The organism is Pararhodobacter zhoushanensis, assembly GCF_003990445.1.
Lineage (GTDB): Bacteria > Pseudomonadota > Alphaproteobacteria > Rhodobacterales > Rhodobacteraceae > Pararhodobacter > Pararhodobacter zhoushanensis.
This window is the reverse complement of the sequence record NZ_REEZ01000004.1, coordinates 161,930-275,577: the sequence shown is the minus strand read 5'-3', so window position 1 is coordinate 275,577 and position 113,648 is coordinate 161,930. Positions and strand designations below refer to the sequence as shown.

106 protein-coding genes, 1 tRNA gene and 1 pseudogene (1 of these 108 cut by a window edge) are annotated in these 113,648 nt (G+C 64.8%); 62 read left to right on the top strand and 46 right to left on the bottom strand.

Annotated elements, in window-relative coordinates; genetic code table 11:
* Positions 1 to 277: 277 nt before the first annotated feature.
* The 7 genes and pseudogenes from EAE28_RS24210 to EAE28_RS12085 all read right to left on the bottom strand — a co-directional run.
* Positions 278 to 484: pseudogene (locus EAE28_RS24210) on the bottom strand (glycosyltransferase family 2 protein); the annotation flags it as partial.
* Positions 481 to 1,053, bottom strand: coding sequence for a DedA family protein (locus tag EAE28_RS12110; RefSeq protein WP_127106549.1), 573 nt, complete (start codon positions 1,051 to 1,053; stop codon positions 481 to 483). The gene EAE28_RS12110 and the pseudogene EAE28_RS24210, both read right to left, overlap by 4 nt.
* Entirely contained in the window at positions 1,050 to 2,141 is a 1,092-nt protein-coding gene (locus tag EAE28_RS12105; protein WP_127106765.1) for a ceramide glucosyltransferase, read from the bottom strand. The genes EAE28_RS12110 and EAE28_RS12105 overlap by 4 nt, the downstream gene beginning before the upstream one ends.
* Before the next feature lie 9 nt (positions 2,142 to 2,150).
* Positions 2,151 to 2,954, bottom strand: coding sequence for a UDP-2,3-diacylglucosamine diphosphatase (locus EAE28_RS12100; RefSeq protein WP_127106547.1), 804 nt, complete (start codon positions 2,952 to 2,954; stop codon positions 2,151 to 2,153).
* Between the two features lie 209 nt (positions 2,955 to 3,163).
* Positions 3,164 to 3,238 (bottom strand) — tRNA-Lys (locus EAE28_RS12095).
* A gap of 124 nt (positions 3,239 to 3,362) precedes the next feature.
* Positions 3,363 to 4,076: a response regulator gene (locus tag EAE28_RS12090; RefSeq protein ID WP_127106545.1), complete on the bottom strand. Its 714-nt coding sequence runs from the start codon at positions 4,074 to 4,076 to the stop codon at positions 3,363 to 3,365.
* Positions 4,073 to 4,585: a MarR family winged helix-turn-helix transcriptional regulator gene (locus tag EAE28_RS12085; protein WP_164736625.1), complete on the bottom strand. Its 513-nt coding sequence runs from the start codon at positions 4,583 to 4,585 to the stop codon at positions 4,073 to 4,075. The genes EAE28_RS12090 and EAE28_RS12085 overlap by 4 nt, the downstream gene beginning before the upstream one ends.
* A 173-nt stretch (positions 4,586 to 4,758) precedes the next feature.
* Between EAE28_RS12085 and EAE28_RS12080 the strand changes: the two genes are divergently transcribed.
* Entirely contained in the window at positions 4,759 to 5,628 is an 870-nt protein-coding gene (locus EAE28_RS12080) for a branched-chain amino acid aminotransferase (protein ID WP_127106543.1), read from the top strand.
* Between the two features lie 250 nt (positions 5,629 to 5,878).
* Here the strand turns inward: EAE28_RS12080 and EAE28_RS12075 are convergent, their stop codons facing one another.
* The 4 genes from EAE28_RS12075 to EAE28_RS12060 all read right to left on the bottom strand — a co-directional run bounded on the left by EAE28_RS12075 (position 5,879) and on the right by EAE28_RS12060 (position 9,362).
* Positions 5,879 to 7,057 carry an amino acid aminotransferase gene (locus EAE28_RS12075; RefSeq protein ID WP_127106542.1) on the bottom strand — a complete coding sequence of 393 codons (1,179 nt, stop codon included), beginning with the start codon at positions 7,055 to 7,057 and terminating at the stop codon, positions 5,879 to 5,881.
* A gap of 10 nt (positions 7,058 to 7,067) precedes the next feature.
* The gene (locus EAE28_RS12070) at positions 7,068 to 7,634 is read right to left on the bottom strand and encodes a GNAT family N-acetyltransferase (protein ID WP_127106540.1); all 567 of its coding nucleotides are present in this window, start codon (positions 7,632 to 7,634) and stop codon (positions 7,068 to 7,070) included.
* 1 nt (position 7,635) lies between these two features.
* Positions 7,636 to 8,487 (bottom strand): 3-mercaptopyruvate sulfurtransferase, encoded by an 852-nt coding sequence (gene sseA, locus EAE28_RS12065; RefSeq protein WP_127106538.1) that lies wholly within the window; start codon positions 8,485 to 8,487, stop codon positions 7,636 to 7,638.
* A gap of 89 nt (positions 8,488 to 8,576) precedes the next feature.
* Positions 8,577 to 9,362: a HalD/BesD family halogenase gene (locus EAE28_RS12060; RefSeq protein ID WP_127106536.1), complete on the bottom strand. Its 786-nt coding sequence runs from the start codon at positions 9,360 to 9,362 to the stop codon at positions 8,577 to 8,579.
* Between the two features lie 100 nt (positions 9,363 to 9,462).
* Here EAE28_RS12060 and EAE28_RS12055 point away from each other — a divergent pair, with 100 nt between their 5' ends.
* Positions 9,463 to 10,326 (top strand): LysR family transcriptional regulator, encoded by an 864-nt coding sequence (locus tag EAE28_RS12055; RefSeq protein WP_127106534.1) that lies wholly within the window; start codon positions 9,463 to 9,465, stop codon positions 10,324 to 10,326.
* A gap of 10 nt (positions 10,327 to 10,336) precedes the next feature.
* The gene (gene zapE / locus EAE28_RS12050; protein ID WP_127106532.1) at positions 10,337 to 11,419 is read left to right on the top strand and encodes a cell division protein ZapE; all 1,083 of its coding nucleotides are present in this window, start codon (positions 10,337 to 10,339) and stop codon (positions 11,417 to 11,419) included.
* Here zapE and EAE28_RS12045 read toward each other — a convergent pair.
* Together EAE28_RS12045 and EAE28_RS12040 are read right to left on the bottom strand one after the other, a co-directional pair.
* Entirely contained in the window at positions 11,416 to 11,607 is a 192-nt protein-coding gene (locus EAE28_RS12045) for a hypothetical protein (RefSeq protein WP_127106530.1), read from the bottom strand. The genes zapE and EAE28_RS12045 overlap by 4 nt on opposite strands.
* Before the next feature lie 58 nt (positions 11,608 to 11,665).
* Positions 11,666 to 12,544 carry a Rossmann-fold NAD(P)-binding domain-containing protein gene (locus tag EAE28_RS12040; RefSeq protein WP_127106528.1) on the bottom strand — a complete coding sequence of 293 codons (879 nt, stop codon included), beginning with the start codon at positions 12,542 to 12,544 and terminating at the stop codon, positions 11,666 to 11,668.
* Positions 12,545 to 12,633: 89 nt separating this feature from the next.
* Between EAE28_RS12040 and EAE28_RS12035 the strand changes: the two genes are divergently transcribed.
* Complete coding sequence (locus tag EAE28_RS12035; protein WP_127106526.1) at positions 12,634 to 13,539, top strand: LysR family transcriptional regulator; 906 nt, start codon at positions 12,634 to 12,636, stop codon at positions 13,537 to 13,539.
* Here the strand turns inward: EAE28_RS12035 and EAE28_RS12030 are convergent.
* Positions 13,526 to 13,918, bottom strand: coding sequence for a hypothetical protein (locus EAE28_RS12030; protein ID WP_127106524.1), 393 nt, complete (start codon positions 13,916 to 13,918; stop codon positions 13,526 to 13,528). The genes EAE28_RS12035 and EAE28_RS12030 overlap by 14 nt on opposite strands.
* 141 nt (positions 13,919 to 14,059) lie before the next feature.
* Between EAE28_RS12030 and leuB the strand changes: the two genes are divergently transcribed.
* From leuB to EAE28_RS12015, 3 genes are all read left to right on the top strand, one after another.
* The gene (gene leuB / locus EAE28_RS12025) at positions 14,060 to 15,166 is read left to right on the top strand and encodes a 3-isopropylmalate dehydrogenase (RefSeq protein WP_127106522.1); all 1,107 of its coding nucleotides are present in this window, start codon (positions 14,060 to 14,062) and stop codon (positions 15,164 to 15,166) included.
* Between the two features lie 129 nt (positions 15,167 to 15,295).
* Positions 15,296 to 15,745: a YybH family protein gene (locus tag EAE28_RS12020; protein WP_127106520.1), complete on the top strand. Its 450-nt coding sequence runs from the start codon at positions 15,296 to 15,298 to the stop codon at positions 15,743 to 15,745.
* A 357-nt stretch (positions 15,746 to 16,102) separates the two neighbouring features.
* The gene (locus EAE28_RS12015) at positions 16,103 to 16,432 is read left to right on the top strand and encodes a hypothetical protein (RefSeq protein WP_127106518.1); all 330 of its coding nucleotides are present in this window, start codon (positions 16,103 to 16,105) and stop codon (positions 16,430 to 16,432) included.
* Between the two features lie 125 nt (positions 16,433 to 16,557).
* Here EAE28_RS12015 and EAE28_RS12010 read toward each other — a convergent pair whose 3' ends face one another.
* Positions 16,558 to 17,736 carry a thiolase family protein gene (locus tag EAE28_RS12010; protein WP_127106516.1) on the bottom strand — a complete coding sequence of 393 codons (1,179 nt, stop codon included), beginning with the start codon at positions 17,734 to 17,736 and terminating at the stop codon, positions 16,558 to 16,560.
* A gap of 85 nt (positions 17,737 to 17,821) precedes the next feature.
* On the opposite strand from EAE28_RS12010, the gene EAE28_RS12005 reads away from it, so the two are divergent.
* Complete coding sequence (locus tag EAE28_RS12005; protein WP_425466773.1) at positions 17,822 to 18,157, top strand: STAS domain-containing protein; 336 nt, start codon at positions 17,822 to 17,824, stop codon at positions 18,155 to 18,157.
* Positions 18,158 to 18,180: 23 nt separating this feature from the next.
* Complete coding sequence (locus tag EAE28_RS12000) at positions 18,181 to 18,690, top strand: ATP-binding protein (protein WP_164736622.1); 510 nt, start codon at positions 18,181 to 18,183, stop codon at positions 18,688 to 18,690.
* Between the two features lie 18 nt (positions 18,691 to 18,708).
* Here EAE28_RS12000 and hspQ read toward each other — a convergent pair whose 3' ends face one another.
* Positions 18,709 to 19,035 carry a heat shock protein HspQ gene (gene hspQ / locus EAE28_RS11995; protein ID WP_127106759.1) on the bottom strand — a complete coding sequence of 109 codons (327 nt, stop codon included), beginning with the start codon at positions 19,033 to 19,035 and terminating at the stop codon, positions 18,709 to 18,711.
* 251 nt (positions 19,036 to 19,286) lie between these two features.
* On the opposite strand from hspQ, the gene EAE28_RS11990 reads away from it, so the two are divergent.
* A complete protein-coding gene (locus tag EAE28_RS11990) occupies positions 19,287 to 19,871 on the top strand; it encodes a transglycosylase SLT domain-containing protein (RefSeq protein WP_127106512.1) in 585 nt (194 codons plus the stop codon).
* Here EAE28_RS11990 and EAE28_RS11985 read toward each other — a convergent pair.
* Entirely contained in the window at positions 19,868 to 20,473 is a 606-nt protein-coding gene (locus tag EAE28_RS11985) for a LolA family protein (RefSeq protein ID WP_246022336.1), read from the bottom strand. The two genes, EAE28_RS11990 and EAE28_RS11985, sit on opposite strands and share 4 nt — an antisense overlap.
* 152 nt (positions 20,474 to 20,625) lie before the next feature.
* Here EAE28_RS11985 and EAE28_RS11980 point away from each other — a divergent pair, with 152 nt between their 5' ends.
* Together EAE28_RS11980 and EAE28_RS11975 are read left to right on the top strand one after the other, a co-directional pair.
* Entirely contained in the window at positions 20,626 to 21,816 is a 1,191-nt protein-coding gene (locus tag EAE28_RS11980) for a GTP-binding protein (protein ID WP_127106508.1), read from the top strand.
* Positions 21,817 to 21,819: 3 nt separating this feature from the next.
* On the top strand, positions 21,820 to 22,092 hold the full coding sequence (locus tag EAE28_RS11975; RefSeq protein WP_127106507.1) for a DUF6525 family protein: 273 nt from the start codon (positions 21,820 to 21,822) through the stop codon (positions 22,090 to 22,092).
* A 52-nt stretch (positions 22,093 to 22,144) separates the two neighbouring features.
* On the opposite strand, the gene EAE28_RS11970 is transcribed toward EAE28_RS11975, so the two are convergent.
* A complete protein-coding gene (locus EAE28_RS11970; protein ID WP_127106505.1) occupies positions 22,145 to 22,798 on the bottom strand; it encodes a peroxiredoxin in 654 nt (217 codons plus the stop codon).
* 264 nt (positions 22,799 to 23,062) lie between these two features.
* Between EAE28_RS11970 and EAE28_RS11965 the strand changes: the two genes are divergently transcribed.
* The 4 genes from EAE28_RS11965 to EAE28_RS11950 all read left to right on the top strand — a co-directional run bounded on the left by EAE28_RS11965 (position 23,063) and on the right by EAE28_RS11950 (position 25,995).
* Positions 23,063 to 23,623 (top strand): hypothetical protein, encoded by a 561-nt coding sequence (locus EAE28_RS11965; RefSeq protein ID WP_127106503.1) that lies wholly within the window; start codon positions 23,063 to 23,065, stop codon positions 23,621 to 23,623.
* A 99-nt stretch (positions 23,624 to 23,722) separates the two neighbouring features.
* Positions 23,723 to 25,168 carry an aldehyde dehydrogenase family protein gene (locus EAE28_RS11960; protein WP_127106501.1) on the top strand — a complete coding sequence of 482 codons (1,446 nt, stop codon included), beginning with the start codon at positions 23,723 to 23,725 and terminating at the stop codon, positions 25,166 to 25,168.
* Positions 25,161 to 25,595, top strand: coding sequence for a hypothetical protein (locus tag EAE28_RS11955; protein WP_127106498.1), 435 nt, complete (start codon positions 25,161 to 25,163; stop codon positions 25,593 to 25,595). The genes EAE28_RS11960 and EAE28_RS11955 overlap by 8 nt, the downstream gene beginning before the upstream one ends.
* A 16-nt stretch (positions 25,596 to 25,611) precedes the next feature.
* A complete protein-coding gene (locus tag EAE28_RS11950; RefSeq protein WP_127106496.1) occupies positions 25,612 to 25,995 on the top strand; it encodes a histidine triad nucleotide-binding protein in 384 nt (127 codons plus the stop codon).
* 127 nt (positions 25,996 to 26,122) lie between these two features.
* On the opposite strand, the gene dapB is transcribed toward EAE28_RS11950, so the two are convergent.
* A complete protein-coding gene (gene dapB, locus EAE28_RS11945) occupies positions 26,123 to 26,932 on the bottom strand; it encodes a 4-hydroxy-tetrahydrodipicolinate reductase (RefSeq protein ID WP_127106494.1) in 810 nt (269 codons plus the stop codon).
* 90 nt (positions 26,933 to 27,022) lie between these two features.
* On the opposite strand from dapB, the gene rbfA reads away from it, so the two are divergent.
* The 4 genes from rbfA (at position 27,023) to EAE28_RS11925 (ending at position 30,040) form a co-directional block, all read left to right on the top strand.
* The gene (gene rbfA, locus EAE28_RS11940) at positions 27,023 to 27,439 is read left to right on the top strand and encodes a 30S ribosome-binding factor RbfA (RefSeq protein WP_127106492.1); all 417 of its coding nucleotides are present in this window, start codon (positions 27,023 to 27,025) and stop codon (positions 27,437 to 27,439) included.
* On the top strand, positions 27,429 to 28,163 hold the full coding sequence (locus EAE28_RS11935) for a phosphodiester glycosidase family protein (protein WP_127106490.1): 735 nt from the start codon (positions 27,429 to 27,431) through the stop codon (positions 28,161 to 28,163). Before rbfA ends, EAE28_RS11935 begins: the two co-directional genes overlap by 11 nt.
* A 42-nt stretch (positions 28,164 to 28,205) precedes the next feature.
* Positions 28,206 to 29,639 (top strand): protein adenylyltransferase SelO family protein, encoded by a 1,434-nt coding sequence (locus tag EAE28_RS11930; RefSeq protein WP_181954490.1) that lies wholly within the window; start codon positions 28,206 to 28,208, stop codon positions 29,637 to 29,639.
* A gap of 65 nt (positions 29,640 to 29,704) precedes the next feature.
* Positions 29,705 to 30,040, top strand: coding sequence for a dihydrodipicolinate reductase (locus EAE28_RS11925; RefSeq protein WP_164736621.1), 336 nt, complete (start codon positions 29,705 to 29,707; stop codon positions 30,038 to 30,040).
* Between the two features lie 12 nt (positions 30,041 to 30,052).
* Here the strand turns inward: EAE28_RS11925 and EAE28_RS11920 are convergent, their stop codons facing one another.
* A complete protein-coding gene (locus EAE28_RS11920) occupies positions 30,053 to 30,226 on the bottom strand; it encodes a DUF1674 domain-containing protein (RefSeq protein WP_127106484.1) in 174 nt (57 codons plus the stop codon).
* Between the two features lie 76 nt (positions 30,227 to 30,302).
* On the opposite strand from EAE28_RS11920, the gene EAE28_RS11915 reads away from it, so the two are divergent.
* From EAE28_RS11915 to EAE28_RS11865, 11 genes are all read left to right on the top strand, one after another.
* A complete protein-coding gene (locus EAE28_RS11915) occupies positions 30,303 to 31,550 on the top strand; it encodes an RsmB/NOP family class I SAM-dependent RNA methyltransferase (RefSeq protein WP_127106482.1) in 1,248 nt (415 codons plus the stop codon).
* A gap of 71 nt (positions 31,551 to 31,621) precedes the next feature.
* Complete coding sequence (locus EAE28_RS11910) at positions 31,622 to 33,376, top strand: heparinase II/III family protein (RefSeq protein ID WP_127106480.1); 1,755 nt, start codon at positions 31,622 to 31,624, stop codon at positions 33,374 to 33,376.
* Between the two features lie 12 nt (positions 33,377 to 33,388).
* Entirely contained in the window at positions 33,389 to 34,972 is a 1,584-nt protein-coding gene (gene purH / locus EAE28_RS11905; RefSeq protein WP_127106478.1) for a bifunctional phosphoribosylaminoimidazolecarboxamide formyltransferase/IMP cyclohydrolase, read from the top strand.
* A 1-nt stretch (position 34,973) separates the two neighbouring features.
* A complete protein-coding gene (gene lspA / locus EAE28_RS11900; RefSeq protein ID WP_127106476.1) occupies positions 34,974 to 35,465 on the top strand; it encodes a signal peptidase II in 492 nt (163 codons plus the stop codon).
* A gap of 32 nt (positions 35,466 to 35,497) precedes the next feature.
* Positions 35,498 to 36,028: a DUF3035 domain-containing protein gene (locus tag EAE28_RS11895; protein WP_127106474.1), complete on the top strand. Its 531-nt coding sequence runs from the start codon at positions 35,498 to 35,500 to the stop codon at positions 36,026 to 36,028.
* Positions 36,029 to 36,121: 93 nt separating this feature from the next.
* Positions 36,122 to 37,453, top strand: coding sequence for a M16 family metallopeptidase (locus EAE28_RS11890; protein ID WP_127106472.1), 1,332 nt, complete (start codon positions 36,122 to 36,124; stop codon positions 37,451 to 37,453).
* Positions 37,453 to 38,769: a M16 family metallopeptidase gene (locus EAE28_RS11885; RefSeq protein ID WP_127106470.1), complete on the top strand. Its 1,317-nt coding sequence runs from the start codon at positions 37,453 to 37,455 to the stop codon at positions 38,767 to 38,769. The genes EAE28_RS11890 and EAE28_RS11885 overlap by 1 nt, the downstream gene beginning before the upstream one ends.
* A 39-nt stretch (positions 38,770 to 38,808) precedes the next feature.
* Entirely contained in the window at positions 38,809 to 40,671 is a 1,863-nt protein-coding gene (gene mutL, locus EAE28_RS11880; RefSeq protein ID WP_127106757.1) for a DNA mismatch repair endonuclease MutL, read from the top strand.
* Positions 40,668 to 41,801 carry a DNA recombination protein RmuC gene (locus tag EAE28_RS11875; RefSeq protein ID WP_127106468.1) on the top strand — a complete coding sequence of 378 codons (1,134 nt, stop codon included), beginning with the start codon at positions 40,668 to 40,670 and terminating at the stop codon, positions 41,799 to 41,801. The genes mutL and EAE28_RS11875 overlap by 4 nt, the downstream gene beginning before the upstream one ends.
* A gap of 170 nt (positions 41,802 to 41,971) precedes the next feature.
* A complete protein-coding gene (locus EAE28_RS11870; RefSeq protein ID WP_127106466.1) occupies positions 41,972 to 43,153 on the top strand; it encodes a lytic murein transglycosylase in 1,182 nt (393 codons plus the stop codon).
* 114 nt (positions 43,154 to 43,267) lie between these two features.
* Complete coding sequence (locus tag EAE28_RS11865; protein WP_127106464.1) at positions 43,268 to 43,609, top strand: DUF2853 family protein; 342 nt, start codon at positions 43,268 to 43,270, stop codon at positions 43,607 to 43,609.
* A 187-nt stretch (positions 43,610 to 43,796) separates the two neighbouring features.
* On the opposite strand, the gene EAE28_RS11860 is transcribed toward EAE28_RS11865, so the two are convergent.
* The 6 genes from EAE28_RS11860 to cysQ all read right to left on the bottom strand — a co-directional run bounded on the left by EAE28_RS11860 (position 43,797) and on the right by cysQ (position 50,973).
* Positions 43,797 to 45,188 (bottom strand): sulfotransferase family protein, encoded by a 1,392-nt coding sequence (locus tag EAE28_RS11860; RefSeq protein WP_127106462.1) that lies wholly within the window; start codon positions 45,186 to 45,188, stop codon positions 43,797 to 43,799.
* Positions 45,189 to 45,191: 3 nt separating this feature from the next.
* The gene (locus tag EAE28_RS11855) at positions 45,192 to 46,889 is read right to left on the bottom strand and encodes a DUF5927 domain-containing protein (protein WP_127106460.1); all 1,698 of its coding nucleotides are present in this window, start codon (positions 46,887 to 46,889) and stop codon (positions 45,192 to 45,194) included.
* Positions 46,886 to 47,896, bottom strand: a complete 1,011-nt coding sequence (locus EAE28_RS11850) for a glycosyltransferase family 2 protein (RefSeq protein WP_127106458.1) — start codon at positions 47,894 to 47,896, stop codon at positions 46,886 to 46,888. The genes EAE28_RS11855 and EAE28_RS11850 overlap by 4 nt, the downstream gene beginning before the upstream one ends.
* A gap of 84 nt (positions 47,897 to 47,980) precedes the next feature.
* Positions 47,981 to 49,024: a glycosyltransferase family 2 protein gene (locus tag EAE28_RS11845; protein ID WP_246022335.1), complete on the bottom strand. Its 1,044-nt coding sequence runs from the start codon at positions 49,022 to 49,024 to the stop codon at positions 47,981 to 47,983.
* Positions 49,025 to 49,114: 90 nt separating this feature from the next.
* Complete coding sequence (galU, locus tag EAE28_RS11840; RefSeq protein ID WP_127106456.1) at positions 49,115 to 50,008, bottom strand: UTP--glucose-1-phosphate uridylyltransferase GalU; 894 nt, start codon at positions 50,006 to 50,008, stop codon at positions 49,115 to 49,117.
* Positions 50,009 to 50,175: 167 nt separating this feature from the next.
* The gene (gene cysQ, locus EAE28_RS11835) at positions 50,176 to 50,973 is read right to left on the bottom strand and encodes a 3'(2'),5'-bisphosphate nucleotidase CysQ (RefSeq protein WP_127106454.1); all 798 of its coding nucleotides are present in this window, start codon (positions 50,971 to 50,973) and stop codon (positions 50,176 to 50,178) included.
* 111 nt (positions 50,974 to 51,084) lie between these two features.
* Here cysQ and EAE28_RS11830 point away from each other — a divergent pair, with 111 nt between their 5' ends.
* From EAE28_RS11830 to EAE28_RS11815, 4 genes are all read left to right on the top strand, one after another.
* Positions 51,085 to 51,906, top strand: coding sequence for an ABC transporter permease (locus EAE28_RS11830; RefSeq protein WP_127106452.1), 822 nt, complete (start codon positions 51,085 to 51,087; stop codon positions 51,904 to 51,906).
* Positions 51,907 to 51,999: 93 nt separating this feature from the next.
* Positions 52,000 to 52,611, top strand: a complete 612-nt coding sequence (locus EAE28_RS11825) for a hypothetical protein (protein WP_127106450.1) — start codon at positions 52,000 to 52,002, stop codon at positions 52,609 to 52,611.
* Positions 52,612 to 52,677: 66 nt separating this feature from the next.
* Positions 52,678 to 53,124, top strand: a complete 447-nt coding sequence (locus tag EAE28_RS11820) for a YaiI/YqxD family protein (RefSeq protein ID WP_127106448.1) — start codon at positions 52,678 to 52,680, stop codon at positions 53,122 to 53,124.
* A 470-nt stretch (positions 53,125 to 53,594) separates the two neighbouring features.
* Positions 53,595 to 53,906 carry an H-NS histone family protein gene (locus tag EAE28_RS11815; protein WP_127106446.1) on the top strand — a complete coding sequence of 104 codons (312 nt, stop codon included), beginning with the start codon at positions 53,595 to 53,597 and terminating at the stop codon, positions 53,904 to 53,906.
* Between the two features lie 129 nt (positions 53,907 to 54,035).
* On the opposite strand, the gene map is transcribed toward EAE28_RS11815, so the two are convergent.
* Both map and sfsA read right to left on the bottom strand, forming a co-directional pair.
* Positions 54,036 to 54,884, bottom strand: coding sequence for a type I methionyl aminopeptidase (gene map, locus EAE28_RS11810; protein WP_127106444.1), 849 nt, complete (start codon positions 54,882 to 54,884; stop codon positions 54,036 to 54,038).
* A gap of 62 nt (positions 54,885 to 54,946) precedes the next feature.
* Positions 54,947 to 55,636, bottom strand: coding sequence for a DNA/RNA nuclease SfsA (gene sfsA / locus EAE28_RS11805; protein WP_127106442.1), 690 nt, complete (start codon positions 55,634 to 55,636; stop codon positions 54,947 to 54,949).
* A gap of 81 nt (positions 55,637 to 55,717) precedes the next feature.
* Between sfsA and EAE28_RS11800 the strand changes: the two genes are divergently transcribed.
* The 5 genes from EAE28_RS11800 (at position 55,718) to gph (ending at position 59,733) form a co-directional block, all read left to right on the top strand.
* Positions 55,718 to 56,443 (top strand): competence/damage-inducible protein A, encoded by a 726-nt coding sequence (locus EAE28_RS11800; protein WP_127106440.1) that lies wholly within the window; start codon positions 55,718 to 55,720, stop codon positions 56,441 to 56,443.
* A complete protein-coding gene (locus EAE28_RS11795) occupies positions 56,440 to 57,129 on the top strand; it encodes a GNAT family N-acetyltransferase (protein WP_127106438.1) in 690 nt (229 codons plus the stop codon). Before EAE28_RS11800 ends, EAE28_RS11795 begins: the two co-directional genes overlap by 4 nt.
* Entirely contained in the window at positions 57,126 to 57,689 is a 564-nt protein-coding gene (locus EAE28_RS11790; protein WP_127106436.1) for a peroxidase-related enzyme, read from the top strand. The genes EAE28_RS11795 and EAE28_RS11790 overlap by 4 nt, the downstream gene beginning before the upstream one ends.
* A 155-nt stretch (positions 57,690 to 57,844) precedes the next feature.
* Positions 57,845 to 59,086: an MFS transporter gene (locus EAE28_RS11785; RefSeq protein WP_127106434.1), complete on the top strand. Its 1,242-nt coding sequence runs from the start codon at positions 57,845 to 57,847 to the stop codon at positions 59,084 to 59,086.
* Entirely contained in the window at positions 59,083 to 59,733 is a 651-nt protein-coding gene (gph, locus tag EAE28_RS11780; protein WP_127106432.1) for a phosphoglycolate phosphatase, read from the top strand. The genes EAE28_RS11785 and gph overlap by 4 nt, the downstream gene beginning before the upstream one ends.
* A 103-nt stretch (positions 59,734 to 59,836) precedes the next feature.
* Here the strand turns inward: gph and EAE28_RS11775 are convergent, their stop codons facing one another.
* A complete protein-coding gene (locus EAE28_RS11775; protein ID WP_220443923.1) occupies positions 59,837 to 60,991 on the bottom strand; it encodes a glycosyltransferase in 1,155 nt (384 codons plus the stop codon).
* 121 nt (positions 60,992 to 61,112) lie between these two features.
* Between EAE28_RS11775 and EAE28_RS11770 the strand changes: the two genes are divergently transcribed.
* Positions 61,113 to 62,810: a hypothetical protein gene (locus tag EAE28_RS11770; RefSeq protein WP_127106428.1), complete on the top strand. Its 1,698-nt coding sequence runs from the start codon at positions 61,113 to 61,115 to the stop codon at positions 62,808 to 62,810.
* Positions 62,807 to 63,631, top strand: coding sequence for a glycosyltransferase family 2 protein (locus tag EAE28_RS11765; protein WP_127106426.1), 825 nt, complete (start codon positions 62,807 to 62,809; stop codon positions 63,629 to 63,631). The genes EAE28_RS11770 and EAE28_RS11765 overlap by 4 nt, the downstream gene beginning before the upstream one ends.
* Here the strand turns inward: EAE28_RS11765 and EAE28_RS11760 are convergent.
* Entirely contained in the window at positions 63,604 to 64,851 is a 1,248-nt protein-coding gene (locus EAE28_RS11760; RefSeq protein ID WP_127106424.1) for a glycosyltransferase, read from the bottom strand. The genes EAE28_RS11765 and EAE28_RS11760 overlap by 28 nt on opposite strands.
* 210 nt (positions 64,852 to 65,061) lie before the next feature.
* Between EAE28_RS11760 and EAE28_RS11755 the strand changes: the two genes are divergently transcribed.
* The 4 genes from EAE28_RS11755 to idi all read left to right on the top strand — a co-directional run bounded on the left by EAE28_RS11755 (position 65,062) and on the right by idi (position 69,296).
* Positions 65,062 to 66,411, top strand: coding sequence for an oligosaccharide flippase family protein (locus tag EAE28_RS11755; protein ID WP_127106422.1), 1,350 nt, complete (start codon positions 65,062 to 65,064; stop codon positions 66,409 to 66,411).
* A 110-nt stretch (positions 66,412 to 66,521) separates the two neighbouring features.
* Positions 66,522 to 67,400 (top strand): CpsD/CapB family tyrosine-protein kinase, encoded by an 879-nt coding sequence (locus tag EAE28_RS11750; RefSeq protein ID WP_127106420.1) that lies wholly within the window; start codon positions 66,522 to 66,524, stop codon positions 67,398 to 67,400.
* A 12-nt stretch (positions 67,401 to 67,412) separates the two neighbouring features.
* Positions 67,413 to 68,720 (top strand): GumC family protein, encoded by a 1,308-nt coding sequence (locus EAE28_RS11745; RefSeq protein ID WP_127106418.1) that lies wholly within the window; start codon positions 67,413 to 67,415, stop codon positions 68,718 to 68,720.
* Positions 68,721 to 68,774: 54 nt separating this feature from the next.
* Complete coding sequence (gene idi, locus EAE28_RS11740; protein ID WP_127106753.1) at positions 68,775 to 69,296, top strand: isopentenyl-diphosphate Delta-isomerase; 522 nt, start codon at positions 68,775 to 68,777, stop codon at positions 69,294 to 69,296.
* Here the strand turns inward: idi and EAE28_RS11735 are convergent.
* The 3 genes from EAE28_RS11735 to EAE28_RS11725 form a co-directional block, all read right to left on the bottom strand.
* A complete protein-coding gene (locus tag EAE28_RS11735; protein ID WP_127106416.1) occupies positions 69,293 to 70,669 on the bottom strand; it encodes a M20 family metallopeptidase in 1,377 nt (458 codons plus the stop codon). The two genes, idi and EAE28_RS11735, sit on opposite strands and share 4 nt — an antisense overlap.
* A 63-nt stretch (positions 70,670 to 70,732) precedes the next feature.
* Complete coding sequence (locus tag EAE28_RS11730; protein ID WP_181954489.1) at positions 70,733 to 72,235, bottom strand: malonate--CoA ligase; 1,503 nt, start codon at positions 72,233 to 72,235, stop codon at positions 70,733 to 70,735.
* Between the two features lie 19 nt (positions 72,236 to 72,254).
* Positions 72,255 to 73,595: a malonyl-CoA decarboxylase gene (locus tag EAE28_RS11725; RefSeq protein ID WP_127106412.1), complete on the bottom strand. Its 1,341-nt coding sequence runs from the start codon at positions 73,593 to 73,595 to the stop codon at positions 72,255 to 72,257.
* Between the two features lie 105 nt (positions 73,596 to 73,700).
* On the opposite strand from EAE28_RS11725, the gene EAE28_RS11720 reads away from it, so the two are divergent.
* On the top strand, positions 73,701 to 74,360 hold the full coding sequence (locus EAE28_RS11720; protein WP_127106410.1) for a GntR family transcriptional regulator: 660 nt from the start codon (positions 73,701 to 73,703) through the stop codon (positions 74,358 to 74,360).
* Between the two features lie 9 nt (positions 74,361 to 74,369).
* On the opposite strand, the gene EAE28_RS11715 is transcribed toward EAE28_RS11720, so the two are convergent.
* The 3 genes from EAE28_RS11715 to EAE28_RS11705 are packed head-to-tail and all read right to left on the bottom strand — an operon-like array spanning position 74,370 to position 77,952.
* The gene (locus EAE28_RS11715; protein WP_127106408.1) at positions 74,370 to 75,191 is read right to left on the bottom strand and encodes a hypothetical protein; all 822 of its coding nucleotides are present in this window, start codon (positions 75,189 to 75,191) and stop codon (positions 74,370 to 74,372) included.
* Positions 75,188 to 76,786, bottom strand: a complete 1,599-nt coding sequence (locus EAE28_RS11710; protein WP_127106406.1) for an acyl-CoA synthetase — start codon at positions 76,784 to 76,786, stop codon at positions 75,188 to 75,190. The genes EAE28_RS11715 and EAE28_RS11710 overlap by 4 nt, the downstream gene beginning before the upstream one ends.
* On the bottom strand, positions 76,783 to 77,952 hold the full coding sequence (locus EAE28_RS11705; protein ID WP_127106404.1) for an acetyl-CoA acetyltransferase: 1,170 nt from the start codon (positions 77,950 to 77,952) through the stop codon (positions 76,783 to 76,785). Before EAE28_RS11705 ends, EAE28_RS11710 begins: the two co-directional genes overlap by 4 nt.
* A 136-nt stretch (positions 77,953 to 78,088) precedes the next feature.
* Between EAE28_RS11705 and EAE28_RS11700 the strand changes: the two genes are divergently transcribed.
* The gene (locus EAE28_RS11700; RefSeq protein ID WP_127106402.1) at positions 78,089 to 79,054 is read left to right on the top strand and encodes a glycosyltransferase family 2 protein; all 966 of its coding nucleotides are present in this window, start codon (positions 78,089 to 78,091) and stop codon (positions 79,052 to 79,054) included.
* 3 nt (positions 79,055 to 79,057) lie between these two features.
* Here the strand turns inward: EAE28_RS11700 and EAE28_RS11695 are convergent, their stop codons facing one another.
* Entirely contained in the window at positions 79,058 to 79,804 is a 747-nt protein-coding gene (locus EAE28_RS11695) for a WecB/TagA/CpsF family glycosyltransferase (protein ID WP_425466772.1), read from the bottom strand.
* A gap of 189 nt (positions 79,805 to 79,993) precedes the next feature.
* On the opposite strand from EAE28_RS11695, the gene EAE28_RS11690 reads away from it, so the two are divergent.
* The 5 genes from EAE28_RS11690 to EAE28_RS11670 all read left to right on the top strand — a co-directional run bounded on the left by EAE28_RS11690 (position 79,994) and on the right by EAE28_RS11670 (position 94,005).
* On the top strand, positions 79,994 to 81,499 hold the full coding sequence (locus EAE28_RS11690; protein WP_127106401.1) for an amidohydrolase family protein: 1,506 nt from the start codon (positions 79,994 to 79,996) through the stop codon (positions 81,497 to 81,499).
* A gap of 93 nt (positions 81,500 to 81,592) precedes the next feature.
* Entirely contained in the window at positions 81,593 to 87,922 is a 6,330-nt protein-coding gene (locus tag EAE28_RS11685; protein ID WP_127106399.1) for a type I polyketide synthase, read from the top strand.
* Positions 87,919 to 88,833 (top strand): glycosyltransferase family 2 protein, encoded by a 915-nt coding sequence (locus EAE28_RS11680; RefSeq protein ID WP_127106398.1) that lies wholly within the window; start codon positions 87,919 to 87,921, stop codon positions 88,831 to 88,833. Before EAE28_RS11685 ends, EAE28_RS11680 begins: the two co-directional genes overlap by 4 nt.
* Before the next feature lie 25 nt (positions 88,834 to 88,858).
* Positions 88,859 to 93,376, top strand: coding sequence for a MupA/Atu3671 family FMN-dependent luciferase-like monooxygenase (locus EAE28_RS11675; protein WP_127106396.1), 4,518 nt, complete (start codon positions 88,859 to 88,861; stop codon positions 93,374 to 93,376).
* Positions 93,373 to 94,005 (top strand): 4'-phosphopantetheinyl transferase family protein, encoded by a 633-nt coding sequence (locus EAE28_RS11670; protein WP_127106395.1) that lies wholly within the window; start codon positions 93,373 to 93,375, stop codon positions 94,003 to 94,005. Before EAE28_RS11675 ends, EAE28_RS11670 begins: the two co-directional genes overlap by 4 nt.
* Here the strand turns inward: EAE28_RS11670 and EAE28_RS11665 are convergent.
* The 5 genes from EAE28_RS11665 to EAE28_RS11645 are packed head-to-tail and all read right to left on the bottom strand — an operon-like array spanning position 93,983 to position 97,837.
* Entirely contained in the window at positions 93,983 to 95,158 is a 1,176-nt protein-coding gene (locus EAE28_RS11665) for a TIGR03862 family flavoprotein (protein WP_127106393.1), read from the bottom strand. The two genes, EAE28_RS11670 and EAE28_RS11665, sit on opposite strands and share 23 nt — an antisense overlap.
* Positions 95,148 to 95,837, bottom strand: a complete 690-nt coding sequence (gene dnaQ, locus EAE28_RS11660) for a DNA polymerase III subunit epsilon (RefSeq protein WP_127106391.1) — start codon at positions 95,835 to 95,837, stop codon at positions 95,148 to 95,150. Before dnaQ ends, EAE28_RS11665 begins: the two co-directional genes overlap by 11 nt.
* Positions 95,830 to 96,426, bottom strand: a complete 597-nt coding sequence (gene coaE / locus EAE28_RS11655; RefSeq protein WP_127106389.1) for a dephospho-CoA kinase — start codon at positions 96,424 to 96,426, stop codon at positions 95,830 to 95,832. The genes dnaQ and coaE overlap by 8 nt, the downstream gene beginning before the upstream one ends.
* Entirely contained in the window at positions 96,423 to 97,244 is an 822-nt protein-coding gene (locus EAE28_RS11650; RefSeq protein ID WP_127106387.1) for a shikimate dehydrogenase, read from the bottom strand. Before EAE28_RS11650 ends, coaE begins: the two co-directional genes overlap by 4 nt.
* The gene (locus tag EAE28_RS11645) at positions 97,241 to 97,837 is read right to left on the bottom strand and encodes a Maf family protein (protein WP_127106385.1); all 597 of its coding nucleotides are present in this window, start codon (positions 97,835 to 97,837) and stop codon (positions 97,241 to 97,243) included. Before EAE28_RS11645 ends, EAE28_RS11650 begins: the two co-directional genes overlap by 4 nt.
* Before the next feature lie 485 nt (positions 97,838 to 98,322).
* On the opposite strand from EAE28_RS11645, the gene rho reads away from it, so the two are divergent.
* From rho to EAE28_RS11615, 6 genes are read left to right on the top strand one after another with little or no spacing between them, the layout of a single operon-like run.
* Complete coding sequence (gene rho / locus EAE28_RS11640; protein ID WP_127106383.1) at positions 98,323 to 99,594, top strand: transcription termination factor Rho; 1,272 nt, start codon at positions 98,323 to 98,325, stop codon at positions 99,592 to 99,594.
* Between the two features lie 24 nt (positions 99,595 to 99,618).
* Positions 99,619 to 100,896 carry a tRNA uridine-5-carboxymethylaminomethyl(34) synthesis GTPase MnmE gene (gene mnmE / locus EAE28_RS11635; RefSeq protein WP_127106381.1) on the top strand — a complete coding sequence of 426 codons (1,278 nt, stop codon included), beginning with the start codon at positions 99,619 to 99,621 and terminating at the stop codon, positions 100,894 to 100,896.
* Complete coding sequence (mnmG, locus tag EAE28_RS11630; RefSeq protein WP_127106379.1) at positions 100,853 to 102,781, top strand: tRNA uridine-5-carboxymethylaminomethyl(34) synthesis enzyme MnmG; 1,929 nt, start codon at positions 100,853 to 100,855, stop codon at positions 102,779 to 102,781. Before mnmE ends, mnmG begins: the two co-directional genes overlap by 44 nt.
* Positions 102,771 to 103,394 carry a 16S rRNA (guanine(527)-N(7))-methyltransferase RsmG gene (rsmG, locus tag EAE28_RS11625; protein ID WP_127106377.1) on the top strand — a complete coding sequence of 208 codons (624 nt, stop codon included), beginning with the start codon at positions 102,771 to 102,773 and terminating at the stop codon, positions 103,392 to 103,394. The genes mnmG and rsmG overlap by 11 nt, the downstream gene beginning before the upstream one ends.
* Before the next feature lie 2 nt (positions 103,395 to 103,396).
* Positions 103,397 to 104,185, top strand: a complete 789-nt coding sequence (locus EAE28_RS11620) for a ParA family protein (protein WP_181954488.1) — start codon at positions 103,397 to 103,399, stop codon at positions 104,183 to 104,185.
* 1 nt (position 104,186) lies between these two features.
* Positions 104,187 to 105,098, top strand: a complete 912-nt coding sequence (locus EAE28_RS11615) for a ParB/RepB/Spo0J family partition protein (RefSeq protein ID WP_127106374.1) — start codon at positions 104,187 to 104,189, stop codon at positions 105,096 to 105,098.
* Positions 105,099 to 105,104: 6 nt separating this feature from the next.
* Here the strand turns inward: EAE28_RS11615 and hemW are convergent, their stop codons facing one another.
* From hemW to rph, 3 genes are read right to left on the bottom strand one after another with little or no spacing between them, the layout of a single operon-like run.
* A complete protein-coding gene (gene hemW, locus EAE28_RS11610) occupies positions 105,105 to 106,268 on the bottom strand; it encodes a radical SAM family heme chaperone HemW (RefSeq protein WP_127106372.1) in 1,164 nt (387 codons plus the stop codon).
* A complete protein-coding gene (gene rdgB / locus EAE28_RS11605) occupies positions 106,265 to 106,864 on the bottom strand; it encodes an RdgB/HAM1 family non-canonical purine NTP pyrophosphatase (RefSeq protein WP_281279595.1) in 600 nt (199 codons plus the stop codon). Before rdgB ends, hemW begins: the two co-directional genes overlap by 4 nt.
* Positions 106,861 to 107,571 carry a ribonuclease PH gene (gene rph / locus EAE28_RS11600; protein WP_127106370.1) on the bottom strand — a complete coding sequence of 237 codons (711 nt, stop codon included), beginning with the start codon at positions 107,569 to 107,571 and terminating at the stop codon, positions 106,861 to 106,863. Before rph ends, rdgB begins: the two co-directional genes overlap by 4 nt.
* A 93-nt stretch (positions 107,572 to 107,664) precedes the next feature.
* Between rph and hrcA the strand changes: the two genes are divergently transcribed.
* Both hrcA and EAE28_RS11590 read left to right on the top strand, forming a co-directional pair.
* The gene (gene hrcA, locus EAE28_RS11595; RefSeq protein WP_127106368.1) at positions 107,665 to 108,732 is read left to right on the top strand and encodes a heat-inducible transcriptional repressor HrcA; all 1,068 of its coding nucleotides are present in this window, start codon (positions 107,665 to 107,667) and stop codon (positions 108,730 to 108,732) included.
* A gap of 12 nt (positions 108,733 to 108,744) precedes the next feature.
* Entirely contained in the window at positions 108,745 to 109,296 is a 552-nt protein-coding gene (locus tag EAE28_RS11590; RefSeq protein ID WP_127106366.1) for a nucleotide exchange factor GrpE, read from the top strand.
* A gap of 88 nt (positions 109,297 to 109,384) precedes the next feature.
* Here the strand turns inward: EAE28_RS11590 and mutS are convergent, their stop codons facing one another.
* On the bottom strand, positions 109,385 to 112,006 hold the full coding sequence (mutS, locus tag EAE28_RS11585; protein ID WP_127106747.1) for a DNA mismatch repair protein MutS: 2,622 nt from the start codon (positions 112,004 to 112,006) through the stop codon (positions 109,385 to 109,387).
* Positions 112,007 to 112,168: 162 nt separating this feature from the next.
* Here mutS and EAE28_RS11580 point away from each other — a divergent pair, with 162 nt between their 5' ends.
* Positions 112,169 to 113,648, top strand: the 5' portion of a protein-coding gene (locus tag EAE28_RS11580; protein ID WP_127106364.1) for an NADP-dependent malic enzyme. It continues 791 nt past the right edge of the window; the window shows 1,480 of its 2,271 coding nt (coding positions 1–1,480); the start codon lies at positions 112,169 to 112,171; the stop codon falls past the right edge of the window.

The following is a 113,648-nucleotide window of genomic DNA, read 5'->3' as shown; positions in this document are numbered from 1 at the left end:
GGTTCAGAAACACCTCGAACCCGAAGCGCGGCAGGCCGGGCAATGCCGGGGCGAGGGATTTGAGCAGATCGACAGACAGCACCCGCTCGCCGCTGATGTAATCGACCCCCAGCATGCGCCAGGTGCGGGGCGCGTTACCGCGCAGCGAGATCGTCGCCTCGGCCACGCCGCGCAGCACGGGACTGGCCAGGGCGGTGATGTCGCGCGCTGTGAGGCCCGTCAGGTCGGCATCGAGCAACAGCACGTGCTCGCCTTCAAGCCGGGCGATGCCCGCCGCCAGCGCCGCCGTCTTGCCGCCGTTGGGCGTGAGGCGCAGCACCTCGGCCCCGGCGCGCTCGGCCACACGCGCGGTGTCGTCGGTCGAGCCGTCATCGACGACCAGCAGCCGGTCTATCAGCGGATGGTCCTGCAGCGCGGCCAGCACGGCAGGCAGGCGCGCGCCCTCGTTCCACGCCGCGATGAGGCAGGTCAGGCGCGGGCTCATGCGGGCCTCTGCGCGCGGCGGAACCACCAGGTCAGCGCCACGACCGACAGCAGCGCGCCGATCAGCACGATCCGCGTCAGCCACGCATCGGCGCGGTCCCACGAATCGCCCAGCGCCCAGCCCAAACCCACAAGCGCGGCGCTTTTCGGCAGCGTCGCCAGCAGGTTCACCACCAGAAAGCGCCAGAACGGATAGCGCGCGGCCCCGGCAGCCGCCAACACCGCAAAGCCCATCGCATGTGTCAGCTTGCCGATCACCAGCAGCCGCCCACCGCCCGCGTGGATCTGATCGATCAACGCGGCCTGACGGTCGCGCGACAGCCCCAGCTTTTCCCGCCAGCGCTGCGGCACGCGCGGCCCGCCGTAGCGGCCAACGCCATAGAGCACCGCATCCCCGGCAACATCCGCGATCACCACGCACAGGAACACCGCCTGCACGACCATCACACCGCGCCCGGCCAGCCAGCCGCCCAGCACCGATACAATCGGTCCCTCGAGCACCGCCAAAGGGGCAAGGATCGCCAGTCCGTAATCGCTGACCAGCGTCATCAGGGTATCCGGGTTGATCATTCCGCTGCCGTGACCTCGCCCATCGCCGTGCCGCGCCACTCGAACCCACGGCGGGCGAAGGTGGCCAGCCACAGCGCCGGCAGCATCAGGTCGCGCAGTGGCAAAGCCACCAGATCGCGCCAGCTGCCCGGCCAGCCGCAACGGCGGATCAGCAGGGCCTCGGCCAGATACCAGATGCCCAGATAGCCCAGCGCCACCACAGGACCGCCCGCAACCAGTGCCAGCACCGTCGGCAGCGCCGCACCATTCGCCAGCTCGAATGCGAACAGCACCGGGAACCCGTCGCGCCGCACACGGCTCCAGCGCAGCTGCCGGTCCCAGACCGAGCGCAGACTGCGCTTGCCCACCGGTTGCGAGAACGGCATCGGGGTCAGCGTCACGCGCAGGCCCAGCCCGCGCACCATCTTGGTCGCGGTCGCATCCTCGGCCAGATATTCGCCCAGCGCGGCAAAGCCCCCGGCGCGGTCGATCAGCGCGCGGTTGACCAGCATCGTCTTGCCTTGGGTGAACCCGTTGCCGAGGCTGTCAATGGCCAGCTGTAACCGCGCCTGATTGGCGTTGAGCACGGCGCATTCCAGATGCCCGCCCCAGCCCTGCGGCCGTGTCCCCACGGCCGGCGACGAGACCAGCCCGGTCTGCGGTCCCCAAGCCGCCACAACGGTGGCAAGGTAGTCCGCAGGCAACAGCAGGTTGGCGTCGGCCATGCAGATCCAGTCGCTCGACGCAGCCTGCCAGCCCTTCCACAGATTGTTCAGCTTGGGATTGGCGGTGATCGCATCGTAGCCGATCAGCAGCTGCGCCGGGACGCGCGGGTTTGCCGCGATCAGCGCGCGCAGCACCGGCACGGCGGCGTCATCGGCGCTTTGCGCACAGAAGATCACCTCATAATCCGGGTAATCCTGCGCGAAGGAACTGGCCAGCGTCTCGGCGTCAAAAGCGTCCAGCCCATGCACCGGACGCAACAGCGTCACGCGCGGCTCTCCGATGCTGCGGGGCGCGGGGTGCGCAGGAGTGAGTCGCCGCAGCGTCAACAGCACGGTGAGCAGATGCACGATCAGCAGTCCGGCAGCGGCAAGGGAAAGAACCAGCAGCATGACTTACGCCTCGACCATATCGGGCACGGCGGGCTGCGAAGCCGCCACGGGTGCCGGAGCCGTCACCAGTTTGAGCGTGCCGTCGAAGGTCTCGATCAGCCCGGTCGCGCTGTCGACCCAGTCACCGCAATTGGCATAGGTCAGCCCGTGGTCACGGTGCAGGCCTGCAATATGGAAATGTCCGCAGATCACCCCGTCCAACCCCTCGGCCCGCGCCAGATCGACCAGTTTGCGCTCATGCTTGCGGCCTACATGCATCAGCGTGTTGAGCCAGGCCAGAAGCGCCTCGATCGAGCTTTTCGCCTCGCCGGGTGATTGCCGCGACAGGCGCTGCAGGCCTCGGTCCAACAAGCGTAGCATATGATCGATGCGGCTGCCGAGTCGCGTGAAGGCATGGGCGCGAAAGATCCGCGCATCGACCTTGTCGCCGTGAATCACCAGATAGCGCTTGCCGTCCGCCGCGTGATGGACGTGCTGGTCCTGCGCTGCGACCCGCGGCTGGGTGCCCGCGGGGGCACGCTCCGGGTAGGGATCGTGGTTGCCGCGCAGATAGATCAGCTGCGCCCCTTCGGCCTGCCGGGCGTTCAGGTGGTCGATGACGGCCTGATCATCGGCGCTCCAGTGCGGCAACAGCGGCTGCCACTGGTCCAGGACATCGCCGACAAGGACATAGGTCTCGGCCCGGTGCGCGCGCAGGAAACCCAGCGCCCGTGCGGGTTGCGCGCCCAGCGCCCCAAGATGCAGGTCTGAAACGAACAAGGTTCGACAAACGCGCGGCGAAAAATTCGAGGAGTGGCGATCAGACATCGGAAACCTGCGAAACGCTTCGGTACCACGAGCATTGCCAAGCCTAGGCCACATCTGGATGACATTTCGATGTCGTTTCTGCAACGCAGCGGAATTCCGCTGTCACAATCCCGAAACGTGCTGGCCCGAAACGTGCTGGCCCGAAACGCACCGGGTCTTGCCTGAAACACCAAAGGCCCGGGCAATAACGCCCGGGCCTTTGAGGAAAGTGGTGAGCCGGATAGGGATCGAACCTATGGCCAACTGATTAAAAGTCAGTTGCTCTACCGCTGAGCTACCGGCCCACATTGCGAGGCTAAGTAGAAAGAACTCGCGCCGGGGTCAAGGCGTAAGATGTCATTTTTTTTCGCGACCTTGTCGGCAAGTGCGACGCGACGCGGCGTTGCCCCGGCTTTAACCCCAGCACACTCAGCCTGCGGTCAACATATAGCCCTCTCCACGCACGGTTTGCAGATACCGCGGACGGCGAGGATCCAGCTCTATTTTCCGGCGCAATCGCGTGATCTGAACGTCCACCGCCCGCTCTTGCGCGATTTCTCCGCCCAGACCGCGATCCCGACCCAGCTGATCGACCAGCGCTTCACGGCTGACCACCTGACCGTGCCGCGCAGCAAGGATGCGCATCAGGGCTGATTCGGTCTGCGTCAGACGCACCGGCTCCTGCCCGTCGCGCAACTCGCCGGTCTCAATCTCATAGCGCAACCGGCCCAACATCAACATCTGCGGCGCGTCAGCCCCGGCTTCGGGCCGGGGGGCCCGGCGCAGAATGGCGTTGATGCGCAGCACCAGCTCGCGGGGCTCGAACGGCTTGGCGATATAGTCATCCGCCCCGGCCTCGAAGCCGGTGATGCGATCCTTGGCCTCACCGCGCGCGGTCAGCAGGATCACCGGCGTCGCCATCGCACCGCGCAGCCATTGCGTCAGCGCCACACCGTCCTCACCCGGCATCATCACATCCAGAACGATGAGATCAAAGGCCAGCCCGCTCAGCAAGCGCCGCGCCTGCGCGGCATCGCGCGCGGCGGTGACCATGAAGCCCTGCTTGACCAGATAGCGCTTGAGCAACTCGCGGATGCGTTCGTCGTCATCGACGATCAACAGATGGGCGGGCGTGTCGCTCATGATTTGCCATCCTTCATCGCCTGATACTGGGCACGGATCGACTCGTCCATCATGGCCTCCAGCACCTGACGGAACCCGGCCACAGCCTGCGGTCCGGCGGCGCGATACGCCGCACGCATCCGCGCACGCTGCGCTTCAGACAGCTGGCGCTCCAGTTCCGCCCCGGCGGTGGTGAGATAGAGATTGCGCTCTCGCCGGTCTTCACGACCGACACGGGATTCCACCAGCCCGTCCTCGATCAGCGTGCGCAGCACCCGGTTCAGCGACTGCTTGGTGACCCCCAGCACCGACAACAGGTTGTTCACTGTCGTGCCACGCGATCGGTTGATGAAATGCAGCGCGCGGTGATGCGCGCGCCCGTAAGACAGATCAGCCAGAATGCGGTCGGGATCAGCGGTGAATCCACGGTAGGCAAAGAACATCGCCTCGATGCCCTTGCGCAGCTGCTCGTCGGTCAGGAAAAGCAGGTTCTCGCCACCCGTCGTCCCGCCCGTCATACCGTCGGCCATCATCTGTGTTTACCCCCGCAACCGACCCGGAACCGGGCCAGGTTCGTTTTATGTCAGCGTTATTGACTTTCCAAGAATCAATTGTTAGCAAATCGACCAGTTTGCGCAATATAATGTCCTTATCGGTCCTTTGTCGCGCAATTTTCGAAAACGCGCAGCAGGGGGAGAGAGCCATGGCCGGCGCCTATGATGACAGAGACGGCTACATCTGGATGGACGGCACCCTTGTGCCATGGCGCGATGCCAAAGTGCATATCCTCACCCACGCGATGCACTATGCCTCGTCGGTCTTCGAGGGCGAGCGCTGCTATAACGGCAAGATCTTCAAAAGCCGCGAACACTCGGCCCGGCTGATCGAATCCGGGCGGCTGCTGGATATGACGGTGCCCTATTCGGTCGATCAGATCGAAGAGGCGAAATACGCCATGCTCAAGGCAAACGGCTGGACCGACGCCTATGTGCGCGCGGTTGCCTGGCGCGGCGCGGGCGAGGATATGGGCGTCTCGGCCTCGCGCAATCCGGTGCGGATGGCTGTCGCGGGCTGGGAATGGGGCGCCTATTACGGCGACGCGAAGTGGCAGGGCGCCAAGCTCGACATCGCCAAATGGAAACGCCCGTCGCCGGAGACGATCCCTACCGCGGCCAAGGCCGCCGGGCTCTACATGATCTGCACCATGTCCAAACACGCCGCCGAAGCCAAAGGCTGCTCGGATGCGCTGTTCATGGACTATCGCGGCTATGTGGCCGAGGCGACCGGGGCCAATGTGTTCTTCGTCAAGGACGGCGTGGTCCACACGCCGCTGGCCGACGCCTTCCTGAACGGCATCACCCGCCAGACGGTCATCGCCATGCTCAAGGACATGGGCCTGAGCGTCGAAGAACGCCACATCATGCCTGAAGAACTTGGCACCTTCTCGGAATGCTGGCTGACCGGCACCGCCGCCGAAGTCACGCCTGTGGGCCAGATCGGCGACTACCATTTCCAGGTCGGCGACCTTACCCGCAAGGTGTCTGACACCTACGAGGCGCTGGTCCGTAGCTGACCTGTTGGAAGTGGGGGGCCAGCCCCCCACACCCCCCCGCCAAAGGGGGCGCACGCGCCCCCTTTGGAAACCCCCTGTGGATATTTAGAGACAGAAAATGAGGCACGGTTAACGAAACCTTACCTCACTCTATTTTCTGTCCTTAAATATCCTCGGGGGTGAATTCGGCGTCAGCCGAAGAGGGGGTCCGAGGACCCCCTTTACCCGCGCGAAGCGCTCATAGGCATGCGGCGTTAGCCGCTCAATGAGATCACAGGACGGTCGCGATCGCCTTGGCGACACGCGGAATGCTCTGTTCGGTCAGCCCGGCCATGTTCAACCGCCCGCCGCCGACGATATAGACGCCGAATTCCTCGCGCAGGCGGGTAATCTGCGCCTCGGAGCCGCCCAAGATCGAGAACATCCCGCGTTGATCGGCCAGAAACCCGAAGCGGTCCGAGCCGCAGGCATCGCGTAGCGCGGTGGCGAGCAGGCGGCGCAGGCGGTTCATCCGGTCGCGCATTTCGGTCAGCTCATCGTCCCACTGCGCCCGCAGCGCCGGGTCAGACAGGATCTCGGTCACCACCCGCGCGCCATGGTCCGGCGGGAAGCTGATCGACTGGCGGTTCAGCACTTCCAGCGTGCCCTGCACCAGTGCGCGCTCCCCCTCGGGACAGATAACCAGACAGCAGCCCGCGCGGTCGCGGTACAGGCCGAAGTTCTTCGAGGCTGACGACACGACGATCATCCGCTCCATTTGCCGCGCCAGCGTGCGAAGACCTGCGGCGTCTTCGTCCAGCCCGTCGCCAAAGCCCTGATACGCGATGTCGATAAACGGCATCACGCCCTTGGCCTGGCAGAACGCCGCCACAGCCGCCCAGTCATCCGCCGACAGATCGGCTCCGGTCGGGTTGTGGCAGCACCCATGCAGCAAGAGCACATCGCCGGGCTGCGCCGCGTCAAGATCCGCCCACATGCCCGCACGGTCGATGGTGCCGGTCTCGGCATCATAATAGCGATAGGTCTTGAACGCTGTACTCGCGGCCTTGGCCAGCGCGTAATGGTTGGGCCAGGTCGGCGTCGAGATCCAGATGGTCGAGCCCGGGCTGGCTGCATGGATCAGATCCATCCCCAGCTTCACCCCCGCCGTGCCGCCGGTCGTCGTGCTGCCCGCCAGCCGCGCCGCCGGAACAGCGTCGCCCAGCACCAAGCCGGCGACCGCTGCGCGAAACGCCGGATCGCCTGACAGCGTGGTGTAGCTTTTGGTGTCCTGCTCGTCGACCAGCCGCTGTTCGGCGGCCTTGACCGCGCGCATCACCGGTGTCGCACCTTGCGGGTCTTTGTAGACCCCCAGCCCCAGATCGACTTTCTCGGCCCGCGTATCCTCGCGGTACATCATCATCACATGCAGGATCGGATCGGCGGCGGGGGCAGGCAGGCTCTGGAACATGTCAGCTCTTTCAGAGAAGCGGTTGCAGAAACACATGGTCGCTTTCCAGCACGGTCGAGCGCACTTCGGTGCTGACCGGCGAAAAGCCCATGCGTTGGTATTGCGCCAGCGCGCGGGGGTGGTCCAGCGTGCAGGTGTTGACGGTCATCTTGCGCGTGCCGGGCAGCGACCAGCCGGTCAGGACCGCGGTCTTGAGCAGCCATGTGCCCTGCCCCGTGCCAACCGCCTCAGGCACCAGCCCGAAATAGGCCAGCTCGCAAACACCCGCCTCGCGGCTGTCGAGCATGAAGAAGCCCTGCGGCCAGCCCTTGCCCATCAGCGTGTAGATCGCGACATCCGGGTGCTGAATCCACGCTTGCAAATCCTCGCGCGGCATCTTGTGCCGTTCGGTCCAGGCATAGTCGCGCCCCACCGCGTCATAGAGCGACAGGAACCACCACCATGGCGGATCGAAAGCGCGGATCAGCGCGCCGTCATGGGCGACGGGCTGGTGCGGCCAGTCGTAATCGGGCCGCTTGTCCATCTCCAGCCAGGTCACCCGGTAGTCGATGCTGTCACCAGCCTTGCAGTCAATCATCTCAGCCCTTCTCGACCTTGAGGTCGGGATACATGCCCCATTCGCTCCACGAACCATCATAGAGCGCGTGGTTGCGATGGCCGACAATCTCCAGCGCCAGGCTGAGGATCGCCGCCGTCACGCCCGAACCGCAGGTGGTGATCACCGGGCGGTCCAGATCGATCCCGGCTGCGACCAGCGCGGCGCGCAGCGCGTCGGGCTCTTTCATCGTACCATCGGGGTTCTGCAGCTCAGGGAACGGCAGGTTCTTCGAGTTGGGGATATGGCCCGCGCGCAAACCGGCACGCGGTTCTTCCACCTCACCGCGGAACCGTTCGGCGGCGCGGGCGTCAAGGATCTGCCAGTCGCCCAGCTTCGAGGCCGAGGCCACCTGGCTGACATCCTTGACCAGATTGGCCATGCGGGTGACCGTGATATGGCGATCGCGCACCATGGTCGGCATGTCCTCGGTCGGGCGGCCTTCGGCCTTCCACTTGGGCAAACCGCCGTCCAGCACGGCCACATCCATCTTGCCCATCAGCCGGAAAGTCCACCACACCCGCGGGGCCGACCGCACACCGACGGAATCGTAGATCACCACCTGATGCCCGTCACCGATGCCCATGGCGCGCATGCGGCTGACGAATTTCTCGGGCGGCGGGGCCATATGCGGAAGCGACGAGCGCTGGTCGGAAATTTCGTCGATGTCAAAGAACCGCGCGCCGGGGATGTGCTCGGCGTCATACTCGGCCCGGCCATCACGCCCGGTGCCCGGCATGTGCCAGGACCCGTCGATGATGCGCAGATCGGGGTCATCCATATGCGCCGCCAGCCATTCGGTGGACACCAGCGTGCGGGGATCATCAATCGGCATGCGGTCACTTCCTTGCAAGAACTCGCACAACGGATAGCGTTTGCGGGGTAGGTCAGGCAAGGGCATTGACCGGCCTTTATGGCGCCGTGTCAGCCTTCGCGGCCATAGAAGCCCAGGCGTTCTTCGGGTGAAAACACCACGCCGGGACGCGGATAATACGAAAACACGGTGATCACGCGGTCTGTGCTGCCCTCGACCGGAGTGACACAATGCGGCGTGTTGCGGCCTTTGAACACGTTCAGGGTGCCGGGCGACAGGCGCAGGGTCTGCATCAACGGGTCTTCGCCGCGCAGCAGCCGGGCGACGCCGTCATGGTTGGGGTTATCGTCGCTGCGCAGGTCGGTGTGATAGAGGAACTCGCCGCCACCCTCAGGCGCTTGCAGCAGGATCGTGGTGGTGAAATCCGAACGGTCAAAGTGCCAGTTGAGCCGCTCGCCGGTGCGGTAGGTCATGACGTTGACCCGCGCCAAGGGGTCGAGCATCGGGAACAGCGCGGGCAGCTCCATCGCGGCGGCCAGAAACACCTGAAACGGTGCCCATTCGTAGATCCACACCGGCACCGATTGCGGCATCTGGTCGGCACAAAGAGTATGGCTCGCCGTCTCAACCTTGCGCAGGGCAGGGTGGTCGTCAGGCAGGCCGGGCACCGACGGTTTGAAATAGATGTTGTGGCTGCGCTTATGGGTGAAGGCCTGCGGCATCAGGGGGGTGATTTCGGCCATGGCGCGGGTCAGGGCGGCTTGGGTCACAAAGCCCGGCAGGCTGAACATGCCGTCGGCGGCCAGCTGTGCGCGGCAGTGATCGACAAGAGCGTGCCATTCGGGCGAGCCGGGGCGGTCGAGTGGGTAGCGGTCAAGGTCGAGGATATCGCGCATGGGGCAGGCCTTTCTTGGTCAGCCCCGATGATTTGCCGCAATCCTCTTGCCTGCAACGGCAGAAATTGTGATCCTGACTTAGCTGATCTAAGGCAACGCCATGAACCTTCCCCCTCTCAACGCCCTGCGCGCCTTCGAGGCTGCGGCCCGCAATGGCGGCTATGTCGCGGCGGCAGGCGAGTTGGGCGTCACCCCCGCCGCCGTCAGCCAGCAGGTGCGGCGGCTGGAAGACCACCTTGGCCGCCGCCTGTTCACCCGCCACAACAACCGCGTCACGCTGACCGATGCCGGGCAGGCGATCTATGCCGAAACCGCCCGCGCGCTGGGGGATCTGTCGCAGATGGCCGAGCGCGCGCAGGGCGGGCGGGTGCAGGGGCGGCTGGTGGTCAGCTGCCTGCCCTCATTGGCCGAGGCGTGGCTGCTGCCCCGCCTGCAACCCGATGGCCCGCTGATCGACCTGCGGCTTGAGGCGGACCCGGTGGCCTTCGCCCGCGACGGCATCGACCTGCGGCTGAGCTATGGCGATGCGCTCTATCCCGATCTGGCCACGCAACCGCTGTTCCGTGATGCCGTGCAGCCGCTGGCTGCGCCCTCGCTGGCTGCGCACTGGCCCGACCTGCCCGACGACCGGCTGATCCACACCGACTGGGGCGCGGGTTTCGCTTCGCACCCCACATGGCGCGACTGGCTGACAGCGCACGCGCCCGACCGCCCGCAACCCGCGCCCGGATCAGGCCACCGCATCGGCGGGTCGTTCCTGGCGCTGGACATGGCGCGGCGTGGGTTGGGCGTGGCGCTGGGTCAGCGCGCGCTGGCCGCACCGATGATTGCCGCCGGTGATCTGGTCGCCCTGTCGCCCCAGTCCCTGCCGCTGGGCCACGCCTATGTCGCCATCCACCCGCACGCCAAATCCCGCAAACCGGCGCTCAAACGGATGCTGGCGCTGCTGATCCAGCCGCGTTAGGGAAGGCTTCATGCGACAAACCCTGACCGAAATCTACGACAGCCGCATCGCCGACGGCTCGATCCACCCCGACGCCGCCCAGCGCGCCTTGCTGCCCGCGCTGGAAGAGCGCCGGGTGTTTCTGGAAACGCCGGTGAAGAAGTCCCTGCTGGGCGGTTTGTTCAAGAAAGCGCCCGAAGGCCCCAAGGGTCTGTACCTGTGGGGCGGGGTCGGGCGCGGCAAATCCATGGTGATGGATCTGTTCGAGAAATCGGTCGACATTCAGGCCAAGCGCCGGGTGCATTTCCATGCCTTCATGCAGGAAATCCACCACGGCATGCATGAAGCGCGCAAGACCGGCGTCGATGACGCGCTGGCCCCGGTTGCGCAGCGGGTGGCGTCCGAGGTGCGGCTGCTGGCGTTTGACGAGATGCAGATCACTGACATTACCGATGCGATGATCGTGGGGCGGCTGTTCCAGATGCTGATGGCGGAGGGTGTGGTGATCGTCACCACCTCGAACCGCCCGCCCGAGGATCTGTACAAGAACGGGCTGAACCGCGCGCTGTTCCTGCCGTTCATCGAGTTGCTGCGCGAAAAGATGGACGTGGTCGCGCTGAAAAGTGAGACCGATTACCGCCAGCATCGGCTGACCGGCCAGCAGGTCTATTTCCACCCCGCCGGGGCCGAGGCCCGCGCCAAGATCAACGCCCTGTGGGACGAGTTGACCGGCCATGCCGAGGGCACGCCACTGGTGTTCGAGGTGCAGGGCCGCAAGGTCGACGTGCCGCGCCACCACAACGCTGTCGCGCGTGCCGGGTTCTGGGATCTCTGCGGACGCCCCTTGGGGCCTGCGGACTATCTGGCGCTGGCCAGCCGGGTGCGGGTGCTGATCCTTGAGGATATTCCGCAGCTGTCAGCCTCGAACTACAACGAGGCCAAGCGCTTCGTCACGCTGATCGACGCGCTCTATGAGGCCAAGGTCCGCCTGATCGCCAGCGCGGCGGATGAGCCCGAGCAGCTTTACGGCGAGGGTGCCGGATCGTTTGAGTTCGAGCGCACGGCCAGCCGCCTGCGTGAGATGCAGGCGGCTGACTGGGGCAGCGAGGGTTAGGGCGCGACCGCTTTCATCTCGCGCTCGATCCGGGCGAATTGCTTGGCCCGGGTTTCGCTTTGCGTACGCGGACGCTGTTGCAGAAGCTTGCTGGCAGCACTGGGCTGCGCGCTGCGTTCAACTGCGACGAAATGCGCCAACCGCGACGACGATGCGCCCCGGTCATGGTCGAGGGGATGCTTGGACATGGAAACCTCCTGTTGCGACCTGTTCGGAGCGTGAGCCTAGCGCCTTCGCGGCCACAGGTCACGCCGCAGCTGCAAAGGCTTCTCGCTGCGCCAGCACAGCGCGCAGCACCACGTCCAGCGGCGTCGGCTGGAAATCGGGCAGAAGCGCTGCCATCCGCGCGCCGGACAGCCGGTGCGGCGTGTTGTAGAGATAGCGCATCTCGGACAGCTCCCGGCCCAGCTCCCAGAACGGCGCGGCCAGTCTGAGGCCCCACCACGGGAACCCGCCCAGCCGCAGGCCGCGCCCGGTCAGCCGCTCCAGCGCATTTTTCAGCTCGACGGCAGAGAAGGTCTGCCCTTCAAGCGGCACGTCGCAAAAGGCGGGCAGTTCCGCCCGTTTCTGCGCCAGCATCACCCCGGCACGGGCCATATCCGGCAGATAGGCATGGGCGCGCGGCGTATCCGGTTTGCCCGGCGCGGTGACGATGCCTTTGTCGAACTTGTTCAGATAAAGGTAGTCCATCACGGAATCATCGGCCATCGGATCAATGAAATCCCCCGCCCGGATGATGATCGTGCGCACGCCTTCGCTGCGATAGCGCGCCTCGGCCTCGACCCGCAGACGGCCCTTGCGCGACACTGGGCGCTGCGGGGTGTTTTCATCCCACGGGCCGGGCTGAATGCCGAAGTTATACACATTGCCCGGAAACAGCACCGTCGCCCCCGAGGCTTTGGCCGCCGGGATCACCTGCGTGGTGATGGCGGGCAGGATGGTGTCCCAGTCATGATAGTTGGGCGGGTTCAACCCGTTGACGATCACGTCGCAGCCTTGGGCGGCGGCGTTCATGTCGGTGCCGCGGGTATAGGCGCGGGTCTGCCAGCCAGCGGCCTGAAACGCGGCGGTGAAGTTGCGACCGATCTTGCCACGGGCGCCGAGGATAAGGGCGGTTTGGGTCATGGTATCTCTCCTTTTTTCTGCCCCCACTCTGCGCCGCGTCGCCGCTAAATAAAATTGCATGTCTTTGCATGTCATGTATTCATAATTGAATGGATACGCACGCCGCCCTCGACTGGTCTCTGGTGCAGGCCTTTCTGGCTGTTGCCGAAACCGGCAGCCTGTCCGCCGCCGCGCGCCGCCTTGGCCGCAGCCAGCCGACGCTGGGCCGCCAGATCCGCGCGCTTGAGGATCAGCTGGGCAGCCCGCCGTTCCAGCGCCAGCCGCGCGGGCTGGATCTGAGCGAGACGGGGCAAACCCTGCTGGACCCGGCGCGGGCGATGCGCACGGCGGCGAATGCGATGGCGCTGGCCGCCGCCGGACGCGAAGAGCGGCTTGAAGGGACGGTGCGTATCACCGCCTCGGTCGCCGTCTCGGTCTGGCACCTGCCCGCGATCATTGCGCAGATCCGGCAAGCCGAGCCGCGCATTGCGATCGAGATCGTGCCCTCGGATCATTCCTCGAACCTGCTGTACCGCGAAGCCGATATCGCCATCCGCATGTACCGCCCGACCCAACAGGATCTGGTCACGCGGCATCTGGGCGACACCGCCATCGCCGCCTTTGCCGCGAAAAGCTATCTTGAGCGGCGCGGCGTGCCGCACAGCCCGGAGGATATGGCGCAGCATGATCTGATCGGCTTTGACCGTGAGACCTTGCTGCTCGACGGCATGCGCGCGCTGGGCATCCCGGCCCGGCGCGAGATGTTCGCGCTGCGCACCGATGATGTGGCGACGGGCTGGGCGCTGTTGCAGGCCGGCTGTGGCATCGGTTTTGCCCAGCGCAGCCTTGGCCAGCGTGATTCGTTGCTGCAAGAGCTGTCGTTCGGCGTGCCCATGCCCACACTGCCCGTTTGGCTGACCGCGCATGAGGCCATGCGCCACACCCCGCGCGTCCGTCGGGTCTGGGATTTGCTGGCCGAGGCTCTGGTGCCCGCGATGGAGCTCAGCCGCGGATAAGCGTCAGCGAGCCGCCCCAGAACACCAGCAAGTCCAGCACATACCCGATGCGCGCCGTTTCGGTGGCACAGAAGGCGGGCTTGGCCACCGCCGCGTGGACCGGGGCGTAGATCTGTTCCAACCCCTGATCGTCCATCCCGATCTGGTCCATGACAGCATCCATCGCCGCCGACATCAGCAAGAACGGTGCCGCCGCGTCATAGGGGCCGGGGCAGTTCGACGCGGCGACCTGCGCCTGCACCAGCATCCGCAACAGATGCTCGGCCTGGCCCGCGGGCAAGGCGGGGATGACGGCGGGGCGGATGGTCGCCTCTTGCGCCCGGGCCACGGCGGGCAGACCTGCGGACAGGATCACGACGGCAAGCAAGGTTCTGAACACAGGGCGCGGCCTTTGCGGCAAAGGATCGCGCGACGATAGCACAGCCACGCCCCCGCCCCTGCACACGAAAACCGGCGCAAGCTTGACCGCACGGCAGAGGCGCGCTACGCCGCTCACGCATCCGTCAATCAGGAGTTCCCCGTGGCCAATCCTTCCCTCCTCATCCTCGCCGGCGACGGCATCGGTCCCGAAGTCATGGCCGAGGTGAAGAAGATCATCGCCTGGATGGGCGACAAGCGCGGCGTCACCTTTGACGTCAGCGAGGATCTCGTCGGGGGCTGCGCCTATGACGTGCACGGCACGCCGCTGGCCGATGCGACGATGGCGAAGGCCCAGGAAGTCGACGCCGTTCTGCTGGGGGCCGTCGGTGGCCCGCAGTATGACGAGCTGCCCTTCGCGGTGAAGCCCGAGCGTGGACTGCTGCGTCTGCGCAAGGAAATGGACCTGTTCGCCAACCTGCGCCCCGCGCAGTGCTTTGACGCGCTGGCCGATTTCAGCAGCCTGAAGAAAGACGTCGTGGCCGGTCTGGACATCATGATCGTGCGCGAACTGACCTCGGGCGTGTATTTCGGCGAGCCGCGCGGCATCTTCACCGAAGGCAATGAGCGCGTCGGCATCAACACCCAGCGTTACACCGAAAGCGAAATCGCCCGCGTCGCGCGTTCCGCGTTCGAGCTGGCCCGCAAGCGCGGCAACAAGGTCTGCTCGATGGAGAAGGCCAACGTCATGGAATCCGGCGTGTTGTGGCGTCAGGTCGTGACCGAGATCCACGACAAGGAATACCCCGACGTCGCCCTGTCGCATATGTACGCCGACAACGGCGCGATGCAGCTGGTGCGCAATCCCAAGCAGTTTGACGTCATCGTCACCGACAACCTGTTCGGCGATCTGCTGTCTGACGCGGCGGCGATGCTGACCGGTAGCCTCGGCATGCTGCCCTCGGCCAGCCTGGGCGCGCCGATGGCCAATGGCCGCCCGAAAGCGCTGTACGAGCCGGTGCACGGTTCGGCCCCCGACATTGCCGGTCAGGCCAAGGCGAACCCGATCGCTTGTATCCTCAGCTTCGCCATGGCGCTGCGCTATTCCTTCGACATGGGCGACGAAGCAGCCCGCGTTGAAGCGGCGGTCGAGAAGGTTCTCGCGGACGGCGTACGCACCGGCGATCTGATGGGGCCTGAGGGCGGCACCCCGGTGACCACCTCGGAAATGGGCGCGGCGATCATCGCGGCGATGGACGCCAGCCTCTGAGTACCTCCAGCTTTCGTGAACGGCCCGGCCTTTGTGCCGGGCCGTTTGCGTTTGGGCCTAGCCCGTTTGGGGTAAGCGACACCGGGGCGCACATGCCAGAGAGAGGCTTTAGACCTAAGGAGCCTTCTCATGCGATTTGCCAAACCCTTTTTGATCCTTGTCCTGTTCCTGACCGCCCCTGCCGCCTGGGCACAGCAGGCCCGTCCTTTTGCAAATGTGCAGGAAGCCGTGGATGCCATGGTTGCCGCTGTCGCTTCGCGCGATGCCAATGCCATTGCCGGGCTCTATGCCGAAGACGCCATCGTCCTCAGCCCCAACCGCGACGCCACAGCCGGACGCACCGCGATCCGTGACAGCTGGGTGCGCAGCTTTGCCGCCGGATATTCCGCCCTGCGCGTCGGCCGCGTGCGCACCGAGCGCGGCACGGACCGGGCGGCCAGCGTGTTTGTCTGGGAGGCCACGATCGCCGCGCAGGGCAGCGCCGCGCAGACGTTGCGGGGGCGCACCATTCTCTATCTCAAGCAGGTCGAGGGCGGCTGGCTGATCTCGGCCGATATGTGGCAACAAGCGCCCGCTTGAGCGCCGCCAGCAGTGACCCCCGTTCGCAGCGTCGGCGATCGCTGCTCGGCCTGACACGGCCCGCGCGCGGGGGCCAAATACCGACAGATGCGGAAGCTGTTTGGCTGGTGCGCCATGTGGCAAGCCTGCCGTCGGCAGCCGATACCGACAGGGATCCTGGCGAGAGGTTTGACGCTCGGCATGGGTCGACATTTCAAGACATATCACATGCTTGTTTACTCCGCATTTTCGCACATTAAGACGTGGATTTGGGCATATGTGTAACGGATTGATGACAGGGGTGGTGAAGCTTACCTGCTGCTTTGTGAACGGAAACGATCACAGACACACACAGACAGAAATGTAAGAGAAACTGAAATGACCCACTTTGCTACCACCGCCGCCGTCGCCGCTTTTGTCGCTCTGAGCTCCGTTGCTGCCAATGCAGCCGATCTGCGCAACGACTCCGTCCGCGCCGGCGACGTTTACTCGGCACGGGAACTGGCGACTGCCGGCCTGAACGAGTCCGACGTCATCGAGTTCACCGCCCGCGAGCAAGTCCAGGTCCGTGCTGGTAACGTGTACTCGTCGCGCGAACTGAAAGCTTCTGGCCTTGACGCCAACGACACCGTGACCGTCACCAACTTCGCTGGCAACGGCCAAGTCGAGACGCGCGACAACCTGAACGCCTGGCGCGCTGATCGCTAACGTCTGACTTCCTGACGACTACCGGCATCGCTAGCCGATCCTTCACGACGCGCGCCCTCCCCGGCGCGCGTCGAAATACATTCAGGGACAGCGCGCACCCAGCACCGGGCCTGCCGCCCTTGCTGTCAGGGACGCTCGATCGCGATCGCTGTGCCTTCGCCGCCGCCGATGCAGATGGCAGCAATTCCCCGCTTCAGTCCCCGATTTTCCAGCGCGTGCAACAGCGTGACGATGATCCGCGCGCCCGAGGCACCGATGGGATGTCCCAAAGCACAGGCCCCCCCATTCACGTTAATGATGTCGCGGTCGATCCCCAGCTCTTGCATGAAGGCCATGGGAACGACGGCGAAGGCCTCATTCACTTCCCACAGATCGACATCCGCAACGCTCCAGCCCAGCTGATCCAGCAGCTTGCGCGCTGCCGGAACAGGGGCGGTGCTGAACCACGCCGGGGCCTGCGCATGACTGGTGTGGCCGCGAAGGATGGCGCGGATCGGCGCGCCGTGGGTCTCTGCGGCATCGCGTGAGGCCAGCACCAGCGCCGCCGCGCCATCCGAGATTGACGACGAATTGGCCGCCGTTACCGTGCCGTCCTTGCGAAAGGCCGGTTTCAGGTTCGGGATCTTTGCCGGTTGCGCCTTTCCGGGCTGCTCGTCCTGGGTGATCGTCACCTCACCTTTGCGGGTGTGGATGGTCACGGCGGCGATTTCCCCGTCAAAGGCACCATTGGCCTGCGCCGACAGCGCATTGGTCAGCGATCCCAGCGCGTAATCATCCTGCGCCTCACGCGAGAAACGATATTTGTCGGCGCAATCTTCGGCAAAGGTGCCCATCAGACGCCCCTTGTCATACGCGTCTTCCAGTCCGTCCAGAAACATATGGTCCATAACCTGACCATGCCCCAGCCGCGCGCCGGCGCGCATCTTTGGCAACAGGTAAGGCGATTCCGTCATGCTCTCCATGCCGCCCGCGACCATGATCCCGGTCTGACCCAGTGCGATCTGGTCATGCGCCACCATCACCGCCTTCATGCCCGAGCCGCACATCTTGTTCAGCGTGGTCGCCGGAACGTCCTCGGCCAGACCGGCCTTGAAGCCTGCCTGCCGCGCCGGGGCCTGCCCCTGTCCGGCGGGCAGCACGCAGCCCATCAGCAATTCTTCCACACGGTCTGGCGGGGTGCCTGCGCTTTCCAGCGCGGCCGCAATCGCCACGCCGCCCAGCTCAGCCGCGGTTACCCCCGAAAACACGCCCTGAAACCCGCCCATGGGGGTTCTGGCGGCGCCGATGATCACGACTTCTGACATATCCCGCTCCCTCCGCTGTGAACCATTTAGCAAGACTTAACGCCTAGCCTCTCAAAGGAACAGGATCGAATGGAAGGAGACAGGCGTGGATATCCGGTTAAGCCGCTCGGCGCAGGGCCTGATCATCACGGTCGATGACGCGCGCATCGACGCCGCTGTCGCCATCGAATTCAAAGAAGCCGTGCGCAGCGCGACAGAGGAAAGTGGCACGCCCGTGATCCTCGATCTGTCAAAGGTCACTTTTCTGGACAGCAGCGGGCTGGGCGCGATCGTCGCGGTGATGAAGCTGCTCGCGCCGGATCGCCGGCTGGAACTGGCCGGGCTGACGCCCTCGGTTGCCAAGGTCTTTCGCCTGACCCGCATGGACACCGTCTTTACCATCCACCCGCAACCGCCCGGCACGTTGCAGGAAGCTGGCTGACCGTTGCCATGGGGATCGGGGGCATGCCCAATCGCGTCATTTCCTTCTTTCAAGCGACAGGCGCCGCACGCGCCAGCCCCGACACAGGCGGCTTCGGCGCAGAGAGACTGGCAGCCAAGCCCCTCTTTTCCCGCCATCTGAACGCCGGTGTTTACGAAACGCGTGCCGCGCTGCGGGATCTGGTGCAGGCGCTGGGGTCGGCCGGACTGGACGCAGAGATGATCGACAACACCGAACTGATCCTGGCTGAAGTGCTCAACAACATCGCCGAGCATGCCTATGTCGATGGTGAAGGCCCCGTTGCCGTGCAGGTGATGTGTCAGCGCGACGGGTTGGTGTGTGAGGTGTCAGACCGTGGGCGCGCCCTGACGTCCGGGGTCTTGCCGGACCCGGCGCTCCCCAAGATCGCGCCGCCCGATCATCTGCCGGAAGGGGGGTTCGGCTGGCACATCATCCGCAGTCTGGCCTGTGATCTCAGCTATCGGCGCGACGGGGGGGCGAACCGGCTTGTCTTCCGCATACCCTGCGCCTGATGCGACAGCCTCGCTTTATCAGTTCAGATCAACCTGAAGCGGATAATAGCCATTCTCGAAATCGCCGAACAGATCGGGCAAATCGGGATGGTCCACAGGCTCGCCCGTGTCATCCGCCTCGAGGTTCTGTTCGGACACATAGGCGACGTAGTAGCTGTTATCGTTCTCGGCCAGCAGGTGGTAGAACGGCTGGTCCTTGCTCGGACGGCTTTCTTCAGGAATCGCGTCGTACCAGTCCTGCGTGTTGGCAAATATGGCGTCGACATCAAAAACCACCCCGCGGAACGGGTGTTTCCGGTGGCGGACCACTTGGCCAAGACTGAATTTTGCCTGCGTCTGCAGCATGAACGCTCCTGTCATCGCTGTTTTCTAGCGTGACTCGCGGGCAAACGTCCATAACAAGCGTCGTGATCGTACGGAAACAGTCTGTGAAACGTGTCCCAACAGTGACCAGATTAAGGCAAAAATGTGTCACGATCGGCGGTGTCCCAACGGGATTCGCAATGTGCACCGGGTTGTTACCGCAAGGTCGTTTCAAATCTTTGCGAAATCGGTTACCAATAAAAAAAAGACGAAAAAACGACCGAGGCAGTTTGATGACCAGTGTTCTCCGCCTGATGGCGGTGGCCTTTCTGGTGGCGTCCTGTGGTGGACGCGACCATTCGCCGCCGCGAAATCTCGACGACGCCTGCGCGCTGGCCAGCGAGCGGCCCGCCTATTTACGCGCCATGCGCGATACCGAGCGCGAGTGGAATGTGCCGGTTCCGGTGCAAATGGCGATTATCCACGCTGAAAGCCGATTCGACGGCGGTGCCCGCACCCCGCATCGTTATGCGCTGGGGGTGATTCCCCTGGGACGCCAATCTTCGGCCTATGGCTATAGCCAGGCGCTGGACGGCACCTGGGACGAATATCAGGCTGCGACCCGCAACCGCCGCGCCCAGCGTGATGACATCCGCGATGCGACCGATTTCATCGGCTGGTACGCGGCCGAAGCCCAGCGCGCCAACAACATTCACCCCGCCAACGCCCGCGAGCTGTATCTGGCCTATCATGAGGGTAACACCGGTTATGCGCGCGGCAGCTACCGCAACCAGGCATGGCTGATCGCGGTTGCCGACAACGTCGCCAACCGCGCGGTGATGTATGACCAGCAGCTCAGAACCTGCGGGCGGCGTTAACGGTTCGACACCAGCCCGCGGCGCTGCATCTCGGAATCGAGGTTGAACAGCAGCGATCCCAGCGAAACGCCGGTGCGCAATGTACCCAGAATAACCGTCGTCTCCTGTCCGGAGTCGTCGGTGACCACCCATTGGCGCAGCTCGGTCGGGTTGGCGCTGAACACCAGCCGGATATTGCCGTATTCCGGGTGCTCGGGGTCCTGCGCCACGACATTCGTGGTCGGCCCGTCCTCAAAATGCTGCACGACCATGCGCGCGCGGCTCAGGTTCACCGTGTCGTCCAGGATCAGATTGAGCGGCGTACGGCTTAGCGGATAGGTCGACGGCCCGGTGTTCGAGCGGGCATCGAAGATGTTCACCGAGCCCGACGCGGCCATGACCAGCGTCTGTTCCGGCGGATCATACTCGAACCGGACGCGGCCGGGCCGGTGGATCATCAACCGGCCAGTGGACAGCGATCCATCCGGGTTCACCTGCGTGAAATCCGCCTGCGCTGTGCGGAAGCTGTTGAAATATCGCGAAATCTCGGCCAGCGGAATCGGATCCGCAAAGGCCGGGGTCGCGGCGGCAAGGGCAGCAAGGCCCATCGTGGCAAGAAGCATGCGGCGTTTCATACCCATTAGATAGCGCGCCGATGCGGCGGTTACAGCACAGATTTCGGTCACGCCCCCACACAAACGCGCGACGTTCCGGTTGCGGGGCGGCGTCGCCTTGGTATATGTTATGTTATCACATACCAATACAGAGACCGACCATGCCTTCTCCTCGCCTTCCCGTCACCGTGCTCTCCGGCTTTCTGGGCGCGGGCAAGACCACGCTGCTTAACCACGTTCTCAACAACCGCGAAGGCCTGCGTGTCGCGGTGATCGTCAACGATATGTCCGAGGTGAACATCGACGCGGATCTGGTCGCCGCCGGGGTCGATCTGCGGCAGGGACAGGAACGACTGGTCGAGATGTCGAACGGCTGCATCTGCTGCACCCTGCGCGGCGATCTGCTGGCCGAGGTGCGCGCCTTGGCCAGTGAGGGACGCTTTGACTATCTGCTCATCGAATCCACCGGCATCGCCGAACCTCTGCCCGTCGCTGCCACTTTCGCTTTCCGCGATGAAGATGGCGAAGCGCTGGACGACGTGGCGCGGCTGGATACGATGGTGACAGTGGTGGACGCGGTGAACCTGCTGCGCGATTTCGCCAGCCATGACGCGCTGTCCGACCGGGGCGAAACAGCGGGCGACGGGGATGACCGCCAGTTGGTCACGCTGTTGACCGAACAGATGGAGTTCGCCGATGTCATCGTGCTGAACAAAGTCACCGACGCAGGCCCCGAGCGGCTGGACGCGGCGCGCAAGATCATCAGGGCCCTGAACCCTGACGCCAAGCTGATCGAGACCGATCAATCGCGCGTCCCGGCCCGCGACATTCTGGCGACCGGGCGGTTTGATTTCGACCGCGCACAGGAGCATCCGCTGTGGGCCAAGGAGCTTTACGGCTTCGCCAACCACACACCCGAAACCGAGGAATACGGCATCCGCAGCTTTGTCTACCGCGCGCGCCGTCCCTTTGATCCGCAGCGAATCCACGACGCGCTGAACGGCCCGCTGCCCGGGGTGATTCGCGCCAAGGGGCATTTCTGGATCGCCACACGCCCCGATTGGGTGGCCGAGTTCAGTCTGGCCGGGGCGTTGTCGTCGGTCACGCCGCTGGGGCGCTGGTGGGCCTCGGTCCCAAAGGGGCGCTGGCCGCAGGATCCCCGCATGCTGGACCAGATGCAGATGCATTGGGCCAAGCCTTGGGGCGACCGGCGGCAAGAACTGGTGTTCATCGGTGCCGAGATGGACGAGGCGGCGATCCGCGCGCGGCTTGATAACTGCCTGACCGGCGACGATTTCACCCCTGCCGACTGGGCCGCGATGCCCGATCCCTTCCCGCGCTGGGGTCAGTAAGCGATGCGCAACCTGTCCACCGGACTGCGCCGCCGGGCAGGCTCGATGCGGGCGCATGATGCGCTGCCGCCGGGGCTGCGGGCTTGGTTGCAACAGGCGGCGCTGCCGTGGAGCGCGCGCTCGGCGCTCAGGCTCTGGACCCGCGCGCTGGCGCAAACCGGTGATCCCGGTGCAGCGCGGGCGCGGCTGGAGCGTGCCGAGGCCAGCATGTTGGCCCGTGACGCAATGCGGGTCTGGGGGCCGGGGCATCCGGCCGGCACACCGGGATCTAAATGAAACCGCCCGCGTCTTGGGGGCACGGGCGGTTCCGGTCAGGACAAAGCGGCGATCAGTTCGGCGCTTTGGCCTTGCGCAGATAGGGCAGCGGTACGTCCAGCGCACCGAAGCGGGTCTTCGCGTCCTCGGTCGAGACCGAGAGCGCCACGATCACATCGTCGCCCGGCTGCCAGTCGGCGGGCGTGGCGAAGGGCTGGCTGTCAGTCTGGCGGATGGCATCCAGCGCGCGCAGGATCTCGCTGAAGTTGCGGCCCACCGACATCGGGTAGATCAGCATCAGGCGGATTTTCTTGTCCGGCCCGATGATGAAGGTGGTGCGCACGGTGGCGGTGTCGTTGGGGGTGCGACCGTCGGGCAGATAGGCCTCAGCCGGCAGCATGTCATAAAGCTTGGCGACCTTCAGATCCGGGTCGGCGATGATCGGGAAGTCAGGCGCTGTGCCGCCATAGGTCTTGACGTCGGCCATCCACTTGTCGTGCTCGGACACGCCGTCGATCGAGATCCCGGCCAGTTTGCAATTGCGCTTGGCAAAGTCGCCCTGCAGCTTGGCCGCGGCAGAGAACTCGGTGGTGCAGACGGGGGTGAAGTCTTTGGGGTGGCTGAACAAAACGGTGTAGCTGTCACCGATATAATCGTGCCAGTTCAGCGTGCCCTTGGTCGTTTCCGCGGTAAAATCCGGTGCGACGTCATTAATGCGAAGGCCCATCAGTGCGCTCCTTTTTGGGATGTCCTGCTACCGACATAGGGGCTTGGACCGCGTGAAAGAAGATGCTTCGTCCGGTCTTTGCTGATTCAGCCATCATTACGGCAAGACTGCGCCGGTTTTTACCGTTCGTTAACTATTTCACCGTGAAGTAGCGCGATGAAACACCGCGTTTGCGCCCGCCTGCTTGTGTTGTGCGTTACGAGTATCCTGGCCGCCGGGGCGGCGGCGGCCGGACCTTGGCCCCGGGAGGTGGGCGGCATCTTTTTGTCGACCACGTCCACCTTGCCCGCAGCGGGCGACTGGCGACCGCTGCAAACCGAAACCTACGCCGAATTCGGACTGCGCAGGCGCGTGACGCTTGGCGGCAGCTTCACGATCACCACGCAACTGGATCAGGCCAATGTCTTTGCCCGCTGGCATCCGCCGGATCTGCCCGGCGGGCTGGTCTGGGGGGTCTCGGCGGGTGTTCGCTATGAACCTTGGCGCGCGGTGACTTATCGGCTGATGACCGGCATTGATCTGGGCCGGGGATTTGACACCTCGCGGGGCAATCTGTGGATGCGCGGCGGGGTGAGGCTGTATCAGGGGACTGGCTATTTTGGCCGTGAGCTGGACACCGACCTGAGCAGCCAGATCGGCTGGCGGGGCGACCGCTGGCTGGCCATGCTCGGCGTCACCCACGCCACCACACGCTATGGCCGCTACACCCGTCTGCGCCCGGCGGTCGGGGTGCGTCTGGGGCGGATGATGCTGGTCGCCGAAGGGGTTGTGCCCCCCGGCGAACGGATCGAAGCGGTCCGCCTGAGCGTCTGGTCGAATTTCTGACCCAGCCGAGACGTGCCGTCGTCCCCCTTGCCCTCAACTTGGCAGAGTGACAGTCTGCCGCGGAAACTCCCCGCAGGGGTGCTAGGTTTGGAGGCCACAATGCTGGACAAGCGCAATTTCTATATCAATGGCGCCTGGGTTGCGCCAATCGCCGGGCGTGACATCGAGGTGATCGATCCCTCGACCGAAGAGGCCTGTGCGGTCATCTCGCTGGGTGGCGAAGCCGACACCAACGCCGCCGTCGCCGCCGCGCGCGCCGCGCTGCCGGGGTTCATGGAGACCCCGCCGGCCGAGCGTCTGGAATTGGTGAAGCGGATCCTTGAAGTTTACAAACGCCGCAACGACGAGATGGGCGAAGCGATCAGCCTTGAGATGGGCGCGCCGATCGACATGGCCAAGACCAGCCAGTCCGGCTCGGGCACCTGGCATATCGAGAACTTCATCCGCGCCTTTGATCAGGTCGAGTTTGAGACGCCGCTCAGCGAAAAAGCCACCGAAGACCGCATCATCAAGGAAGCGGTCGGTGTCTGCGCGCTGATCACGCCGTGGAACTGGCCGATGAATCAGGTCACGCTCAAGGTGATCCCGGCGCTGCTGGCGGGCTGCACGATGGTGCTGAAACCCTCGGAAATCGCGCCGCTGTCGTCGATGCTGTTCGCCGAGATCCTCGATGAAGCGGGCGTGCCTGCGGGCGTGTTCAACCTTGTGAACGGTGACGGCCCCGGCGTCGGCACGCAGCTGTCGGGCCACCCGGATGTGGACATGGTCAGCTTCACCGGCTCGACCCGCGCGGGCATCGCCATTTCCAAGAATGCCGCCGAGACGCTCAAGCACATCCATCTGGAACTGGGCGGCAAGGGTGCGAACATCGTCTTCGCCGATGCCGACGAGAAAGCCGTGATGCGCGGCGCCCGGCAATGCTTCAACAACACCGGCCAGTCGTGCAACGCGCCGACGCGGATGCTGGTGGAACGCTCGATCTATGACAAGGCCGTCGAGATCGCCGCCGCCACCGCCGAGAAGACCAAGGTCGCCACGGCGCATGACAGCGGCAACCATATCGGCCCGGTGGTCAGCGAAGCGCAGTTCGACAAGATTCAGGGCCTGATCCAGAAGGGCATCGACGAGGGCGCGCGTCTGGTCGCCGGGGGACTTGGCCGCCCGGACGGTCTGAACCGCGGCTACTTTGTACGCCCGACGGTCTTCGCTGACGTGAACAACGACATGACCATCGCGCGCGAGGAAATCTTTGGCCCGGTGCTGTCGATCATCCCGTTCGAGGATGAAGCCGACGCGCTGCGCATCGCCAATGACACGGTCTACGGGTTGACCAACTATGTGCAGTCCGAAGACGGTGCCAAGCGCAACCGTCTGGCCCGCCGCCTGCGCTCGGGCATGGTGGAAATGAACGGCAAATCGCGCGGCCGGGGCTCGCCCTTTGGCGGCATGAAAGCCTCGGGTCGTGGGCGCGAAGGCGGTGTTTTTGGCATCGAGGATTTCCTCGAGATCAAAGCCGTCTCGGGCTGGTCGGCTGAAGATGCGTAAAACGCTCGCGCTGATCGTTGCTCTGGCCCTGCCAGGTGCTGCTCAGGCGTGGGAAGAACCGGCGCGCGGCACCCCGCTGCGCGCCGACCTGATGGACGCCCTGCGGTCCAGCGCCGAGTGGTCGCTGGGTGCCCCGGTCGACTTCGTCGTCTCGGACCTGCGGGTCGAGGGCGACGTCGCCTTCGCCTCGGGCACTGCACAGCGCCCGGGCGGTGCTGCGATCAAGCTCGAGGACACGCCAGCTTACCGGCGGGGCGAAATCGATCCGATGATGGACAACACGACGATGCAAGCCTTGCTTCAACGGTCAGTTCACGCGTGGGTGCCGATTCACAGCGCCATCGGTGCCCCGGATGATTGGTACGCCGCGCAGGACTTCTGCCCGGTCTGGGGCCCCGTTCTGCCCGAAATCTGCGACAACAAGTAAGTGCCGGAGAGCCAAATTGGCCTATAGCTATGACGACCAGAACATCTTCGCCAAGATCCTGCGCGGCGAGATCCCTTGTAAAAAACTGCTGGAAACCGAGCATTCGCTGGCCTTCCACGACATCCGCCCGCAAGCGCCCGATCATGTGCTGGTGATCCCCAAGGGGCCCTATGTGACGTTTGACCACTTCGCGCTGGAAGCTTCGGACGCCGAACGCGCAGACTATGTCGCCGCCATTGGTGCGGTGTGCAAGGAACTGGGCGTGCAGCCGGGCGAGGGGGGCGACGGGTATCGTCTGCTGTCGAACGCGGGCGAGAATGGCGTGCAGGAAGTGCCGCATCTGCATGTGCATATTCTGGCCGGGCGCTGGCTGGGCCGGATGGTCGAGCAACCGAAGTAATCTGGCGGAGCGGCTGACGCCGCAGGTCTATGAGCGCTTCGCGCGGGGTATGGGGGGCCCTCGGACCCCCCTCTTCGCTTTCAGCGAATTCACCCCCCGAGGATATTTTCAGACAGAAAATGGGCCGTTACAGGCCGAGGACGGCGGCCATGTCGTATTCGCCGTTGGGGCGGCCCTGTGCCCAGAGCGCGGCTTTCAGCGCGCCACGGGCGAAGACCGAGCGGTCGGACGCGACGTGGCGCAGGGTGATGCGTTCGCCGTCGGTGGCGAACATCACGTCATGCTCGCCAATGATGTCGCCGCCGCGGATCGCTGTAAAGCCGATACTGCCCGGCTCACGCGGGCCGGTGATGCCATCGCGGCCGCGCACGGCGGCATCGCTGAGCGCGACGCCGCGGCCGTCGGCGGCGGCCTGACCCAGCATCAGCGCGGTGCCCGAGGGGGCATCGACCTTGTGGCGGTGGTGGGCTTCGATGACTTCGATGTCGTAATCGGCATCGAGCGCCTCGGCCACCTTGCGGGTCAGGGCGACCAGCAGGTTGACGCCGAGGCTCATGTTCCCGGCGCGCACGATCACGCCGTTTTGTGCAGCCTCACCGATAGCCGTGATGTCGGCGGCGGTCATGCCGGTGGTGCCGATGATATGCGCGCAGCCCGCCGCCATGGCGACGGGGGCCAGCGCGACGGTGGCGGCGGGGGCGGTGAAATCGACGACGGCCTGCGCATCGCCGAGCGTGGCGGCGGGATCGTCGGACACCGTTATGCCATTGGCCGCACCGCCCAGCATCAGCCCCAGATCCTTGCCGATCCACGGGTGGCCGGGACGCTCCAGAGCGCCCGCCAGACGGGCCTTGTCGGAAGCGTTGATCACCTGCACCAGCATGCGGCCCATCCGGCCTGACACGCCGTTTACCACGATTCCGGGTTTGTTGCTCATGGGGGTCTCCTGTGTTGGGCCCTGCTTATCCTGCGTCACAAGGTTGGAAAACCGCTTTTCGCGCGCCGGAGAATGGCCTAGAGGAGAAGCATGTGCGCAAAACGTTTCTCTCAGGGCTCTGGCCCCTCGCAACGGCAACTCAGGGTTGCCGAGGTGATCCGGCACCGGCTGGCCGAAGTCTTCGCACGCGGCGAGCTGCATGATCCCGAGCTGTCGCGCGTGTCGATCACCGTGACCGAGGTGACCATCACCACCGATCTGCGCCACGCCATGGTCTATGTCATGCCGCTGGGCGGTGAGGGGGCCGAGGAGGTTCTCGCCGGGCTCAAGCGCAACAAGGCCGAGCTGCGGCATCTGGTGGCACGCGAGATGGCGCTGAAACATGCGCCTGAGCTGAAATTCGATCTGGATGGCACCTTTGACCGGCTGGAAGAGGCGCGGCGTCTGTTTGACGACCCGCGCGTCAAGGCCGATGTGGCCGCGCCGGACGAGGACGATGACGCGTAGCGCGCTTGCGGCCCTGCTTTTGGGCCTTGCTGCGGCCCCGGCACAGGCGACCTGTCGCGATGTGACCTTCGAGACGATCCCGATCACCACCTGCACCGTCACCGCCGGTCAGGACCTGCGCCTGTTCCTGACGGATGAGGAGGGGCAGATCTATGGCTCGTTCGGGCGGATCGAGGCGGCCTTGCAGGCCGAGGGCAAGGCGCTGGTCTTTGCGATGAACGCGGGCATGTTCCATGCCGACCGCGCGCCGGTGGGTCTGTATGTCGAGGATCACCAGCAGCAGGCGCGCATCGTCACGCGCGAAGGGCCGGGGAATTTCGGCATGTTGCCCAACGGGGTGTTCTGCATCGCTGAGGACCGCTTTTCCATTCTGGAGAGCCGCGCCTATGCCGACGCGCCGCCAGACTGCCGCTTTGCCACGCAATCCGGCCCGTTGATGGTGATCGACGGCGACCTGCATCCAAGGTTCCTGCCGGACTCGGACTCGCTGCATCTGCGCAACGGCGTTGGGGTCAGCGATGACGGGCAGACGGCGTATTTCGCGATCTCGGATCAGCCGATCAGTTTTCACCAGTTCGCGCGGTTCTTCCGCGATGAGCTGGGGGTGAACTGGGCGCTGTATCTGGATGGCAGTGTCTCGCGGCTGTATGCGCCGGAACTGGGCCGCTCGGACTGGGGAATGTCGATGGGGCCGGTGGTCGGTCTTGTCGCCCCCATGGACTGAGGCGGGCTGCGCCCCTATCTCAAGGGGAAGAGGTGCACCATGCTGACAATTTCCTTCGATAACACCTACGCCCGTGATCTGGACGGGATGTATCTGCCATTCGCCGGCGCCAAGGCGCCCGAGCCGTCGCTGTTGTGGCTGAATGAGCCCGTGGCGCAGGCGCTGGGGCTGGACGCCGAGGCGCTGCGCAGCCCCGAGGGGTTGGCGATGCTGACCGGCGGCGCGATGCCCGAGGGGGCCTCGCCGCTGGCGATGGCCTATGCCGGGCACCAGTTCGGCGGGTTCAGCGCGCAGTTGGGCGACGGGCGGGCGATGCTGGTCGGTGAAGTGCTGGACCGCGACGGCGCGCGGCGCGACATTCACCTCAAGGGCAGCGGTCGCACGCCGTTTTCGCGCGGCGGCGATGGCAAGGCGGTGCTGGGGCCGGTGCTGCGCGAGGTGCTGATCGGCGAGGCGATGCACGGGCTGGGTATTCCAACGACGCGGGCGCTCAGCGCGGTGGCCACGGGCGAGACGGTCTGGCGCGAAGGGCCGGAGAAGGGCGCCGTGCTGGCGCGCGTGGCGTCCAGCCATCTGCGCGTCGGCACGTTCCAGTTTTTCTATGCGCGCCAAGAGATTGCCCGCCTGCGCCGTCTGGCCGATTACGCGATCCGCCGCCATGATCCCGATCTGATCGACCAGCCCGACCGTTACATCGCCTTTCTGCAGCGGGTGATTGACCGGCAGGCGGCACTGGTGGCGCAATGGCTGGCCGTGGGCTTTGTGCATGGCGTGATGAACACCGACAACATGACCATATCGGGCGAGACGATCGACTATGGCCCCTGCGCCTTTATTGACGCCTATGATCCGGCGGCGGTGTTTTCCTCGATCGACCATCAAGGCCGCTATGCCTATGCCAACCAGCCCGCTCTGGCGCGGTGGAACCTTGCCCGGTTGGCCGAATCGCTGTTGCCGCTGATCGCCGAGAACCCGGAAGACGCGCTGCCCCTGGTGCAGCCGATCATCGAGGCAGCCGAGGGGCGCTTTGCCGTTGAGCGGCGCAAGCGCTTTGCCGCCAAGCTGGGCGCGGCTGAGGCGGACGATGCGCTGATCGACGGGTTTCTGGCTATGCTGACGGCGCAGGGCGCGGATTTCACCGGGGCGTTCCGCGCGCTGGCCACTCTGGTGCGCGGCGATGAGGAACCTCTCAGGGCACTGATCGGGGCGGACCCTCGGCTCGATGCGTGGGTGCAGGACTGGGCGGTCAAACGCACCGCGACGGCAGCGGAAATGGACGCGGTCAACCCGCTCTACATCCCGCGCAATCATCGCGTGGAAGAGGCGCTGGCCGCCGCGAATGCGGGCGATCTGGGGCCGATGCAGCGTTTGTTGACGGTCTTCGCTGATCCGTTCACCGCAAAGCCGGGGTATGAGGATCTTGAAACTCCCGCCCCTGCCGACGCGGGCGAATACGTCACGTATTGCGGGACGTAAGGACCAAAAATTCACGCGGCGGTGAAACTTTTTTGCCACCGCGTCGTTAGCGTCTCATGGTTCGGATGCTCGCCCTTGTTGCCCTCCTCCTCCCGGCTCAGGTCTGGGCATTCGAACCTGTTGTCGACGGAGCAGAGTTCCGCCGCCTTGTGCTGGGTCAGGAACTGACGCGGCTGGGTATCCGGCTGGAGGTGCGCGCCGACGGGCAGATTACCGGGCGCGGGCTGGGATCGCCTGTCAGCGGGCAATGGCGCTGGCAGGACGGGTACTTTTGCCGCTCGCTTTACTGGGGCGAGCGCGATCTGGGCACCGATTGTCAGGCTGTGCAGCGTGAAGGCGACGAGATGCGCTTTATCACCGAACGTGGTGCGGGCATTCACGCGGATTTCCGGCTGCGCTGAGCGCGCTCAGGATCAGAAATCGACGGCGATACCCTTTTTCTCCCAATCGCCATAGCGCACCGGCTCGGGACCGTTGCGACCGCCCAGCTCGGTCGGCAGCGGCGCTTCCGCGTCGGCCTTGCGGCGGCGCTCTTCGGCTTCGGCAAGCGCGCGTTTGGCGGCGGGGGGCAGGCTGTCGTCGGTCATGTGCTTTCCTTGCGGCGGGCAAAGGGATAAGGCCAACTTAGCCCCCTGACCCCAGACCGACAAGTGCGAGGACCCGATGCCGCAGCCCCAAGCCGATCCGCGCCAGCTCGCCGCCCTTTTGGTGGCCGGTGTCGTTGAAGGGGGGATGCTGTCAGAGATCCCCTTGCCGCAGGCCGAACCCGCCGTGCGCGCCCGCGCGCAGCGGCTGGCGCTGACCGCGCTGCGCAATTTCGCCCGCACCGAAACGGTGCTGAAACCGTGGCTGCGCCGCGAACCGCAGACCGAGGTGATGGCGGCCCTGCGCGTCGGCACGGTGGAGATGCTGGAACTGGGCGCGCCGCCGCATGGCGTGGTCAACGCGACGGTCAAGGCCCTGCGCGCCAGCCGGGAGTTTGGCGCGGCGGCGGGGATGGCGAATGCCGTGCTGCGCCGGGCGTCCGAGTTTGAAGGCTGGGCCGAGTTGCCGCAGCAAAAGCTGCCGGGCTGGCTGCGCCGCCGGTTGAAGGCTGTGTATGGCGAAGAGGGCGTGCAGGCGATTGAGTCCGCGCATCAGGCCGGGGCGGCGCTGGATCTGACGGTGAAACCGGGGGCTTCGGCACCCGAAGGGGCTGAGCCGGTCGGCGGTTCGTGGCGGTTGCCGCTGGGGGGTCAGGTCTCGGCCCTGCCCGGCTTTGCGACGGGCGACTGGTGGGTGCAGGACGCCGCCGCCGCCCTGCCCGCGACGCTGCTGGCCGTGCAGCCGGGCGAATCCGTGCTGGACCTGTGCGCGGCACCGGGGGGCAAGACCATGCAACTGGCTGCCGCCGGTGCGCAGGTCACCGCGCTGGATCTGTCCGAACCGCGCCTGACCCGCCTGCGCGAGAACCTCGCCCGCACGGGCCTGAGTGCCGAAATCGTTTGCGCCGATGCGCTGCACTGGACGCCGCCCGCGCTGGTCGATGCCGTGCTGCTGGACGCGCCCTGTTCGGCCACCGGCACGATCCGCCGCCACCCCGATCTGCCCTTTGTGCGCAAACCGGCGGATGTCGAGGAACTGACCAAGCTGCAGGCCGACCTGCTCGACCGTGCGCTGGGCTTTCTGAAACCCGGCGGGCGGCTGGTCTATTGCACCTGCTCACTGCTGCCCGACGAGGGCGAGGCGCAGATCGCCGCCGCCCTGACCCGCCACCCCGGCCTTCGCACCGACACCCCGGCGCTGCCGCTGGGCCGCGCTACGGCCGAAGGCGGCTGGCGCACGCGCCCCGATGACAAGACTGGCCCCGATGATCACTCCGGCGGCATCGACGGGTTCTACATGGCACTTCTTCGCCACGATCCCGTGTGACCAACCGGCAGACGGGATGACAGCAGCCCGGGCGGGCGCTATGCCGGGCATACCAAGGGTGAGGCACGGGCATGCAGCAAGGCTGGGCAGGACGCAAACGCCGGTGGGGCAATCGCCTCGCCGCTCGCGCTGTCCGCTCGGCTCCGGCGGCGGGGGGCTTCACCTCGATGCCCGAACCGCGCACGGTGGGATTCTTCGCCAAGGGACGACAGCTGGCGCAAGGCAATTTCCTGCTGGCCGGGCATATGCTGGAAACCCACACCCCCTGGGCGGTCGAACTGCCCTCGGCCGGGTTCGCGGCAGAGCTGCACGGCATGGGATGGCTCGATCATCTGGCGGCGGCGGGCGACCGGCCCGCGCGGCTGGCAGCGCAGGGCTGGATCGGCGACTGGATCACGCACTACGGCAAGGGCAAAGGCCCCGGCTGGCAGCCTGACCTGACCGGGCGGCGGGTGCTGCGCTGGCTGCATCACGCGATCTTCCTGACCGCCGGGCAGGATGCCGACGGAACCATGCCGTTCTTTGCGGCACTGGGTCGTCAGACCGCGTTTCTGGCCCGGCGCTGGAAAGCCGCAGACCCCGGCCTGCCCCGGTTCGAGGCGCTGACGGGCTTGCTCTATGCAGCGTATGCGCTGATCGGGATGGAACGGTATCGCGACGAGGTTACGGCTGCGCTTGCCCGCGCCTGCGCCGAGGACATCGCCGCCGATGGCGGGCTGGCCAGCCGCAACCCCGAAGACTTGCTCGAAGTTTTCACCCTGCTGACCTGGGCGCTGCAAGCGCTTCAGGACGCCGAAGCCACCATCCCCCCGGCGCTGGAAAGCGCCCTCAGCCGCATCGCGCCCTGCCTGCGCGCGCTGCGCCACGCCGATGGCGGGCTGGCGCGGTTCCACGGTGGCGGGCGCGGGATGGAGGGACGGCTGGATCACGCACTCTCGGCCGCCAATGTCCCCGTGCGCCCCAACCATAGCAGTGCGATGGGCTTTGCCCGGCTCGAGGGCGGGCGCAGCACCCTGCTGGTCGATGCCGCCGCACCGCCGGGTGGACTGGCCGCACACCGCGCGCATGCGTCGATGCTGGCGTTCGAGCTGACCTCGAACCGCCGCCCGCTGGTGGTCAGCTCGGGTTCGGGCCTGCCGTTCGGGCCCGAATGGGAAAAGGCCGGGCGCGCGACCAATTCGCATTCCACGCTGTCGATCGACGGCTGGTCCTCGGCCCGCTTTGGGCGCACCTCGCGTCCCGAGGACGGCGGCGCGCCGCTGGTTGAAGGCCCCGCTCTGGTCACAAGACACCGCACGGATGAGCGCGACGGATCGTCGCTGCTGCTCAGCCATGACGGCTATGTGCCGACGCACGGCCTGACCCATGTGCGCACCCTGTCGCTGGACCATGACGGGCGCTCGGTGCTGGGCGAGGATACGCTGGCCGCGCTGGAACCGGCGCATCGCAAAACCTTCGAGGCACTTCTGAACAGCAACAAGATGCGCGGCATTGCCTATGCCCTGCGCTTCCATCTGCACCCAGATGCCGACCCCTCGCTCGACATGAACGGCAGCGCCGTGTCGGTCGCGCTGCCCTCGGGCGAGCTGTGGGTGTTTCGCTTTGACGGGCCGGGGCGCTTGTCGCTGGAACCCTCGGTTTATCTGGAAAAGGGCCGTCTGGCCCCGCGTCCGTGCCAGCAAATCGTCGTTCGGGCCGTGATCCTGGACGAGACAAGCCAGATCAACTGGACACTCGCCAAGGCACAGGATACCCCGCTCGCGATTCGCGACATTGGCCGCGACGATGATCTGGCCTTGCCGCGTGACCTGTTCGCCTTCGACTAAGGACCGCCACCGATGACCGACATTGTCTCTCCGAAACGTGCCCTGCTCTCTGTCTCTGACAAGGCCGGGCTGATCGACCTCGGTCGTGCTCTGGCTGCCAAGGGGGTTGAGCTGGTCTCGACCGGTGGCACCGCCAAGGCGCTGCGCGATGCCGGGCTGGCCGTGCGCGACGTGGCCGAGCTGACCGGTTTCCCCGAGATGATGCACGGCCGGGTCAAGACGCTGCACCCGATGGTGCATGGCGGTCTGCTGGCGCTGCGTGATGACGCCGGGCATCTGGCCTCGATGGACGAGCACGGCATCGTGCCGATCGACCTCTTGGTGGTGAACCTTTATCCGTTCGAGGCCACCGTGGCCCGCGGCGGCGATTATGACGACTGCGTCGAGAACATCGACATCGGTGGCCCGGCCATGCTGCGCGCTGCGGCCAAGAACCACGCCTTTGTCACCGTAATCACCGATCCTGAGGATTACGCGCCCTTGCTGGCCCAGCTGGAGCAGGGCGGCACAACGCTGCGCTTCCGTCAAGAATGCGCCGCCAGCACCTACGCCCGCACCGCCGCCTATGACGCGGCGGTTTCGGCGTGGTTCGCACAAACGCTCGAAACCCCGGCCCCGCGCCGCCGCGCCTTTGCCGGTACGCTGGCGCAAACCCTGCGCTATGGCGAAAATCCGCATCAGTCGGCGGCGTTCTACACCGATGGCTCAAACCGTCCGGGTGTCGCCACGGCGGTGCAGCATCAGGGCAAAGAACTGTCCTACAACAACATCAACGACACCGACGCCGCGTTCGAGCTGGTCGCCGAGTTCGACCCTGCCGACAGCGCCGCCTGCGCGATCATCAAGCACGCCAACCCCTGCGGTGTGGCGCGCGGTGCAACGATGCTTGAGGCCTACAAAGCTGCGTTTGACTGCGACCGCACCAGCGCGTTCGGCGGGATCGTGGCGCTGAACCGCCCGCTGGATGCCGAAACCGCGCAGGAAATCACCGGGATCTTTACCGAAGTGGTCATCGCGCCGGGGGCGAGTGACGAGGCCAAGGCGATCTTCGCCGCCAAGAAGAACCTGCGCCTGCTGACCACCGACGGGCTGCCCGATGCGCGCAGCGCCGGGCTGACCTTCCGTCAGGTTGCCGGTGGTTTTCTGGTGCAGGATAAGGACAACGGCTTTGTCGGTCTGGACGATCTGAAGATCGTCACCAAAAAGGCCCCGACCGCCGCGCAGATGGAAGACCTGCTGCTGGCGTGGAAAATCGCCAAGCATGTGAAATCCAACGCCATCGTCTACGTCAAGGACGGCGCGACGGTGGGTGTGGGCGCGGGCCAGATGAGCCGGGTCGACAGTGCCCTGATCGCCGCCAAAAAGGCCGAGCGCATGGCCGAAGCCCTGGGCCTGCCGCAGCCGCTGACCATCGGCTCTGCCGTGGCCTCGGACGCGTTCTTCCCCTTCCCCGACGGATTGATGGAAGCCGCCGCTGCCGGTGCGACCTGCGTGATCCAGCCCGGTGGGTCGATGCGTGACGCCGAAGTGATCGCCGCCGCCGACGAGGCCGGTCTGGCGATGGTCTTCACCGGCATGCGCCACTTCCGGCACTGACATGCGGATCGCCCTGTGGACCACCCTTGCCATTCTGGCGCTGGATCAGGCGCTGAAATGGCTTGTCGTCGCCGGGCTGAATCTGGCCGAGGTCCTGCAGATCGACGTCTGGCCGCCCTACCTGACGCTGACCATGGCGTGGAACCGGGGGGTCAATTTTGGCCTCTTTGCCGATGATTCGGGGGTTCTGCGTTGGGCGCTGGTGGTGCTGCCGGTCATTGTGGCGATCTGGGTCTGGCGCTGGGTGCGCAAGGAAGGCGCGCGCCCGGCCTTGCAATTTGCCGCCGGTTTGCTGATCGGCGGCGCACTGGGCAACGCGATTGACCGCGTTGTCTGGGGCGCTGTGGCCGATTTTCTCAATGTCAGCTGCTGCGGCTTGCGCAACCCCTGGGCCTTTAACGTGGCCGATATCGCCATCTTTCTCGGCGCGTTCGGGCTCATCTTGACGTCAGGAGGCAAAACGCCCCGTGACGATCGCCCGGGCATGGGCTAAACAGGCCCCAGCTCAGACCAATCGGGACCGGGATGACTTTGCTTCGCCTCTGCACCTTTGCCGTGATCGGCCTTCTGGCGGTCTCCGCCTGCTCTCGCAATGCCGAGGTGCCTCGGCTGATGAACACGTCCTCGTCGCAAAACGGCCCGGACGAGTTCTCGATCCTGCCGACGCAGCCTTTGCAGGCCCCGGCAGACTTCAACACCCTGCCGACGCCCACGCCCGGCGGCTCGAACCTGACCGATCCTGACCCGCGTGCCGCTGCTGTGGCCGCCCTGGGCGGCCGGGTCACGGCCGAGCGTTCGACGGGTGTGCCCAGCGCCGATGCCGGGCTGGTCGCCTATGCCGGTCGTCAGGGCGTAACGCCCGATATCCGCGCCACGCTGGCAGCCGAGGATGAAGAGATCCGCCGGGGTGGGGGTGGCCGCATCCTTGAGCGCATGTTCAACACCAACATGTACCGGCGCGCCTATGCGGATCAGATCCTTGACCCGCAGGCCGAGCTGCAGGTCTGGCGTTCGCGCGGCGTGATCACGCCCGGCGCACCGCCCCCGGGCCGCTAAACCGACACACGCTTCACAAACGCGGGACACCCCGTTGCGCCGTCCCGGTCGCGCGGTCATTCTGCGCCGACCCAAGAGCGGAGCGTGTTTTCAATGTTTCATGCCAAGCGTCTGATCGCGGCCACCTTTATCTGGGCCGCGAGCGCCGTTGCCTCATCCGCAATCGAGCCCCAGGAGTTCATGCTGGATAACGGGATGCAGGTCGTCGTGATCGAAGATCACCGCGCCCCGGTTGTTGTCCACATGGTCTGGTACAAGGTCGGGGCCGCCGATGATCCGGCCGGCCATTCCGGCATCGCGCATTTCCTTGAACACCTGATGTTCAAGGCGACCGATACGCTGGAAGAAGGCCAGTTCGACGCGACCGTGCAGGCCAATGGCGGCACGCATAACGCGTTCACCAGCTGGGACTATACCGCCTATCACCAGCGCGTCGCCGCCGACCGTCTGTCCCTGATGATGGAGATGGAGGCCGACCGCATGGTCAACCTGCGTCTGGACCGCTCGGACTGGCTGCCAGAGCGCGACGTGATCCTGCGCGAGCGCGGGCAGACGCTGGAATCCAGCCCGGACCGCGTGTTCAGCGAACAGATGCGCGCGGCACTTTATCAAAACAGCCCCTACGGGCGCCCCATCATCGGCTGGCGCCATGAGATGGAGCAGCTGACCGGCGACATCGCCACGGCGTTTTACCGCGTCCACTACGCGCCCAACAACGCGATCCTTGTCGTGGCGGGCGATGTGGACCCGCAAGAGGTTCTGGCGCTGGCGCAGCAGTATTACGGGCCGATTCCCGCCGTTCAGGACATGCCCGAACGCTTCCGCCCGCAAGAGCCGCCGCAACTGGCCGAGCGTCGCCTGACCATGCACGACGCCCGCGTCGGTCAGCCCTACATGAACCGCCTCTACATCACCCCCCAGCGTCACTCGGGCGACCAACGTGAGGCTGCGGCCTTTACCATGCTGGCGGCGCTTCTGAGCGGCGGTTCAGCGACCTCGGTGCTGGACCGCGCCCTGACCTATGACGCGAATATCGCGATCAGCAGCTGGGCCAGCTATAACGGCAGTGCGCTGGACAGCGGTGTGTTCAGTCTGGGCATCATGCCGGTCGAGGGCGTCAGCCTGCAAGAGGCCGAGGATGCGCTGGACACCACCGTGGCGCAGTTCATCGAAGACGGCATTGACATGGAGCAGCTGGAACGCGTCCGCATGCAGGTCCGGGCTGAGGCGATCTATCAGCTGGATGACACCGCACAGCGCGCGAACAGCATCGGGGCCGATCTGGCACTGGGGCTGACACTGCAGGACAACGAAGACTGGCTGCACGTTCTGGAAGACGTAACGCCTGAGGAAATCCTCACCGCCGCCCGGCATCTGGACCGGCGCGAGTCGGTGACCGGCTGGCTGATGGGAGTTGAAGAGTGATGCGTATCCTTGCCGCTTTTACGCTGGCCTTAGGCCTGTCTGCACCCTTCACCGCCGGTGCCATCGACATTCAGGACGTGACCTCGCCGGGCGGCCATTCCGCCTGGCTGGTCGAGGAACACTCGATCCCCTTCGTCTCGCTCGACGTGGTCTTTACCGGCGGTGCCGCGCTGGACCCCGAGGGGCGGGCCGGCGCTGTGCAGCTGATGACCTCGCTGCTGACCGAAGGTGCGGGGGATCTGGACGCGCAGGGCTATGCCTCGGCGCTGGAATCGCTGGCCGGGTCGATCACCTTTGAAGCCGGGCGCGATTCGGTGTCGATGAACATCCGCGCGCTGACCGAAAACCGCGATGAGGTGATCGAGTTGGCGATGATGGCACTGACCGAGGCGCAATTCGGCCAGATGAGCATCGACCGCGTGCGCGGCCAGACCGTCGCCTATCTGGAACGCGCGGCGCTGGATCCCAACACCGTCGCGCAGCAGACCTATCTGCAGCTGGGCTATGCCGGTCACGCCTATGCCACCCCGACCGAAGGCACGCCCGATACCGTCGCCGCGCTGACGGTGGATGACATCCTGAACGCCCACGCAGCGGCCTTCACCTCGGACCGGATGTATGTCGGGGCTTCGGGCGACATCACCGCGGCTGAGCTGGGCGCGATTGTCGACCGGATCACGCGCGATCTGCCGGTCTCGGAAGCGCCCCTTCCCGAGTATCACCGCTTTGATGCGCCCGCTGGCGTTACGGTGGTGGATTTCCCCGGCCCGCAATCGGTGATCCAGTTCGGACACGGCGGGATTGCGGCAGATGATGATGATTTCATGGCCGCTTACGCGATGAACGAGATCTTCGGCGGCTCCGGCTTTGGCTCGCGCCTGATGGGCGAGCTGCGCGAGGCGCGCGGGCTGACCTATGGCATCTATACATCGCTGGCATCGTCCAAGTTCGGCGACAGCTATGCCGGGCGGTTCTCGACCGGGAACGAGAATGCCGCAGAGGCCATCGAGCTGGTGCGCGCTCAGTTCCAGTGGCTGGCCGATGGCGGCATCACGCAGGACGATCTTTCGCGCATCCAGACCTACCTGACCGGCGCGTATCCGCTGCGCTTTGACGGCAATGATTCCATCGCCGGCATTCTGGCTGCGATGCAGTTTCAGGGCTATCCGCTGAACTATGTGAACATCCGCAACGACCTTTTGCGCGCCGTCACGCTGGAGGATGTGCAGCGCATGGCGCAACGGCTGGCGCAGCCGGACGCGCTGCAATTCGTCGTCGTCGGACAGCCTGTCGGGGTTGTGACCACGACCCAGTGACGCTTTTCTGGGGGCAGGGGACATGCTATGCCTAGTGGCATGCACGCAACCCGCCCCCATATAAGCCAAACCCTTCCAGTGATTCGACAACTGGACGACACCGCCGCGAATCGTATCGCGGCGGGTGAGGTCGTTGAGCGCCCGGCCTCGGCGGTCAAGGAGCTGGTCGAAAACTCGCTGGACGCAGGCGCGACACGGGTGCGCGTCGATTACGCGGGCGGCGGCAAGGTGATGATCCGGGTGACCGATGACGGTCACGGGATGGAGGCCGACAGCCTGCCGCTGGCCATGAGCCGTCACGCGACCTCCAAGATCGACGGCTCGGACCTGCTCGACATCCACACCTTCGGCTTTCGCGGCGAGGCACTGCCTTCGCTTGGTGCGGTCGGTCGGCTGACCATCACCAGCCGCGCGCCCGGACAAGAGGGTGCCGAGATCACCGTCACCGGCGGCCAGATCGGCCCGGTACGCCCCGCCGCGCTGAACCGGGGCACGCAGGTCGAGTTGCGCGATCTGTTCTATGCCACCCCCGCCCGGCTGAAATTCCTGCGCACCGACCGGTCCGAGGCGCAGGCGATTGCCGACACCATCCGCAAGCTGGCGATGGCCGAGCCCTTCGTCGGTTTCACCCTGTATGACACCGACGGCGCGCGCGAGATCCTGCGTGTCGATGCCGAGCAGGGCGAACTGTTCGATGCCTTGGGCGCGCGGCTGGGTCGTCTGATGGGCCGGGAGTTTGTCGATAACGCGATCCGCGTGGACATTGAGCGCGACGGTGTGCGCTTGTCGGGCTTTGCCGCGCTGCCGACCTATTCGCGCGGCTCGTCGGTGGCGCAGCATGTCTTCGTCAACGGTCGCCCGGTGCGGGACAAGCTGCTGATCGGCGCGCTCAAGGCCGCCTATATGGACGTGCTGTCGCGCGATAGGCACCCGGCGGCGGTGCTGTTCATCGACTGCGACCCGCATCTGGTGGACGTCAACGTCCACCCGGCCAAGGCCGAGGTGCGCTTTCGCGATCCGGGGCTGGTGCGCAGCCTGATGGTCAGCGGATTGCGGCATGCGCTGGCCGGGGCAGGGCACCGCGCCTCGGGCACCGTGGCGACCGAGACGCTGAACGCGATGCGGCCAGAGGGGATTGCGGCGGGGTACGAGGCCCCAAGCCCGCGCATCTACCAGATGGATTTCGCCAGCCGCCCCAGCCTGGGCGCGATGCGTCAGAGCTACGCGGCGCAAGCGCCTGAGAGCTTTGTTCCTGAGGTTTTGGCCGAGGCTCCGACCCCCTTCACCGCCGCCCGCGTCGAGCCCGCGCAAGGCCCGACCGACACGCCGCTGGGCGCCGCCCGCGCACAGCTGCACGAGAATTACATCGTCGCGCAGACCCGTGACGGGATGGTCATCGTCGACCAACACGCGGCGCATGAACGGCTGGTGTACGAGCGGCTGAAAAAGCAGGCCGCCGAGCATGGCATCACCGCGCAGGCGCTGCTGATCCCCGAGATCGTGCCGCTGTCGCCTGCCGATGCGCAGCGCCTGCTCGACCACGCCGACGCCTTGTCACAGCTGGGCCTGACGCTGGAACCCTTCGGCGGCGACGCCATCGCCGTGCGCGAAACCCCCGCCGCACTGGGAACCTGCGACGCGCGCGGACTGGTGCTCGATATCCTCGATGAACTGGCCGATCTGGGCCAGTCCGCGACGCTGGGATCGCGCATCGACGCGGTGCTCAGCCGCATGGCCTGCCACGGCTCGATCCGCTCGGGCCGCCAGATGCGCGCCGAAGAGATGAACGCCCTGCTGCGCGAGATGGAGGCAACGCCGATGTCGGGCCAGTGCAACCACGGGCGGCCGACCTATGTGGAGCTCAAGCTGAGCGACATCGAAAAGCTGTTCGGTCGGCGATGACGCTGGATCTGCAAGACCCGGTCACGCTGGCCGCACTGGGTGGTGGGGTGCTGGCGCTGCTGCTGGTGCTGATCCTCTTCGCCGCGCTCAAGGCCGCGCGGGTGGCAGCACCCCTGTCCTGGCAGATGAGCCAGCTGGGCCAACGGGTGCAGGCGCTGTCCGACGGCCAGCAGCATCTGGCGGGCGGGCTGCACCATGTGTCCGACGCGCAGGCGAAAGCGCAGGCGCAGATGATGGGGCTGATGGAACAGCGGCTGGCCGATGTGGCCGACAGCATGGGCGAGGCGCTGGAAGGCAGTGCTGTGCGCACGGCGCGCAGTCTGGGCGATCTGCACGCGCGGCTGGAAGCCATCGACAAGGCGCAGGAGAATATCGAGAAGCTGTCCGGCGACGTGCTGTCTTTGCAGGACATCCTGTCCAACAAGCAGACCCGCGGGGCGTTCGGTGAGATCCAGCTGCATGACATTGTTGGCCGCGCGCTGCCCTCGGATGCGTTCACCATGCAGGCGACGCTGTCCAACGGCAAACGCGCCGATTGCCTGATCCACCTGCCCAACCCGCCCGGCCCCATCGCCATCGACGCCAAGTTCCCGCTGGAACCCTATGAGGCGCTGCGCAACGCCACGACCGAGGCCGAGCGGCAAGAGGCCCGCCGCCAGATGCGCGGCTCGATGCGCAACCATATGCGGGCGATTGCCGAGAAATACATCATCGAGGGCGAGACCGCCGAGGGCGCGCTGATGTTCCTGCCCTCGGAAGCAGTCTATGCCGAACTGCATTCCAACTTTCCCGAGCTGGTGCGCGAGGGCTTCGCGCTGAAGGTCTGGACCGTGTCGCCCACCACCTGCATGGCCACGCTGCACACGATGCGCGCAGTGCTCAAGGACGCCCGCATGCGCGAGCAGGCGGGGGCGATCCGTCGCGAACTGGCCGAGCTGTGCCGCGATCTGGAGCGGCTGGGCGGACGGGTGGAAAATCTGGACCGCCATTTCGCCCAGGCGGCCAAGGACGTGTCGGAGATCCGCATCTCGGCGGACAAGGCAGGGCGGCGCGCACGGCGGCTGGATAATTTCGACTTTGAAGAACTGTCGCCCGACAGCCCGGCACCACCGCTGCGGGTGGGCGGGTAGGGCGGCTTTCCCCCCCTCTTCGGCGTTCGCCGAATTCACCCCCCGAGGATATTTCCGGACAGATGATGTGACCTGCGTCCCGCGTGAAGATGTTACCGGGCAGGCCGCGGCACCCTTGGACGCGGGCGGCGTTTGTTGGTAGATTCGGTTAACATTTGACAGGAGTTTTCATGCGCCGATTTCTTGCCGCTGCCGTTACCGCCCTTTGCCTTTCCCCCGTCGCCGCACAAGCACAGGCCAGCTGCGGTGGCAGCTGGTCCGGTTTTATCGACGGCGTGAAACAAGAAGCCGTACGCGGCGGATTGCCGTCATCGGTGGCGGATCAGTTCTTTGGCCGGTTGCGCCAGAACAGCACCGTGCTGAGCCGCGACCGCGCGCAGGGGTTCTTTCAGCGCCCGTTCATCGATTTTTCGCGCTCGCTGATCAGCCAGAGCCGGCTGGACCGCGCGCGGCAACTGCTGTCCCAACGCAGCGCGCTGTTCCAGCAAGTGCAGCGCAGCTATGGGATCAACCCCGGTGTGATGCTGGCCTTTCTGGCCTTCGAGACCGATTTCGGCGCGTTTCAGGGCGACATCAACACCGCCGACGCGCTGGCCACGCTGGCACATGATTGCCGCCGACCAGAACTTTTCCGTCCGCAGCTGATCGCGATGGCCGAGCTCTACCGGCGCGGCGATCTGGACCCGGCGACGACGCAGGGCGCCTGGGCCGGGGAAATCGGCATGGTGCAGATGCTGCCGCGCGATATTCTGACTTTGGGCGTCGACGCCGACGGCAACGGCCATGTGGACGTGCGCGGCTCGATGCCCGACGCGGTGATGACCGGCGCCGCCCTGCTGCGCCACCACGGCTGGCGGCCGAATGAGCCGTGGCTGGTCGAAGTGTCGATCCCGTCGAATCTGGACCTGAGCCGCACCGGGCTGCGCACGCAGATGAGCGTCTCGGACTGGGAACGCATGGGCGTGCAGGCGCGGGGCGTGTCGATGCCCTCAGGCCGGCTGTCGGCCTCGGTGATCCTGCCGCAGGGCCATCGGGGCCCGGCCTTCATGATCTTTGACAACTTCCGTGTGCTGTTCGAGTGGAACCAGTCCTTCACCTATGTGGTGACCGCCGCCTATTTCGCCACAAGGATCGAGGGCGCGCCGATCTATGACGCGGGCAATCCGCAAGAAGGTCTGGACCAGAACGGCATGCGCACCCTGCAGCAGCGCCTGCAGGCGCGCGGGTTTGACGTCGGTGCGATTGACGGCATTCTGGGGGCTGGCACCCGCGCGGCGGTGCAGGATGTGCAGGGCCAGCTGGGTCTGCCCGCCGATGGCTGGCCCACCGCAGAGCTGCTGCGCCGCCTCTGATCCGACGGCCCGTGACAAACCCGCCGACCGCCGCGCTTTCTTCTTGCGACAAAGCGCGGCGTTTCCGTATGGTTTAACGACAGAAATAAACGATTTCTCGGGGAGAGGTACGCTATGGGACGCCGTGACGATCTGATTGCCAAATATGCCGATGACCTGCGCAATAAATGCGGGATGGAGCCGGATATGGCGTTGCTCACCAAGGTAACAATTGGCTGTGGCCCGTCGATCTATGACGCCGACGCCTCGACCGTCGCCGCCAGCCAGCCGGGTGAGCTGGAAACCGTCAAGGAAAAGTACCTGATGAAGAAGCTCGGTCTGGCCGCGGGTCCGGCGCTGGATGAGGCGATCGCAGCGGTGATCGAGACCTATGGCAAATCCGAGCGCAATAAGTATCGCGCGGTGGTGTATTACATGCTGTGCAAGCATTTCGGCAAGGAAGCCGCTTACGCCTGACCTGACCTTGGCCCGTCGCATTTGAGCTAAATGCGGTGGGCTAAATCTTTGCCAAGCGCACCGCGCCGTGTCAGGGTGGTTTCATGGACCAGGATGGTCCGGGACATATCCAGGTTCACGTGTGGTGCGAAGGGCACGTGGGAGATGGGGGGTTCCGGGCGACTGGAGCCCCCCATTGATTTCCCCCTTACAGATCCGCGAAGCCGAAGGCGTCATAATCCCGCCGATAGGCGATACGCACCAGATCGGTGATCTCTTCGTCGATGATTGCAGCAAGCGGCAGGCCCGGCTCACTCTCGGATCCCAACTCTGGCGCAGGGCGGCCCAGACGGCGGGCGAGGGTGGTCAGATCCTCGGCCAGCTCTTCTTCGCGCAGGATCAGGTCGGGGGTGATGACCTTGGTGTAGCCGTCCAGCAGCGCCGCCTGACTGGCCCACATCGGCCAGGGTTGCAGCCCGGTCTGGCCCGAAACCGACGCCGCACAGAACCGCAGGAACGCCTTGAACGCAGCGCGTTGTTCGTCCAGCGACAGCGAGCCCCCCTCCAGTGACGCCCCGAACAGGCGTGCCATATGCTCGCGCACGGCGGTGAAGTCGCCGGTCAGCACCTTGCGCTGAAACACCCAATAGGCGCGTTTGAGCGGGTGGCGCAGCACGGTGAAGCTGCGAAAACCCGGATGCGCGCGGCGCCACTGGTCCAGCCGCCCCTCATCGAAATCGCGCGGCAGAGCACCCGGCTGCACGCCGTCAAGCGCCGCCATCCAGTCGATCACCGAGGCCTCGGGCGCGCCGCGCAGCGGCAGGAACAACAACGGCACCTGCGCGCCTGCGTGGATCGCGGGCAGCGTCGGGCCGCGCCGCACTTCGAAATTGGGCGTGCGGGTCAGGTCGAACCGATCAATCCGCGCCATCGCCTGCGCCACCGCCTGCGGGTTGATCAGCTTCTGGTCCAGCGGCTCGGGGTTTTGCTTTTTCAGCGCGCGCGGCAGTTCGGCGATCACCGACGGCACGCCCAGCCAGCGCGCCAAGCCGTTGAGAACGCTCAGATCATTGGCATCATCGTAGCCAATATAGAAGGCGCTCTGCCCGGTGGTTTGCAGCCGGTTCAGAATCTCGATCTGGGTGCCCTGCACGCGGGACAGATGTTGCTCGAAATCGCTGGCGTCAAAGGTCACCTGCGTCTGTTTGCGGTGCTTCACATCGCCCAGTTTCCACTGGTTCGTCGCCGCCGCGATCTTGCGCGAGACATAGCTGTCCAGCGGGTTGCGCGTCAGGACGATCTTGGCGCAGGCCGGATCGGCCAGCACATGATCCCAGATCCGCCCGTCGTGGTCGTGAAAAAGCCGGAAGCCGACCATCCGCCCCCCGCCCGCGCGCACGGCCATCATCAGCGGCCAGGGGTCTATCTCGCGCTCGGCAAAGCTGATGCCTTTGAAACTGTCGGTGCCCGGCTGATTGATAAAGAACGGATTGAACAGCTCACCGTGGCACTCGATCCCCTCAAAAGCATTGAGGTTGGATTCCAACAGGTTGGACCCGGTCCGCATCTCGGCCAAAACAACAAAATACTCGAACGCCATGGGTTATTTCATCCGGTGCGAGGGGTCGGGAAAGACGGGCATCTGCGGGAAATCCCCCATCAGCACCGGCTGCATGCCCTGATTGCGCAATTCCTGCAGGAAGCTGCCGAAACCGCCCAGATCCACCATATCGGGGATGCGGATCAGCCGCGCCTGCGAATGCGGGGCGATTTCGTCGAACAGCATGTGCAGCGGCTCGGCGGGGTTTTCCAGAAACTCGGCCATCGTCCAGATGCGGATGCGCGCGCGGGTCTGCGGGCTTTGCAGCACGTCCAGCATCGCGGTCTCGATCCGCTGTAGCCGCGCCGCCTCGCGCCGTACTTGAGCGAAATCGCCGCCCGAGCGGTAGAGCGGCACCGCCCAGGCGCCCGAAATCACCGAGATCTGCGCGTTGGAATCGGTCGCCATGAAGCGCAGCAGGTCAAAATCCTTGCCCTGCGTATCGTCGGGGCCGAACTGAAAGCACTGCCGCTCGCCGCGCGTGGACCACAGAAGGTTGGTCAGAAAGGCGCGCGGGTTATAGTCGCGCAGGGTCGCACTGTCGCTGAGGCCGCCGGTAAACACCCGCTCCCGCCCGGCGAACTCGACCTTGCGCGGAGCGAAGAGGTGGCCGTGCACGCGGCAATTGGCGACGGCGGCCAGCCAGCCCTCAAAGTCCTGAAATACCTCGGTAAAGCCCTGAAACACCGAATAGGGCTCGGCCGTCTTGCCGTTCTCACGGTTTTTAACTGGAAAGCGGCTGGCCATGTAAAGCCCGGCGCGCCCGCGAACCCGCTGCGCGGTGGCGCGGGCGAAATGGCGGTCAATGCGGCTGGGTTGCGGTTCGGCGTCAGACGGGGCGGCCTCACGCGGGGCAAGGAAATGCTGATACAACCGGTCCGAGCCCACCCAGATCTTGCGCGCCATGAAGCAGTCCGAGCGCCGCAGCAGCTGCAAATGGTCGTCATAGAACACATGCGGCTTGCCCTGATGGTCGAACTTGCCCAGCGTCAACGTGCGGCTTTCAATCCGGCGGGCGTGCAGGCGCACGAGGGACTGGAAATAGCTTTCGTCAGGGATCCAGACGCGCTTGAAATAGCGGTCATACGGCCCGCGCATCGGATCGGTCAGGATCGCGTTCAGCGTCTCGCGCGTCAGGCACCACCATTGCGAGCCAATATGCGGCACGATGCTATCGGGAATGTCGCGCTTCATCCGCAGCAGGCGTTGGCCATCGACCAGCCGGTCGAACAGCCATTTGTTGCGCTTGAAGCCGATGGGGAACCACAGGGTGAAGCGTTCCTTGGACAGCCCGCCCTTGGTCCAGTTCACATCGCCCACGTTCACCGATTCGATGAAATCCGTATCGGGATGGCGGTCCAGCCATGCCTCCAGCTCGCTCACCGGGCGCAGCGGCAGGCAGGCACCCGACATCGCATAGACCCGCTCGACCCCCGGAAACTGCGCCAGCATCTGCTCGGACGCCGTCTGCATCGCCGCCACCAGTGACCACGTGCCCCATTCGCAGCGATGCCGCTTGCTGAACCGCACGTCGGGCAGATCGGCCAGCGCCGTCTGCAGCCCCTGAAACGCCTTCGCCGGGGTGCGGGCATCGACATGGATCATCACCGGATTGCCGCCCTGCGCCACAAACCGCGCCACCTGCGCCACGCGCTCCAGCGCGGTATGGGCCAGCAGGATGAACCCCAGCTTCTCGCTCATGCCCAGTTCCCCTTGGACATCAGACCCATGATCTCCAGCTGCCGCCAGTTGATGAAGCGCTCGGACCATTTGGTCCACAGATCGGTGCCGTCCTCAAGAACCTCGGCATAGGCCTTGTATTCGCGACCGTCGGCATAATGCTCACCCCGCGCCATTTCTTCGCGCGCCTTGCTGGTAAGCGTCGCCAGAAATTTGGCGTGCAGCAAACAGCCCGACGCCTTTTCGCCGCCCAGCGTGTCATAGGTCAGGTTCAGCCCGCGCGGCAGCAGCATATGGGTCGAACTGACATAGGCATAACTGCGGTCCCACTTGACCAGCGGGATCTTGTTGAGCGCGGGTGCGGCCTTGGGCTTGTCGGCAAAGAACCCGCGCGCACGCGGTCCGCCCTGTATCCATAGGTTGCGGTACTGGTGGTTGCGGGTGATCGCGTAATTGGCATTGTCGAACCAGCTGGCGATCTCCAGCGGGTTCTGCCCTTCAAGGCAGGGTTGCTCGTTGACCGGGCCCTTGGGATAGACGTCCAGCAGCAGCGTGCCAAAGCTGCGCAGTCCGGCGTCGTCCAGCCAGTCGGTCAGCGCGCGCAAGGGGCGGGTATCGCAGAACGGATAGAGGAAGAACTCGTCCACATCGACCACCAGCGCCCAGCGCCCGTGCGCATACCGGCGCAGCAGGGCATTCATCCAGTCCATGCCAAAGCGCGAGGCTTTGTAGCTGGCCGTCGTGCGCCAGACCGAGACATCGGGCTGCGCACTCAGATACTCAGCCGAGCCATCATCCGAGCCATTATCCACGATCAGAAAATGCTCGACGCCCAGCTCACGGTAATACTTCAGGAAATAGGCCAGCCGGGGCTTTTCATTGCGCAGGGTGGCGAACAGCAGAATGCTGGTCTTGCGCAATTGGTGGGTGCGGTCAGCGAGCGGTGCCAGCTCGCGCTTCTTCAGCCGGGCGCGCAGCTGCCAGCGCTTGCGCATCAGCCGCAGGCGATATGACGTCAGAAAACCCACGCAACTACCCACCCAACACTGCCTGTCTTCATGGGAATACCCCGGACCGAATCAGGATCAAACCGAAAACTTGTCATACGGGCGTCACCCCCACCCGCCGCGCGACATCAGCCCCTCGGCCTCGAGCTGTCGCCAGCCGCGATAGCGCGACGCCGCCGGGGTCCACAGATCCGGCGCGGTGATCAGCGCGTCGTAGTAGCTGTCAAACGCGCCCGGTTCGCCGAAATGCTGGCGGCGGGTCTTTTCCTCAGCCGATTTCGCGCCAATGCCGGGCAGGAATTTTGTGTGCAGCAAAACACCCGACAATTTCTCGCCGCCGCCGGTGTCGTAGATACGGTTCAGCGGGCGCGGCAGCAGCGTGTGGGTTGAGTTCAGATACACATAGCGCCAGTTCCATTTGACCAGCGGCACCTTGGTCAAGGTCGGCCCCCTCTCAGGCGTCTCGGCAAAGAACATCCGCCCGCGCGGCCCGCCCTGTATCCACAGCGCCCCCAGTTCAGGCTTGCGCGCGATGGTGTAATTGGCGCTGTCATACCAGCCCAGAACCTCGACCGGGTCTTGGCCTGCCCGGTAGCGGACGCTGTCCAGCGGGCCCTTGGGATACAGATCCAGCATCAGCGCGCCAAAGGCCTGCTCGCCCTCGCCCTCCAGAAACGTGGTTAACGCGGGCAGCGGGCGGGTGTCATGATGCGGATAGACCAGCAATTCATCGGCATCGACGGTCAGGCACCAATGCCCGTCGCCATGGCGCATCAACAGCCCCTGCAGCCAGTCCACCCCGAAACGCGAGTCGCGATAGCTCGCCTTGGTGTGCCACAGCGACACATCCGGCTGCTCGCCCAGCAGCGCGCGGCTGCCGTCGTCGCTGTCATTATCCACCACCAGAAAATGCCGCACACCCAAGGCGCGGTAGTGGCTCAGGAAATAGGGCAGCCTCTCGGCCTCGTTCCGCAGCGTGGTAAAGGCCAGGACATCCCCCGGCCTGATCGCGTCCGTGCGGTCCACCAGCGCGCTCAGCTCGCGCCGTTTGCGCAGCGCACGCGCCAGCCGCAGCTGCCTGCGCCGCCGCCATTGATACGCCGTCCAAAGATCGAGAACCTTGCCCATCACACCCCTGTTGCGCTTCATCTTGCCTTAAATACGCGCGGGGGTGAATTCGCGAATGCGAAGAGGGGGCAGCAAGCCCCCTCTGTGCGATCTCAAAGGCAGCGCAGTCGCTTATTCAGCAGCCTGACGCATCGCCATCATGTCGTAGATATAGTCTTCCAGCTCGTCGCGCAGATCAGCACGGGCCAGACCGAAAGCGATGGTTGCCTGCAGGAACCCGGCTTTCGAGCCGCAGTCATAGCGTTGACCCTGGAAACGGTAGCCATAGACGTTGTTGTGGGCTTCGATCTGCTTTGCGATCGCGTCGGTCAGCTGGATCTCACCCCCGGCACCCGTCTGCTTGTCGTCGAGCGTTTTCAGCACATCGGGCGACAGGATATAGCGGCCGATGACGGCCAGATTGGACGGCGCGGTACCCGGTGCGGGCTTTTCGACCATGCCCTTGACCGGCAGAACCGGGCTGATCGAGGCGGGCACATCGAGCACGCCATACGAGCTGGCCTTTTCAGCCGGCACTTCCATCGCCGCAACCATGTTGCCGCCGGTTTCGGCATAAGCCTCGACCATCTGCTTGAGGCAGGGCTTCTCGGCGGCGATCACGTCATCAGGCAGCAGCACGGCGAAAGGCTCGTCGCCGATCAGATGACGGGCGCACCAGACGGCGTGCCCCAGACCCAGCGCCTGGTTCTGGCGGACATAGGCCAGCGCGCCGCTGTCCATGTTGGTAGCGTTCAGGATTTCCAGAAGGTCGGTCTTGCCCTTGGCGCGCAGCGAGGCTTCCAGCTCGGGGGCACGGTCAAAGTAGTCCTCAAGTGCGCCTTTGCCGCGCGAAGTCACAAAGATGAATTCGGTAATCCCGGCTTCGCGTGCCTCGTCGATCGCGTATTGGATCAGCGGCCGGTCAACCAGCGTCATGATCTCTTTCGGAACGGCCTTGGTCGCGGGCAGGAAACGGGTGCCCATGCCGGCTACGGGGAAAACGGCTTTGGTAACTTTGTTGCGCATCTGAGGTTCCACCTTGCTGTCCTTGGCGGTGCTTCTGCCGCCCACAGACACTTGATGCCGGTGAAACTGGGCGCGTTTGTGGCCCGAAATTGTGGAATTATTGGTGAATTAAGGACGATTCCCGGCCAATGCCGCTTTGCAGCGTGGATCAGCCGGGAATCGACACCTCAGCGCAGAATCACCCCGGGCGAGAGGACCAGAAAGAACGGGTTCTCATAGCCCGCTTTGCCATAGGTCAGGGGCGAATGGTCATCGAAGCGCAGCACGATACCGCCTGCGCCCAACACGACAGCATGCCCTGCTGCCGTGTCCCATTCCATCGTGCGGCCCAGACGCGGATAGAAGTCCGCCTCTCCCGTGGCGACCAGACAGAATTTCAGCGACGATCCCGCGCTTTTGGCGTCCTTGACGGTATAGCGGTTAATGTAGTCGTCGGTTGCCGCATCGCGGTGCGATTTCGACGCCACGACCAAAAGCGCGTCATTGTCGGGCTTTGACACCTGAATCGGGGTCACGACGCCGGGTGTTTCACCAAAGGGCGCGGCCTCTTCCACGCTTGAGCCATCGGCGCGCGTATAGAACAGCCGGTCTTTGGCCGGTGCATAGACCACGCCGCGCACCGGCACGCCGTTTTCCACCAGCGCGATGTTGACGGTGAAATCACCGCGACGCTGGACGAATTCCTTGGTCCCATCCAGCGGATCGACGATGATAAAGCGGTCCGCCTGAATGGCGTGCGATTCAGACAGCTCTTCTGTCACCACCGGCACACCCGGAAATGCCTTGGCCAGCTCGGCACGAATCAGCACATCGGCGGCTTCGTCGGCTTCGGTCACCGGCGAGTTGTCAGACTTGGCACGCGCCTCGAAGTCGGGGCGGGCATAGACCTCCATGATGACGTCCCCAGCCTTGAGCGCGATGGCGCGAAAAATGGTCTCAATCTGTTGATGCAAATCTGCGGACATGAAATCGCTCTTTCTGGGGGGCCGAGTTGATCGGGTTCGCCTTTCGCCTTATCCTTGCCACAGCCTGGGGTGCAAGCTTACCCACCCTTAAACCGGCAAGGAATCGCGCCGATGCTCAGTAATCGCAGTCAGGACTCGGGACTGGCTTCGGCCTTCACCATTCTTGAGCTGATTTATCACTCGGCGGTCCGGTCGGTGCGCAACGCGCATGGCAACGCGCTGATGGGCCTGTTGCTGAACATCGTGCAGACGCTGATGCTGGTCGGTGTCTTTTACCTCATGTTCTTTTTCATGGGGCGAACCAGCGCGGGCATCCGGGGCGATTTCCTGCTGTACCTGATGACCGGCGTGTTCCTGTTCATGTGTCACGTCAAGGCGATGGGCGCGGTTGTCGGATCTGAGGGGCCAACCTCGGCGATGATGAAACACGCGCCGATGAATACCATCGTGTCGATTGGCGCCGCCGCGCTGGGTGAGCTTTATGTGCAGATCCTGTCGATGACCGTGGTGCTGTTTCTCTACCACGCCGCGTGGCAGCCGCTGGTGATCTATGATGTGCTGGGCACGCTGCTGATGATGTTGCTCAGCTGGTTCTCAGGCGTGGCGATCGGCATGATCTTTCTGGCAGCGAAACCATGGTCGCCCAAAACCATCGGCCTGCTGTCACAGGTCTATTCGCGGGTGAACATGTTCGCCTCGGGCAAGATGTTCGTCGCCAATTCGCTGCCCGGTTTCATGCTGCCCTATTTCACCTGGAACCCGCTGTTCCACACGATTGATCAGGCGCGCGGCTTCGCGTTCCTGAACTATAACCCGCATTACACGAATGTGGTCTATCCGGTGGCGATCACCTTTGCCGCCTTGCTGATCGGGCTGATGGGCGAGTTTTACACCCGCCGCCGCGCGTCGATCAGTTGGAGCGCCAAGCATTGAACGGGTCGTTGGCGCGACTGTGAAGGCGCGCCGCACGCAAACTCAGCACACCGCTGGAATATTTGCTATCCTTGGGCGACAAGGAGGCTTTTCATGATCCGTTTCATTTCACTATTTATCGCTGTTTTCCTCTCGCACGCGGCCATGGCGCAGGATTTCCCCGCGCTGTTTCGTGTCACCAATGTCTCGGCCGGCGATGTTCTCAACATCCGCGCCGAGGCCAGCGCCCGGTCCAATATCGTCGGCCAGTTCACCCGCACGCAGGTCGGGATCGAGGTGATCGGCCTGTCCGAAGACCGAAACTGGGGTCTGGTGCGCACCAATGAGGCCGTTGGCTGGACCTCGATGCGCTATCTCACCGCCGAGCGCTCAGACAGCTGGCGTGACGGCCAGCAATCGTTGACCTGCTCGGGGACCGAGCCGTTCTGGACGCTGCATCTGTATCTGCCGACAAATGGCGGCGCGTATCAAAGTCTGGCGGATGGCACCAACACCACGCTGACCACGGATGCACCGGCCCTGCCCACCACCTTCGCACCACCGACACTGGCCGTGCCCTTTACCGGCGGACGTACCGGCATGGCGGTGATCCGCAATGGCGTGTGCTCCGACGGGATGAGCGACTATCTTTACGGGCTTGAGACACAGGTCTATTTCCGCGGCCAGACCTCGGCGCTGTCGGGTTGCTGCACGCTGGCGCATTGACCCCGGGCCCGGCTTGCACTTGCTGTCCAGCCGGGCCACATACCCCCGATCAAGCCAAAGGTGCCCATGCCCACGCTCTATATCGACGCCGACGCCTGCCCGGTGCGGGAAGAGGCCCTGAAAGTCGCGCTGCGCCACGGCGCCAACGTTGTCTTTGTGTCGAATGGCGGCATCCGTCCGGTCAATCACCCGCTGGTGCGGATGGTCTATGTCGATCAGGGCGCGGACGAGGCTGACAAATGGATCGCCGCCGCCTGCGTGCCCGGCGATGTGGCGGTGACGGGCGATATCCCTTTGGCGGCCCGCTGTCTCGAGGCCGGGGCCGCCGTGCTCAAGCACGATGGCAGTGAGCTGACGCCGGTCAATATCGGTCAGATTCTGGCCATGCGCGACCTTGCCGCCGATCTGCGGGCCGCGGATCCGTTTCGCCAGGGCTCGGGCAAGGTTTTCGGCCCGCGCGATCGTTCACGCTTTTCGCAGGCGCTTGACCGTCTGCTGGTGAATCGCAAGTAAAACGAGCCGTTGCTTCACTAATGTACGAAAGAGCGCAAGCGCCTGCGCTCGTTATGTTCACATTTACGGCACCTGCTCAGACGAGATCGGCAATTTCTCGCCAGCGTAAATGAAACCGCCTTTCGCAGTTCCCTGCTCGCCCCAGGCATTCGGCATATCGCTATAACGGACAAGCCGTTGTCCGTGCGAGTTTGCGCGCTAACAAGCGTGTTTTCAGCGCCTCATTCAACGAATTCGTTGTAAATCACTCCCCAAACCGCCCAGGCTTAACCTTTTCGTACGACATCTGACGAATGCTCAACCCCAGTGATCAGGGATTAAGCACAAGGATCAGAGCCGTCTGTTTTGCCCGCTTTCCGGCGCAGTGACCGTAATAAGGAAAACTGATGTTTGCATTTTGCATTTGACGAGAAAAAGAGGAACGTGCAAACCAGAATGATGCGAATCACCTTAATAAAGCAGGACGACACATGAACGATCTGGAAAGCCTGTCGCTGAAGGAGCTCAAGCAACTTCAGAAAGACGTCGACGCGGCGATCACCGAATTCAAAGATCGCGAACGGAAAAAGGCGCTGGCCGAAGTTGAGGCTTTTGCCAAAGAACGCGGCCTGTCCCCGTCGGATCTGTCTGAACTGACTTCCAAACGTACGCGCAAGGCTGCCGTGCCGAAATACGCCAACCCGGCAGACGATAGCCAGACTTGGACCGGTCGTGGCCGCCGCCCGCGCTGGATCGAAGCCGCGCTGGCTGAGGGTAAATCGCTGGAAGACATGGCGATCTGAGAGTCGTGATCAACAAAGCCGAGCCTACGGCTTTATTAAGTCAGATCTGGAAAAAGATGTAATAAGACATAGTTTGAATTCTGTCTTTAGACCAGAAGCAGAAACGGCGGCCGTTGGGCCGCCGTTTTTTCAACTCCAGGTGGGATGAAACTTGTTGCCGGGTGAAAGCGTAAATATTTCACAACCCGTGGCAGTAACGCCCACCGAATGCTCGAACTGCGCGGACAGGGATTTGTCGCGGGTGATCGCCGTCCAATCGTCAGCCAGAACCTTGGTCTCGGCCCGCCCCAGATTGACCATGGGCTCGATGGTAAAGAACATCCCCTCTTCCAGCACCGCCTCACGCCCGGGACGCCCGTAATGCAACACATTGGGCGGCGCGTGGAAAACGCGGCCCAAGCCGTGCCCGCAAAAATCACGGACCACCGACATGCGTTGCGCTTCGACATAGCTTTGAATCGCATAGCCGATATCGCCAAAGGTGTTGCCGGGCTTGACCGCCTCGATCCCCTTCATCAGCGAGTCGTGCGTGACCTCGATCAGCCGCATCGCAAAGGGCTTCGGCTTGCCCGCAATATACATGCGCGACGAGTCACCAAACCAGCCATCCACGATCACCGTCACGTCGATGTTCAGAATATCGCCGTCGCGGATCTCGTCATCCAGCCGCTTCTTCTCGGTGCGCCCGGTGGGCACCGGGCTGCCGGGTATACCGTGGCAGACGACATGGTTCAGGCTGATGCAGCTGGCGTGCTTGTACCCGCGATAGCCGATCGTCGCCGAGGTCGCGCCATTGGCGTTGACCCATTCCTCGATCAGGCGATCCAGCTCTCCTGTCGTCTGGCCCGGCGCGACATGCGGCGCAATGTCGTCAAGGATCTTCGCGGCCAGCTGCCCGGCCCGCTGCATCCCGGCGAAATCTTCGGCCTCGTGGATGCGGATCCCCTCGCGGGTGACGGTCCCTTTCTTTTCGTACACGGTCTGACCTCTTTTTTTCTGGTCTCTAAATAGGGACGAATCGGCGAAAAGGCCAGATCCGGCTAAATCCGCGCCTGCGGCGAGGGAACAACCAACACGGGCAACGTGGTGCGCACGCCCTGCGGTGTGATCTGCGTGCCCAGCGCCAGCATCTGCACCCCGGCCGCGCGCGCCGCATCAAAGGCCGCCGCATAGGTCGGGTCGATGTCCGCCGCGATCCGCACCCGGTCGACATCATCGCGCGCCAGCAGATAGAGCATCGCCGCCGGTCGCCCGGCCTGCGCCGCTGCCGTCAGCTCACGCAGGTGCTTGGTGCCGCGCGCGGTGACGCTGTCGGGGAACTCGCCCCAGCCATCGCGGGCCAGCGTGACGCTTTTGACCTCAAGCAGCGTGCCGTCGCCCAGCACGAAATCCACCCGCGTATGGTCGCTGATCTTCACCTCGGCCCGGAAGTCACCCGCGTTCAGAAACCCGGCCTTCAGCGCCTCGGCCACCAGCCGGTTGGCCATGCCGGTATCCACCACCGCCGTGCCGGTCCCGGTTTCCACCAGCACCCACGACCAGCGCAGTTTGCGCTTGGGATCGTCATTGCCGCTGATCCAGCAGGTCATCCCCGGTTCCGCCATCCCCATCATCGAACCGGGATTGGCGCAATGCGCGGTGATCTCTGTGCCGTCGAATTCCATGTCAGCAAGGAAGCGTTTGTAACGGCACAGCAACGTAGTGCGGAGCAGGGGGCGGGCAAATTCCATCCCCAAGCCTTAGCGCCCGCGCCCGCGATTGGAAACGCCGCAAAAGCGCGCTAACGTCGCGCCAAAGCACAAGAGGTCTCCATGCCCAATCCCACCGCCGCCATGCTCGTCATCGGGGACGAGATCCTGTCCGGCCGCACCCGCGACACCAACACCAACCATCTGGCGCAGGCACTGACCGCGCGCGGCATCCGGCTGCAGGAGGCCCGCGTGGTGGCCGATGATCAGGGCGCCATCGTCGCTGCGGTGAACGCACTGCGGGGTGCCTATGACCACGTTTTCACCTCGGGCGGGATCGGGCCGACGCATGACGACATCACCGCCGATGCGGTAGCGGCGGCCTTTGGCGCGCCGATTGACGTGCGCGCCGATGCCCGCGCGATCCTTGAAGCGCATTACCAGCGCACCGGGCTTGAGCTGAACGAAGCCCGCCTGCGCATGGCCCGCATCCCCGACGGGGCCACGCTGATCGACAACCCGGTGTCCTCGGCCCCCGGTTTCATCCTGGGCAACGTGCATGTCATGGCCGGAGTCCCCGCGATCTTTGAAGCGATGGTGGCCAGCGTGCTGCCCACGCTTACCGGCGGCGACCCGCTGCTCAGCCAGATGATCGACGTCAAGCGCGGTGAAGGCGAGATTGCCCAGCCGCTCAAGGAACTGTCGCAACAATACCCCGACCTGAGCTTTGGCTCGTACCCCTATCAGCGCAACGGCGCGCATGGCACGCAACTGGTCGTGCGCGGCACCGACGCGGCGCAGATCGACGCTGCCGTGGTGGCGCTGTCGCGTCTGGTGGCGCAGGCATGAGCGACGCCCTCTTCGCCGCGCTCGAAGCGACATGGCCGCCGCTCTCCAGCCAGACGCCTGGCCCGTTCCGCCTGCGCAACGGGGCAGGCGGCGGCAAGCGCGTCAGCGCGGCGGTGCTGGAAGGCGCGTTCAGCGAGGCCGCGCTTGACGCGCTGGGAGAGCAGCCGCTGTTCCAGCTGCGCGCCAATCAGGACGCGCTGGATGCCGCGCTGGAAAAGCGCGGCTACCGCGTCGTTGACCCTACACTGCTGATGACTGCGCCCGTCGAACTCGTCGCCGAAACGCCGCGCCCGGTCTCACTACCGACGATCTGGCCGCTGCTGGCGATCCAGCGCCATATCTGGGCCGAGGGCCATGTCGGCCCCGAGCGTATCGCCGTGATGGAACGCGCCTGCGATCCCAAGATGAGCTTCATCGCCCGGTTTCAGGACCGCGCCGCCGGCGTCGGCTTTCTGGCGATCCATCAGGGCATCGCGATGTTGCATGCCCTGCATGTTGACCCGGATTTCCGCCGCAAGGGCGTCGCGCAGTACATGGTGCGCGGCATGGCCGATTGGGCGCAACGCCACGGCGCGACGACCTTTGCGCTGGCCGTCACCCGCGCCAATGCCAGCGCGCGCGCTCTTTACACGCGACTCGGCATGCAGGAAGTTGACGCGTATCATTACAGGGAGAAACAACCATGAGCCGAATTACCGCTCTCGATCTGCCGCCCGTCGATCCGCTTCCCGAGGCGACTCAACGCTATTTCGACATCTGCGTCGAAAAGCTGGGCATGGTCCCGAACGTGGTGCAGGCGCATGCCTTCGATATCGCCAAGCTCAACGCCTTCACGGCGATGTACAACGACCTGATGCTGGCCGATTCCGGCCTGACCAAGCTGGAACGCGAGATGATCGCGGTCGTCGTCTCATCCACCAACCGCTGCTGGTATTGTCAGGTCGCCCATGGCGCTGCCGTGCGCCAGCTGTCGGGCAACCCGGCGCTGGGTGAGGCGCTGGTGATGAACTGGCGCGTGGCCAAGATCGACGAGCGGCAAAAGGCGATGCTGGCGTTTTCCGAGAAAGCGACCAAGACGTCGTCCGAGATCGTCGAAGCCGACCGCGAGGCGCTGCGCGCCCAGGGGTTCAGCGACCGCGATATCTTTGATATCGCAGCGATTGTCGGGTTCTTCAACATGTCCAACCGCGTCGCCTCGGCCATCGGCATGGAGCCGAACGAAGAGTATCACGCACAGTCACGCTGATCGCGCGAAGGGTCAGCGCGACTTGGGGGGCTTGACCCTGACGAAAAGTTGAACAGGTTAAGCGGCGGCGCATCGTGGCGGGAGCAATCCCCGACCTGATGCGCCGCTTTGCACGGGGGCCGGGGCCCCCGACGCCCGCAGCTCAGGACAGACCCATGACGACCAAGGCCCCTCTCATCACCCCCGTCCTGATCGGCGGCTGTATCATCATTCTGATCGGCTTCGCCGCCCGCGCCTCGTTCGGCGTCTTCCAGATCCCCATCGCCAGCGAATTCGGCTGGCCCCGGTCCGAATTCTCGCTGGCCATCGCCATCCAGAACCTTGCCTGGGGCATCGGCCAGCCGCTGTTTGGCGCGTTTGCCGAGCGCTTCGGCGACCGCAAGGCGATCATCCTGGGGGCCTTGTTCTATGCTGCCGGTCTGGTGCTGTCGTCCTTTGCCGTCACGCCCGGGACGATGCAGCTTCTGGAGTTCCTCGTCGGGTTCGGCATCGCGGGCACCGGCTTTGGCGTGATCCTCGCCGTTGTAGGGCGCGCAGCCTCGGACGAGAACCGCTCGATGGCGCTGGGCATTGCCACCGCCGCCGGGTCCGCGGGGCAGGTCATCGGCGCACCGATTGCCGAGATCCTGCTGGGGCATTTCCCGTGGCAGACCGTTTTCATCATCTTCGCCGGGGTGATCCTGCTGTCGCTCTTTGCCCTGCCGATGATGCGCTCGGAAAAGATGGCCAGCCGCGCCGAGCTTGAGCAATCGCTGGGTCAGGCGCTGAAACAGGCGTTCCGCGATCCGTCCTTCTCGCTCATCGCCATCGGCTTCTTTTCCTGCGGCTATCAACTGGGCTTCATCACCGCCCACTTCCCCGCCATGGTAACCGAGATGTGCGGCACCCCCGCGCCCGACGGGATGCTGGCGGCGCTGGGGATCAGCACCACCTCGGCACTGGGCGCGGTGGCGATCTCGGTGATCGGTCTGGCCAATATCGGCGGCACGCTGGCCGCCGCCTGGGCGGGCAAACGGTTCAGCAAGAAATACCTGCTGGCCGGGATCTATACCGCCCGCACCATCATCGGCGCGACGTTTATCCTGATGCCGATCACGCCGACCTCGGTGCTGTTGTTCTCGGTCGCCATGGGCTCGCTGTGGCTTGCCACGGTGCCGCTGACCTCGGGGCTGGTCGCGCATATTTACGGGTTGCGCTACATGGGCACGCTCTATGGGCTGGTGTTCCTCAGCCACCAGATCGGCAGCTTTCTGGGCGTCTGGCTGGGCGGCGCGCTCTATGACGTTTACGGCGATTACACGCTGGTCTGGTGGGTCGGCATCGCTGTCGGCGCGCTCTCGGCGCTGGTGCATCTGCCGATCCGCGAACGCGCGCTCAACCTGATGGCCCCGGCATGAGGGCGATCTTTGACCTCGACGGCACGCTGGTCGATTCCGCCCTCGACATCCACGCCGCCGGCAACCGGACGCTGGCGGCCGAAGGCCTGCCGCCGGTAACGCCCAAGCAGGCTCAGGGCTTTGTCGGTCACGGGGCCAAGGTCTTTGTCGACCGTCTGGAACGCGCCGCCGCCGGTACCAACGACCCCGCCCGGACCGAACGCATGCGCGCCCGCTTCGCTGCGGAATACGAGATCGCGCATGATTTCAGCACCGTCTACCCCGGCGTCGAAACCGCACTGGCCACGCTCAAGGCGCAGGGCTGGCAACTGGGTCTGTGCACCAACAAACCTCTGCGCCCGGCGCTGGCGGTTCTGGCGCATTTCGGCTGGTCCGACATGTTCGAGGTGGTCATCGCCGGAGACAGCCTGCCGGTGACCAAACCCGATCCCGCACCGCTTCTCGCCGCCATGCAGGCGCTGGACGACAGCCCGTTGGTCTATGTCGGCGACAGCGAGGTCGACGCCCGCACCGCACAGGCCGCGCGCGTCCCCTTCGCGCTCTATACCCTTGGCTACCGCAAATCCCCGATCGACCAGATCCCGCACGCTGAGGCCTTTGACGACTGGTCAGCGCTCCCCGCCATCGCCCAACGACTGGCCCGCTGACCCATCATCTGTCCTCAAATATCCCGGGGGTAGGCCGTCAGGCCGTAGGGGGCAGCGCCCCCTGCGCGGCGCGAAGGCCCTCGATGGGCCTGAGCGCCGCCACTCACTCCACGCCAGCAATCTCGCGCAGATCGTTCATCCGGCGGGAAAACACCGTCTCAAACGCATTCGCACGCGCAAACTCCACGCCCCGGGTCGAGGCCTCGATCACCGCCTCACGATCCCCGTGCAGCCGCTCGACCGCCCGCGCCAGCGCCGCCGGGCTCTTGCGCACCACCCAGCCCGCGTTGGATTCGCCCTGCATCCGTTTCCACATCCGGTTGCCATAGCCAAGGATCGGCAACCCGCAGCCCAGCGCCTCGACATAGGCGCTTTGCGGCATCGACAGCCGGATCGGTGCAAGGAACAGATCCGCGCCCGTGCGCAGATGCGGCACCAGCACCGGATCAAACGGCCCCATCGGCTGCACCGACATGGACTCACCCAGCCCCAGCCCGGCGATCCCGTCGCGCAACCGGGTCTCCAGCGGCCCGGCGCCGAACAGCTCCAGCTTGAACGGCACCCCGCGGGTCTTGAGCAGATGCGCCATCGGCAGCAGGTCTTCCACGCCCGACGTCCGGCCCATATGCCCATACCACGCCAGCCGCAGCGGATCGCCCCGGCGCTGAATATCGGCACGGATCCTCTGGTCCTCGAGGCGGGCGATCATCGGCGCGCGCATCCGGTTATCCAGATACCGCAGCGCGCGCGGGTTCAGGCGTTTGTAGCTGTCATGCGCCGGATAGCCGTCGCAATGCACCCCGTCCGCCGCGCGAAGCGCCGCTTTCAGCGCGCCCTCGCGCCGCATGTTCCACCAACTTGCCCCCAGCCGCCGCCGCATCGACGGGCTTGCGGCCAGCGCGTGACTGATCCGGCCGGTCAGCGGTTCTTCGATGGTGTAGACCAGCTTGCCCAGCCGCATTTCCATCGCTTTGGGCAGGTCGAGATACTTCATGTCATCGGCCGCCACATAGACCAGCGCGGCTTCGTCCAGCAGCAGCTCAGGCACGGGCGCGCCTGCCTCCAGCGCGATCAGATCGAACCCCAACTGCGCCACCGAATAGCGCATCGGGCTGTCGATCTGATAGTGGCCGCGCCGCATCACACAGCGCACCGGCCCCGGCCAGAGCTGGCAATGCAGCTTCATCCCCTCTACGAATTTCACGTCGAGCAGCACTTCACCCGCAGGCAATTCCACCATCGGGGCGGGGGAGAGCATTACCAATGAAGCCATCGAGGCGACAACGTCCCTTCATCCAAGCATTTCCACAGAAAACTCTGGAATGTATCGAAAAATCTATCCTAACTTGATACTTGGCAGAGCAAGGATGCCCAAGACAATGCGTTTCTCGTCCCTGATCGCGGTTTTTTTCACGGTTCTCGCCTGTGCCGCCAGCCCCTTGGCAGCACAGATCGACGTTTCACCCCGCGACGGGCGCCATGCTCTGGGCCTCAATCTTTCCGAGGTCGCAGGCTGGTCCACCGAAGCGCCGTTCATCGACGTCATGCACAATGCCTCGCGGTGGGTCGGCCATCTGCCCGGACAATGGGGTGGAATGGATGAAGACGCCCTGCGCGACGCAGGCGCGCTGGATGACGACGGATGGGTCATCGCCATTCCGCGCACCGTGCGCCGCCTCTCCACCTTCGTGCTGATGGATCTGCCCGCTGAGATGACATCGACCGCCGGGACATGGCACGCGACATGGGAGGGAAGCGCCTATCTCAGCTTCTCCGGCGCCGCGCGGAACGTGCGCTTCGGCGATAACTCGGCGACGTTCGAGTTTACGCCCGGCCAGGGCTCGGTCCTGATCGAATTCAACCGCGGCACCCTGCGGAACCTGAGCATCGTGCACGAACGCAATCTGGCCCGGCATGCGGCGGGTGAGGTGTTCAATCCCGATTTTCTGGCGCGGTTGCAGGGGGTTGAGACCCTGCGCTTCATGGACTGGATGCTGACCAACAATTCCACCGTCGAACATTGGGACCAGCGCGCACAAATGGGCGATTACAGCTGGTCACGCCGGGGCGTCCCGCTGGAGATCCTGCTACGGCTGGCCAATGAGACGGGGGCCGAGCCGTGGTTCACCCTGCCTCACCGGGCCGATGACGCCTATATCCGCCAATTCGCGCAAACCGTACGCGACGGGCTGAACCCCGATCTGCGCGGCTGGTTCGAGTTCTCGAACGAGATCTGGAACTGGTCCTTCACGCAAGCAGACTGGGCAGAACAGAGCGCGCGCGCCCGCTGGAACCGGGAATGGGCCTGGGTGCAGTACGGCGCTGTCCGCTCGGCGCAGGCGATGGGCATCATCGACGCGGTTTACGCCGGTGCGACCGAGCGGCGGGTGCGGGTGCTGGGCCTGTTCACCGCCTGGCTCGGACTGGAACACGACATGCTCACCGCGCCGGACTACATGGCAGAGTACCCCACGCACCGCCCGCCCAGCGAGTCCTTCGACGCGCTGGCCGTCACCGGCTATTTCAGCGGCGAATTGCACAGTGAAGACAAGCAACCGCTGGTTCAGGGCTGGCTGCGCGACAGCCGCGCGGCGGCTGAAACCGACGCCGACGCGCAAGGCCTGACCGGCGAAGCGCGCGATGCCTTCATCGCCGCGCACCGGTTCGACACCGCGCTGGATCTGGCCGCGCAAGAGCTGCTGGATGGCTCGGTTTCAGGCAATGCGGAAAACTCGGTGCGTGATCTGCTGGACCGCACGCTGCCCCATCACGTCGCCGTGGCGCAGGACTATGGCATGGCGCTTGTGATGTATGAGGGCGGCACGCATGTCGTGGTGCGCCCGCAGGACCATGGCGACGAAGAGCTGGTCGCGTTTTTCACCGCCCTCAACCAGTCGGCGCAGATGGGCGAGCTGTACCGCACGCTGATTGCCGGTTGGCGCACCTTGACGCCCGCGCCGTTTGTTGCGTTTAACGATATCGGTAAGCCCTCGGTCTGGGGCAGCTGGGGCCATCTGCGCCATATCGACGATGACACGCCGCGTTGGACCGCGCTGATCGAGGCTACTGCCCCATGAGTCTGTCCATCCTGATCCCGGCCTGCAACGAAGCCGACTATATCGACGCCTGCCTGACCGCCGTGCTGGCCAGCGAGGGTCCTGAGGTCGCGCAGGTGGTCGTCGTCGCCAACGGCTGCAACGATGACACCGCTGCACGCGCGCGGACCTATTCGCTGGCTTTCGCCGCACGGGGTTGGCTGATCGACGTGCTGGATCTGCCGGCAATGGGCAAACCCGGTGCGCTGGCCGCGGGCGATGCGGCGGCGCTGTATCCGACGCGCGCCTATCTCGATGCCGATGTGACCGTTTCGCCGCCCCTGATGGCACAGCTCGCCGAGACGCTGGACACCAGCGCCGCGCGCTATGCGTCGGGCAGCCCCAACATCACCGCGCGCTCGTGGGTGACGCGGGCTTATGCGCGGTACTGGATGCGCCTGCCCTTTGTCGCCGACGGCGTGCCGGGCTTTGGGCTGTATGCCGTGAATGCCCCGGGCCGGGCGCGCTGGGGGGCGTTTCCGACGATCATTTCGGACGATACCTATGTGCGCATCGTCTTTACCCCCGCCGAACGCATCAAGGTTCCCGCCGTCTATGACTGGCCGCTGGTTGAGGGGTTCTGCCGGTTGGTCCGGGTTCGGCGCCGTCAGGATCTGGGCGTGGCCGAGCTGGCCGGGATGGAACCGGGACTGATGGTGAATGAAGGCAAGACCAAGCCCAGCTTCGGCTGGCTGGTCCGCAGCGCCTTGCGCGACCCGGCGGCGTTCGGCGTGTATGCCATCGTCAGGCTGAGCGGGCGACTTTGCCCGTCGCGTCAGACCAGCTGGGTGCGCGGGCGCTGAGCACGGCTCTGTGTGCGTGGGCGCTGACAGAACAGCGCCGCCAGTTTCCCGGCCTCGGTATCAATATTGTGCCGCATCAAGACACGCGCGCGGCCCGTCGTACCCATGCGGCGCAGTTTGTCGTCGGGCGACGTCGCCAGCTCGGTGATCGCCTCGGCCAGCGCCATGGCGTCGCCTGCGGGAACCAGCCAGCCGGTGCGCCCCTCTTGCATCAGTTCCGGCACCCCGGCGACCCAGGTGGCGATGACCGGACGGGCCGAGACCATCGCCTCCATCACCACCATCGGCAGCCCTTCGGCAAAGGACGGCAGCACCAAGGCATGCGCGGAATCGATCGCCCGGCGCACGCCTGCCTCATCCAGCCAGCCGGTCAGTTCGACCCGGTGGCCAAGGCCCGAATGGGCAATCGCGCGCTCAAGCGGCAGACGCATCGGTCCGTCACCGACCAGCACCAGCCGGACATCGACACCCCGGCGTGCGACTTCGGCCATCGCCTCGATCAGCAGGATCTGGCCCTTTTGCTCAACGAACCGCCCGATATTCACCATCGTCACCGGACGCGTGACCGGCATCGGACGCGCCGAGTCATAATGCTGCGGCTCGATCCCGCAATGCACCACGCGGATGCGCGGCCAGTAGCGGTAATCGACCAGTCGGCACAGCTGGCTGCGCCCGTAAGACGAGATCGCCACGGTGAAATCCGCCTTCTGCAGCTTGAGCGGCAGGGCGATAGCGGCGGGTTTGTCGAATTCCTCGGGCCCGTGAACGGTGAAACTGAACGGCTTGCCGCTCATCTCTGATGCCAGCATCGCAACGGTTGTCGCGTTGGTGCCGAAATGCGCGTGCATCCGGTCAACCTGCAACTCGCCCAGCCGGCGGGTGACATAGGCCGCTTCCAGAAAATAGATCAGGTGCTTGAACACCCCGGCTTCCGAGCCTCGGCTGGCCTTCAGCGCCAGAAACAGCGCCTGATAGGTGCGCACCGGTGATTGCAGCCCGACAATGAACAGCGCCCACAACATGGCGAACAGCCCCTTCGCCAGCACATAATCCGTGGCGGCGGCTTCCTCTTGATCTGACTGATCCGGCAAAGCCCCGTCAAACGACCGCATGGCAAAGCGCTGCACCGCAATGCCGCGCCGCTCAAGCGCCCGCATCTCGCGCCGGATGAAGCTTTGCGACGGCGCGGGATAGGTGTTGAGGATGTAGCCGATCTTCACAGGGGCACCTTGGTCAAGAACACTGGTCTTTGGGCTAGGGTCGAAATTGGGCAAATTCAAGAAACACTGTAGGTATTGGCGCGGCAGTAACCCTGCCACATTCGCGCCGTATTTTACCTTCATTTCACACGAATTGATGTGGCGCCTTGTCTTTGACGGTGTTCTCGCTGCAATTACCCGGAGTATCCCTCAGTGTCCGACGCCGTTCTCATGCCAGCCAGAAAACCCGGAACCGGTATCACCGCCAAGATCATGCGGTCTTCGATGTTCACCATCCTTGGGTTTGGTGGACAGCAAGTGATCCGCTTTGGCTCGAACCTGATCCTGGCACGCCTGCTGTTCCCTGAGGCGTTCGGCACCATGGCGCTGGTCACGGTGCTGCTGGTCGGCCTGACCATGCTGTCGGATCTGGGCATCCAGCCCGCCATCCAGTCGTCCAAGCGCGGCGATGAACCGGCCTTTCTGAACACCGCCTGGACGTTGAACATGATCCGCGCGGGGTTCCTGTTCGCGGCGGCCTGTGCGCTCGCCTGGCCGATGGGCTGGTTCTATAACGAACCGATGCTGACCTACCTGATCCCGGTCTCCGCCACGAGCCTGTTGATCCTGTCGCTGGAACCCACCCGGGCCGAAAGCGCCTCGCGTCACATGCTGCTGGGCCGGGTCACCATTCTGGAAATTACCGCACAGGTGATCAGCGTCGTCGCCATGCTACTGCTGGCCTGGGCGACGCAATCGATCTGGGCGCTTGTTGCGGGTAACGTGATCTCGGCTGCGGCCCGCGCCGGGCTGTCGTGGATCATGCTGCCCGGCATTTCGAACCGGCTGCATCTGGACCGCGAATCCGCGCATGAACTGATCCATTATGGCCGCTGGATCTTCTTCAGCACCATGGCCGGGTTCATCGTGCTGCAAAGCGACAAGCTGATCCTTGGCCGCTTCATGACGATGGAAGAGCTGGGCCTCTACAACATCGGTTTCTTTCTGGCCGGCTTCCCGCTGATGCTGGGGCAGTTGCTGGTGCAGCGGCTGATGATCCCGCTTTACCGCGCCTCTCCACCCCGTGAATCGCGCGAGAATTTCCTGCGCCTGCGCCGGATCCGGTTCATGCTGTCGGGCATGCTGGTCGCCGGGGTCGCGCCGCTGGCTCTGGGCGGGACGTATATCGTCGATCTGCTCTATGACGCGCGCTATCTGACCTCGGGCGCGGTGGTGGTCATCGTGTCGCTGGCGCTGCTGCCGCAGATGCTGTGGCTGACCTATGATCAGGTCACGCTGGCCTCGGGCGACTCGCGCGGGTTCTTCGCGCTGAACGCGACGCGCGCGGTCATTCTGGTGGCGCTGCTTTTGCTGCTGGTGCCGATGCTCGGCCTGCCGGGCGCGCCCATCGCCATGGCCTCGACCGCGCTGCTCAGTTACCCGCTGCAACTGCGGCTGGCACGCAAACACGGGGCCTGGGATCCGCTGCATGATGCAGTCATGGCCAGCATTGCGGCGCTGCTTCTGGTGGTCGTGGTCGTGGTACATGGGGACCGGCTGGCAACGCTCTTCACCCTGTAAACCCGCAACAATGACCATGCTTCTGCCCTATTTGTGACAGGCTTTCTGTCGAAAACGGGTATAAATGGTCGCTGCACGAGCGCGGTTCGGCACGCTCAAAGGGTCTGGTTATGGTCAACACGCGTATTCTTGAACAACGGCTGGGCTGGCGCTCGACGGAAGAGGGCGCCGAACCCACGCCGCCGACCCGTGCCATCGGTCACGCGCCGATGCTGCAAGGCCGGATCAACAGCGCCCGCCGCACATCCCCCAGCGCCCAGCGCCGGGCCGAGGTCGAAGATACCTGGGCCAGCCTGCCGCTGATCCTGGACTCGGTCGATCACCTGACCACCAAAGGCAAAACCCCGTCCTTTGCACGCGGCACCGCGTCGGGCACCGCCATGGACCAGCTGCGCACACAACTGATGCGCGTCATCGCCGACAAGGGCTGGAAGCGCATCGGTATTTCCTCGCCGTCGCGCGGGGCAGGGCGCAGCTTTGTCGCCGCCGGGCTTGCCGCCAGCATCGCCCGTCTGGAAACCGCCCGCGTTCTGCTGATCGACGCCGATCTGGAAGAGCCGGGTCTGCACGACTTGCTGGGCCTGCGCCCGACCGGCCCGCTGGAATCTCTGCTTTCTGGCAGCATCGAGCCCGAGGATCAGCTGCAACGCATCGGCTCGTCGCTGGCCGTGGCGCTGAACAGCGCCGCTGTGCCGCAGGGATCGGAACGGATGATGGCACCAGAGGCCATTCTTGCCCTGCGCGCGATGATCGACTGTGTCGCGCCCGATGTGGTGATCCATGACCTGCCGCCCCTGCTGTCGGACCCTGTCACCCCCGCGCTGCTGCCACAGCTGGATGCGGTGTTGCTGGTCGCTGATGGCCTGCGCACGACACCCGCCGATATTCTGGAAAGCGAGCGCCTGCTTGAAGGGCTGGTACCGCTGCTGGGCGTCGTGCTGAACAAATCCGAAGATCGTGACCCGCGCGCCGCGCGGCGTCGGAGCTGAGGGAGCGCGCGCATGGGACCGATTCAGAACCTGCACGAAATCCTCAGCTGGATTCGCCGCCGCTGGCGCATTGTTGTGCTGCTGACGGTGATGGGCACGGTTGCGGGCCTGTATATGGCGCTGAAAACCGAGCGGGTCTATTCCGCCAGCGCGGTGATTCAGGTGATCAACCCGGTCATCATTGCCCCCACCGAGGGCGGTGCCGCCGCCGCCACCCCTGATCTGACCCGCCGCGTGCAGGTGATCGAACAACGGCTGATGTCGCGCGAAGCACTGCTTGATCTGGCCCAGCGCTATAACCTGTTCGACGGCGCGCCCCTTGGCCCGGTTGAGCAGGTCGGCATCCTGCGCGCGAACCTTTCGATCACCTCGATTGCCGCCGCCCAGCAGGGCTTTACCCGCGACGGCTCGCTGTCGGCGCTGATCGTTTCGGCGCAGGACGATGATCCTGAAACCGCGGCCGCGATTGCCAACGAACTGGCCGATTCCATGGTCCAGCAAAGCCTTGATGCCCGCCAGACCAACGCCCAGCAGGCGCTGGATTTCTTCCGCTCGGAAGAGCAGCGGCTGGAAACCGGCATTCAGGCGCTCGAGAATGAAATCGCCCGCTTCCGGTCAGACAATGAGGGTTTTCTGCCCGATGCGGTAACGCAGCGCCGCGATGAACAGGCCCGGCTTCAGGAAAACCTGCTGGCCCTGCGCGCCCTGATCAGCGCCAAGCGGGCAGAGATCGCGGCGCAGGACTCCAGCTCGACCCGCGCGATAACCCGCCGGCAGATCGCCCAGTTGACCGAAGAGCTGAGCCAGCTGACCGATCAACAAGACATCATGACCGCCCGGATCGCCGAGATTCAGGCGCTGCTGATCCGCGCGCCCGAGTTCGAGCAGCAGGTCATCGCCATGAACCGCCGGATGGAGCAGCTGCAAGCCCAGCTCACCGCCGCCGCCGACCGCCGGCGAGAAGCGGAACTGGGCGCCCGGATCGAAGATGACCAGCAGGCCGAACGGTTCGAGCTGCTGGAACGCGCGCTGGTGCCGCAATACCCGGTGTCGCGCAGCCGCAAAAAGGTGGCGGTGATGGGCGTCGCCGGGGGCATTTTTCTGGGCATCCTGCTGGCCTATGCGCTGGAATGGATGAACCCGGTGATCCGCACCGCTCAGCGGATGGAGCGCGATCTGCAACTGCGCCCGGTGGTGTCGATCCCCTATTCCATGCCGGTTCGTGAACGGCGCAGGCGTCAGATGATCTGGGCCTTCGGCGGTCTGGTGGTGATCGGCGTCGGGCTTATCGCCGCTCTGGTCTATTCCGGGATGATCTGACCCTTTCCCAAGGCGCCGCCATGGGCAATAAGCGCTGAAAAGCGTGAGAGCATGATGCATCAGGACATTCCCGTCTGGATCGATGGCGCGTTGCGCCCGATGGACAAGCTGACCGTGCATCAGCGCGGGCTGAAACACCCTGCCGTGTCGATCTTTGTCGTCGCCGGGGGCCGTTTGCTGATCCAGCAGCGTGCTTTGTCCAAATACCACACGCCGGGCCTTTGGGCGAACACCTGCTGCACGCATCCGCTGTGGGGCGAAACGCCGCTCGATTGCGCCCAGCGGCGGTTGGAGCAGGAACTGGGGCTGACCGGTGTGACCCTGCAGCACCGGGGTGTCGTGGAATACCGCGCGCCGGTGGGTCACACTATGATCGAGCATGAGGTGGTCGATCTGTTCCTCGGCGTTTGTGACGCGGAACCGGTACTGACCCCCAACCCGGACGAAGTCATGGACACCCGCTGGATCGGCACCGCCGATCTGCACGACCAGATCGCCCGGCGCCCGCAGGACTTCACCCCGTGGCTGCGCATCTATCTGGCCGAGCACGCCGATCTGGTGCTCGCCGGGTTTTAGGCCCCGCCCAGATCCCAGAACAGACCGGCCATCATCGCGATGCCTTCCTCGGCCGCGCTCAGCAGCATGTGCTCATTGGGCGCGTGCTGTGAACAGGCCGGGTGCGAATGGGGAATCCAGATTGTCGGCAGGCCCAGCGTATCGGCAAACACCGGATTGGGCAGCGAGCCGCCGAAATTCGGTTGCAGGGCAGGGGGGCGGCCCAGCGTTTTCTCGATCGAGGCCAGCACCAGCCGCACCCAATCATTGTCAGAGCTGGTGCGCGTGGCCTTGTCGAAACCATCGCCTTGCGCCTCGATCACCACGTCCTGAAACCCGTGCGCATCCAGATGCTCGCGCAGGGCAGGCAGGATACGGGCGCTGTCGATATCGACGGTATAGCGCAGCTGGCAGGTGGCAGTCGCCGTGCCGGGAATGGCGTTGACCGGCGCTTCGGGGCGGCCACAAAGGTACGCCAGCACCTCGAAATTGCACCAGCCACAGGTTTGTGCCGCGCCGGTCAGACCGGGTTCGCCCCATGCCGGATCGGTCAGGGGATCACCCGGATTGACCTCCATTTCAATGGCTTGCAGAGCAGCACGGACATCAGCGGCAACCGCCTGAGGCACCCAATCAGAGATCAGGATCTTGCCCATCGGATCGGTGATCACCGACAGTGCCTGCGCCAGCCGCAGACCGGGGTTCACCAGCAATCCGCCCCAGTTTCCGGAATGATGGCCGCCCTCGCGCGGCGCACAGGTCAGCGTAAATGTCGCCGCGCCGCGCGCACCCAAGAACACCGTTGGCGTCTGCGACCCGGCGCGTGGCCCATCCGAGGCGATCAGGCAATCGGCAGCCAGCGCCTCGCGATGCGCTATCGCCATCTCATTCAATCCGGGCGAGCCGCATTCCTCGCCCATCTCCAGCAGCAGTTTGACGTTGAACCCCAGCCGCCCCCGCGCCTGCAACACGATACGCAACGCCGCCAGGTTCAGCGCGTGCTGGCCCTTGTTGTCCACCGTCCCGCGCCCGTAAAGCCGCCCGTCTGCCTGCTCCAGCACCCAGGGGCTGCGCCCGTCTTTCCAGTCGCCGTCCATCCCCCACAACACATCGCCATGCCCGTAGAGCAGCACGGTTTTCAACGCCGGATCTTCGATCCGCTGCGCGATGATCGCGGGCAGGCGGGGCAGAACGGGGTTGTCGATCATGGTGACGGTAAACCCCATCCCCTCCAGCAACGGGCGCATCTCACCGTTCAGGTAGAGCAGATGATCCCCCAAGGCAGCGCCGCGCGGGCTTTCCGAGCGGATGGCGATGCGCGGTGCCAGCTCGGCGGCAAACCCGCCGCTGCTGACATACGCGCGGGCGGCGGTGAGGGTGGTGGCTCGGGTCATGCGTTCAGCCTTTTTGCCGGAATGCCGGGGCTGGGGGCCGCCCCGGCACAAGAGAGGCCGCGCTCAACCCGCGTACAGATCGCCATACGCCGAGCGCAGTGCATTCTTTTGTACCTTGCCCATCGTGTTGCGCGGCAGTTCCTCGACGAACAGCACGCGTTTGGGCTGCTTGAACTTCGCCAGCCGGTCGCGCAGCGCCATCAGGATCGCCGCCTCATCCGGCGCGGGCTGGGCGTTGGTCACAACAACGGCTGTCACCGCTTCGCCCAGATCGCGATGCGGCAAACCGATTACAGCGGATTCGAACACACCGGGGATCGCGTCGATCTCGGCCTCGACCTCTTTCGGATAGACGTTGAACCCGCCCGAAATGATCAGATCCTTGCCGCGCCCGACGATCTGCAGATACCCACGGTCGTCATAGCGGCCCAGATCGCCGGTGATGAAAAACCCGTTGGTGCGCAGCTCTTCGGCGGTCTTTTCCGGCATCTGCCAATAGCCCTGAAACACATTCGGCCCGCGCACTTCGATCATGCCGATCTCACCCTGAGGCAGCTCCGCACCCGACGCGGGATCGGTGACAATCACCTCAACCCCCGGCAACGGCTGGCCGACGGTGCCCGCGACCCGGTCGCCGTCATAGGGGTTCGAGACGTTCATGTTCGTCTCGGTCATGCCATAGCGTTCAAGGATCGCGTGGCCGGTGCGCTCTTGCCAGCTGCGGTGGGTTTCCTCCAGCAGCGGGGCTGAGCCCGACACAAAGAGCCGCATGTTTTCAACGGCATCGCGCGACAGGCCCGGTTGATCGAGCAGCCGGACATAGAACGTGGGCACCCCCATCAACACCGTCGCCCGCGCCATCAGCGCCAGAATGCGCGCCGGGTCGAACTTGGGCAGCAGGATCATCGACGCGCCGGAGAACAGCGTGACATTGGTCGCCACGAACAGCCCATGCGTGTGAAACACCGGCAGCGCGTGGATCAGCACGTCGCTGGCGCTGAACCGCCACGCGTCTTGCAGCGCGCGGGTGTTGGACAAAAGGTTGCCGTGGCTGAGCATCGCCCCCTTCGAGCGCCCCGTGGTGCCCGAGGTATAGAGCAACGCCGCCAGATCATCCGTGCCGCGCGCCACCGTATCGAACGCTGCCGACGCCGCCGCAATCGCCATCCCCAGCGAGCCGCCCCCTTGGGTATCCAGCGTCTCGATCCGTGCGCCCGCCGCTTTTGCAACAGGCCTCAGCGCTTCCAGCTGCGCGGGATCGCAGACGAACACGGCAGGGGCCGCGTCGCCCAGAAAATACGCCACCTCTGCCGCCGTGTACCCCGTGTTCAGCGGCAAAAACACGCCGCCCGCCCGTACCGTCGCCAGATAGAGCAGGATCGCATCGACCGATTTCTCGATCTGCACCGCCACCCGGTCCCCGGGGCCGATCTCCAACGCATTGGCGATCTGCCCGGTGCGCGCGATCAGCGCGGCATAGCTCAGCGTGCCGCTCTCGGTCTCAATCGCGGGGGCGTCAAGGTCGGCGATGGACCGCGTCAGCTGGTCGAACAGGTTGTCACTCATTGTCATGTCCATACAGGTTTCAGGAAGGCACAGGCGACGGTGCCGCCCGCTTTACCTCGTCCGAGGCGGCAATCGTGCCGGATTCGGCAAAGGCCTCATGGTTGCGCTCGATGGCGTCGAGCGCATAGCGGTAATTGACCATCAGCCCGTGTGATTGGCGCATGCCATTGGCCGACAGATCGCCCAGCAGGTTCAAACGCTCCAGCCGCGCGCCATTGCCCAGATGGAAACGCGCCACGGCATCGACCGGACGACGCCGGGCATCGCGCGCGGCCAGAAAATACTGCGCCGCCGCGCGGGTCATCGCCGGGGCCAGCGCCGCCGAGCGCTCAGGGTCGCGGTGCCAGTCCGGCGTGTCCAGTTCTTGCCATTGCGCGGGCGTCAGGATCGACGGATCATCACGCTGCCCGGCGAGCCACGCGGCAAAACCCGGCACAGGCGACAGGGTGACGAATGTCTTCACCTGCGGCAGCTCGGCCTTGAGCAGTTCAACCACCTGCTTGATCAGGAAATTGCCGAACGACACACCGGCCAGCCCGCGCTGCGTGTTCGAGATCGAGTAGAACACTGCCGTCGTCGCCGTCTGCGCCGCAATCGGCTGGCGCGTCAGGTCCAGCAAGGGTGCCACGGCGCGCGGACTGTCTGCGGTCAGCGCAACTTCAACGAAGATCAGCGGCTCATCCGGCAATTGCGGGTGAAAGAACGCATAGCAGCGCCGGTCCTGCGGTTGCAGCCGGTTGCGCAGATCGTCCCAGTTCTGGATCTCGTGCACGGCCTCATACTGGATGATTTTCTCCAGAATATTGGCCGGGGTCGTCCAGTCGATCTGGCGCAGCGACAGAAAGCCCCGGTTGAACCACGAGCCGAAGAGATGGGTGAAATCGGCGTTCACCGGGCGCAGTTCAGGCTGATCGCGCAGCACGCCCAGCAGATCCTCGCGCATCCGCAGCAACGCCTGCGTGCCGCCGGGGGCAACGTTCAGGCGGCGAAACAGCTCTTGCCGCCGGGGTTCGGACGCCGCGTGCAGGGCTTCGATTGCCCCCGGCTCACCAGTGTTCAGCGCGGCGATGGCGGTGTCGACGGCGCTGGCATCCGGCCCGAACTGTGCCGCCAGCAGGTGCAGAAAGGCCAGCCGTTCAGCCATGGGCGCTGCCGCATAGGCCCCGATGAAGGACTGCGCCAGGGCAACGCCCGAAGCTTCACCGCGCCGCGATACCAGCACCTCGCCCAGCTGCGCCAGATCCGGCGCGCGAACCGGGCCAGCCTCGCGCAGTCCCAACAACGCGCGGCCGCGTTCGGTGACGGCGTCCAACAGATCGCCCAGAAACGCCGGACGCTCCTGCCCAAAGACCTTGATCATCGCTGACTCCGATTCTTATACGCAAATCTGTATTCTGTTATATATATCATGTCCAATGTTTGATACCAACTGCCCCGCTGTTATGCTGCGAAAAAGGCAAAGACCGTGAGCACCAACACCCATCGCATCCGCCAGACGCTGGAAAACGCGATCCTGAACGGCGAGTATCTGCCGGGCGCGCGGCTGGACCCGGATGCGCTGGCGCAGCAATTCGCCTGCTCGCGCACGCCGATCCGCGATGTCCTGCAACTGCTTGAGGCGTCAGGGCTGGTGCAGGTGCTACCCAAACGCGGCACCTATGTTACGCAATGGAGCTTCGCCGAACTCGCCGAACGGTTCGAAGTCATGGCCGAGGTCGAGGCCAGTTGCGCCCGCCTGGCCGCGCGCCGCATCACCGAGGCCGAACTCGCCGCCTTCACCGCCGCGCAGGCCACCTGCGTCGCCGCTGCGGGCACCGGCGATGCCGAAGCGTATTACGCCAGCAACACCGTGTTTCACCACTGCCTCTACCGCGCGACACACAACAGCTATCTTGAAGCCGAAGCGCTGCGCCTGCACCGCATGCTGCAGCCCTACCGCCGGTTGCAACTGCGCAGCCGGAACCGGATTGCCGGGTCGCTGGGCGAGCATCAGGCTATTCTGGATGCGGTCAGCCACGGCGATGCCGAGGGTGCGGCAGCGGCGACCCACGCGCATATCATCGTGCAGGGTGACCGGTTTCACGATCTGGTTGCCGCGCTGCGAGAGGCGATTCCAGCAAGCTGAGAGCCTGTTTCAGCCCGCGATCACCAGCAACTCGGCGGTAATACAGACGCCATTTTCGCCCGGCTCCAGCCAGCCCTTGTGGATGCTGGCGTCCAGCGTGACGATCTCGGTTTCGATCCGCGCGACGCCGTTCTGCAACGCGCCCTGGGTCAGCAACAGCTCTGTCGCGTGACTGTTTATCCGGGGCTGACCCTGCAGCTTTGGCCGCACGATCGACCCCAACCCCAGCACCTGCCCATCGGTGATCCCCACCTCTGCCGCCGCCAGCGCCAGCGCTGCGTTCATGTCCTGATTGGGCCGCAGGGTGATCAGCGCCGCATTGGAGCCGCCGCCCAGATCGACCGGCTGGAACAGCGGGAAATTCGTCTCTAACTCTGCGCAAACCTGCAATCGCGCGCCCCTGATCCCCCATCCGCGCGCGCGGATCGGATGGGCGAGGCGGCTCTCGAACGGCAGGATATGCCCCATGCGCGGCCCGTCCCACCCCGGCGCATCAAACACGCCATGGCCGTGGATCCACGCGCCGCCATCCTTGCGGCCTACGTGCATTCCCAGATGGTCAATCCGCCCCGCGCCCATCTGGTACGGCCCGGCGTACCACGCGGCATGCGCGCCGGTGGGGTCTTCGCCCGGAATCACGAAATCCAGCGTTGTTAGGGTCTCATTCTCAACCACAAGCCACCCGCCGTCATACCCCGCCAGCGCCAGCGCAGCGGACTTCGCGAAGGTCTCGGCGACGGGAAGGACCACCTCCACCGGCTCGGCGGTGCAGCGGGCAATCGCCCAGCGTCGGGCGGAAACCGGGCCGGGATGGCGCAGCGTTTCGATCATTCCGGCGGCACCTGTCCGCGCGCGGTCAGTTCCTCGCGGATCATCTTCTTGGTGATCTTGCCGTAAGCCGATTTCGGCATCTCGTCCCAGAACACCACATGCTGCGGCAGCTTGTAGCGCGCCATTTTGTCGCCCAGCCATGCCAGCAGCTCCGCCCCGGAAACCGCAGTGTTAGAGACGCAAACCGCCATGCCGACCTCGCCCCATTTGCGGTCCGGCACGCCCAGCACCGCAACCTCGTTGATCGCGGGATGCAGCAGGATCTTCTCCTCGATCTCGCGCGGATAGATGTTCGACCCGCCCGAGATATACATGTCCGACGCACGCCCGGTCAGATAGACGAACCCCTCTTCGTCCATGTGACCCAGATCGCCGGTCAGGAACCAACCGTCGCGAAAGCTTTTGGCGTTGGCCTCGGGGTTGTTGAAATAACCCGCAAAGACCGCAGGCCCGGTCGCGCAAATCTCGCCGGTTTCCAGGGGCGCGCATTCGCTGCCGTCATCGCGCTGGACCTGCACCTGCATCCCCGTGCGCGCAAAGCCGCAGGTGCCCAGCTTCATCTCGCCGCTGGAATGATGCACCGGGGGCAGTACGGTGATGTTGCCCGTCACCTCACCCAGCCCGAAATATTGCACCAGCACGGGGCCGAGCTTCTCCAGCGCGGTGATCTGATCGGCGCGGTACATCGGCGCACCGGCGTAGATCACGTAGCGCAGGCTGGAATGGTCATGCGCATCGACCGCCGGATGCTCAACCAGCAGTTTCACGATGGTCGGCACGGTGAACATGTTGGTGACGCGGTGCTTTTCGACCAGCGCCCAGACCTCGGCCGGGTCCAGCTTTGCCCCCGCTGGCAGGATCGACGGCACCCCATGCGCCACCTGTGCCAGCTGGTGAATCCCCGCGCCATGGCTGAGCGGCGCGACGACCAGCGAGGCATCCTGCGTGCCCCAATCCGCGCCAGTGCCCGGCATCAGGTCGCACAGGTGGTTGGTGATCACAAAGCCCATCTGGCCATGCGTCAACACCGCCGCCTTGGGCCGCCCGGTGGTGCCCGAGGTGAAGAAGAACCAGCACGGATCATCGCGCTGCACGCCCACGACGGGTCGGGAGCGGCCCAGATAGGGGGCGATCAGAGCCTCGTAATCTTCGGCGAACTCGCTCGCGCCAATCGAGATGGTGAAATCGAGCACCAGCGCGCAGGCGCTGGCGTGATCAGCAAATTCTGCCCCCACCAGCAACCCCCGCGCCTGCGAGGATTGCGCCAGAAAGGCCACATCCTCGGGCGTTTGGCGGAAGTTGGCGGGCACCCAGACGCAGCCCGCGCGCCAGCAGCCGAACATCGCTTCGAACATCTGGTTGTTATTGGCCGACTGCACCAGAATCCGGTCGCCCTTTTGCACGCCGAACCGCTCGATCAGCGCCTCGGCAAAGGCTGCCGCACGCGCCTCCATCTGCGACCAGCTCCAGACCCGATCGCCCCAGATGAACCCCGGCGCATCGGGGTGGCGGCGGGCGATGTCGGTCAGCAGATGCGACAGGTTCATCACCCGGGTCGACACCGGGGTGATCCCGGCGGACAGATCCGTCCTCATTTCACGCGCTCGAGGATCGAACAGTAATTGGCCACCGCCACCCCGCCCATGTTGAACACCCCGGCGATGCGCGCGTCCTTGACGGCCATATCGCCGGCCTCACCCGCCAGCTGCATCGCGGCCATGACATGCATCGACACGCCGGTGGCACCAATCGGGTGCCCCTTGGACTTCAGCCCGCCCGAGGCATTCACCGGCAGCTTTCCGTCCTTGGTGGTGATCCCTTCACGGATCACGCGGTGCCCCTGACCACGCTCGGCCAGACCCATCGCCTCGTATTCCAGCATCTCAGCCACGGTGAAGCAGTCGTGGGTTTCGACAAGCGAGAGATCCTCCAACCCCAGCCCCGCCTGATCCAGCGCCTGCGACCATGCCCGGCGCGCCCCGGCAAATTCCAGCACATCGCGGCGTGACATGGGCAGGAAGTCATTGGCCTGCACGCGCGACCGAAAGGCGATCGCGCGGTTCAGGGTCTTGGCGGTTTCCTCATCCGCCAGCACCAGAATCGCCGCCCCGTCCGAGACCAGCGAGCAATCGGTGCGCCGCAGCGGACCCGCAACATGGGGGTTCTTGTCGCTGGGCGTGTTGCAGAAATCGAAGCCGAAATCCTTGCGCATATGGGCATAGGGGTTGTGAACGCCGTTGGCGTGGTTCTTGGCCGCGATCATCGCCAAAGCGTCGGACTGGTCGCCATAGCGCTGGAAATAGCTCTGCGCGATCTGGCCGAAGAGACCGGCGAAACCGCCCTGAACCTCGGCTTCTTCCTTGACATAGGACGCGCCCAGCAGAATGTCGCCCACCTGCGCCGTCGGCGTCGCGGTCATTTTTTCCGCACCGACCACCAACGCGATCCTGCCGCGCCCGCTTTCGATGAAATCCATCGCACCATACAAAGCCGCAGAGCCCGTCGAACAGGCGTTCTCATAGCGGATCGCGGGGGTGTAGCGCAGGCGCTCATCGGCCAGCGCGACCAGCGCGGCCTGAAAATCCTGGCGTGAGAACCCGGCGTTGAACACACCGACGAAGATGCCATCCACATCCTCGGCCCCGATGCCCGCATGTTCCAAAGCAGGCGCAAGGATGCCCGCGATCAGGGATTCGGTGTCGGGGGCTTCGGCCTTGCCGAACGGACTGTGGCTCCAGCCGACGATTTGTGCACGCGTCATGGGTGTTCTCCTCCTCTGCCTAGGCAGGAATGCAACACATTGCGCGCGCCTTGCACAGTGGTTGCGTGCAACAATCGTGCGTGCTGGACAGCGGGCAGGGTGCTCCCCTAATCCATGAGGGGATGGAGTAACGCGTATGCCACGGGTCAAACCCAAGCCGAGTGTCGATGCCGTTGTCATCGGGCGCAATGAGGGCGAGCGCCTGATAGCCTGCCTGCAATCACTGCACGGGCAGGTGCGGCGCGTTATCTATGTCGATTCCGGCTCGACCGACGGCAGCGTTCAGGCCGCACAGGCCGAGGGCGCGATCATCGTCGCGCTGGACATGAGCCTGCCCTTCACCGCCGCGCGCGCCCGCAATGCCGGGCTGAAGGCGCTGAAAGCCGACGCGCCCGATTATGTGCAGTTCATCGACGGCGATTGCATCCTGCGCGACGGCTGGATGGACCGCGCGGTCCGGTTCCTGTCGGAAAACCTGCGCGCCGCTGTCGTTTGCGGGCGACGGCGCGAAATCCACCCCGACGCCAGTGTCTACAACGCCCTGATCGACGCCGAATGGGACACGCCCGTGGGTGAGGCCCGCGCCTGCGGCGGCGACGCGTTGATGCGTCATCAGGCGGTCAGTGCCGTGAACGGATACCGAGAAGATCTGATCGCAGGCGAGGAACCCGAACTGTGCCTGCGCCTGCGCGCGCGCGGCTGGACGATCTGGCGCATCGACGCCGAAATGACCTGGCACGACGCCGCGATCACCCGCTTTGGGCAATGGTGGAAACGGGTCGAGCGCGCGGGCCATGCCTTTGCCGAAGGCGCCGCGCGGTTCTCGACCCCGCAAGCACCGCATTGGCAGGCCGAGGTCAGGCGCATCTGGATCTGGGGTCTGGGCATTCCGCTGGTTGCGCTGCTCGGCGCTCTGCTGCATCCCGCTGCGCTGCTGGTGCTGCTGGCCTATCCGTTGCAGGTGCTGCGGCTGAAAGCACGGCTGGGCTGGTCGGCGGCGTTCTTCAACACGCTGGGCAAATTCCCCGAGGCGGTCGGCGCGCTGCGCTTTTATGCGCGCAAGGTGGCCAAGACCGAAACCCGGCTGATCGAGTACAAATAGACCCTAACGCTGCCGGAAAGCGTTGACCGCCTGTCCCGGCAGGATGAGCGCGCAATCAAGATAACGCTTCGCCAGACGGCGCGGATTGGACAGCATCCGCCACAGCCACTCCATCGCGATGGCCTTGACCCAGTCGGGCGCGCGGTTCTGGCGTCCGGACAGAAAATCCAGCCCCGCGCCGATGCTGGCAAAGCCGAGCCCCGGCGTGATCTGGCGGCCAAAGGCGGCAAAGGTCTCTTGTTTGGGCGCGCCCAGCGCCACGAAGACCAGCTTCGCACCAGACGCGTCGATCTGGTGCAGGATCGCGCGCGCCGCCTCGCCGGTCGGATCAAACCCCATCGGCGGCGCAATCACCGCCGAGATCTGCAACCCCGATACCCGCTCTTTCAGCGCGGCCGAGGCCGCCGCCAGACTTTCATCAGTCGAGCCCATCAACGCCACCGGCACCCCGGCGCGCGCCGCCTGCTGGGCCAGCGGCAGGATCATGTCCGAGCCGGGAACCAGCGACACCGGCTTGCGCGCCAGCTTTGACAGCCAGACGATCGGGTTGCCATCGGCGCAGACCAGATCCTGCGCGGCATAGACCGACCGGAACGCCGGATCGCGCGTCAGCTTGACCAGGTGATCCAGATTGATCGTCGCCAGCGCGAACCCCTCGCCCGTTTGCAGTCGGTGGCGCACCTCGGACAACAAGGTGCCCGCGTCGGGCATGTTCACCACGATCCGGTGCGGCGGAAAGGAAAACTCCACGAAACCCCCTTAGTGTCGTCGCATTTGGCAGTGAACCTGCCCCGGTCTGGGCAGACAACGCGGCTGTGGATTGTTATAGTTTCCGCCGTACCGCGACGAAAGCCCCGGCAGAGGGTGGAACGGTCAGAGCAGTGGAAACCGGGCAATGAAGACGCTGGCAAGGCCACGGTGCCATAAGGGTGCGCAGGCATGATCGACATTGGCAACAGTTTCGCGCTGCTGGCCTTGCTGGGCTGGCCGGTTGTTGGCGTGCTGATGTTCCGCATCATGCCGCCCGAGCGCGCGCTGATCTGGTCGATCCTGGCCGCCTATATGTTCCTGCCGCAGCTCAGCTCGATCAACCTGCCGGTCGTGCCGCCGATGAACAAGGAATCCATCCCCAACCTGACCGCCTTCCTGTGCTGTCTGGGTCTTTGGGGCCGCATGCCCCATCTGCTGCCTGAAGGGTGGCCGGGTCGCATTCTGCTCGGCATGTTCATCGTCAGCCCGGCCTTCTCGGTCGTGACCAATCTGGACGCGGTGCAGTTCGGCGTCGATACCTTCGGCACGATGCGGCTGGTCGATCCCAATGCGCTGGCGCTCTGGGGGCTGCCGGGGCTCAGGATTTACGACTCGGCCTCGGCGCTGGTGCAGCAGATGTTCCTGATGTTGCCGTTCTTTCTGGCGCGCGAATTGCTGCGCACCGAAGAAGCCATCCGCGAGATCCTGTTGGCGCTGGTCATCGCCGGGCTGATCTATGCGCTGCCGATGCTGTACGAGGTGCGCTTTTCCCCGCAGCTGCACATCCGGCTCTACGGGTTCTTCCAGCACGATTTCTCGCAGGCGGTGCGCAACGGTGGCTTCCGCCCCTTCGTCTTCATGCCGCACGGGCTGTGGGTGGCTTTCTTTGCGTTCATGGTCGCCCTCGCCGCTTCGGCCCGCGCGCGTGAGGCAACGCGACTGGTAGCGGGTCGGCGCATGGTGATGGTGGTCTTTGGCGTCGGGCTGGTGGTGATCTGCAAATCCATGGGCGCGCTGATGTTCACGCTGATCTTTTTGCCCATCGTCCTGCTGCTGCGCCCCCGCGCGCATCTGGCCATCGCCGCGATCATTGTCACGCTGGTCATCGCCTACCCGCTCTTGCGCGGCAGCGGGCTGGTTCCGGCTCAGGCCATCGTCGACCGCGTCGCCGCGATCAGCGAGGAACGGGCGGAATCGCTGAACTACCGTTTCACCAACGAAGACCGCATCATCGAGCATGTCGCCGACAAGCCGCTGTTCGGATGGGGCGGCTGGGGCCGGTTCATGGTGTATGATCCCGCCACGGGTGAGTCACTCACCATCGTTGACGGCATGTGGATCATTACCATCGGGCAATATGGCTGGCTGGGCTATATCGCCATGTTCGGGCTGCTGGCGCTTCCGGTCCTCTCGCTCTGGTGGGAAGGCCGCAAACCCGAAGCGCCGCCAATCCCTTTCGCCGCCTCGGCGCTGGCCTTGATGCTGGCTGTCAATCTGATCGATCTGCTGCCCAACGCCACCCTGATCCCCTTCACCTGGCTGATCGCCGGTTCGCTGCTGGGCTATGCCGAGGCCTTGCGCACCACCAACCGCGCGACCCGTACCGCGCGGATGCGCAACGCCCATGCCGGACTGGTCCTGGGCACCACCGTCGCGCCGGACCGGGCGCCTGACAAACCCCGGACCCTGATGTGACGCCCCGCCACCTTTCAGCCTGAAATCCGGTCCAGTATCGCCCTAAAGAAACGATTGTTTCCCATAACTATAGAAGTGTTGCGCAGGTAAAATATGTCCACCGGGATCAGTGAAACCGATATCGCCATTGTCGGCATGGCCGCCCACTTGCCGGGAGCCGCGTCGGTTGGCGAATATTGGCATAACCTGCGCCATGGCCTGCGCGCGATCCGGCGGCTGTCGGACGATGAGCTGATCGCCGCGGGCGAAGACCCCGCCGTGATGCGCCTGCCCAACTACGTCCCCTTCGCCGCCCCGCTGGAGCGTTTCGCCGATTTCGACGCGGATTTCTTCGGCTTCTCGCCCAAGGAAGCCGCCATCCTTGACCCGCAGCACCGGCAGTTCCTTGAAGTGGCTTGGGAAGCGCTGGAAAACGCCGGGGCTGTACCCGAGAGTTTCACGGGAAACATTGGCGTCTATGCCGGCTGCGGCATGGGCAGCTATTTCTATTTCAACCTGTGCTCGAACCGCGATCTGGTGCGCGATGTCGGCATGTTCCTGCTGCGCCACACCGGCAACGACAAGGACTTTCTGTCCACCCGCGTCAGCCACATTTTCGACCTGCGCGGCCCCTCGGTCAATGTGCAGACCGCCTGCTCAACCTCGCTGGTCGCTTTGCACTATGCCACGCAATCCCTGCTGAACGGTGAATGCGACATGGCGCTGGCGGGCGGCGTGACCATCGAACTGCCGCAGGGGCGCGGGTATCTGTACAAGGAAAACGAGATCCTCTCGCCCGATGGCGAGTGCCACGCCTTCGACCACCGCGCGCAGGGCACGGTTTTCGGCTCGGGCGCGGGCTGCGTGGTCTTGAAGCGGCTGGCCGATGCCGTGGCCGATGGCGATCACATCTGGGCCGTGGTCAAGGGCAGCGCCATCAACAACGACGGCGCGCAAAAGGCGGGCTATCTGGCACCGTCAGTCGAAGGTCAGGCCCGCTGCATCGCCGAGGCGCAGGCCGTCGCCGACACCCCCGCCGACACCATCGACTATATCGAATGCCACGGCACCGGCACCTATCTGGGCGACCCGATCGAGGTTGCCGCGATGACCGAAGCCTTTCGCGAAACCACCGAGGCCACACAGTTCTGCCGCATCGGTTCGGTGAAAACCAACATCGGCCATCTGGACACCGCCGCCGGGGTCGCCAGCCTGATCAAGGTCGCGCTGTCGCTGCACCACCGCGAGATGCCACCCTCGCTGGGGTTCGAGTCCCCCAACCCGACCATCGAGTTTGAAACCTCGCCCTTCGCCGTCAACGCTGCCCTTACCCCATGGACGCTGCGCGACCACCCCCGCCGCGCAGGGGTCAACTCGCTGGGCGTCGGTGGCACCAACGCCCACGCCATCCTGCAGGAGGCTCCCGAGCGTGACGCCAGTGGCGAATCTGACTGGCCGTTCCAGCTGTTCACCCTCTCGGCCCGCTCGAAAACCACCCTCGACGCGCAGGCGCAGAACCTCGCCGCCCATCTGCGCGCCAACCCTGCGCTGGATCTGGCCGACACCGCCTGGACGCTGAAAGAGGGCCGCCGCGCCTTTGACAAGCGCCGCGTTGTCGTAGCCGAAACCGCGGAAGACGCCGCCGACCTGCTCGCCAGCGACAACCCGCGCCGCGTCTTCACCCATACCGCGCTCGACAATCCCGACGTGGTCTTCCTCTTCCCCGGCGGCGGCGCGCAATATGCTGGCATGGCGCGCGATCTGTACGAGACCGAGCCGGTCTTCGCCGAATGGATGGACCGCGGCCTCGACATCCTGCAGCCGCGTCTGGACTATGACCTGCGCGCGCTCTGGCTGCCCGAACCGGGGGCCGAGGATGCCGCGAACGAGACGCTCAAACGCCCCTCGGTCCAGCTGCCGCTGATCATGATCACCGAATACGCGCTGGCCCAGATGCTGATGAGCTGGGGCGTGCAGCCCGCCGCGCTGGTCGGTCACTCCATGGGCGAAAACACCGCCGCCTGTCTGGCCGGGGTGCTGAGTTTTGAAGATTGCATCGGCCTCGTCCACCTGCGCGGCTCGCTGTTCGATACCGTCCCGGCGGGCGGCATGTTGTCTGTCCCGCTCTCGGTCGACGCGCTGACGCCGTATCTGGTCGATCTCGACATCGCGTCGGTCAACGCGCCCGGGCTGACCGTGGTCAGCGGGCCGGATGCAGCACTTGATGACCTCGCCCAACGCCTCGCCGCCGATGGCCACGACACCCAGCGCATTGCCATCGACATTGCCGCGCATAGCCGGGTGCTGGAGCCGATCCTTGGCCGTTTCCGCGCCTATCTGGCCTCGATCCCGCTGCACGCGCCCACGCTGCCGATCATCTCCAACCGCACCGGCCAGCCCCTGACGGCCGAGCAGGCGACCAGCCCCGATTACTGGACGCAGCACCTGCGCGGCACGGTGATGTTCGCGGATTGTGTCTCTAACCTTGCCGAAAACCCCAACCGCATCTGGATCGAAGTCGGCCCCGGCAAGGCGCTTTCCTCGCTCACCCGCATGCATGGCGCGGTGCCCGGCCAGCAGGTTCTGGCCGTCTTGCGCCACCCCGATGAGGATATCGCCGACGACGTCTACCACATGGGCCTGCTGGGCCGGATCTGGGCGCTCGGCGGCACATTCGACTGGGCGCAGATCTGGGGCGAGGCGCGGCGCGTGAAGCTGCCGCTGCCCGGCTACCCGTTCGACCGCCGCGAATATTTCATCGCCCCCGCCGCGCCCAGCGCGGAAACTGCCACGGCGCTGCCTGCCCGGATCGAAGACATTGCCGATATGGGCACACGGCTGGCCTGGGTCGCGCGTTCGGCTGAGATCGACTTTGATGTCGACAGCGAACTCGATGAGGTGCCGAAGGAAACCTGGCTCATCTTCGCGGATCAGGACGGCATCGCCGCCCCCGTGATCACAAAACTCCGCGCCGCTGGGCAGAAGGTGATCGAGGTGCAATCCGGCGACACCTTCCGCCGCCGCACCGACAGCGCTTATACCCTGCCGTCCGAGCGCGGGCGCGAAGGCTATGACCAGCTGCTGCAGGATCTGGTGCACCGCGGCACCATCCCCACTCGCATCGCGCATTTCTGGCTCGCCAGCGGCGAGGAACGCTTCCGTCCCGGCTCGTCCGCGTTTCAGGCGCATGTCGAGCAGGGGTTTTATTCGCTGCTGTTCCTCGGCCAGGCCATCGCCGCCGAAGGCCTGACCGGCCCGATCCACACCAGTGTGATCACATCCGGCGCGGCACAGGTGAAAGCCGAACCCCTGCGATGGCCTGAAAAGGCCCTGATCGCCGGTCCTGCCCGCGTCATGCCGCATGAGATGCCGGGAATGACCGTCTCAACCCTCGACATCGACCCGCGCCCGCGCAAACGCGGCGGCCACCCGGATCTGACCGATCCGCTGCTGGAAGAGCTGTTCACGCCCCCCGCCAACACCATCGCCGCCCTGCGCGGCACCAAGCGCTTTGAGCAACGCCTGCGCGCGCAGCCCTTGCCGAAAGCGCCCGCGCTACCACAGGGGGCAGCCTGGCTGATCACCGGCGGCTTTGGCGGTATCGGGCAATCGGTGGCCGAGGCGCTGATCCAGACCTCAAACGCCAAGATCGCCCTGATCGCCCGCACCGCCCTGCCGCCCCGCGCCAACTGGCCCGGGCTGAAAGAGCAGGGCAGCCCGCTGATGCGCCGGATTCTGCAGGTGGAGAGACTGGAATCGCTGGGGGCCGAGGTGCTCACCCTCGCCGCCGATGTCTGCAACATCGACGAAATGCGCGCCGCCCTTGACGCCACGAAAGCCCGATTCGGCCCGCTCTACGGCGTCATCCACGCCGCCGGGGCCATCGACGACGCGCCGCTGGCGGCCAAGACCGTGGGCAGCGTGGAAAGCGTCTTTGCGCCCAAGGTCCACGGCACCCGCGTGCTCGACGCCCTGCTGCCCGATGGCGCGGTGGAGCGGATCGTGGTGTTCTCCTCAACCTCGACCCTGACCGCCCCGGCGGGGCAGGTCGATTACGTCGCCGCAAACGAATACCTGAACGCGTGGGCCAAAGCCCGCAGCGGCAAGACCAAAGTCACCGCGATCGACTGGGGCATCTGGTCCGAAGTTGGCATGGCCGCCGAGGCGATGGCGACCCGGTTGGGGCACGGGCCTGCGATGCCTGACACGCCCAGCAAGATGCCGCTGCTGGACACGGCAGGGTTCGACGCCGCCATGAACCGCGTGTTCAAGGCGCGTTATTCAACCGATATGTGGCTGCTGGATGAACACCGCACCAAGGACGGCCAAGCGCTGGTGCCCGGCACCGGGTTGCTGGAAATCGCCGTGCAATCCCTGCACGGGCAGGGCGAGGGCGAACCGTTCGAGATCGCCGACCTGACCTTCTTCCGCGCTCTGGATGTGGATCAGCCGCGCGACATTCAGGTCACGCTGTCGCGCTCGGACGCGGGCTATGACTTTGCCCTGCGCTCGGATGTAACCCTGCGCGGACGCAAGGGTTTCGTGCTGAACGCACAGGCGCGCATCTCCATGGGCAGCATCCCGCAACCCGCCGCGCTGGACGTGCCCGCGCTGGTCGCCCGCTGCCAGACCGGCATCACCGAGGACGCGAAGGGCATCGCCACGGGGCAAGAGGCGCACCTCAATTTCGGCCCCCGTTGGCGCGTGTTGCAGCGCATGGCCTATGGCACGGGCGAGGGCATTGCGCATCTGGCCTTGCCGCCCGCGTTCCACGCGGATCTCACTCAAGGCTACGTCCTGCACCCCGCGCTGATGGATCTGGCGACCGGTTGGGCGATGGATCTGATCCCGGGCTATCAGGGCCGCGCGCTCTGGGTGCCGGTCAGCTATGGCAGCGTCACCGTTTTCCACGCGCTCCCGGCTCAGATCATCAGCCATGTCCGCATCGCTCCCGCCGAGCCGGGCTTCGCCAGCTTCGACATCACGCTGGCCATGCCCGACGGCACCATCTGCGCCGAGATCCGGCGCTTCACCATCAAGCGGCTTGAGGGCGGCTTTGGCACGCCCGCGCCGCTGTTGCCGTCCGAAGTCGAGTTCAGTGCCACCCCCGGTGAGGGCCGCGCGCTTAATCCCGGCGAAGAGCGTCTTGCGCGCAATCTGGCGCAGGGCCTGACCCCGGCTGAGGGTGCCGAGGGCTTCCTGCGCGCCCTAGCCGTGGACCGGGCGCAGGTGGTGATTTCGTCTCTGACACTGCCGGAATTGATCGCTGAAGCCGCGCAGCCGCTGGAAACCGCCACCAGCGACGGCCAGAAATTCGAGCGTCCCGATCTGGACAGCGCCTATATCGCGCCGCGCAATGATGTCGAGCGGATGCTGGTGGCGATGTGGGAGGAGTTGCTCGGTGTTGAGGGCGTCGGCACTCAGGACAGTTTCTTCGATCTTGGCGGCCACTCGCTGATCGCGGTGCGCCTCTTCGCGCGGGTCAAGAAGACGTGGTCGGTCGATTTCCCCATCTCGGTGCTGTTCGAGGCCCCGACGGTGGAAAAGATCGCCGCCCGCGTGGCGGAAATCGCCGGGATCTCGGACAGTGGCGATGCGCCGGCAGTTGCCACGCCCGTGCGGCGCTATGAATTTCTTGTGCCGATGCATGAGGGCGAAGGCGGGCCGAAAACCCCGTTCTTCCTGGTAGCCGGGATGTTCGGCAACGTCCTGAACCTGCGCCATCTGGCGCAACTGCTGGGCACGGACCGCCCGTTCTATGGCTTGCAAGCGCGCGGCCTGTTGGGTGGGGCTGAACCGCATACCCGTCTGGATGACGCGGCGCGGGACTATCTGGCCGAGGTCCGGCAGGTGCAGCCGCACGGCCCCTATCTGCTCGGTGGCTTCTCAGGCGGCGGTCTGACCGCACTGGAAATGGCCAAGCAGCTGCGCGCGGCGGGGGAAGAGGTGCAGCTGCTCACCCTGCTCGATACGCCCTTGCCGATGCGCCCCGGCGTGAGCCGCGCCGACAAGGCGATGATCAAGCTGACCGAATTCGCCCGCAAAGGCCCGGCTTACCTTGGCGAATGGATGGCCGAGCGTAAGGCGTGGCAAGAGGAACTCGCCCGCATGGCCGAGGAAGCGCAGGGCGAGGCTGACAGCGGTTTCCACAACCGCGCCATCGAATCTGCCTTTCGCGACGCGCTGCCGCATCTGTCGCTTGAGCGCTACGACGCCCCCGTCGCCCTGTTCCGCCCGGCGCTGGACAAGCACTGGAAGGTCACCGGCGGCCGCTGGGTCAGTCAGGCCAAGGAATACGTGTCCGAGGATAACGACTGGTCGCCGTGGATGCCGCAGCTGGGCGTGCATGAGGTGCCGGGCGACCATGACAGCATGGTGCTGGAACCCAATGTGCGGGTGATGGCGGCGAAACTGAAAGCCCTGATCGCAAAGGCCGAAGCATGAGCAGCGTGTTGTGCATCATCCTGAATTGGCGCACCGCCGAGATGACAGCGCGCGCGGTCGAAAGCGCAATCATCGCGATGCAGGGGATCGAGGGCGCGATCACCGTTGTCGATAATGACAGTCAGGACGGCAGCTATGAGACGCTCAGCGCCGCCGGTTGGCCCGGCGTGCGCGTGCTGCAATCGGGGCACAACGGCGGGTTTGGCGCGGGCAATAATGTTGGCATCCGCGCCGGGCTGCCCGATGGCTCAGCGCCCGATTACGTCTATATCCTGAACTCGGACGCTTTCCCTGCGCCGGATGCGATCCGCGTGCTGGTGGATTACCTCGATGCCCATCCGCAGGTCGGCTTCGCTGGCAGCCATATCCACGGCCCCGACGGCGCGCCGCACACCACCGCCTTCCGCTTCCCCTCGATCGCCAGCGAATTTGAAGGGGCGGCAAAGACCGGTCCGATCTCGAAACTGCTCAAAAGCGCCATCGTCGCCCCGACGCTGCCCACCACCACCACGGAGGTTGATTGGGTCGCCGGGGCCAGCGTGCTGATGCGGCGCGAGATGCTGTATCGGATCGGCCTCTTTGATGAGACGTTCTTTCTGTATTTCGAGGAAACCGACCTCTTCCTGCGCGGCGCGCGGGCCGGGTGGCAGGCGGTCTATGTGGTGGAAAGCCGGGTGATGCATATCGGCTCGGTCAGCACGGGCATGAAGGAATGGGCGCGCGTGCCGGGGTATTGGTTTGCCTCGCGCCGTCACTATTTTGAAAAGAACCACGGACGGCTTTATGCGCTGGCCGCGACGGCGGCGCATGTTGCGGGCTTGGGGATTTATGGCCTGCGTGTGGTCTTGCAACGCAAACCGCGCCAGACACCGCCACACTTTCTCCGCGATCTTTTGCGACATAGCGTCTGAATGCGCAGACCCCAGGAGAGTAAAGATGACCCCGTTTTCATGTGTGTTGGTTGGCAATGAATCCCTGCTGATTCAAGGCGCAAAGCTTCTGCTGGGTCGCGGACACTCCATCACCACCATCGCCAGTCGCAATGCTGAGGTGATCGCCTGGGCTGAGACGGCGGGCATCCCCGTGGTCGCGCCGGGCAAGGGGATTGAGGGGCGGGTCACCGAGCCGTTTGACTGGCTGCTGTCGATCGCCAACCTCTCGCTGCTGCCCGACGCGCTGCTGTCCCGCGCGGCCAAGGGGGCGGTCAATTTCCACGACGGCCCGCTGCCGCGCTACGCCGGTCTGAACGCGCCGGTCTGGGCCTTGCTGAACGGCGAGGCGCAGCACGGCATCACCTGGCACATGATCGAGGGGGGCGTGGATGAGGGCGACATCGTCGAACAGGCGCTGTTCGAGATCACGCCCGAGGATACCGCCTTTTCCCTGAACGCCCGCTGCTATGGCGCGGCGATCGAGAGTTTCCCGGCGGTGATTACCGCGCTGGAGCAGGGCGTGCCAAACCGGCGCGCTCAGGATCTGAGCCAACGTACGCTGACGCTTCGCGATGACCGCCCTGCGATGGCGGCACGGTTGGATTATACCCGCCCTGCGGCTGAGGTTGTGCGGATGGTCCGCGCCTTGGATCACGCGGGCTACTGGAACCCGCTGGCGCTGCCCAAGATTGAAACCGCGCGCGGGGTCTATGCAGTCGGGCAGGCTGAGGTTGTTGCCGGGCAGGGCGCTGCGGGCACCGTGCTTGCGGTTGGCGACACACTGAGCGTCGCCTGCGCCGATGGCGCGGTGCGGCTGAGCGGGATCACCTGTCTGGGCGGTCTGCCGGTGCAAGACATTGCCAGCGTTGGGGAAATCCTAAGCGCGCCTGAGCCTTCGCTGACCGACGCGATGGCGCGCGTAACGTCAGGCGAGGCACATTGGCGCAAGGCGTTGAGCAGCTTCACCGCCGCCGATCTGGCCGCGAAACCGGGCGGTCAGGGCATCGCGACCCGCGCCCTGACCGGCGTTTCCGCCCCCCGCGCCGCTGCGATCTTGTCGGCCTATGCGCCGGGCGGCTGGGCGTTCACTGGGGCTGAAACCAAATCCGCGCACAATTCCGCGCCGGGCTATATCGCTCCTTGGGTGCCGATGATTCCGCAAGGCGACAGCCTCTCCGCGCTGGAAGCCGCGATTAGCGCGACCGTCGAGGCCACCACAAAACACCCGTCTTACGCCCGCGATCTGATCGGGCGTGACCCGGCCCTGATGCCGATCCCAACCCCCGCGCTGGGTCTCTCCACCGCTGGCGAGCGGATCGACGGCACCGCCCTGTGCATCACCGCCGGGCCCGAGGGCGCGACGCTCTCGGCCGACCTGTCGCTAGTGGATGAAGCCACGCTTGACCTCTTTGCCGGGCGCATCGCGCATCTGGCTGACGCTGACACCGCAACGCCCCTCACCACGCTCGACCTGATCAGCGCCCCTGAATGCGCGATCCTGAACCAGCTGAATGCGACCGACCGTCCCTTCGATAACCAGACCATCGCGCAGCTGTTCGAGGCCCAGGTCGCCAAGACCCCGCAGGCCACCGCGCTGGTGTTCGAGGGTCAAAGCCTGACCTACGCCCAGCTGAACGCCAAGGCGAACCGCGTCGCGCACACGCTGCAAGCGATGGGCATCAAACCCGACACCCCCGTCGCGCTCTGCGCCCGGCGCTCGCCTGATCTGCTGATCGGCGCGCTGGGCATCCTGAAAGCGGGCGGTGCCTATGTGCCGATGGACCCGTCCTATCCCGCCGACCGGCTCAAGCACTTCCTGACCGACAGCGCCGCCCCGGTGATCGTCACCCAATCCGGGCTGATCGACACGCTGCCCGACCACGCCGCGCAGCTGCTGGTGCTGGACACCGACACAAGGCTGGCCGCCGCGAGCGAGGCGAACCCCGAAACCGGCGCGGCCCCCGAAAACCTTGCGTATCTGATCTACACCTCGGGCTCGACCGGGTTGCCCAAGGGCGTGATGGTCGAACACCGCAACGTCGCCAATTTCTTCGCCGGGATGGAAGACCGTATCCAGCATGACCCGGCGGGCGTCTGGCTGGCCGTGACCTCGCTCAGCTTCGATATTTCGGTGCTGGAGCTGTTCTGGACCTTGGCGCGCGGGTTCAAGCTGGTGCTGACCTCGGATGAGGACCGCATGATGGTCTCGGGCGGATCGCTGCCCGTGTCCGACCAGAAAATGGACTTCAGCCTGTTCTACTGGGGCAATGACGACGGCCCCGGCCCACAGAAATACGAGCTGCTGCTGGAGGGCGCGAAATTCGCCGACACGCACGGTTTCCGCGCCGTCTGGACCCCGGAACGCCACTTCCACGCCTTCGGTGGACCGTACCCGAACCCCGCTGTGACCGGGGCGGCGGTGGCGGCTGTTACCACGAATATCGACGTCAGATCAGGCTCTTGCGTTGCTCCGCTGCACCATCCGCTGCGGATTGCCGAGGAATGGGCGGTCATCGACAACCTGACCAATGGCCGTGCCGGGGTGGCGATGGCCTCGGGCTGGCATCCGGTGGATTTTGTGCTGCGGCCGGAAAATTCGGTCCCCCACAACAAGGCCGCGATGTTCGACACCATCGAAACCGTGCGCAAACTCTGGCGCGGCGAAGCGGTCGAGTTTGACCACAATGGCGAGACGCGCAGCGTGCAATCCCTGCCGCGCCCGGTGTCCAAGGAACTGCCGCTCTGGCTGACCATCGCTGGCAACCCCGATACCTGGCGTGAAGCCGGCGAAATCGGCGCGCATGTGCTGACCCACCTGCTCGGCCAGTCGATTGATGAGGTCGCGGGCAAGATCAAGATCTACCACGCCGCGCTGCGCAAGGCCGGGCATGACCCCAAGGACTTCACCGTCACGCTGATGCTGCACACCTACGTTGCCCGCACGCGCGAGATTGCGCGCGAAACGGCGCGCGGGCCGATGAAGAGCTATCTTCTCTCCGCCGCCGGGCTGGTCAAGCAATACGCCTGGGCTTTCCCGGCGTTCAAGAAACCGCAGGGCGTGACGAACCCGATGCAAATCGACTTGGACAGCCTCAGCCAGGATGAGGTCGATGGCATTCTGGAGTATGCGTTCAATCGCTATTTCGAGGATTCCGGCCTGTTCGGCACTGTCGACGACTGCCTGCGCCGGGTCGAGCAACTCAAGGCCATCGGCATCGCGGAAATCGGCTGCCTGATCGACTATGGCATCCCCACCGGGCAGGTGCTGGAAGGGCTCTATCCGCTGGCCGAAGTGCTGCGCCGCTCGAACGCGCCCGCCGAACTGGACGCCAATGACTTCTCCCTCGCCGCGCAAATCCAGCGCCACAAGGTCACGCATCTGCAATGCACGCCCTCGATGGCGCGCATGCTGACCGGCAATGATGAGGCCCGCGCGGCGCTGTCGCACGTGAAACATATGATGGTGGGGGGTGAGGCCCTGCCGGGCGCACTGGCTGCCGAGCTGGCGCAGATCACCGGCGCGCCGGTGCAGAATATGTATGGCCCGACCGAGACGACGATCTGGTCCACAACCGCGCGCAGCATGGGCGGCGACGGCGTGGTCGGCATCGGCACGCCCATCGCCAACACCACGCTGCATGTGCTGGACGAGGCGCAGCGCCCGGTCCCGCTGGGGGCCGAGGGTGAGCTGTGGATCGGCGGCGCGGGGGTCACGCGCGGCTATTGGCAGCGCGCGGAACTGACGGCGGAGCGGTTTGTCATCATCGGTGGCGAGCGCCTCTATCGCACCGGCGATCTGGTGCGGCTGCGGGCTGATGGAGCGGTGGATTTCCTTGGCCGCGCCGATCATCAGGTCAAGATCCGCGGCTATCGGATCGAGCTGGGCGAGATCGAAACCCTGCTCGACGCGCAATCCGGCGTCACGCAAAGCGTTGTTATCGCGCGTGAAGACGTGCCGGGCGACGTCCGACTGGTCGGCTATGTGATGGGTCACGCTGACACAGGCGGGTTGAAAGCGGCGCTGGCCGCGCAATTGCCCGCGCATATGGTGCCGTCGCAGATCCTCCGGCTGGACAGCTTCCCGCTGACGCCGAACAAAAAGATTGACCGCAAGGCGCTACCCGCGCCGGGCGTGGTGCGCCCCACGGTGATCGCTGCGCCGGTCGCTGCCAACGCGGGCGACACCCAAGCGAGGATCGCGGCGATCTGGACCCACGTTCTGGGCGTGGTTGAGGTCAAACCGGGCGACAATTTCTTCCAACTGGGCGGCCATTCGCTGCTGGCCGTGCAGGCGCACCGAGAGATCCGTGAGGCACTGGCGCTCCCCGGCCTGTCCATCACCGATGTATTCCGCTTCCCGGTCCTGTCCGCCCTCGCCAGCCATATCGACGCCAAACTGAAACCCGTCAGCGCCGCCCCGCCCCCCGCAGCCCCGGTCGAGGCTGAAGCGGCGCGTGGCAGGCTCGACGCGATGTCAAAGCGCCGCGCGATGCGGGCGGAGCGCTTGAGTAAACTCGGATGACCCTGCCGACCCATAGCGCCATCCGCCGTCAGCTCGAAAGGTTGGCGGCGGATGTCTTTGCACCAGAGATCGCACTGGGCATTGCCTCGGCGAGCGATGTTTCGGTGATGCCGGAAGAAGAGGCGACCCTCGCGCGGATGGTCCCTGCGCGTCGTCGCGAATTCGCTGCCGGGCGCACTGCGGCCCGCCGCGCCCTTGGTCAATCCGTCGCCATCCCCATGGGCCCCGACCGCGCGCCGGTCTGGCCTGCGGGCGTCTCGGGGTCGATTACCCATACGCAAGGCTGGGCGCTGGCGGTTGTCGGCAAGGGCCTGATTGGCATTGATCTGGAAGAGGATGAACCGCTTCCCACCGAGGTTTTCGGCACCGTCCTGCTGCCGAAAGAACGCGCCGCGCTGGGGGCCGACACCCGCCGCGCCAAGCTGATCTTTAGTGCCAAGGAATGCGTCTATAAGGCGCAATTTCCTGTTACTAAAGAACTTTTCGGGTTTGAGGTGATCTGCATCACGCTGGGCGACACCACCTTCCACGCCGAATTCCAGCGCAATGTCGGCCCGTTCGAGCGCGGCCATATCCTGTCCGGGCGCTATGCCATCGGCGGCGGGTTTATCCTGACCGGGATTGCATGAACCGCGCGGCGGCATCGCCCGCCCATCGCCCGGTTGCCAGACAGGCCGTCAACAGGTAGCCGCCGGTCGGCGCTTCCCAATCCAGCATCTCGCCCGCCGCGAACACGCCGGGCCACTGGCGCAGCATCAGGTCATCGGTCAACGCGGCGCGCGGGATACCCCCGGCGGTCGAAATCGCCTCATCCATAGGGCGGGGACCGATCAGCGGCACCGGCAGCGCTTTGAGCAGCGCAGCGCGCGCTGCGGCCTCTGCCGGGAAGGGCCGTGCACATTCCAGCGCCAACGCCAATGAAGCACCCGAAAGCCCCAGCTTCTTCAAGGTGTTCACCACGGTCTCACCTTTGGGCCGCGCCTCGATCTTCTCAGTCAAAGCCTCACTGTCACGGTCCGGGAAAAGATCAATGAACAGCGCCGCCCCCTCACGCAGCGCCCGGCTGACGGCGTAAATCCCGCCCCCTTCAATCCCGCGCCCCGAGATCACCGCCTCACCCCGTACCCGCAGGGTTCCGGCACTGAGCGCGATGGACTTCAGCGGCTGGCCGAACTGCTTGGCCATATGCGGCGACCAATCGACCAGAAAGCCCATATTTGCCGGCTTAAACGGCACCAGTGCAATGCCCTTCTCCGTCAGGACCGAGGACCACGCCCCGTCCGACCCCAACCGCGCCCAGCTGGCCCCGCCCAGAGCCAGGACGGTGGCCTTGGGCTGCACCTGCTGCTGCCCCTCGGGCGTGGCAAACGACGTGCCGCCCAGCCATCGCCACCGCGTCCGCAGGTCCAGCCCGCGCGCCGACAGGTCCCCCAGCCACGCGCGCAGCAGCGGCGAGGCCTTCATCGCTTGGGGAAACACACGGCCCGACGAGCCGGTGAAGACCTCTTGTCCCAGCCCGCGCGCCCAGTCCTGCACCTGGTCAGGCCCAAAGACAGCAAGCATCGGGCGCAGCCAGTCTTCAGCCTCGGCATAGACGGACAGAAAACGCTCAGCCGTTTCCGCTTTCGTGAGGTTCAGGCCGGACTTACCCGCCATCAGCAGCTTGCGTCCGGGCGAAGGTTTGGCCTCGGCCAGCAGCACCGTAAAGCCAGCGGCAAGAAGCCGGTCAGCGGCCATCAGCCCGGCGGGACCGGCGCCGATGACCAGCGCGTCAGGCGTCATATTTGCGCCAGATCGCCGCGTCGCCCATGCCCGCGATCATCTTGGCATGCGCAGCCAGCTCTTCCTCGGTCAGGCGCGACGGCAGCGGCGTGGGTCGCGGCCGCGCGCGCCAGTCGACATCCACCGGCCCGCTTGAACGGCTGTTCTGCGTGTTCAGCGCAAGTCCGGTCTGCCGCCCGCCCAGCAGTTCCAGATAGACCTCGGCCAGGATCTCGCTGTCCAGCAACGCGCCGTGCAGCGTGCGGTTCGAGTTGTCGATGCCAAAGCGGCGGCAGAGCGCGTCGAGCGAGGCCGACGCCCCCGGAAACTTGCGCCGCGCGATGGCCAGCGTGTCGACCACCGGGTTTTCCAGCTTGGGCTTGCCGATCCATTCCAGCTCGGTGTTCAGGAATTTCATGTCGAACGCTGCGTTATGGATGACCAGCTTGGCCCCGGCGACAAAATCCACAAATGCTTGCGCTACTTGCGCAAATTTCGGCTGCGGACGCAGGAAATCATCGCCTAACCCGTGTACCGCGAAGGCCTCGGCGGGCATGCCGCGTTCGGGGTTGATGTACTGGTGATAGGTGTTGCCGGTCGGCATGTGGTTGATCAGCTCGACGCAGCCGATCTCGACCAGACGGTGCCCCTCGGATGGCTCAAAGCCGGTGGTTTCGGTGTCCAGAACGATCTCACGCATCGGGCAGCTTCCCTGTCAGCTTGGCCACCAAGTCGAACACATCGGCGCGGGTTTGTTCAAGGGTCAGCGTTTCGATCACATGATCGGCGCGGGCGCGTTTCTCCGCGTCGGGCATCTGCTTGGACAGGATCGTGCGGAAATGCGCCTCGGTCATGCCGGGGCGGGCAAGCACGCGGGCGCGCTGCACCTCGGCGGGGGCCGAAACGACGAGGGTAACGTCAACGCGTCGGTCGCCGCCGGTTTCAAAGAGCAGCGGGACATCGACGACGACGAGGGGTTTGTCGCTGTTATCGCTGATGAAATCGGCGCGGGACTGGCCGACGAGCGGGTGCACGACGCTCTCGATCTGCTTTAACGCTGTGGCATCCGCCGCGATCCACGCGCGCAGGGCGGCGCGGTCAATCGCACCATCCGTCACCGCCGCCGGATGCAGCGCGCCGATGGGCGCGACGGCAGCGCCGCCTTGCTCATAAAGCGCATGGACGGCGGCGTCGGCGTCCCAGACCGGCACACCGGCCTCGCGGAAAAACCCGGTGGTGGTGGACTTTCCCATCCCGATCGAGCCGGTAAGGCCAAGGACAAGGCTCATGCCAACACCGCCTTGCGCAGATCGGCGTCCACCTGCGGCGTGACGCCAAACCACCGCTCGAACCCCGGCGCGGCCTGATGCAGCAGCATCCCGAGGCCGTCCACGCAGGCATTCCCGCGCGCACGCGCGGCGGCCAGAAGGGGTGTTTCCAAGGGCGCATAGACCAGATCGTTAACGATGGCGCTGCGGGGCAGGGCGCTCAGATCCAGATCAAGCGCCGGGTTGCCCTGCATGCCCATCGAGGTGCCGTTCACCAGCGTATCGCAGCCGTCGAGCATGGCGGCGCGGTCAGCCCATGGGACAACGACGACACCAGCGCCAAATTCTTCCGCCAACGCCTCAGCGCGGGGCTGGGTGCGGTTGGTGAGCAGGATCTCCGCCGCGCCCTGATCCTGCAACGCCGCGATCACCGCTCGGCTGGCGCCGCCCGCACCGATCAGCGCGACGCGGCGGGGGGTCCAGTCAGGGTGCGCCTCGCGGATATTCTGGGCGAAACCGTAAGCGTCGGTGTTGTCGGCTTCGATACCATTTTCGGTAAACGTCAGCGTATTCGCCGCGCCAATCCGGCGGGCCAAAGGGGTTACGCAGTCCGAAAGCGCCAGTGCGCTGTGCTTGTGCGGCAGGGTGACGTTCACGCCAGAGAATCCCATCTTTGGCAGCATTTCCAGAGACTTGGCGAAGTCTTCACCTTTGATGTGCAGCGGAACGTAATGCCCGGCGACGCCGTAACGCTGCAACCAATACCCATGCAACCGTGGTGAACGGCTGTGGGCAATGGGGTCGCCGATGACCCCGGCAAGACGCAGCGTGGGTTTCATCCGGGGATCTCTTTTCGTTGGGTAAGAATGGCGAGCAGTTCCAGCAGCGGCAGGCCCTGAATAGCAAAAAGGTCGCCCTCGATCTTGCTGAACAGCCGGATGCCCGGCCCCTCGATCTGATAGCAGCCGACGCAATGGCGGATCTCGTCCCAAGTTGCGGCAATATAGCTTTCGAGAAAGGCGTCAGAGAAATCGCGCATGGTCAGGCGCGGCGTGGAAACGTGCCGCCAGACCGGCTGGCCTTGCGCGTAGAGCACGGCGGCGGTGTGCAAACGGTGGGTTTTGCCGCGCAGCGCCGTCAATTGCGCGCGGGCGTCCTGCGGATTTAACGGTTTGTTAAAGAGCTGTCCGTCACATTCGAGTAGTTGGTCACAGCCAAGGACCAGCGCCTGAGGATCACGGGAGGCGATGCGCAGGGCTTTATGCTCGGCCAGCGCGTCGGCGATGTCGTGGGGGGTGGCACCCTCGGCGCTCAGCGACTCACGCAGACCGTCCTCGTCGATACGGGCCGGTTTGAGCTGAATCTCGACGCCCGCGTTGCGCAAAAGCGTCGCGCGGATGGCAGAAGAGGATGCAAGGGTGAGGATAGACATGGGGATAACCCTGTGCGGCGCCGTGGGGCAAAGCTGTGATCAAGGCGTGTCAGCGGCCAAATCGCCGGTTGTACCCACATTTGTCAAGCCGCGAGGGGCAGTTCTCCACACGGGATAACGCCTGTGAACAGCCTGTGAAGGATTGATGACGCCCAGGTGGCGGGAAGGACGGCGCAGGTACATAACGCCGCAGAGTCAAAGACTTAAAGGCACAGCATCACGTAGGATCAGCGTAGACATGCTGTGGATTGTTTGGGGGGTAAGCGCATAACTGTGGTTATCCACTGCCCCTACTACATCATCTACCCTTTAAGATTCTTTCTTTTTTAGAAGAGGGAAGAGGGACGTGGCGCTCAAACCGGGCCGATTGACTCGGATCTGCGTTTTCCCTAAGAGGTTTGGAAAAGCGGGGCCGTCCGGTGCCCGTGTTTCCCGATTTACATTGCTGAAGAACCGATGCGTCGATGCATCGTGGAGGGCTGTCCATGTCCGAGTACCGTTTGAATCTGTCCGAGCTGAAAGCACAGACGCCCGCAGAGTTGTTGTCGATGGCTGAAGAGCTGGAGATCGATAACGCTCCGTCCATGCGTAAGGGCGAGATGATGTTCTCGATCCTGAAAGAGCGGGCCGAGGATGGCTGGGAAGTCGGCGGCGATGGCGTCCTGGAGGTTCTGCAGGACGGGTTCGGTTTTCTGCGCTCGACCGAGGCGAACTATCTGCCGGGCCCCGATGACATCTACGTCTCGCCGGAAATGATCCGCCAGTTCAGCCTGCGCACCGGCGACACGGTTGAGGGCGTGATGATCGCGCCGGGTGAGAATGAGAAATACTTCGCGCTGACCAAGGTGACGCGGATCAACTTCGACGATCCCGAGCGCGCGCGCCACAAGGTACACTTCGACAACCTGACGCCGCTCTATCCCGATGAGCGGCTGAACATGGAGATCGAGGATCCGACGATCCGCGATCGTTCGGCCCGGATCATCGATATCGTGGCGCCGCTGGGCAAGGGTCAGCGCGCGCTGATCGTGGCCCCGCCGCGGACCGGTAAGACGGTTCTGATGCAGAACATCGCGCATTCGATCGCCAGCAATCACCCGGAATGCTATCTGATCGTGTTGCTGATCGACGAGCGGCCCGAAGAAGTGACCGACATGAAGCGCTCGGTGAAGGGGGAGGTTGTGTCTTCGACCTTTGACGAGCCGGCCTCGCGGCACGTTGCCGTGGCCGAGATGGTGATCGAGAAAGCCAAGCGGCTGGTCGAGCACAAGCGCGACGTGGTGATCCTGCTGGACAGCATCACCCGCCTAGGCCGCGCGTTCAACACCGTGGTACCGTCTTCGGGCAAGGTGCTGACCGGTGGTGTGGATGCCAACGCTCTGCAGCGCCCCAAGCGCTTCTTTGGTGCGGCGCGCAACATCGAAGAGGGCGGATCGCTGACCATCATCGCGACCGCCCTGATCGACACCGGCAGCCGCATGGATGAGGTGATCTTTGAAGAATTCAAAGGCACCGGCAACAGCGAGATCGTGCTGGACCGCAAAGTGGCCGACAAGCGGGTGTTCCCGGCGATGGACATCCTGAAGTCGGGCACGCGGAAAGAAGAACTGCTGGTCGACAAGAACAACCTGCAGAAAACCTTCGTGCTGCGTCGGATCCTGAACCCGATGGGGACGACGGATGCGATCGAATTCCTGATCTCGAAACTCAAACAGACCAAGACCAACGGCGAGTTCTTCGATTCGATGAACTCCTGATCCGTCGGGTTTTCGGAGGCTCTCATGGACACGATCGTTGCCCTGGCCACCGCGCAGGGGCGCGCGGGTGTGGCTGTTGTTCGCGTCTCAGGACCGCGGGCCTGGGATGTGTGTGCGGCTTTGGCCGGGAGTGTTCCGCCCGAGCGTGAGGCGCGTCTGGCGCGGCTGCGCGATGCCAGCGGGGCAGAGATCGACAGCGGGCTTGTGCTGGTCTTTGAGGACGGGCGCAGCTTTACCGGTGAGCGGGTGTGTGAATTTCAGGTTCATGGCAGTGTGGCCGTGGTCTCAGCGCTTCTGCGGGCCTGTCTGGCGGTAGAGGGTGTGCGCGCAGCAACGGCGGGCGAGTTTACCAAGCGGGCGTTTCTGGCGGGACGGCTGGATCTGACCGAGGTTGAAGCCCTGGCCGATCTGATTGACGCCGAGACCGAGGCGCAGCGCAAGCAGGCGTTGGCGGTGCTGGACGGGGCAGCGGGCCGTGTCGTCGACGGATGGCGCGAGGATCTATTGCAGGCGCTGGCGATGCTGGAAGCCGCACTCGATTTCGCGGATGAAGAATTGCCGGATGATCTGACCGGGTTTGTCCTGGCGCCCTTGGTGCGGGTGCAGGCCGGGCTGGCGGCCCAAATCGCCGGACGCTCTGCCGCCGAGGCGGTGCGCAGCGGGTTCGAGGTGGCGATCGTTGGTCAGGTGAATGCCGGAAAATCGACCCTTCTCAACGCTTTAGCAGGGAGAGAGGCGGCTATAACATCCTCGCGCGCTGGAACCACCCGGGATGTGATCGAGGTTCGCATGGAGATTGGCGGCCTTGCCGTGACGTTGATTGACACGGCCGGGTTGCGCGACGCGGATGATGAGATCGAGCAGATCGGCATTGAGCGCGGGCGCGCGCGGGCGGCGGCTGCGGATCTGCGGATCTTTCTGCTGAGCGAACCGGGAGAAGAGCCGGTTGGTGTTGCTGCGGGCGATATTGTGGTGTTGTCGAAAGCGGATCTCTGGGGGCTTGACGGGATCTCGGCTAAAACCGGCTCGGGTGTTGCCGGGTTGCTGGCGCAGATCGAGGAATGCCTTGCGGGGCGGGTTGCGTCGTCCTCGGTCTTTACGCGCGAGCGGCACTTCGGCAATCTGGCGCGTGCGGGGGACGGGATCAACTCGGCGGTTTCAGGCCTGAAGTCAGGTTTGAGCTGGGACCTCGTCGGAGAAGATGTGAAGATGGCGGTTCGCGCCCTGGATGGAATCATTGGGCGCGTGGATGTAGAAGATGTGCTTGGGCGAATCTTTTCGTCGTTCTGTATCGGCAAGTAGGGGCTCGTTTCACGTGAAACATTATGACGTGATTGTCGTCGGTGGAGGTCACGCGGGCGTTGAAGCGGCACTGGCGGCTGCCCGGCGCGGCGCGCGCACGGCGTTGATCACGTTTCGTGTCAGCGATCTGGGCGTGATGTCGTGCAACCCAGCAATCGGCGGTATCGGCAAAGGGCATCTGGTGCGCGAGATTGACGCGCTTGGCGGGATGATGGGGTTGGCGGCGGACTATGCCGGGATCCAGTATCGGCTGCTGAACCGGTCGCGAGGTCCGGCGGTGCAGGGGCCCAGAGTCCAGGCCGATCGGCGGCGCTACGCCGCGTTTACCCAGTGCTATGTTCAGGCGCAGGCGTCGCTGGAGGTCCTTGAAGGCGAAGTGGTCGATTTGGTCATGGAAGCCGGCCGCGTTATCGGCGTTCTTTTGGCCGACGAGAGTGTCATCAAGGCAAGCGCCGTCGTCCTGACAACCGGTACCTTCCTGCGTGGCGAGATTCATATCGGCACCGAGCGTATTTCAGCGGGTCGGCGAGGGGCGAAGGCAGCCGACTTGCTTGGCACCAGGCTGCGCGATGTCGCTGAAGGTGTGGGTCGGCTGAAAACCGGGACGCCGGCGCGGCTGGATGGCAAAACCATTGATTGGGGAGCCGTCGGTCGGCAGGAAGGCGATGCAGATCCGGTGATGATGTCGTTCCTGAACACGCAGCCTGAGGCCAGGCAAATTGCCTGTGGCGTTACTGAGACGAACGCGCTGACGCACCAGATCATCCGCGAGAATCTGCATTTGTCGGCGATGCGGTCGGGTAACATCACCGGGATCGGACCACGGTATTGTCCATCGGTTGAGGATAAAGTAACGCGTTTCGCCGATAAGGATTCCCACAACGTATTTCTGGAGCCTGAGGGCCTGGACGATCATTCGGTCTATCCGAATGGGATTTCGACGTCGTTGCCTAAAGAGGTCCAGATTGATTTTCTTCGGTCGATCAAAGGCTTGGAAGCAGTCGAGATCCTTCAGTTTGGCTACGCGATCGAATACGATTACCTTGATCCGCGCGGGCTGGACCGCAGTTTGCAGCTGAAGGCGCTTCCGGGTTTGTTTCTTGCCGGACAGATCAATGGGACAACCGGGTACGAAGAAGCAGGCGCTCAGGGTCTGCTTGCGGGCGCTAACGCCGCCGCTGTTGCCATGGACTCGGATGCAGTCACGCTCACCCGGTTCGACAGCTACATTGGCGTCATGATCGATGATCTGGTGACACGCGGTGTGACAGAGCCATATCGGATGTTCACCTCGCGCGCCGAGTACAGATTGAGCCTGCGGGCTGATAACGCTGATCAACGGTTGACGCCGGTTGGCGTCGCTGTTGGCTTGGTGTCAGAGGAACGTCAGAGCGCGTTTGAGCGCAAATGCGGCCGGCTTGCCGACCTCAAGACTGAACTGTCAGCATCGGCACCACCTAAAAGCGACTACGAGAAAATCGGCATCGTCCCACCGAGAGATGGGCAGAAACGCTCATATCTTGAATTTGCGGGGCAGGCTTTGGGTGAGGGACGTGATATGGGCGCGCTGATGGCGGTCTTTCCGGACGTGCGCCGCGATGACCTTGAGCAGGCAGCGCGTGAGGCGTTCTATGCGCCCTATCTGGTGCGGCAGGTGAAAGAGGCCGAGCAGCTCAAACGCGAAGCTGGAACGCCGATTCCCACGTGGTTCAGCTACACGGCGCTGCCATCTCTCTCGAGCGAATTGCAGAAGAAACTGTCAGCGCACCGTCCGCAAACGATCGGCGATGCGGGTGCTATTGAGGGTATGACTCCCGCCGCCCTGATCACCATCATGGCGCATTTGAAGATTGCCGAGCAGACGGAACGCAGCCTTGAAGCCTGAGGAATGGCGGGCCGCCGATGTTTCACGTGAAACACACCAGCGGCTTGAGGCCTATGTTCAAGCCCTGTTGAAGTGGTCAAAGACCATTAATCTGGTGGCGAAGTCGACCCAAGCTGACATCTGGAACAGGCATATTCTGGATTCTGCCCAACTCTACAGGCACGCACCACCCGAGTTTCGGCGCTGGTGCGACATGGGGTCGGGCGGCGGATTGCCGGGGATAGTTGTCGCTATTCTGAGCAAAGAACAAATTCCCGACGCCAGCTTTACCCTGATCGAATCCGACGCCCGAAAAGCAGCGTTTCTGGCGACGATTTCGCGCGAACTTGACCTGCCGGTCACGGTCAAGCGCGCCCGCCTCGAAGAGGCCGACCCCGCCGATGCCGATATCGTTTCCGCCCGGGCACTGGCACCGCTGCCGCTGTTGCTGTCTTACTGTCATCGGCACATGTCCGCAGGGGGGATTGCACTGCTGCCAAAGGGGCGCAACCATGCACAAGAGGTTGAAGCAGCGCAGCAATCGTGGCACTTCGACTATGCGACCCGCCCAAGCCAAGCGGACCCCGACAGCACGATCCTGATTGTACGCGACTTGCGACCATTGGACATATGAACATGAAGACGATAGCCATCGCCAACCAAAAGGGCGGAGTCGCCAAGACGACGACGGCCATCAATCTCGCGGCGAGTCTCGCAGAGCTTGGAAAGCGGGTGCTTGTCGTCGATATGGACCCGCAGGGCAACGCATCGACGGGTCTCGGCATTGGCCTCGATCAGCGCAGTCAGACGATTTATGATCTGTTGCTTGGCGATGCAGACCCGGGTTCCGTCGTGGTTCAGACCGAAACGCAGGGTGTCTATGTCATCCCTTCGACGACGGAGCTGTCATCTTCTGACGTGCAGCTCTACAATGTTAACAAACGCAGCTATCTGTTGCGCGATGGGCTCGCCAGCGCGTCCCTTGCGCCCTTTGCGTTTGATTACATCCTGATTGACTGCCCGCCGTCGCTCAATTTGCTCACCGTGAACGCACTGGTGGCGTCGAATGCGGTGCTGATTCCGCTGCAGAGTGAATTCTTTGCGCTCGAAGGCCTGTCACAACTGATGTTGACCATTCGTGAGATCCGGCAAACGGCCAACCCTGACCTGCGCGTTGAGGGCGTTTTGCTCACCATGCATGATCAGCGCAACAATCTGTCACAACAGGTCGAACGCGACGCTCGCGATACCCTGGGCGCTTTGGTCTATGAGACCGTGATTCCGCGGAACGTCCGCCTCAGCGAAGCGCCGTCATTTGCGGTCCCCGCTTTGACCTATGATCCTCTGTCCAAAGGATCGATGGCCTACCGCGCGTTTGCGCGGGAATTTCTGAAGAATAACCACGATCTGCGTGAGGAAGCCTGACATGACCGAACGGAAACCAGAGCGTCGCGGGTTGGGCCGTGGTCTGACCGCGCTGATGGCCGATATTGGCATTGATGCGGGGGTTAACGACCCTCTCACGCCGAACGACGTACAGCGGCGCAACGTTGATTCGCTCCCGGTTGAATCGATTCGCGCAAACCCCGATCAGCCGCGTCGTAAGTTTGACGAGCGCGCGCTTAAAGAGCTGGCTGATTCCATCCGTGAAAAGGGGATTGTTCAGCCGCTGGTGGTGCGTCCTGCGCCGAATCTGCCGGGTATCTATGAAATCGTCGCCGGCGAACGTCGTTGGCGCGCGGCGCAACTGGCACAGCTGGCCGACATCCCCGTTCTGATCCGCGAATTCAACGATCAGGAAGTTCTCGAAGTCGCAATTATCGAGAACATCCAACGCGAAGGATTGAACGCCATTGAAGAGGCCGCCAGCTATCGGCAGCTGATCGACCGCTTTGGCCACACCCAGGAGCGCGTCGCCGAGGCGCTTGGCAAGAGCCGTAGCCACATCGCTAACCTGTTGAGATTGCTCAATCTTCCGCAAGATGTGCAGAATATGGTCGTCGCCGGTACGATCAGTGCCGGACATGCGCGGGCGCTGGTCACTGCCGAGAACCCGATTGCTCTGGCACTGAAAGTTGCCGGTGAAGGGCTCTCGGTGCGCGAAACCGAAGACCTCGCGCGCCGCATCGCCACCAACCCGCGCACGGGTACGAACTCCCCTCGCGAGAACCGTCAGAAAGACGCGGACACCCGCGCGCTGGAGGAAGATCTTTCAGCCAATCTGCGGATGGGCGTGGTTATCGACCACAGGGCAGGGGGCGAGGGGCAGGTGACGATCCGCTACAAGACGCTCGATCAGCTTGACCAGCTGTGCCAGCTTCTGTCCTCGGTGCGCTGACACGCCTCAGAACAGGGCGCGCAGCACACTGTTGAGCACGGGCCTGCCGGATGCTGTCGCCGCTAAGCGTCCGTCTTTCCGCCTGACCAGACCCAACTCTTCCAGCTGAACCACGGCCGTCTCCTCAAGGGGGCGGCCTTTCAATTGGGTGAAGCGATCAATATCTATACCTTCAGACAACCGCATCCCCATCATCAGGTATTCCATGGCTTGTTCGTCGGGCTCGATGACGCTCTCGATGACCGCCGGGCTAGACTTCTGGATGGAGTCCAACCACCGCAGGGGCGCGCGCTCGGCAACGGTCGCGCTCCGTCCGCTCGGCGATGAGATCCGTCCATGCGCGCCCGGCCCGATGCCTACATAATCGCCATAGCGCCAGTAGACCTGATTGTGGCGCGATTCCTCGCCCTCGACGGCGTGATTCGAGACCTCATAGGCCATTAAACCGGCAGATCCGCACATGTCTTGGGTAATGTCCCACAGGTCGGCGCCCCGGTCTTCACTCGGCAGGCCCGGCAGCTTTCCGTTCGCCCACCGATCGCCAAACGCAGTGCCGTCTTCAATGGTCAGCTGGTACAGCGACAGATGCGTTGGATTCAGGGACAAAGCAGTGGTCAACTCACGCCGCCAAGCCTCCTGTTCCTGAAATTGGCGCGCATAGATCAGATCCAGACTGGTGCGCGAAAAGACCGTATTCGCTACATCCCAGGCCGCCATCGCCTCAGCCACGCTATGCCGACGGCCCAAGAGCCGCAGGGCCTCGTCATCCAGTGCCTGCACCCCCAACGAGACCCGGTTCACCCCGGCATCGGCAAAGCCCTGAAATCGGCCCATCTCAACCGATGTGGGATTCGCTTCCAGCGTGATCTCAAGATCATTGGCCGGGGTCCACGCCGTCTTGGCCGCATCGATCACCGCCGCGACCGTCTCGGGCTCCATCAGTGACGGGGTGCCACCGCCGAAAAAGATTGACGTCAGCACACGCCCCGGCGTCCGTTCAGCCCATCGTGCGATCTCGGCCACGTAGGCCTCGCGCCACGCGTCATGGGTGATTTCCTTGGCCACATGGCTGTTGAAATCGCAATACGGGCACTTGGCCGCGCAAAACGGCCAGTGGACGTACAGCCCAAACCCGCCGTTTCGCCAATCATCCGGGCCGGAGTGTTTCACGTGAAACGAGCCCCGATGAGTGCCTGCAACGCGCGCCCCCGATGCGACAACGCATTCTTCTGGTCCGCCGTCATCTCGGCAAAGGTCACATCCTCGCCTTCAGGCATGAACATCGGGTCATACCCATGCCCCAGCGCCCCGCGGATCGGCCATACCAAGGTGCCGCGAACGACACCTTCGTAAACCTCATCCGTCCCGTCCGGCCACGCCATCACCAGCGTGCAGCGAAACTCGGCACCCCAAGGTTCTGGCGCGTCACCCAAAGCGGCGCGTGTTTTCTCCATCGCCCGCATGAAGTCCCGCCCGCCGGGCCCTTCAGCCCAGTCGGCCGTATAGACCCCCGGCGCACCGTCCAGCGCGTCGACACACAGGCCCGAGTCATCCGCCAACACCACCAAGCCCGTCGCTTTCGCGGCAGCGTGCGCCTTGATCCGCGCATTGCCGACAAAGCTGTCTTCGGTCTCTTCCGGCTCGGGCAAACCGCGCTCGGCGGCGGACACCACTGTCACCCCGTAGGGAGACAGCAGTTGGCGCATTTCCTCGACCTTGCCCGCGTTATGCGTCGCGAACAGCAGGGTGGTGCCCGCCAGGCTCACAGCGCCGCCTTCTGCGCTGCCACCAGTCCGGCCATGCCTTTTTCGGCCAGATCCAGCATCGTCCCCAGCTCGCTACGGCCAAACACCGTCGTTTCGCCCGACATCTGCACTTCGATCAGGCGTCCGTCGTCCAGCATGACGAAATTCCCGTCCACTCCGGCGACGCTGTCTTCATCATAGTCCAGATCCAGCACCGGCTGCCCGGCGTAAATCCCGCAGGAAACAGCTGCTACATGCCCCATCATCGGGTCCGACTTGATCGCGCCGGTTTTCATCAGCGTGTTGATCGCCAGCCGCAGGGCTACCCAGCCGCCGGTGATCGACGCACAGCGCGTGCCGCCATCGGCCTGGATCACATCGCAGTCGACGGTGATCTGACGCTCACCCAGCGCCGACCGATCAATCCCCGCGCGCAGCGAGCGACCGATAAGGCGTTGAATTTCAACCGTTCTTCCGCCTTGCTTGCCCTGTGCCGCCTCACGACGGTTGCGTGTGTTGGTGGCGCGCGGCAGCATGCCATACTCTGCCGTCACCCAGCCCAGCCCGGTGTTCTTCAAAAACGGCGGCGTGCGCTCTTCAACCGAGGCCGTGCACAAAACATGCGTGTTGCCGACTTTGATCAGGCACGAGCCCTCTGCATGCCGCATCACGCCGGTTTCGATTGAAACTGCCCGCATTTCATCTAAGTGTCTTCCAGAAGGACGCATGTCCGTTTCCTCTTATGATCTGGAGACCCAGATACAGGGGGCGCAACCGTCGTTGCAACCGGATTGACGCGCCAACAGAGTGCATCGGTGCCCATGCCAGCAGATCAGACTGCCTTTCATGACCTCAACGACCGCGCCCGCGAAGTGTTTCGCCGGGTCGTTGACAGCTATCTGCAATCCGGCACGCCCGTCGGCTCGCGCACCATCACGCGCGATTTCAACGAGAAACTCTCGCCGGCGACGATCCGCAACGTGATGAACGATCTCGAATACCTCGGCCTGCTGGAAAGCCCGCATATCTCGGCGGGCAGGGTGCCGACCCAGCAGGGCCTGCGCCTGTTCGTCGATGCGCTGCTCGAGGTTGATCCCGTCACCACCGCCGACCGCGAACGGCTCGAAGCCACGCGCCAGTCCAACGAACGCGACGTCACCACGCTGCTGGACCGCGTGGGCAACGCGCTCTCGGGGATCACCCGCGGTGCCTCGCTGGTCCTTGCGCCGAAACACGAAGCGCCGATCAAGCACATTGAATTCGTGCCCATCTCCAACGACCGCGCCCTTGTCGTGCTGGTTTTCGCTGATGGCCAGGTCGAGAACCGCGTCTTCACCCCGCCGCCGGGCCTGCTGCCCTCGGCCTTGCGCGAAGCGGTCAATTTCATCAACGCCCTCGCCGCCGGCCTCACCCTGACCGAACTGCGCCACAAGATGCGCACCGAAATCGCCGCCGGCCGGCGCGAGATCGACTCGATCGCCACGGACCTGATCGAACGCGGCATGGCGCTGTGGGAACATCAGGGCGAGCGCCACGAACGCCTGATCGTCCGGGGCCGCGCGAACCTGCTGGAACAGACCGATTCCGACAGCCTTCAGCGCATCCGCGAGCTGTTTGACGACCTCGAACGCAAGCGCGACATCGCCGAAGTGCTCGAGCACACCGAAAAAGGCGAGGGCGTGCGCATTTTCATTGGCGCCGAGAACAAGCTTTTTTCGCTAACGGGTTCCACTCTGGTCGTTTCTCCATATATGAACGCCGACAGCAAGATTGTCGGCGCGGTCGGCGTGATCGGTCCCACGCGACTGAACTACGGACGCATCGTGCCGATAGTAGACTACACTGCCCAACTCGTCGGCCGCATGCTGACCGAGCTGGGTTCCGATTGACACGAGGAACATATGGCTGACTCCCAGGAAACCCCGGCTGAGACCGGCGCCGAAACCGAGGCTCCCGAAGCCCTCGATCTTCACGCGGCCCTCGATGCCGCGCATGCCGCGTTCGAGGTCGAGCGCGGTGAGATGCGTGACCGTCTGATGCGCTCGCTCGCTGACCTGGAGAACCTCCGCAAGCGCAGCGAGAAAGACCGGCGCGAGGCTGGCATCTATGGTGGCCAGAAGCTCGCCCGCGACATGCTGGCGGTCTATGACTATCTGGGTCAGGCCCTGTCGTTGATCGACGACGAAACCCGCGACCGCGCCAAAGGCATGGTTGACGGTCTGGATCTGACCCTGCGCGAGCTGACCAACATCTTCTCCCGCCACGGCATCGTGCGCGTCGCGCCCGAGGTTGGCGATCAGTTCGACCCGCATTTCCACGAGGCGATGTTCGAAGCCCCGGTGCCCGGCACCAAGGCCGGTCAGATCGTTCAGGTCGTCACCGAAGGCTTCCGCCTGCACGAGCACCTTCTGCGCCCCGCGCAGGTCGGTGTTTCGTCCACGCCTGCCAAGTAAAGCGAACGGCCGCCCACCCTCGGGCGGCCCCGTAGGTCGGGGTTTCACCCCGACTTCCAGCCCACGGGGGTCGGGGTGAAACCCCGACCTACGCCCCGCCCAGCAAGCCCCGCAACTCATACAACAGCGCCAGCGCCTCACGCGGGCTCAGCGCGTCGGGGTGCACGTCTTTCAGCCGCTCCTCGACCACCGACACCTTGGGCGCAGCCTTTTTGACCGGGGCAGGGGCGCTCATCGCGAACAGCGGCAGATCGTCGATCAGCGTCTTCGCCCCGCGCTGCCCCTCGTCGCCCCGCTCCAGCATCTCCAGCACTTCGCGCGCCCGCACGATCACGGCATCCGGCAGGCCCGCCAGCCGTGCCACCTGCACGCCATAGCTGCGATCCGCCGCGCCCTTGCGGACCTCGTGCAGAAAGACCACATCGCCCTCCCACTCGCGCACCGCGACAGTGGCGTTCTCAACGCCCTCCAGGCGGTCGGCCAGCCCGACCATCTCGTGATAATGCGTGGCAAACAGCGCACGGCATCGGTTCACGCTGTGCAGATGCTCCAGCACCGCCCAGGCGATCGACAAGCCGTCATAGGTCGCCGTGCCGCGCCCGATCTCATCGAGGATCACAAAGGCCCGCGGCCCGGCCTGATTCACGATCGCTGCCGTCTCGACCATTTCGACCATAAAGGTCGACCGCCCCCGCGCCAGATCGTCCGAGGCACCCACGCGGCTGAACACCTGCTCGACCATGCCTATATGCGCCGCGCGCGCGGGGACATAGCCCCCGGCCTGCGCCAGAATGGCGATCAGCGCGTTCTGCCGCAGGAAGGTTGATTTACCGGCCATGTTCGGCCCTGTGACCAGCCACACAGCGGCACCCTTGTCGCCCGGCTCCAGATCCAGCCCGTTGGCGACAAAGGCCTGTCCGGCCCGCGCCAGCGCCGCCTCGACCACCGGATGCCGCCCGCCCTCAACGACAAAGCTGCGGCTGTCATCAACCTTGGGCTTCGCCCAGTCCCGCACCCGCGCCAGTTCGGCAAACGCGCTTGTCACGTCCACCTCTGCCAACGCCCGCGCCGCGCCGTGCACCTTGGCCGAGGCGACCATCACCGCCCCGCGCAGTTCCTCATACAGCCGTTTCTCGATCTCCAGCGCCCGCGCACCGGCGTTGTGGATCTTGGTCTCCATCTCGGACAGCGCCAACGTGGTAAACCGCACCTGATTGGCCGTGGTCTGCCGGTGCATGAAGCGTTCGTTCAACGGGGCCGACAGCATCTTTTCGGCGTGGGTCGAGGTGGTCTCGATGAAATACCCCAACACGTTGTTATGCTTGATTTTCAGCCCCGAAATCCCCGTCTCGGTCGCATACTCCGCCTGCATCCGCGCGATCACACTGCGCCCCTCGTCGCGCAGCTCGCGCGCGGCGTCCAGATCACTGTCCACACCCGAGGCGATAAACCCGCCATCGCGCGCCAGCAGCGGCGGGTCTTGCACCAGCGTGGCCTCTAGCAGCCCGGCCAGCTCGTCATGCCCGACCAGCGCACGCCGGGCGCTGACCAGCACATCCGGCAGATCCCCGGCCAGCATGCCCGCCAGCAGCCCCGCTTGCGCCAACCCGCTGCGCAGCATCGCCAGATCGCGCGGCCCGCCGCGTTCCAGCGCCAGCCGTGATAGTGCCCGGTCAATGTCCGGCACCGCCTTAAGCGAGGCCCGCAGATCACCGCGCAACAGGTCATCGCCCACCAGCGCCTCAACCGCCGCCAGCCGCGCCCGGATCACCCCCAGATCGCACGAGGGGCTGGAAACCCGCCGCTCCAGCAGCCGCGCACCCCCCGCCGTGACGGTGGTGTCAATCGAGGCCAGCAGCGAGCCCTCACGCCCCCCGGCCAGCGCCTGCGTCAGTTCCAGATTGCGCCGCGTCGGCCCGTCGATCTGCATCGCCGCGCCGGCGCTTTCCTTGACCGGGGTGCGCAGCAGCGGCATCCGGCCTTTCTGTGTCAGGTCCAGATAATCGACCAAAGCCCCCAGCGCCGCGATCTCCTCGCGCGTGAAGCTGCCGAACCCGTCCAGCGTGCTCACCCCGAACAGCGCGCACAGCCGCTTGGTCCCGGCCGCGCTGTCAAAGCTCGCGCGCCCCCGCTCGGCCAGCGCCAGCGCCATCTCGCCCGCCATTTCGCGCAGCTCACCGGCCATGTCCTCGGGCACCACCAGCTCGCGCGCGCCCAGACGTGACAGCTCAGGCGCCAGCCGCACGCGCGGGCAGGGGACCACCCGCAGCTCGCCGGTGGAAATATCGGCCCAGGCCAGCGCCGCCTCGCCGCGAATGTCCGCCCAGGCCGCCAGAAAATTGTGCCGCCGGGGTTCCAGCAGCGCATCCTCGGTCAGCGTGCCTGGTGTCACCAGCCGCACCACCTCGCGCCGCACCACCGATTTCGAGCCGCGCTTCTTGGCCTCGGCGGGGTCCTCCATCTGCTCGGCAATCGCCACTCGGAATCCCTTGCGGATCAGCGTCAGCAAATAGCCCTCGGCCGCATGGATCGGCACGCCGCACATCGGAATGTCTTCGTCCAGATGCTTGCCGCGCTTGGTCAGCGCAATGTCCAGCGCGGCCGAGGCCGCCACCGCATCGTCAAAAAACATCTCATAGAAATCGCCCATGCGGTAAAACAGCAGCGCATCCGCGTGCTGGGCTTTGATTTCCAGAAATTGGGCCATCATCGGCGTTACACCGGCCGGCACCGTGACTTGCGCGTCGTTCACTGAACTCTCCCCGTCATCGGCGCGACCCTACAAAACCCCCTGACCGCCGAAAAGGCCCGATTCCCGCGTTGTTCGATGCGCACGCCCGCGCTATGCAGAACCTCTGTTGGAGGAGGCCCCATGTCCCGCAAGTCCCGCATCACGCCTGAAGAGGCGCTGGCCTATCATTTCGAGCCGACCCCCGGCAAATACGAGATCGTCGCCACCACGCCGATGGCCACCCAGCGCGATCTGTCGCTGGCTTATTCGCCCGGCGTCGCCGTGCCGGTCGAGGCGATCGCCCGCGATCCGGGGCTGGCCTATGACTATACCGTCAAGGGCAACATGGTCGCCGTAATTTCGAACGGCACCGCCATTCTGGGCATGGGCAATCTGGGCGCGCTGGCCTCCAAGCCGGTGATGGAGGGCAAGGCGGTCCTGTTCAAACGCTTCGCTGACGTCAACGCCATCGACATCGAGCTGGCGACCGAAGACGCCGATGAGATCATCAAGGCCGTGCACCTGATGTCCCCCACCTTTGGCGGCATCAACCTTGAGGACATCAAGGCGCCCGAGTGTTTCATCATCGAGCAGCGCCTCAAGGAACTTTGCGACATTCCGGTGTTTCACGACGACCAGCACGGCACCGCCGTGATCTGCGCCGCCGGTCTGATCAACGCGCTGGAAATCAGCGGCAAGAAGATCGAGGACGTCAAGATCGTCCTGAACGGGGCAGGGGCTGCCGGGATCGCCTGTCTGGAACTGCTCAAATCCATGGGCGCGCAGCATGACAACTGCATCATGTGCGACACCAAGGGCGTGATCTATCAGGGCCGGACCGAGGGCATGAACCAGTGGAAATCGGCCCACGCCGCCACCACCGACGCCCGCACGCTGGAAGAGGCGATGCGCGGGGCGGATGTGTTCCTTGGCGTGTCTGCCAAGGGGGCCGTGACGCCTGAGATGGTTGAATCCATGGCCGACAATCCGGTCATCTTCGCCATGGCCAACCCTGACCCTGAGATCACGCCGGAAGAAGCCCATGCCGTGCGCGCCGATGCCATCGTCGCCACCGGGCGCTCGGATTATCCCAATCAGGTCAATAACGTCCTCGGCTTCCCCTATCTGTTCCGCGGGGCGCTCGACATCCACGCCCGCGCCATCAACGATGAGATGAAGATCGCCTGTGCCCGCGCCCTTGCTGAACTCGCGCGTGAAGACGTGCCCGATGAGGTCGCCATGGCCTACGGTCGCAAGCTCAGCTTCGGCCGCGACTACATCATCCCCACGCCCTTCGATCCGCGCCTGATCTACGTGATCCCGCCCGCCGTCGCCAAGGCGGGGATGGATACCGGCGTCGCCCGCCGTCCGATCATCGACATGGACGCCTACCGCCACACCCTGCGCTCGCGCATGGACCCGACGGCCTCGATCCAGCAGAGCCTGTTCGCCCGCGCCCGTCAGGCGCAATCGCGGATGATTTTCGCCGAGGGTGACGACGAGCGCGTGCTGCGCGCCGCCGTTGCGTATCAGCGCGCCGGTCTGGGCAAGTCGTTGGTGGTGGGGCAGGAGGATGACGTCAAACGCCGTCTGGAGGCCGCCGGTCTGGCCGACGCGGTGC

Coding starts and splice junctions, on each gene's coding strand:
- EAE28_RS12110 (WP_127106549.1), bottom strand. CDS start 1,053: ATGATCAACCCGGATACCCTGATGACGCTGGTCAGCGATTACGGACTG.
- EAE28_RS12100 (WP_127106547.1), bottom strand. CDS start 2,954: ATGTCTGATCGCCACTCCTCGAATTTTTCGCCGCGCGTTTGTCGAACC.
- EAE28_RS12090 (WP_127106545.1), bottom strand. CDS start 4,076: ATGAGCGACACGCCCGCCCATCTGTTGATCGTCGATGACGACGAACGC.
- EAE28_RS12085 (WP_164736625.1), bottom strand. CDS start 4,585: ATGGCCGACGGTATGACGGGCGGGACGACGGGTGGCGAGAACCTGCTT.
- EAE28_RS12080 (WP_127106543.1), top strand. CDS start 4,759: ATGGCCGGCGCCTATGATGACAGAGACGGCTACATCTGGATGGACGGC.
- EAE28_RS12075 (WP_127106542.1), bottom strand. CDS start 7,057: ATGTTCCAGAGCCTGCCTGCCCCCGCCGCCGATCCGATCCTGCATGTG.
- EAE28_RS12070 (WP_127106540.1), bottom strand. CDS start 7,634: ATGATTGACTGCAAGGCTGGTGACAGCATCGACTACCGGGTGACCTGG.
- sseA (WP_127106538.1), bottom strand. CDS start 8,487: ATGCCGATTGATGATCCCCGCACGCTGGTGTCCACCGAATGGCTGGCG.
- EAE28_RS12060 (WP_127106536.1), bottom strand. CDS start 9,362: ATGCGCGATATCCTCGACCTTGACCGCTACCCACTCGACCGCCCCGGC.
- EAE28_RS12055 (WP_127106534.1), top strand. CDS start 9,463: ATGAACCTTCCCCCTCTCAACGCCCTGCGCGCCTTCGAGGCTGCGGCC.
- zapE (WP_127106532.1), top strand. CDS start 10,337: ATGCGACAAACCCTGACCGAAATCTACGACAGCCGCATCGCCGACGGC.
- EAE28_RS12045 (WP_127106530.1), bottom strand. CDS start 11,607: ATGTCCAAGCATCCCCTCGACCATGACCGGGGCGCATCGTCGTCGCGG.
- EAE28_RS12040 (WP_127106528.1), bottom strand. CDS start 12,544: ATGACCCAAACCGCCCTTATCCTCGGCGCCCGTGGCAAGATCGGTCGC.
- EAE28_RS12035 (WP_127106526.1), top strand. CDS start 12,634: ATGGATACGCACGCCGCCCTCGACTGGTCTCTGGTGCAGGCCTTTCTG.
- EAE28_RS12020 (WP_127106520.1), top strand. CDS start 15,296: ATGCGATTTGCCAAACCCTTTTTGATCCTTGTCCTGTTCCTGACCGCC.
- EAE28_RS12015 (WP_127106518.1), top strand. CDS start 16,103: ATGACCCACTTTGCTACCACCGCCGCCGTCGCCGCTTTTGTCGCTCTG.
- EAE28_RS12010 (WP_127106516.1), bottom strand. CDS start 17,736: ATGTCAGAAGTCGTGATCATCGGCGCCGCCAGAACCCCCATGGGCGGG.
- EAE28_RS12000 (WP_164736622.1), top strand. CDS start 18,181: ATGCCCAATCGCGTCATTTCCTTCTTTCAAGCGACAGGCGCCGCACGC.
- hspQ (WP_127106759.1), bottom strand. CDS start 19,035: ATGCTGCAGACGCAGGCAAAATTCAGTCTTGGCCAAGTGGTCCGCCAC.
- EAE28_RS11990 (WP_127106512.1), top strand. CDS start 19,287: ATGACCAGTGTTCTCCGCCTGATGGCGGTGGCCTTTCTGGTGGCGTCC.
- EAE28_RS11985 (WP_246022336.1), bottom strand. CDS start 20,473: ATGCTTCTTGCCACGATGGGCCTTGCTGCCCTTGCCGCCGCGACCCCG.
- EAE28_RS11980 (WP_127106508.1), top strand. CDS start 20,626: ATGCCTTCTCCTCGCCTTCCCGTCACCGTGCTCTCCGGCTTTCTGGGC.
- EAE28_RS11975 (WP_127106507.1), top strand. CDS start 21,820: ATGCGCAACCTGTCCACCGGACTGCGCCGCCGGGCAGGCTCGATGCGG.
- EAE28_RS11970 (WP_127106505.1), bottom strand. CDS start 22,798: ATGGGCCTTCGCATTAATGACGTCGCACCGGATTTTACCGCGGAAACG.
- EAE28_RS11960 (WP_127106501.1), top strand. CDS start 23,723: ATGCTGGACAAGCGCAATTTCTATATCAATGGCGCCTGGGTTGCGCCA.
- EAE28_RS11955 (WP_127106498.1), top strand. CDS start 25,161: ATGCGTAAAACGCTCGCGCTGATCGTTGCTCTGGCCCTGCCAGGTGCT.
- dapB (WP_127106494.1), bottom strand. CDS start 26,932: ATGAGCAACAAACCCGGAATCGTGGTAAACGGCGTGTCAGGCCGGATG.
- rbfA (WP_127106492.1), top strand. CDS start 27,023: ATGTGCGCAAAACGTTTCTCTCAGGGCTCTGGCCCCTCGCAACGGCAA.
- EAE28_RS11935 (WP_127106490.1), top strand. CDS start 27,429: ATGACGCGTAGCGCGCTTGCGGCCCTGCTTTTGGGCCTTGCTGCGGCC.
- EAE28_RS11925 (WP_164736621.1), top strand. CDS start 29,705: ATGCTCGCCCTTGTTGCCCTCCTCCTCCCGGCTCAGGTCTGGGCATTC.
- EAE28_RS11920 (WP_127106484.1), bottom strand. CDS start 30,226: ATGACCGACGACAGCCTGCCCCCCGCCGCCAAACGCGCGCTTGCCGAA.
- EAE28_RS11915 (WP_127106482.1), top strand. CDS start 30,303: ATGCCGCAGCCCCAAGCCGATCCGCGCCAGCTCGCCGCCCTTTTGGTG.
- EAE28_RS11910 (WP_127106480.1), top strand. CDS start 31,622: ATGCAGCAAGGCTGGGCAGGACGCAAACGCCGGTGGGGCAATCGCCTC.
- purH (WP_127106478.1), top strand. CDS start 33,389: ATGACCGACATTGTCTCTCCGAAACGTGCCCTGCTCTCTGTCTCTGAC.
- lspA (WP_127106476.1), top strand. CDS start 34,974: ATGCGGATCGCCCTGTGGACCACCCTTGCCATTCTGGCGCTGGATCAG.
- EAE28_RS11895 (WP_127106474.1), top strand. CDS start 35,498: ATGACTTTGCTTCGCCTCTGCACCTTTGCCGTGATCGGCCTTCTGGCG.
- EAE28_RS11890 (WP_127106472.1), top strand. CDS start 36,122: ATGTTTCATGCCAAGCGTCTGATCGCGGCCACCTTTATCTGGGCCGCG.
- EAE28_RS11885 (WP_127106470.1), top strand. CDS start 37,453: ATGCGTATCCTTGCCGCTTTTACGCTGGCCTTAGGCCTGTCTGCACCC.
- mutL (WP_127106757.1), top strand. CDS start 38,809: ATGCACGCAACCCGCCCCCATATAAGCCAAACCCTTCCAGTGATTCGA.
- EAE28_RS11875 (WP_127106468.1), top strand. CDS start 40,668: ATGACGCTGGATCTGCAAGACCCGGTCACGCTGGCCGCACTGGGTGGT.
- EAE28_RS11870 (WP_127106466.1), top strand. CDS start 41,972: ATGCGCCGATTTCTTGCCGCTGCCGTTACCGCCCTTTGCCTTTCCCCC.
- EAE28_RS11865 (WP_127106464.1), top strand. CDS start 43,268: ATGGGACGCCGTGACGATCTGATTGCCAAATATGCCGATGACCTGCGC.
- EAE28_RS11860 (WP_127106462.1), bottom strand. CDS start 45,188: ATGGCGTTCGAGTATTTTGTTGTTTTGGCCGAGATGCGGACCGGGTCC.
- EAE28_RS11855 (WP_127106460.1), bottom strand. CDS start 46,889: ATGAGCGAGAAGCTGGGGTTCATCCTGCTGGCCCATACCGCGCTGGAG.
- EAE28_RS11845 (WP_246022335.1), bottom strand. CDS start 49,024: ATGAAGCGCAACAGGGGTGTGATGGGCAAGGTTCTCGATCTTTGGACG.
- galU (WP_127106456.1), bottom strand. CDS start 50,008: ATGCGCAACAAAGTTACCAAAGCCGTTTTCCCCGTAGCCGGCATGGGC.
- cysQ (WP_127106454.1), bottom strand. CDS start 50,973: ATGTCCGCAGATTTGCATCAACAGATTGAGACCATTTTTCGCGCCATC.
- EAE28_RS11830 (WP_127106452.1), top strand. CDS start 51,085: ATGCTCAGTAATCGCAGTCAGGACTCGGGACTGGCTTCGGCCTTCACC.
- EAE28_RS11825 (WP_127106450.1), top strand. CDS start 52,000: ATGATCCGTTTCATTTCACTATTTATCGCTGTTTTCCTCTCGCACGCG.
- EAE28_RS11820 (WP_127106448.1), top strand. CDS start 52,678: ATGCCCACGCTCTATATCGACGCCGACGCCTGCCCGGTGCGGGAAGAG.
- EAE28_RS11815 (WP_127106446.1), top strand. CDS start 53,595: ATGAACGATCTGGAAAGCCTGTCGCTGAAGGAGCTCAAGCAACTTCAG.
- sfsA (WP_127106442.1), bottom strand. CDS start 55,636: ATGGAATTTGCCCGCCCCCTGCTCCGCACTACGTTGCTGTGCCGTTAC.
- EAE28_RS11800 (WP_127106440.1), top strand. CDS start 55,718: ATGCCCAATCCCACCGCCGCCATGCTCGTCATCGGGGACGAGATCCTG.
- EAE28_RS11795 (WP_127106438.1), top strand. CDS start 56,440: ATGAGCGACGCCCTCTTCGCCGCGCTCGAAGCGACATGGCCGCCGCTC.
- EAE28_RS11790 (WP_127106436.1), top strand. CDS start 57,126: ATGAGCCGAATTACCGCTCTCGATCTGCCGCCCGTCGATCCGCTTCCC.
- EAE28_RS11785 (WP_127106434.1), top strand. CDS start 57,845: ATGACGACCAAGGCCCCTCTCATCACCCCCGTCCTGATCGGCGGCTGT.
- gph (WP_127106432.1), top strand. CDS start 59,083: ATGAGGGCGATCTTTGACCTCGACGGCACGCTGGTCGATTCCGCCCTC.
- EAE28_RS11775 (WP_220443923.1), bottom strand. CDS start 60,991: ATGCTCTCCCCCGCCCCGATGGTGGAATTGCCTGCGGGTGAAGTGCTG.
- EAE28_RS11770 (WP_127106428.1), top strand. CDS start 61,113: ATGCGTTTCTCGTCCCTGATCGCGGTTTTTTTCACGGTTCTCGCCTGT.
- EAE28_RS11765 (WP_127106426.1), top strand. CDS start 62,807: ATGAGTCTGTCCATCCTGATCCCGGCCTGCAACGAAGCCGACTATATC.
- EAE28_RS11755 (WP_127106422.1), top strand. CDS start 65,062: ATGCCAGCCAGAAAACCCGGAACCGGTATCACCGCCAAGATCATGCGG.
- EAE28_RS11750 (WP_127106420.1), top strand. CDS start 66,522: ATGGTCAACACGCGTATTCTTGAACAACGGCTGGGCTGGCGCTCGACG.
- EAE28_RS11745 (WP_127106418.1), top strand. CDS start 67,413: ATGGGACCGATTCAGAACCTGCACGAAATCCTCAGCTGGATTCGCCGC.
- idi (WP_127106753.1), top strand. CDS start 68,775: ATGCATCAGGACATTCCCGTCTGGATCGATGGCGCGTTGCGCCCGATG.
- EAE28_RS11735 (WP_127106416.1), bottom strand. CDS start 70,669: ATGACCCGAGCCACCACCCTCACCGCCGCCCGCGCGTATGTCAGCAGC.
- EAE28_RS11730 (WP_181954489.1), bottom strand. CDS start 72,235: ATGAGTGACAACCTGTTCGACCAGCTGACGCGGTCCATCGCCGACCTT.
- EAE28_RS11725 (WP_127106412.1), bottom strand. CDS start 73,595: ATGATCAAGGTCTTTGGGCAGGAGCGTCCGGCGTTTCTGGGCGATCTG.
- EAE28_RS11715 (WP_127106408.1), bottom strand. CDS start 75,191: ATGATCGAAACGCTGCGCCATCCCGGCCCGGTTTCCGCCCGACGCTGG.
- EAE28_RS11710 (WP_127106406.1), bottom strand. CDS start 76,786: ATGAGGACGGATCTGTCCGCCGGGATCACCCCGGTGTCGACCCGGGTG.
- EAE28_RS11705 (WP_127106404.1), bottom strand. CDS start 77,952: ATGACGCGTGCACAAATCGTCGGCTGGAGCCACAGTCCGTTCGGCAAG.
- EAE28_RS11700 (WP_127106402.1), top strand. CDS start 78,089: ATGCCACGGGTCAAACCCAAGCCGAGTGTCGATGCCGTTGTCATCGGG.
- EAE28_RS11690 (WP_127106401.1), top strand. CDS start 79,994: ATGATCGACATTGGCAACAGTTTCGCGCTGCTGGCCTTGCTGGGCTGG.
- EAE28_RS11685 (WP_127106399.1), top strand. CDS start 81,593: ATGTCCACCGGGATCAGTGAAACCGATATCGCCATTGTCGGCATGGCC.
- EAE28_RS11680 (WP_127106398.1), top strand. CDS start 87,919: ATGAGCAGCGTGTTGTGCATCATCCTGAATTGGCGCACCGCCGAGATG.
- EAE28_RS11675 (WP_127106396.1), top strand. CDS start 88,859: ATGACCCCGTTTTCATGTGTGTTGGTTGGCAATGAATCCCTGCTGATT.
- EAE28_RS11670 (WP_127106395.1), top strand. CDS start 93,373: ATGACCCTGCCGACCCATAGCGCCATCCGCCGTCAGCTCGAAAGGTTG.
- EAE28_RS11665 (WP_127106393.1), bottom strand. CDS start 95,158: ATGACGCCTGACGCGCTGGTCATCGGCGCCGGTCCCGCCGGGCTGATG.
- dnaQ (WP_127106391.1), bottom strand. CDS start 95,837: ATGCGTGAGATCGTTCTGGACACCGAAACCACCGGCTTTGAGCCATCC.
- coaE (WP_127106389.1), bottom strand. CDS start 96,426: ATGAGCCTTGTCCTTGGCCTTACCGGCTCGATCGGGATGGGAAAGTCC.
- EAE28_RS11650 (WP_127106387.1), bottom strand. CDS start 97,244: ATGAAACCCACGCTGCGTCTTGCCGGGGTCATCGGCGACCCCATTGCC.
- EAE28_RS11645 (WP_127106385.1), bottom strand. CDS start 97,837: ATGTCTATCCTCACCCTTGCATCCTCTTCTGCCATCCGCGCGACGCTT.
- rho (WP_127106383.1), top strand. CDS start 98,323: ATGTCCGAGTACCGTTTGAATCTGTCCGAGCTGAAAGCACAGACGCCC.
- mnmE (WP_127106381.1), top strand. CDS start 99,619: ATGGACACGATCGTTGCCCTGGCCACCGCGCAGGGGCGCGCGGGTGTG.
- mnmG (WP_127106379.1), top strand. CDS start 100,853: ATGTGCTTGGGCGAATCTTTTCGTCGTTCTGTATCGGCAAGTAGGGGC.
- EAE28_RS11620 (WP_181954488.1), top strand. CDS start 103,397: ATGAAGACGATAGCCATCGCCAACCAAAAGGGCGGAGTCGCCAAGACG.
- EAE28_RS11615 (WP_127106374.1), top strand. CDS start 104,187: ATGACCGAACGGAAACCAGAGCGTCGCGGGTTGGGCCGTGGTCTGACC.
- rph (WP_127106370.1), bottom strand. CDS start 107,571: ATGCGTCCTTCTGGAAGACACTTAGATGAAATGCGGGCAGTTTCAATC.
- hrcA (WP_127106368.1), top strand. CDS start 107,665: ATGCCAGCAGATCAGACTGCCTTTCATGACCTCAACGACCGCGCCCGC.
- EAE28_RS11590 (WP_127106366.1), top strand. CDS start 108,745: ATGGCTGACTCCCAGGAAACCCCGGCTGAGACCGGCGCCGAAACCGAG.
- mutS (WP_127106747.1), bottom strand. CDS start 112,006: ATGATGGCCCAATTTCTGGAAATCAAAGCCCAGCACGCGGATGCGCTG.